We start from the raw sequence: 114,766 nt of genomic DNA on the forward strand, positions 1-114,766 counted from the left end.
TCATCATCTCCTGCACCTGCAAGTTTGACTTTCAACAGCGGGCGATGAGCAGCAGCAGCGGTCTTTTCAGCCATGATGCCCGGCGTGTCGACGCTGATCGTGAAGGCTGTGGTCACAGGTTTTAAAACACCCAGCCCGGCAATCACGGCTGCGGAATGGCCCGAGCGTTTGGCCTCAAGATCCCAGAGCGCACAATCGACAGCGTTTCTGGCAGCTCCTGCAGGCATGGCCCTAAGCAAAGCCTCTCGCGACAACCCCTCTTTCAGAAGCGGGGCAATCTCCTCGACTTGCGTTTGTACGCTCTCAAGGGTCTCACCATAGCGAGGGTAGGGGACGCATTCGCCGTGACCTGTCGATGTGCCGTCGCCGACGGTGACCATAACAACTTGCGCATGCGTTCGCGTTTCGCGCGATATCTTAAATCCTCCGGCGATTTCAAACCGCTCGGCTACCAACTCGACTGACAAGCTCATGGCGCACCAAACTCAGCTGAAACCTTGTCGACGATCGCTTCCATGCCGAAACGGACCGGGTCCGTTGCCGGCAAGCCGTGCTTTTCACCGACTTTGGCAAGGTAGGCTTGCGCTTCATCTTCGTCGAGTGCGGCAGTGTTTACCGCGATCCCGACACAGCGGATCTCCGGATTGGTCAATTGGCCACACTGGATTGTCAGGTCTATGACTTCCTGAATGCTGGGCAAAGGCGTTTCAACCCCGCGCATTTTGGTGCGGGTCGGTTCATGACACACGATGAAGCCGTCAGGCTGCGAACCGTGAAGGAGACCGAGCGTGACACCGGCAAACGAAGGGTGGAACAAGGATCCCTGTCCCTCAATCACCTGCCAGGCGGTGTCGTCCGTTTCAGGGGAAAGCCATTCGGCGGCACCTGCTATAAAGTCGGCAATCACTGCATCCAATGCGGTGCCGCGACCGGAAATGAAGACACCGGTCTGGCCGGTGGCACAGAACGAACTGTTGTAACCGCGTTCGCTCATGGCCTTGTCCATTGCAAGGGCGGTGTATTTCTTGCCGACCGAGCAATCCGTTCCCACGGCCAGAATGCGTTTGCCAGAGCGTTTGGTGCCCTTGCCGGTGGCAAATGTCATTGTGTTCAGCCGTACATCATGCAGCTGGCGGCCGTTTCTTTCTGCCGCCTCCTTGATGACATCAATATCGCCAAGGCGCACATGGAGACCCGAGGCAACATCAAGACCCGCATCCAGTGCTTCAACGATGGAGGTCACCCAGTGTTCCGGCAACCGGCCCCCTGCGTTGACGGCCCCGATAACCAGTGTCTGCGCACCGGCGGCCTTGCCTTCGCCAATCGACATGTCAGGCAGGCCCGTATCGGCCGCACATCCCTGCAATCGCACCTGACCGACGCACCAGTCTTTGCGCCAGTCGACAATGCCAATCGCGGTCTTTGCCGCCAGGGCATCGGGAACGTCCCCAAGAAACAAAAGGTAAGGCCGGGCAATTTCCATGAGTTACGCTCTCAGGTGTCTGTTGGTAGAAATCGAAGCCTCCTTTATGAGGCCGTGACCTGATCTTTTCAATCAGGTATACGGAGGATGATTGAGTAGCGGCAAGGGGGCAGCCATCCGCAATGGCATTCCTGGAAAAGAACATTGCACCGGATATGGAATTCGAAGCGGATGGTCCAGAACACCAGTTTCTGGCGCTGTCCGGTGACTGGACCGTCAGCACCATCGGCGATGCTGAAAAGCTCATCGACAAACTGAATATCGGCAAGGACCGGCTGACCTGCATTGATGTTTCCAAAATCGAGCACCTGGATACCAGTGGTGCATGGCTCATTCACAGGACACGCGGAAGACTGGAGTTTGAGGGACGCAGGGTCGGATTGACAGGCGTTTCACCCATTCGCCAAACGCTCTTCGATGAGATCGACCGTCACCACCCTCCGAGCTACCGGCCTGAAAAAAGTGGCTTTTCGGTTGCCGGGTTTTTGGAGGCCACCGGTCGTCAGATGGTCGATGCCGGCAAGGACGCCAAGGCGATGCTCCACATTCTGGGATCGCTCGGCTTGGTACTGTCAACGGTGCTCTTGCACCCCAAGCGTCTTCGCAGCATCTCAATTGCTGTTCAGTTCGACCGAAGCTGTATTGGCGCGGTTCCCATCGTCGCACTGATGAGTTTTTTGATCGGTGCCATCATTTCCCAACAGGGCGGGTTCTATCTCAGGCAATTCGGTGCAGATATCTTTGTGGTCGACCTGGCCGGTATTCTTGTGCTCAGGGAAATTGGGGTCATCTTGACCGCGATCATGGTCGCAGGACGGTCCGGATCGGCGTTCACCGCTGAACTTGGCGCTATGCGCATGCAGGAAGAGGTCGATGCGCTCCATGTAATCGGCCTCAGCGTGACGGAAGTGCTCGTACTGCCACGTATTCTGGCACTCATGATCGCGCTTCCAATTCTGACTTTCGTTGCCGACATGTCTGCGCTGTTCGGATCCGGCCTCGTGACCTGGGCTTACCTCGACATTCCACCGGCTGCCTTCCTTACGCAGCTTCAGGCCGCAATAACGACTGAAACCCTTGTCGTTGGGCTTGTAAAAGCGCCATTCATGGCGTTGATCGTTGGGCTCATTGCCTGCGTTGAAGGTCTGAAGGTCGAGGGATCTTCTGAGTCGCTTGGCCGCCACACCACCATGTCTGTCGTAAAGGCGATCTTCCTGGTCATTCTTGTAGACGGGTTCTTCGCCATTTTCTTCGCTGCGATTGGAGTATGATCCAGGCCATGACGCTGACTGCTCCCGAAAGCGCTGAGAAGACGACTGCCGACACGAGTGAAGGCACAGGAAATGTCCTGTCCGTACGCAATGTCACCGTAGGGTTCGGGAGCAAGATCATTCTGCAGGATCTCGACCTCGACGTGCGTCGCGGTGAAGTGCTGGGCTTTGTCGGTGGATCGGGAACCGGTAAATCTGTGCTGATGCGCACGATTTTGGGCCTAAATCGCAAAAGATCCGGGTCGATATCGGTATTCGGCCATGACCTTTCCACGGCCAGTGTGACGGAGCGCAAGGCGATTGAACGCCGATGGGGCGTGCTTTTCCAGCAGGGTGCGTTGTTTTCGTCTCTATCGGTCAAGCAGAATATTCAGGTGCCGATGCGCGAACACCTGAAACTGTCGGCACAATTGATGGACGAGCTGGCGACGCTGAAACTGGAATTGGTTGGTTTGCCTCAGGATGCGGCCGACAAATTACCTTCTGAGTTGTCCGGCGGCATGGTCAAAAGGGCCAGTTTGGCCCGTGCTCTTGCACTTGATCCAGATTTGGTGTTTCTGGACGAGCCGACGTCCGGTCTCGATCCGATCGGTGCGGCGGCCTTTGATTCGCTGATTGCAAACTTGAGTTCGACTCTCGGATTGACCGTTTATATGGTCACACATGATCTCGATAGTCTTCATTCTATCTGTGATCGCATTGCTGTTCTTGGGAAAAAGCGTGTTCTGGCCATCGGGACACTGGACGATATGATGAAAAATGACGATCCCTGGATTCAGGCGTATTTCCGGGGGCAGCGGGCGCTGCGCCGAGTATAGGTTGAACTGAATGGAAACCCGCGCGAACTACATCCTGATCGGTGCCTTCATGGTGGCCATCCTGATCGGTGCGTTCGGCTTTGTGTACTGGCTCGCCGTTACCGCTGAATCCAGGCAGAATGTTGAGCTGAAGATTGTATACCCCGGACCCGTGACAGGATTGCCTGTCGGTGGCCAGGTGCTTTTCAACGGCATCAAGGTCGGTGACGTCAAATCACTTGATTTTGCGCCGGGCGACCCAACAAAGGTGGTCGCCACTGTCCGGATCAATCCAAATACTCCGCTGCACGAAGATACCAAAGCTACCCTGAATTTCACGGGCCTGACAGGCGTTGCCTATGTCGACTTGAGCGGAGGGTCTAGCTCGTCGCCATTGCTGCTAAAACCGGACAGTGAGCAAGTGCCGGTGATCTATGCGGAACGTTCCTTCTTTGATGACATTGTTGATGGCGCGCGAGACGTTTTGAAACGTGCAGATCTCGACGATGAAGACCATCGACGATCTGTTGAAAGAAAACCGCCCGGCAATAACCGAAATCATCACGAACGCCGAAACATTTTCAGCGGCGCTGGCGGCCAATTCCGACGGCGTGAAGGATTTCATGGCCAGTATCGGAAAAGCATCCGACGCGTTTTCCAACCTTGCCGGCCGCATGGAAGGGCTGGTCGACCAGGGAGAGCGGCTGCTGGCAGCCGTCCCATCCGACAAGGTTACGGCCATTGTTGACGATCTAACTGAATTTTCCGCCAGCCTCGGCGAGGCCAGCAAGGATATTGACTTGTTGATGGCAGATGCCCAGGGCGCCGCCCAGGAACTTGAAAACTTCACGAAAAAGCTGAACGAGGGCCTGGATCAGGTCCACAACGTCGTAAAGGCGGTCAAGCCGGAAGAAGTCGAGAAGGTCATGAAGGGAGCGGCGGCGCTTGGCGAGGTGCTTGAAAAGCGCACCGCGGACATCGACAAGCTGATCGTTTCGACCAGCGAGACAATGCACAACGTCAACGCAATCGTCGCAGCCGTTCAGAAACAGGACGGCGCAATCAAGGAAATCATCGAAGGTGGACGCGACGTGGTGGTGAAAGTGGATGCCATCATGACGCGTGGTGTTGAAATTGCCGCCGCTATCGACCCGCTTCAGATTGAAGAGGTCGTCAATTCGATGAGTTCCTTCACCGAAGGCATGAATGCGTCTTTGGTGCGTGTTGACGAGATCCTGGCAAGCGTTGATCCGGAAACGGTTGAAAACGCTGTCGACGGCGTGGCCAGTGTCATAGACAATTTCAATAATCAGCAGAGCCAGATCAACGAGATTATCGCTTCCACCAAATCAACGGTTCAGAACTTTGAAGCCGTGTCGGCGACTGTGCGCGGTCAGGATGACCGGATTGCCGCGTTGATCACCGATGTGCAGGCGGCTGCTGAGCGTTTTGCAACGACGCTTGAAACCGCAAATGAACTGCTGATAGCAGTGGACCCTGACAAAGTCGCCAATATCGTCGGATCCGTCGAGACGGCAGCTGCTGGCCTTGCCAATCAGGAAGATGGAATACCGGCAATCCTGGAAAGCGCTCGCCAGGCTGCGGACAATGTCGAACAGATGACCGCTAACCTTTCCAAGCGCACGCCTGATGTCGACCAGATCATTACCGATGCCAAACAAATGACGGCGACGTTGAACTCTACATCTGTTCGTGTGGAGAGCCTCGTTGAGAAAGTGTCGACCATGGTGGATGGCGATGGTGAAGGCCTCATCAAGGAAGCAACACTTGCAGCACAGGCCATTCGGAAAGTGGCCGTGGCATTTGAAAGCCGGGCAGATTCCATTGCAGGCGGACTTTCAAAATTCGCCACCCAGGGTTCAACAGACTTTGCCTCCGCACTGGCGCAGCTCAACCGGACGCTGGTTTCTATTCAACGTGCAGCAGAAAGCTTTGAGCGCAGTCCCAACAGGGTAATCTTTGGCGGTGAGGATGTGCCGACCTACTCGGGTGGCCGGCGGCGCTGACAGGAAGATAAAGAAGGCAGGGTATATGACAAAGGCAACCACAGACATAAGCCGTAGGCGCGTACTTGGCGCGCTCGGGCTTGGTGTGCTTGTGTCCGGTTGTGCAAGCTCTGCGCCTTCAGCGTTTTACAGCATCGAGGCCGCTGATGTCGGTGGTTTGGCTGGCCGGTCGAGCAGAGTTCAGGTGCTTGTGGCGTCACCCAGAGCATTAAAGGCGCTCGATTCAAGCTATATCGCTGTTGTCGACAAGGGACCGATCTACAGCTATTTCCCGAACAGTGCATGGGCGGACACCTTGCCCAATGTGGTCCAGTTGAAACTGGTGGAGACACTCCAGAATACCGGCCGTTTACGGGGAGTTGGGTTGCCTGGTGATGGTCTGTTGATCGACTATCAGTTGCAGACGGAAATCCGGGCATTCGAACTCAGGGTCGAAGGCGCCAATCGCGGTGTTGTGGAGATCTCGGCACGGGTTGTGAATGATCGCAATGGCCGCACCGTTGCAACCAAGGTTTTCCGCGCAGAGACCCCGTCAGGCAGCACTTCGGTCGACAAGGCTGTTGAAGCCATGAACACGTCAGCTGATCGCGTTTTTGCAGAGATGGCTGCCTGGACGCTCCGCAACGTCTGACGAAGGTTCTCAGCACTCTTTTCTCCGCATAAGCTAACAATTTCACGCTTTCGCAGCCAAAAGCCTGTGTCATCAACAATTGATCAAGTTGCAAGTGCAACTAAGTCGCCTTTAAGATGACGGCAGAAAACAACCGGGCTTAGTGGAATGCAATGAAAAGGCAGCGCGAAACTGGTGCTGACAGGTCAGACAGTCTGACGAAAGTGGCCGGCAAAGAACAACAGACTTCAGAATTCGACCTGGAAAGTTTCTTTCCCTATCAGGTGCGCGTCTTTTATTCCGACGTCACAAGAGCACTCGCTGCCGTTTATCAGCGTGACTATGGCATGATGCCCGCTGAGTGGCGGATTATGGCGATCCTCGGCTCCGCGACAACTGGATTGCAGGCAACAGAAATCGTAACGCGTTCCAGTATGGACAAAGTTGTTGTAAGCCGAGCGGTCAAACGCATGGAAGAACGCGGTTTTCTGACACGCGAAACCAATGAAGCCGACGGACGCAGTTTCCTGCTGGAGCTTTCAGCTTCGGGCAGAGAGGTCTTTCAAGATCTCGCTCCGAAACTCAAAGCCGTCGAGAGCCAGATGCTTGCCGGGCTGACGGATCAGGACATCACGGATTTTCTGCGCGTGATTGAGCAGATCAGGGGCAACCTTTCGGGCCTGTCCGAAAGTTCTGTCGCTTGATTAGCCACACGGGAACACCCGGTCTTTTTCAACGATAGGTATGCCCGATACTTCTGGGCTTCAGCGACTGAACATAGCCAACCTCTCAAGCAAATGGCTCAAAAAAGGGCGGCCACAGGCCACCCTTTTTCGTTTTCGAGTTTGGCGTTTTGATCAGTCGAGACGACCGCTTGCATGTGCAAGCATCGTGTAGACCTTGCCGGTGTCGGAGGTCAGGTAAGTCTGACCAAGCATGTTGTCACGGTCGTTGCGGGAGACTTGAGCCAGCAACTGCTCGAAATCTGCAACATAGCGCTCGACTGCAGTTCGGAACTCAGGATCGCGGGAATACTTCTGACGAATTTCGTCAAAGGTCTGCTGGCCCTGAAGGGTGTAGAGGCGGCGTGTAAACACATGCCTTTCTCCAGCACGGTAGCGGTTCCACAAGTCGATGAAGGTCTCATGGTCAATTGCGCGTGCAATGTCGACGGAGAGCGAGTTCAGACTTTCAACTGTCTGCAAAGGGGTCCGGCTCATATCCGTGTCCGACCCGGCATCGTCATCGCTCGACGCGCGGCGCAAGAGGTCTGCGACCCATCCTTTGCCGCTTGACCCACCGCTGGCTGCCGGCGCCGCGGCCGGTTTTTGACGGCGAGGCTCGGCTGGGCGGGTTTGCTGCGGGCGTTGCTCGCTCGCAGGTGCCACCGGAGCAAAGCTTGCCGGGGCCGCTTGCGGAGCCGGTTGCGGGGCAGGGGCGGCGCTCGCTGTCGCGACCTGAGCCTGCGGCTTTGAAATGTCCAGCGCGTTGGACTGCTTGGCCACAATCTCGGAGAGCTCGGTCAGGGCGCGGATCTGCTCGTTGACCACCTTGCGGAGGGCTGCAGAAGACTCTTCCGCTTCATCCGGCAGGTTAAGAACGCCCTGTTTGAGTTCGCTTCGTGTTGCCTCCAGCTCACGATGCACTTCGCGTGCAACATCGCGCATGCGACCGGCGGCATCATTGAAGCGTTCGGAAGCATCGCTGACGGTGCGGGTCATTTCAGAGATGATGTCATCCTGAGCCGACCGGATGGCATCCCTTGCCTTCTGGCCTTCCATGCCTGCCGTCAGGCGCATCGATTCAAACTGCTCGGCAACCTGTTTGGATGCTGCTTCCGCTGCTGCGCCCAGCATGTTGGCCGCATCGCGTGCTTTGTCGTCAGCCGATTCCAGCGTATCCGACAGGGTCTGGGTGAACGATCGCATAAGCGTATCGACCGCTTCCGTTTTTGCCAGCAATGTATCGGCAACGTCCTCAATGGCAGTGCGGCGCTCGGAAACACGGCTCTCCACCGAGGTGTTTGTGTCTTCCAGATGACGCGCAGCCTTGGTCAGCTCCTCTGACTGGTCGGTGAAGCGGCCGGTCAGGTTCCGGATATCGGCAAGGGTGGTGTCTGTGACATCCCGCAGATTGGAAACCTGTTCGCCGATCAGGGTGGTTGTAGAGTTGGTTTCCTGGACGGCGCGATCGACGGCGGAGCGGAACTCGCCTGCGCGACGTGCCAGATTGCCTTCCACTTCCGTCAGGTTCTCTCCAGCGACACTGACGATTGACTGAAGGTTGGAGTTGGAGTGCTCGATCTTGTTGAGGATCTCGGTCACGTCCGCTTCCAGCCTGCGCTTGGTGTCGGTCAGCAGCGTCGTGGCCTGATCACTGCGCTCGTTGATGCTGGCAACAATCCGGTCACCTGCTTCGACGAGCGAACGGGTCGCGTCGAGGCCTGTGTGCGCAAATGTATCGGTCACGTCGCGACCCTTGACGGTAATGGCCTCAAGGATGGCGTTGTGGACTTCTGACAGACGACCGGTGAGGTCGCTGGCACGTGTCTCGATAGCATTGATCAGCTCATTGCCGTCCGTGCCGACAATCTTGGCCAACTCGCCAGAGCGTGCACCAAACGCCTCGTTCAGGCTTGTGGCCTTGCTCAGCAGTTCGTTTGCCACTTCGTTGCCGCGGCCAACCAGAAGATCGGCAGCTTCCGAAACCGCACTGTTGACGCGGGCGCGGACCATGCCTGCTTCGTTCGACATCTGGCCGCGGATTTCTTCCAGTGTCTTTGCGAGGGTCAGGCGTGCCTGCTCGCTTTCGGCTGAAAGGTTGCCGGAGATCTCGGCGATCAGGCCGGACAATTCGCCGCGAACCTTCTCGCTTTCGCCGGTAAGGGAACCCGTGAACTCGGCCAGTGTACCGGCATAGAGTGTGCGGGCCTTTTCGCTCTCGGCGCCCATGGCCCGAGCTGCATCGGTAACTGCGGCCAAAACCAGTTCGCGGATCTTGCCGCTTTCGCCGGACATTGCGCCGGTTGCCTGCTGCATCGCAGTAGTTACCGCATCGGCTGCCTTCTGGCTTTCGCCAGCCAGCACGCCGCGGGCTTCGCCTACGGATCCCAGAACGATCTGGCGCATGCGATCGCCTTCGCCGGTGAGCTTCTCGGTCGCCTGGCTCAAAGCGCCGTCAACGATCTCAACGGTTTTGGTGCGCTCGTCGGCAAGCGTCTGAACAGCGGCTGTAACCGCTTCCTGAACCACATCGCGCAAACGTGTGCTCTCGGTGGACAGGGTTGCACCTGCTTCGGAGATCACGGCCGTCAAGATGTCGCGCGCGCGCTCGCTTTCACCGGTGAGCGTGCCGGAGATGCTCTCCAGCCGCTCGTTGAGGATCGTTTCCAGCTGTGTTGCGCGGCTGTCGAGCGTTTCGGCAACTTCGAACACCTTGGCACCGAGCGAAACGTTGATTTCCGCAATGCGCTCTGAAAGCGATTCCGTCAGTTGCTCACTCTGCTTGCCTAGGACATTGCCGGCTTCTGCAAGCCTGTTGTCGAGCGCCGACGTCATTTCATCCTGACCTTCGACGAAGGCCTGGGCGATTTCCTTGGTGCGGGAAATAAGCGTTTCGGAAATCTGGCGCGCACGCGCGTCCAGTGTTTCGTCGATGCGATCGGTGCCGCTGGTCATCGAGGCCGAAATGAGCTCAGCCTTGTCGGCCATTGCCGTGGCGGCGCCATCAACACGGGTAGACAGGTTCTGACCGATTTCCTCTGCGCGATCGGCAAGCGTGTTACCGGCAGATTCGATCCGCTGACCGAGTTGCAACGTGATCGCATCGGAGCGGTCCGCCAGAATGTCGGTGATGTTGCGGGTCTTTTCTTCCAGTGCTTCGCTGATACCGGTTGTCCGGTTCTCGATGGCATCTGACAGGATCTGTGTGCGGGCTTCCAGCGTTGCTTCAAAGGCAGCGGTGCGTTGATCCAGTGTCAGGTCCAACGTGTTGATATGGCTGCCAAGCGAAGAGTCCATCGTGGCGATACGCTCGCTCAGTGAACTGTCCAGGGATCCGACGCGCTGTTCCAATGACGCATCCATGGTGCTGATGCGGTCGGTGAGCGTTGCGTCCATGGTTGAGAAACGCTGGTCGAGAGAGGTGTCCATCGCGGTGATGCGATTGCCGAGGGATGCGTCCATCGTGTCGATCCGCGCGGCAAATGTGGTGTCGAGCGTGGACAGGCGCGAGTCGAGCGCCTCAGACAGAAGGAGCGTCTTGGTGTCGAATGAATCGACCAGCTGACCACCCTTGTCGGTAACGATGGATTCCAGCTCCGTGAGGCGTGTTGAAAGGCCTTCTTGCAGGGCCAGTCCGCGCACTTCAAGTGTTTCGGCGATCTCACCGCTGATCTGATTGATATCACCTGCCACTCGGTCGCCGCGGCTCCCGATGAGTTCAGCCAGCTGTGTACCGGTCTCAGCGAGTTTGTGCGTCAGGTTACCGGTCTGTTCGCCTAGGCTTGCTGCAAACTGGGTTGAAACGCCTTCCAGCGTGTCTCGGAAGCCGACCGTCTGCTGCTCAAGCATGGTCGCCATTTCGTTGCTGCGGGCCGTCAAACGCTCATCAAGTTCAGCGCCATTGATCGATATCGCCGTGTAGATGCGCTCGGAAATCGTGTCGAGCTTCTCCGCCAATTCACCGCCGCGAACGGAAATGGTCTGTGTGAGAGACCCAGCTGTTTCGTCCAGCTTGGATGCAATCTCGCCACCGCGCAGGGACAGGTCGACCACAATGCTTTCGCCGGTCCCGCGCAGGATTTCTGCAACCTCGGTTGAGCGGCTGGAAAGCGTTTCGACAATTTCAGCGCCCCGGATGGAGATGGTGTCGGTGACGTTCTGACCTTTTTCGGAAATGCTGTCGACGACCCGGTTTCCGGTCTCCGCGAGAGACTGGTCGAGCGTGTTGACGCGTGTATCAACTGTGGACACCAGCTCCTCGGTGCGGGAAGTGATGGTGTCGATCAGGCGACCGGACGTCAGCGACAGGTTGGCGTTGATCTCTTCACCGCGCTGGGTGATCACTTCGCCAACTGAGTTGCCGGTTGTTTCCAGAGTCAACCGGAATTCGTCCGCCTTGCTGCTCAAGGTTTCGATCACCGACGTGCTGGACGTGGTCATTGTGTCATTGATGTCGGTGCTGCGTGCGGAAAGCGTTTCAACAAACGTGTTTGCTGTATCGGCAAACCGGTCATTGATTTCGTTGCCGCGCGTCGACAGCGTCTCCCACATTGTGGCGCCGGTTTCAGCAAGGTTGTCGACCAGTTCACCACCTGTTGTGGACAGGCGGGCAACATAGTCTTCGGCACGCACGGTCAGACTGTCGACCAGTTCGTTGCCGGAGGCATTCAGCGTTGCTCCAAGGGATTCAATGCGCGAGTCGACCGTCGATGTAAGCTCTTCGACGCGATTGTTGACTGCGTCTGTCAATCGCTGGGTAGCCTGATCGACCGTTGTTCCAAGCTCGCCAGATGTGTCTGACAGTTGCGACGAGAATTTCTCGTGCGCTCCAGCAATGGTTTCGCGAACGCGCTCAGCATTCATCACGATGGACTCACGCTGGCTGACCAATTCCTCGATCAGGCCACGGATTTTGAGTTCATTGTCATTATAGGAGCGTTCGAGCGAAGAAACCTCGTTATGCACGAGAACTTCAAGCTCGCTTGCACGGGCAATCGCCCGTTCAATGCCATCGCCCATTGCCGCTACTTCGCGGCGGATGGCCTGGCCGACACTGAGAATGGATTCCTTCGCCATGTCTTCTGGTTCAGCAAGGCGCAAGGCAACTTCGGTCATACCGCGGGCGACAATACGCATTTCCTGCGCGCGCCAAATCATCATGGCCATGACAAAGAAAAAGATAATGGGGACGACAATTCCGACGACCGCCAGGATGACTTCCGGCGAAGACGTCAGCACCTGCGGATCGGTTAGCGAGGCGACCTTGTCTGAGAAGGCGGTCATGAAGAGACTGCCACCGAGGGCTGCCCAGACGGCACTCAGGGCAAGGGCACCCCAGAATGGTGCTGAAGACGGGCGGCGCTGAAGCGCATAGATCAAGCTGCCGATGTTCCGGCGATCGTCATTGGCAGCCGGTGGGCGTCCGCCGCGTCCGCGCCTGCGAGACTGGCGCTCCTCGCGCTGAGATGCCCGGTTATCTGCCTGCTGAGCACGCGCTTGCTCTGCATCAGCAGCTGCGCTCGCCTCAGGTGCCGCTTCCGCAGTCCCGGCTTCAGGGCCACCGAAATCGAGTTTCAGGGCTTCTTCAACCGCAGACAGTGCCGCTTCCGCCGGATCTTTCGCCTTTGTCGGATTTGCCATTTAGGATCGCCTCACGTCCGTACTCATTACACACCGGTATTTCAGCGAAGCTGCAAAAGCAGCTCCAAACAGTACCTACCGGATGCGTCGCTTCTGGGGCCGTTGCAAACACTGCAACGCCACAAAATCTGTTCTTAGAGGAGGGCCGCCGCTGACCGACCGCGAACTTTCCGTTCGACGGTTCACTCCCCATCTTGCCGCATCAGTTACTGTAATGGCACAATCTCTCCTAACGAACAAGAAACGGCAATAGCGTGAGTCACTTAGGGGGCAGTTTGAATGCCGGAATCGAAGCAGGTCAGAGTGTCGAAAGACACTGGAAAAGGAGCAGTTTCCGCTTTGCTTAAAGCGGGTAATCTGACTGCTCCACAAAAGCGTTGGTTGAAAAAAGGCCTTTCGCAACCGGGCGGCAAGCTGCCGCTCTTCGACGATAACGGGCGGGAAATTCCGGCTCGCACCATCCGTGCCTGCATAGAGGCAGGTTGGGCAGAGCCTTGGTTTTCCAACCCAATCAAGCCTGACTGGCTTGTTTGCAAATTGACGCCTGCCGCAATTGAAGTGCTCTCCGCAAGTCAAAAGAAGGGAAAAAGTTAACGGCAAAACCTGAATTCAGGAATTTGCAACTTCGGTGAAATGACGGAATTGCAAGGACTTTTTAAACTCTCTTTAAGAGCTGCGTGAAACTGCGTTAACCAAGATTTCAATTTTTTGGGGACATCGGCCGCTTCTGCGCCTTTGCCGAGCTGATTTAACCCGGTGTTTGCTGCTTGGAGGGCACGCTCGTTGTCAGCAGTTGCTTGCGGCCGGGTGCCGTCAGGCAGGTATTGAGTAGTTTGGAGCACCCCTAATGGCCCCTTCATCCATGGCCCGCGTTGCCGGCCGGGTCGCACTGGAAGCACCCATCGATCTGGTGCAACTGGCGACAAACACCCTTGGAAACCGTGACCTGGAAGTCCAGGTTTTGCACCTTTTCAAGTCGCAATCGTGTTCAACGCTGGAACGGTTGGCTCAAGAAACGGACCGATCGGTGCGTCTTGATCTTGTTCATACGCTTAAAGGATCCGCGCGAGCGATCGGCGCGGACCGCGTTGCGAATGTTTGCGAGAACCTTGAGGGCAGGATGCAATCGACAACGGACGCAGCGACCGAAAGTCTTGTTGCGGCTGTAGACGAAGCCAACAAGTACATCAGGGATCTCCTGGAAGGGTAAGCGGGAAGCCGCCAAACTCAGAGTGCGTTCCAAGCGGTCGAATTCGTCGCATGCACACCCATGAAGTCTGCATGGTCCTTGACCTTTTGCACGGAAGCTTTATTTCGGGGCAGCTGGAACCGCAATCTAGGGCTTGGACGCGACATATGCCGAAGATCACTTTTATCACCGCAGACGGAAACCGGACCGAAGTTGATGCCGCCGAAGGCTCTACGGTGATGGAAAACGCAATCAAGAACATGGTGCAGGGCATCGAGGCCGAGTGCGGTGGCGCCTGCGCCTGTGCAACGTGTCATGTTTATGTCGATGATGCCTGGTCTTCAAAGACCGGTGCGCCCGAGCCGATGGAAGAGGACATGTTGGACTTTGCGTATGACGTCAAGCCGACTTCGCGCCTTTCCTGTCAGATCCAGGTATCTGCGGAGCTGGACGGTCTTGTCGTTCATGTTCCTGAACGGCAGGCCTGATCGCTTATCGGCGGAAGATCTAAATACATTGTTTCAATGACGATTTTCTGATCACGGGGCTGCGGTAGACGCCGCCCCGCATGTGCTGTTTATGTCAGCTTGGCTCTGATGCCCTATTCGGCTGGCTGAGCTGTCTGCTTGCGAAACCAGAAGTCGACTTCCTTGCCTTCTTCCGGCTTGCTTGGGATCATCGTGGCCAGGAACAGGCTGACGGCGGCCATTGCAGCACCGGCCAGGAAAACAGCGGCAGGTGAAACAAGCCAGATGAAACCGAACAGCACTGGTATGAAGACGGCTGCAATGTGGTTGATGGTGAAAGCAACACCGGCAGTCGGTGCGATATCCGCCGGATCACCTATTTTCTGGAAGTAGGTCTTTATCGCGATCGCAATCGCAAAAAATGCATGGTCGATCACATAGAGGCTTGCCGCCAACGTCGCATTGGTCACGAAGGCGTAGCAGACGAAGACCCCGACCAAGCCAACATATTCCAGGATCAACGCCTTTCGTTCTCCAAATCGTACGATCAGCTTGCCGATCTTCGGAGCCAGAACCATGTTGAAGGCGCCATTCAGCAGAAACAGTCCAGCAACCTCGTGAACGTCGTATCCGAAGCGCTCGACCATGAGGAAACCGGCAAAGACGGTGAAAATCTGCCGGCGGGCACCGGCCATGAAGGTGAGGGCGTAGTAGAGCCAGTACCTTTTTCTCAGAATGAGTTTCTTGTGCTGTGGCACGCCTTCGCGGAAGTGCGGGTAGGCCATCACCAGAAAAGCAAGCACGACCAGGGTCAGGCCGCCTGCAATCGCAAAGACGGTTGCGAACGACAGGTCAAAGGTCTTCCACGCAATGAATATCAGACCGTAAGCAACAAGCTGCGCAAATGCGCCGACAGAGATAATCTTGCCCAGGCTGGCCGCCGCTGTGGCCTTCGGCAGCCATTGCAGTGACAGGGACTGCGCCATCGTCTCGTAGTAATGGAAGCCGATCGACATGATCAACGTGGTTATGTAGAAGCCCATGGCTGTTGGGAAATAGCCGGTAATGGCAACTCCGAACCCGAGCAGCAGCAAAGACACATAAGCAAGCGTTTGCTCGCGCATGACGAAGAGCAGATAAACGGCCAGAAAACTCAGGAAACCGGGGATTTCGCGGATGGATTGCTGAATTCCGATCTCGCGGCCGGTGAAGTCCAGCTCATTGACCGCAAAATTGTTCATCAGGTTCCACCAGGCAGCAAAGGAAAGCTGCATGGCACCGGCCATGATCATCAACAGAACAACGGGAGAGCGCCAGCCCGTGATTTCATTGGGATGTGAATTTTGCGTGAAATAGGTCATTCAGAAACCGTCGATGAGAAACTGTCCATCAGGAAAGTGACTTGCTTCTAGCTTCAAATAGAAACTGCGTGTTAGCGCTGTTTTGTCATGATATGTTTCTGAGTTGCCAAAGCTGCCGCTAGAAACGGGGCCACTATTGCCTCTCGGTCAAGGAAACGGCAGCACATGGCTTGTTCAAGCGGTGCATTCTTGAGGCTCGCCAATTGTTTGGAGAACGAAAATGGCCATTCATCCGGAGCTGTCGGAGTTTCCTGTAGGGGCTGTCTCAGGGCCACTCATCGGATATGCCAACAGTGCACCTGCCGGAATAGGTCACAATGGCTGGCACTCTCACGACAGCGCGCAATTGTTCCACGTGGTCACGGGGTCGATTGCGATCGACACAGAAATGGGCACATTCTTTGCCCCACCAGAGCGTGCGGTCTGGCTACCCCCGCGAGTAGAACATCAAACGAGATACCTGACAGAGACCGAAATTCGCTATGTCTATGTCCAGCTCGAGTATGCGAGAGATTTGCCGACCACACCTCAGGTGATGCAGGTGACCACTCTACTCAGAGCCTTGATACTGGAGTTCATGTCCTATCCGAGATCTGAAACCGAATGCGGTCCTGCCGGCCGTCTGGCTGCGGTGATTTTGGATCAACTCAAGATGTTGCCGGCCGCGCCATTGCAGTTGCCGATGCCTCAGGACGCAAGGCTGCGGGAATTGTGTGAAGCAGTGGTTCGTTGCCCGGCACATATCCCCTCACTTGAAGAGGCGGCAGGCCGTTGCGCCACATCCGTTCGCTCTTTTGAAAGGAGGATCAAGGCAGAGACCGGTTTGAACTACCGGACCTGGTGCCGTCAGGTGAAACTGTTCAGAGCGCTTGAATTGCTTGCGGCGGGGTGCAGCGTCTCGGATGTTTCCCACAAACTTGGCTACGAAGGGCCGAGTGCGTTCGTTTCAACGTTCAGGAAAGCTTTCGGGGTAACGCCAGGGCGCTATTTTGGAGACCTTTCAGGGGATTGATCTGCCTCATGGCGAATTGTGTCATGGAGCGCCAAGAGTATGGCAACACCACTCTTCAGGGAGACTTGTCATGTTCAAGAAAATCCTCGTTCCCGTCGATCCCGGCGAACCCGCATTTGCAGAGCAAGCGCTAGCCAAAGCAGCGCAAATGGCGCGTGACTACGGTTCCAAGATCCACTTGATGGCTGTGTGTCCGGAAGTGCAGAGCTTCGTTGCCAGTCAGCTTCCGGACGGCTGGCAAGAGAGAGAATTCAAGGAAACTGCAACGGTACTTGAACAGATCGGATCGAAACTGGATGTTCCGGAAGGTACAATCGACCTGATGGTTCGGATGGGGTCTGTCTACCATGAGGTGATTGAAGAAGCGGAGAAGTCTGACTGCGACCTCATATTGATGACGTCGCATAAACCCGGCTTGTCAACTTACTTCATCGGTTCCAACGCGGCACATATCGTCCGTCACGCGCCATGTTCGGTGCTGGTGTTGCGCGGCAGTTGAGGGTCTGACAACACCTTAAACATACCTGCGAGGAGTGCGCCTGCCCCAATGCGAGGGAGGGCGCATTCATTGTCGAGCGGTGTCTCGCATAATTTCAGTGATCAAGCCATTTACTGTTGCCGCGTAGTACACTGCAATTGTTTGTTAATCATAAACTCCGTGATTTTTTCAAGTTAGGTAAAACTGTCAATTTTCTTTTCAGCGTTACATAAGTCAAATTTAACAACTTTAAGTAAAGCTCTGTGCCGATGGTATGGAGTTAAAGATGCGCGTGCGTTCGGCTTTTCGGTATTCAATCACCGCCAAATTGTTGGGTATTGTCGCAATCTGCGTTGGGTTTGTTGTCGCAGCGTCAGGTGTTGGCGTCTATCAAATCCGCAAAATCGGCCAGGAAATTGAGTTCATTGCCGAAGCTGAGGTGCCACTGACGGATGCAATCGGACACGTGACGGCCCACAGGCTTGAGCAAACCATTCTGGTTGAACGATTGATGCGGATGAGCTTGATCGGGATTGAAGGCCGGGTAATCGAAACCGAAGACGAACGTGCCAAAACAGAAGCAAGGATTCTTTACCTGGGTGGGAAAATAACCGGCGAATTTGCCGAAGTCGCTGATATTGCAGATCAAGGCATTTCCCTTGCGAGCACCGAAGCGCAGGTCACGGAATTTCAAACTGTCCTGCGAACCATCAAAGCGATCGGGCAGGAACACGAAGACTATTCTGTTGCAGTCTCCAAGATACTGAGCAAGTCCAAACGAGGGGACAGCCTTGAGGCTGAAAGCCTGTTGCAGGAGGTCAGTGGGACGCATTCCAAGTTCAACATGGAACTTGAACAACTTTTGTTCCGAGTGCAGGCGCTTGCGGAAAGTGCTGCGAAAGCGGCGGCGAAGCACGAGCAGAATGCCATCCGCTTCACTATTCTGATTTCTTTGGGTGCAGCCGGGTTTTCCGTCCTGTTGGCAATGTGGCTCGGGCGATGGGCAATAGGTGCGCCGTTGCTTGAAGTCGTGAACGCACTTCGCCGCCTCTCCAGGAATGACTTTGATGCTGAATTGCCCGTGGACCGGAGCGATGAAATCGGTGATATCGGCCGTGCCTTCAGGGCGTTCAAGGCTCACCTGATCAGCGTCAAGGAACAAGAGCGCATTGAAACTGAAAGACAAGCGGAACTAACGCGGGAAATTCGCCTTTTGTCCGAGCTGAACGAATGGCTGCAGTCGAGCAGCTCGCTGGACGAGTTGTTTGAAATGGTGAGCCTGTTCATGACCAAATTGCTGCCGAGCAGTGCGGGCGCTGTCTATGTTTATTCAAACTCACGCGATGTGCTCGACGGGGCCTGTACCTGGAATGGTGGTACCCTGGAGGCGCATATTCGGCCCAATTCCTGCTGGGGACTACGTCGTGGTAGACCTTACGTCTATGGCGACAACGAGGTCAGTTTCCGCTGTAGTCATGTCGCTCCGGACCTTGCAGACAACGTTTATCTCTGCTTGCCGATCCTGGCACATGGTGAGACCGTTGGATTGATGCATCTTTCACCAGCTGCCGGTGCCAGCAATGAGGAATTCCTGTCTCAGCGAAAACTTGCTCAGATGGCCGCCGAGCAAGTGAGCCTTGCGATCGCGAACACGCGCATGCGCGATGAATTGCACAACAAGTCGATAAGAGATCCTTTGACAGGTCTTTTCAACAGACGGCATTTCATTGATGTGCTCAGATCAGGACTTGAACGCTCTCAGCACAGTGGTCAGCCGATCTCACTGGTTTCGATCGACGTCGATCACTTCAAGAAATTCAACGACAACTATGGTCACGATGCAGGCGACATGGTGTTGCGCGCAGTCGGATCGACGCTGGAAGAAATCTGCGACGGCGATCAGATGCCGTGCCGATTGGGCGGCGAGGAGTTCATGGTTCTTCTTCCCGAAACTTCCTTGTCTCATGCCGAAGCCGTTGCTGAAACAGTCAGACTGGCAATTGAAAAAATCGTAATGCGTTATGGCGAAAAAAGCTTGCCGAAAATCACGGTGTCATGCGGTGTGGCAGGATATCCAAACCATGGCCGCATGCCTCAGGACATTATGAAGTCCGCGGACGATGCCTTGTATCTTTCCAAGGACAACGGCCGCAACCGTGTCACGGTGGCACGCTCTGATTTCAATGAAACTGCAGACGATCTTGAGCTCTTGCGCGAAGAAGCTGCACAAGACCACGAGGCCAATGCGAAAAAGCAAGACGATGCTGAGCACACGGAAGACGCAGCCTAAACCTTTCGGGTCAGCAGCATGGCGACCGCCATATAGCGGAATGGATAGGCTTCCGGGTTCGCCTTGAGCAATTCCAGAGCCTTGGCATAGACCCTGTCCACGAGTTGGTCTCTCTCAGGGCTGTCTGGCAGGGCATTTTTTAAAACGGCTTCAGTGAAGGCACGAAAGAAATTGACGTAGTGCGCGGCATACTGCGTCAGATCACTGTCTTGCTGAAACGCTTCGTTGAAAGGCACCGGCACCTCATAAGACATGCTTTGGTCGAGTTTGAACAAGTCTGAAACCGCGTATGAGGGATCTGTGGCGGGAACGGTCAATTCTTCCAGCGATCTCATGTAAACCGGCTGGTAGTAGCTTGCGTAGGCTTCTCTTGAGATTTCGCCACTTTCAACGAATGCCAGAACCGCGTCATTGAGCAAGTCATAGATCCCGTCGCTGGTGCTCGCATCGCTGTCGCGGCCAAAAACCTGCACAATCAGCTTACCGCCAGGGGCCAACTCCCGAGCACGGACTTTGAGAAAATCGGCGACGTCCTGTTTGGCAAGATCGGCAAATGCCTGGCGATCCGTTTCGGAAACTTTCCCGTTTGACCGTGCGGCGCTTGGGCCATTGGGAAAGATGTAGTCTGGCAGCTGTCGCAAGGGACGGCGCGAGAGGAAGCCAATCGCATTGAAAGTCATAGCCAGATGAAGTGAGCGGTCGGGAACCAGCTGGTCGTACATGGAGCCCGCAACAACGCAGGAAAAGACCCTTTCTCTGCCATATACGCTGCGGCCAACCGGGCGAAGGTTCAGGAATAGTTTTGAAAAATCATTTGTCGGCAAATCCGAGTGGATCGTTTGAATTGAACGCGACGTGCGGGGCAACAACGTGTTGAGCGCCTCAGTCATGACCGCAATGGAATTGTGTCCTTCAGAGCAGCCGAAGTCGGCAAGCCTGATCGTCCCTTCGTTTTCGACCTCAAGAGTTGCCATTGCGTTGCCGATGAGCGGAAATACAGCTTCAATCGCACGCCACTGAGGTGCTGAATTTTCATCATAGAAGCCACCGCCCACCATCCCGGTCGTCGTGGCGTGCGTTGTTTGGGTCACTTTCGAGGACTGTCTGGCCGTTTCCGTCACGAAACTAACTCCACCTGATTTGCGCGATCTTGAGGGTACTGGCGATCAGCCCGTTAAGGGGGCGGGCGTGGTTGATCAACGCGCCAGTTCCTTCATGGCGTCCGAGAGACCCTCGACGGTCATTGGGAACATGCGACGTTCCATGAGTTCGTTCAGCATTTCTATGGAATGGGTATAGTTCCAATGCTCTTCACGCACCGGGTTCAACCAAACGGCACTTTTATAAAGGCCGGTTACGCGCTGCATCCATGTCGCCCCGGCTTCTTCATTCCAATGCTCGACTGATCCGCCAGGGTAGGCAATTTCATAAGGGCTCATCGATGCATCACCAACGAAGATGATCTTGTAGTCCGCCGGATATTTGTGCAGCACATCCATGGTCGGAATGCGTTCCGTGTGGCGGCGGCGATTTTCTCTCCAGACATATTCGTACAGGCAATTGTGGAAGTAGAAATGCTCCATGACCTTGAATTCAGACCGGGCTGCGGAAAACAGTTCCTCGCAAATTCTGATGTGGTCGTCCATCGAACCGCCGATGTCGAAGAACAAAAGCACCTTGACGGCGTTGTGCCGTTCCGGTCGCATCTTTATGTCCAAAAGACCCTTATGTGCGGTTGACCGGATGGTGTCATCGAGATCAAGTTCATCTGCTGCGCCTGTTCTTGCAAAGTTGCGCAGGCGTTTCAGGGCGACTTGAATGTTTCGCGTGCCGAGAAGCTGGTTGTCATCCAGATCCTTGAAGTCTCTCTTGTCCCAGACCTTGACGGCGCGTCTATGCCGGCTTTCGTGCTGTCCGATGCGCACCCCTTCGGGATTGTAGCCATACGCGCCAAAGGGCGACGTGCCGGCGGTGCCGATCCACTTGTTTCCGCCCTGATGTCGTTTTTGTTGCTCTTTCAGGCGTTCGCGCAAGGTTTCCATCAACTTGTCGAAACCGCCTAGAGCCTCAATCTGTGCTTTTTCTTCTTCGCTGAGGTGCTTTTCGGCCAACCGGCGGAGCCATTCTTCGGGAATGTCTTCAGTTGGAACCTCGCTTAGGAGATCAAGACCTCTGAAGACATGTCCAAAAACGCGATCAAACTTGTCCAGATTGCTTTCATCCTTCACCAGGCAAAGGCGTGCCAGATAGTAAAAGTCTTCAACGCTTTTTTCCGCGAGGTCATTGTCCAGCGCCTCCATGAGCGTGAGATACTCCCGCAAGGAAACCGGCACGCCGGCAGCTTTCAGTTCGGAGAAGAAGCTTATGAACATGTCAGGAAATTATCCGGCCACTGGGATCATGTCGAGCCAATGCGTGGCGGGTTGATAGGCATTGCAGTTTCGAGAAGGTGGGCGAGAGCTCAAATCCGCCGGGAATTTCTAGCTGGGCGCTTGGGGGTCTTCTTTTTTGCCAGTGACACCAATTCACCCATGAAGTCGGAAATTGAAGGTCCAGTTCCGGAGACAAAAGGAACCGGACGGCAGACATCGATTGCGGCGATGCCAATGCGTGCCGTCAGAAGTCCGTTTACAACGCCCTCACCAAGCCGTGCCGACAAGCGCGCAGCCAGTCCGTGACCAAGAACCTGCGAGGCCAAGCTGTCGCCAGCCGCCATGCCTCCTGTCACAGCCAGATGTGTCAGAACCTGCCTTGCCAAGCGCAGGAAACCGAGTGTTCCTGGGCGTCCGCCATACAGCGCTGATAGACGCCGTATGGTTCTCAGGTTTTCAAAAAGGACTGCAAGGAGGTCGACCAGAGCGCGCGGGCTGACGGCCGTAACGATGGATACCCGCTTGGCGCTGTTCATCACGATACGTCTTGCCTCGAGATCAAGTGGGCGCAAGAGGTCCCGCTCCGCAAGTTTGATCAGGTCCCGGCCATCGATCACTTCACGCATGTGACCGGCGAGGGCCTTGCGACCCTGCGCGGTTTCCGGTCTGTCACGATAAAGCGCCAGCAGCTCTTTCAATCCGCTTGTCGCGGCGCTCGCATCATCGTTTTCTGCGGCTTCGGACAGTCTGTCACGCAGCTTGTCGATTTTGCCGAGACGCATCAGTCCGGCGATTTCACGCAAGGCCAAACCCAACAGACCGAGTGCAGCAAGCGTTGCGAGTGCAACGCCTAGCCAACCCAGCCAGTCGGTACGTGCAAAAAGATCCCGGATCAGACTGTCGACAGCCAGACCGATTGTCAGCGAAACGAGACCAGACAGCCCGATCATCAGCCACTTGCCGAATTTGAAACCGGATTTGGGCGTGCTGGCAGCACGTGGCAGGCGCGGTTCCTCGTCTTCCAGAAATGCTTGTGTGATTAGCGCTTCGTCGGCTGACGGCACCTTGTCATCGTCGTCGGTCAAACGAACCTTGCGGTCGTCAAGTCGAAACGCAGTCGGACGACGTCCAGAAGGGGGAGGGGTTCCGGTCATGCGAGTCGATCTCCGATCAGGAATTCCAGGGCACGGTCCAGTCGAATGTGCGGAAGTGACAAAGTGAGACCTTCTGCCGTCGTGTCCAGTTCCGGCGGCCTGAATCTCAAAAACTGAAGATCGGCCTGAGCGGATTGCAAGCTTGGTCGAAGCCCTTCATGCAGTGATTCATCTTTGTCAAAAAGTGATTCAGGATCCTGGGGTAAGTCTCCGGGAAACATGGCGATTTCGGTTTTGCCGTCGTAGGTGTCGCCGTTCAGCCGCTCGCCCGGCAATGGTGTTCCCAGGATCGCAGGCAGTGCTTCGCCGCGATGTTTGACCGTAGCTTCGCGTGTTGCGCGCACCGCAGCCATCGCCAGGACGTCAACTTTCGCACCCTTGAACCTTGCTTTTTCTTCGGCCCTTGCGACCAGCCGTTTCAAAATTGCCTCGAGCCGGTCGTGGTCTGAGCTGTGAAGGTGATCCGCTTTGGTTGCGGCAAACAGGATCCGGTCGATGCGGCGTGTCAGGATTGATGAAAGCCAACTTCGTTTGCCTGGCCTGAAAGCGCCGAGCACCTCGCTGAGGGCAACCTCAAGATCTGCAACCGCATCCGGACCTGCGTTAAGGGCATTGAGGACATCGACAAGCACGATCTGGCGATCCAGCCGCGCGAAGTGATTTCGGAAGAAGGGGCGAACGACATGGGTCTTGTAGGCTTCATACCGTCGCTCCATCATGGAACGCAACGTCCCTGTTCGGGCCGCACCGGCATCAGCGGGAAAATCCAGTGGCGCGAAGGTTAGGGCGGGGGAACCGTCCAGATCGCCGGGCATGAGGAAACGCCCTGGCGGCAGCATGGAAAGCGCGTGCGTATCGGCTCTGCATCCGGCGAGGTAATTTTTGAATGCCGCAGAAAGCTCCTGGGCCGCCGGTTCGTTTTCCTCCGTGTCGGGTGACATCCTGCCAACAACTTCCAGAAAGGGCGAAGCGATGTCGATGCGGTTTGCTGCACGGGCGCGCTTCAAGGCTTCTGCGGAGAATGTGGCATAGTCCTTGTTCAGCAACGGCAAATCCAAGAGCCATTCGCCGGGATAGTCGATCAAATCGACATGCAGGCGGCCTGGTCCCAATTTGCGGTAGAAATAGGAGGCGCTCTCATAATCAATTGTCAGCCGCAGCTCAGCGACTTGCCGGGTCGACTCCGGCCAGACCCGTTCGCTGACCAGGGCGCGCACATGCGCTTCGTAGTCGAAGCGAGGGACGGCGTCATCGGGTTGCGGTTGCAGGCGAGCACCTGTCATCCGGTGTCCGGCAGCTGCGCTGAAAACAGGAAGCCGGCCGCCGTGGACGAGATTGTGCACAAGAGCTGTCAGGAAAACCGTTTTGCCCGAGCGGGCAAGTCCAGTCACTCCAAGCCTTACGCTTGGTACCGCAAGGTCGGTTGCAGCATCCGCAAGGTTGGCCAGGGTAAGACGGGTTTCTTCCGTCAATGTCGTCAATGGGTTCAAAACTGCCTCCAGCGCGTTCATGTAAGCGCGCGCAGGTGCCGGATCAACGGGAATTCACTTGGAAAAGAACCTCAAGCGGTAACCTAGTCCGGTTCGTCCTTGAGGTCTCTCGGTTTGACAAATCGTTCCAGGTGACCGGTTTTGGGGCTCAATTCTGACCAGTCGGCGATGTCAAAATCCAGAACAGCCAACGCTGCTGTTGGGTATTTCTCTTCAAGATCAGCCAGGGCTTCTGGCGCTGCCGTGCCGGTCAGACTGAGGGCTGTGTCTTCGGTGGCCGGATTATGACCGATCACCATCAGGTTTTGTGCTCTTCCACCATACCGGCGTATCAGCGGTGCATAGTCGTCTTCACCTTGCCGATAGAGATCCGAGATCAGGTGGATCTGCGCTTCCTGCGGCAAAAACTGCAGGACACGGGAGAGTGTTTCACGAGTGCGCTGCGAGGTTGAGCACATGATCTGATTTGGCAAAAGGCCGTTTTGCTGAAGATAGCGGCCCATTTTCATGGCTGCTGCCTTCCCGCGGCTGTTCAATGGACGATCAATATCCATTAGATCAACGCCGCCCCAGTCTGACTTTGCATGTCTGAGAAGAAGTAGCCGCATGACGCTTCCAGTTGTTGTGTTGCCGGGTCGGGTCGCGTGTCAGTTCTGATCGGCCAGCGCGCTTGTGAAGATTGCGATGGCCGGTCCGACTTCGGCTTCTTGAGTCGGCAGTGTATAGGAAAGCCAGAGCGTATAGTCAGCGTCGGTCCCGGAAAAATACCACAAAGTTTCGCAGAGACTTGTCGGCGTCCAGTTGCGGGTTCTGAATGAAATGCCGGTAGAGGCCGCCCCGCTCAATGTAATTGGCTCAAAACCAGCTGCCTTGTAGCTTCTGGAAAAAGTTAGTGCTTCCCGGCGGCCGGTGCCTTGAGTGTGTTTGCGCAACACGGCGGTGATGCCGTCACGGCCGGTATAGATACAGCTGGCCTGACTGACGGCATCTCCTTCCATGACCTTGATACGAGAGAACGCTCCGATCGTGTCAGGACAACGCAAACCGGTGAAATGACGAAGTCCACTGACATCGCTCTGCCATCCGGCATCCTTCTCCGGTGGAACCTGCGCCCCGGCCGATCCCATTGTCACAGCGATTGACAGAACTAGGCCTGAAACCAGGTGCAGGATTGAAGGCCATTTCACCAAAAAGCTCTCCTAGGATCGTTCGCGCCGTGCCATGAAGGCAAGACGTTCGAATAGATGCACGTCCTGTTCGTTTTTCAAGAGTGCGCCGTGCAACGGTGGTATCAGTTTGGAGCTATCTTGTTGACGAAGGGTTTCCGGGTCAATGTCTTCGTTTAACAGCAACTTGATCCAGTCGATCAGTTCAGAAGTGGACGGCTTTTTCTTTAGTCCCGGCACGTCGCGCACATCATAAAAGAGCCGCAAGGCTTCAGACAACAAGCGCTGCTTGATGCCTGGAAAATGAACCTCGACGATGTCGGTCATGGTTTCGGCGTCCGGAAACTTGATGAAATGGAAAAAGCACCGGCGAAGAAAGGCATCCGGCAGGTCCTTTTCATTGTTGGAAGTGATGATGACCACCGGACGCTGTTCGGCGCGAACCGTTTCGCCTGTCTCATAAACGTGGAATTCCATCCGATCGAGTTCCAGGAGCAGATCGTTCGGGAATTCTATATCTGCTTTGTCGACCTCGTCGATCAGCAGCACGGGTCTTTCAGGCGCCTCGAAGGCATCCCAGAGTTTGCCTCTTCGAATGTAGTTGTTGATGTCCTTGACCCGTTCATCCCCAAGTTGGCTGTCGCGCAATCGGGACACTGCATCGTATTCATAAAGTCCCTGTTGTGCCTTGGTCGTCGATTTGACGTGCCATTCTATCAAGGGCGTGTTGAGACTTGCCGCCACTTGCTGTGCGAGGACGGTTTTGCCGGTTCCCGGTTCACCTTTGACCAGGAGCGGTCGCTCAAGTGCGATCGCAGCGTTGACTGCGATCCTCAGATCCTCGGTTGCGACGTAATTATCAGTTCCCTCAAAGCGCATTTGGTCGTCCATTAAACTTGAAATTCCGGCGAAAGTGACAGGACGTAGAGCAGGACGCAAGCCCGCAAAAAGAATGCAACAATCCTCGGCTTCATGCGGACAGACTTGCCCATTGCAGGGGGAAGAAATTGCCTTCCTGTCCATTCCTTGCCGATGTGGCTGACTGCTGTGAATGCAGCTAATTCCATTTAAATTATTGAAAAGTATAGTTTTTTATTCTGTTTTGGTGAATTGGCACGTCCCTTGCGGGTATGTGGCGGATTATGGGCGCAAGCCCGCGTCAGCAGTGCCCAAGCTATCAAGAGGACCGAATATGGGTATTTATGGGGCTATTAACTCAGCCGTTTCTGGACTGGCTGCGCAGGCGACGGCACTGGAAAATATTTCCGGTAACGTTGCCAACTCGCAGACCACCGGCTTCAAGCGGCTGGATACTACCTTCTCCGATCTTGTGTCCGGTGGCGGAGCCACGCAGGCTGCGCAGGTTTCGGGTACGACCTTTGCCACATCGCGCGCAACCAATACGGTGCAGGGCGACATCACGTCTGTTGATGTGGATACCTACATGGCAATCAACGGCGAAGGATACTTCGTTGTGACGCAGGCGTCAGATGTTGTCGATGGATCGACTACCTTCGCCGATGAGACCTATTACACCCGTGCGGGAGACTTCGAGCGGGACAAGGAAGGCTACCTGATCAATGCGTCGGGCTACTACCTTCAGGGTTTCCCGCTTGACCCGGACACGGGCAATGCCATTGGCGACAATCCAACTGTTGTCCGGATCGAGAACCAGCCGCTCGCTGCATCTGCGACAACCACCGTCGAATACCAGGCCAACCTGCCGCGCATTCCCGATACGACCGATTATGATGGCACCACTGATGCCTCTGCCCTTCTGGACGCGGGTGTCGGTACCGGCGATGTTGCCGTTGCAGATGAGCAAGACTTTCTTGATAGTTCTGTTTCTGGCGGGTCGATTACCATTTACAATGAAAATGGTACTGCGATGAATGTCGAAGTTCGCTACGCAAAAACGGCGAACTACAACTCAACCGGTCCAGTCTATGATGAGTGGACAATGTATATCGGCTCCGGTGGTGATGCGACCAACGCCTGGTACGATGTTGGTGATGTCACCTTCGATACGACAGGTGAGTTGAACGGTATGACGGCCGGCTCTATCGGCGCAGTCAACGGTACCGGTGATGGCTTCACGATTGCGTCTCTTGATATCGGCGGGACGACGGCGGCGAATGTTGAGTTCTCCTTCTCAAATGGGTCCTTGACGCAATACTCAGACCCCGATGGAGCGACGAGCTCTGTATCCCTCGATCAGGACGGTTATCCTGCCGGTGAATTGACCGGTGTTGCCGTCGACGAATCCGGCCGTGTTATCGCCAGTTACTCCAACAGTCAGCAACGGGCTGTCTATGAAATCCCACTGGCGACTTTCGAGGCTGAGCAAAACCTGCGACGCGTCGATGGTGCAGGCTTTGCCGCCACAACGTCCTCAGGTGAGGCGGACTTAACTGGCGGTGGTCAGATCCTGGCCAAAAAGCTCGAACTCTCCAATGCCGACATTGCGGATGAATTCTCGAAGCTGATCGTTACTCAGCAGGCCTACTCGGCAAATTCGCGGATTGTGACATCTGCGGACGAGATGCTGGACAGCGCGCTCAACATGGTCCGGTAAGACCATCAACGCCGGCGGGATTACCCGCCGGCTTTTCTGGCTAAATCGCAGCGTTTAACGAAGGAGAAGCCGCCATGGGTCTGATGAGTGCCATGAATACCGCGGTCTTCGGGATTCAATACAACCAGCGCCAGCTGGATGTCACGGCAACCAACATCGCTAACGCGGATACGGCCGGGTACTCCAAGAAAACGATTTCGGCTGAGGTCTATTTCGATGGTCTTGGCAACGTTGCGGGCATGAATGCGACAGAAGTGCGTCGGGTCGTGAACGAATACGTTCAGGCCGACTACTTCAAATCGCTTTCGGATACGAACTACGCCAAACAAATCAACGATTTCACCGATCGGCTCGACGATATCTTCGGCACGATCAATGACAGCAGCAGTCTGACATCTCTTGCCGGGCAATTGTCTTCTGCATTGTCTGTCCTGATCAATGATCCGGGAAACTTTGCGGCCCAGAGCGACGTTGTATCGATTGCAGATTCCTTCGCAAGACAACTCAACAGCTCATATGAACGCATTGACGATCTGCGTCAGGAGGCCGACAGCGCACTCGCGGCGCAAACCGATACAGTCAATGGGCTTTTGAATAGCATCGAAGATATCGACGATGCCATTCGTGATGCCTATCAGTCCGGGATTTCGACCGCTGACATGGAAGATGAGCGGGATCGGTTGGTCGAGCAGCTTTCAGGTTACCTTGATGTCAATGTCTCCAAGGGTGCAAATGAGACGTTGTTCATCCAAACAGCCGATGGGCAACAGCTCTATGCGGACAACCAAGCCTCCACGCTGAGCTTCACACCCTCCCACATCCTGCGGCCCGGACAAGCCGGCAACACGGTTATGGTTACGACGCCCGGCGGTACGTCGTATGATCTGATCGCGGCCTCGAATTCCGGCGTCATGGTCGCGACTGCGGAACTGCGGGACGACATACTTGTCGAAGCCCAGGCGCAGCTTGATACTATCGCCGCAGAAATGTCTCTGGCTTTTTCCAACGTTACAGTTGAGAGCAGCGACGTCACCGTCGGGTTGGACAGCGGTTTTGACCTGGATGTTTCAGCGCTGCAGTCAGGCAATACAATCACGCTGGAATATACGGACACTGGTGGAAATGCTCAGACAGTGACGTTGGTTGCCGTTGAAGATGCTTCGCTGTTGCCGCTCGACAATTCAGCAACCGCAAATCCGAATGACACTGTATTCGGGATCGACATTTCGAGCGGGACGCCGTCCACCTATATCACCAACATCGTCGCCGCGCTTGGCAGTACAGGCTTGTTGGTCAGTAACAACGGTTCCGACGAATTGCGCGTTCTTGGCGACAACACCGGACCAACCAGTGTGGAAAGCCTGAACGCCAATGTGACTGTGACAGCCAATAGCGATCAAGGCCTTGGGCTGGCGATCTTTGTCGATAGCCGGGATTCACCCGTTGAATTCACCGACGCGTTGGAAGACGGCGGTCAAAGGCTTTCCTATGCGAACAGCATCGCAATCAATCCAGATCTCTTGGCTGACAGTGCGCTGCTGGTCAACTACCAGACGACCCCGCCGGCAAATACCGCCAATGATCCGGCGCGGGCCCAGTTTCTCGCCAACGCCTTGACGTCTTCATCGACCTATTTCGATCCTGGCACTGGCATCGGTAGCGGCTCTACCCCCTTCCAGGGCAGCATCATAGATTTCGTCAATCAGACAGTTTCATACCAGGGAAACCAGGCTGAAGACGCGGCGACGTATGCAAAGTCAAAAGAGACGCTGACCATGAATCTCGCGATCCGCTATGAAGAGAGCTATGCGGTCGATCTGGATACAGAACTGGCCTTCATGGTTCAGCTGGAAAACGCCTACGCGGCCAACGCCCGCGTGATGCAAACCATCAACGAGCTCTTCGATGAGCTTCTGAACATCGTCTAAGGTTTAGTGTAATGCCTGTCTCGTCCATTACCACGTCACGGACCTATCTGACCCAGCAGCTGGGTGCGCTGAATGACAAGCTCGCGGAAAAGACAACGCAGCTTGCGAGCGGCAAGGTGGGATCGACCTACGGAGAAATCGGTGACCGGCGATTGCTCGACATCGAGTTGACCCAGAAAGTCAGCATGATCGAGACCTACCAGCAGACAATCACGATCGCGAACCTTCATCTTGAAACGGCGACGATGTCGCTGGAACGGCTCGAAGATATCCGACGCGATGCCAAATCGGCGCTCGATACCAACGACTTCGTCATTCAGGATGATGGGCAGACGCAGACGCAGTCTCGCGCCGAGCTGCTGTTGAGCGAGACCCTGAATATTCTGAATACCGAGATCGCTGGCTACTATGTGTTCGGAGGCACGGACGCCGTCAACGATCCCGTCGCCCCGCTCGAAGACATCTTGAACGGGTCGGGGTCGCTGTCAGGATTGCGCGATTACATGGACGAGTTTGCGTCGGCCAATCTTGGATCTGCCAATACCGGCAGAACAACGACGTCAGCTTTGACCACGAATTATGCCGGCCTGGTGCCAACCGACTCCACCTTCACGATCGCCGAGGACGGAGCGCACGACTTCGGATTTGATATTGCCTCGGTGGCGTCCACACTTTCCAATGTCACTGTGACCGGTCCGCTGGCAGCCGACCCGGACAGTTTTGACGTCCAGTTCACCGGTCAACCGGCGCTTGGTGAGACTATTTCCGTAGAACTGAGCCTGCCGCCCGATCACACCGACACAATCACCATTGAATTCACTGCTGCGTCAAACACGGAAGAGGAGGGGACTTTTCAGATCGGTGCCGATCTTGAAGAGACTGCCCAAAATCTGCGAGACGCACTGGCCACAGAAATCGAAGCACAGGCACAAACAACGCTTCGGGCTGTCTCGGACGAATGGGCGGCAGAAGAGTTCTTCAGCACCTATAGCGGTGAAGAGCCGCAGCGGATCGACGGCCCGCCTTATGACACGGCAACCGCACTCACCGCAGGCGGGTCGACAACAGTTGAGTGGTACACCGGGCGCAATACAACAACAACCGACCCCAGAACTGACAAGAATGCTGTGGTCGACGGCAATCTGACAGTTGAATACGGGATACGCGCAAACGAAACGCCGCTCAAGGAACTGGTGCAGTCCCTGGCCGCATTTGTTGCCGCCGATTTCTCAGGTGGAACCCAAACTGACGAAGAATACTATAACGCACTTTCTGCAAATCTTCGGACCACACTGCAACCGCCTGGCGTTGATCAATCAGGTATCGTCGACATCTCGACAGATATTGCCATCTCCTATCGAACCGCCTCCATGACCAATGACCGTCACGTCCAGATCAAAAGCAGCTATGAAGGCACGATTGCGGAGATTGAAGGTGTCGACAAGGATCAACTGGCTGCCGAGATCCTGACGTTGCAAAACAACATCGAAGTTTCCTACAGGGCATCGTCGATTGTTTTCAATCTGAGCCTGTCCGATTATCTCTGATCTGTTGTTCTGGCATAAGCTGAACAACCCAGCGGGCAGAAACAAAAAAGGGCCGGTCGCAATGAGCGCCGGCCTTTTGATGTTTCAAGGTCTAAGTCCCTACTCGGGCTGTGCTCTGAGACCTTCAGCAATGGCTCGATTGATGCTGATAAGCGTTGTGACCTTGTTGGGGTCATCTGAAGACATCACGGTCACCGTTTGCCTGAAGACAAAAACACCAAGTGATGCGATGTTGTTTTTGATATCCTGTGGCAACTGACTTTCGGCGCCAGTTGCCGAGGTTACGAGAATTGTCCAGAGCTTTCGATTATAGGTGAGCACGTCGTCCTTTTCCGCGAGGGAGGCGTCCGCCCATTCATCCTTGATCAATTGAAGCCGGGCTGCGGCTTTCATCAGCAGATCTCGCTTCCAGCTCCCTCGGTGACACTGCCACCTGGCTGGTCTTCTGATAAGCCTGCGCTGCCTGTTTGTACATGACCGATCAGCGTCCCTTCATACTCAATGAGCTTGCGTGCTTCTTTCAGTGCTTTATAGAAGGCGCCGGTTAGTATGGCGTTACTAATTCTTGTAACGTATGGAATCGTACTCGGTGCGGCCTTCACGATATCGTTGACGAGGGTGAAGTAGTTCTCCTGAATCCTCTCCAAGTCGGTAGACAGATACATCAGCTGCACGGCCAAATAGACCCGTTTGGCTGGCGTATCCGCAGTGGCCGGTGTGAGAATGTCCTTTTCTCTCAGAATGGGTGCCTGGCCTTCGATAAAAAGGCGAGTTCGCTGGTTATCATTCGTAATGACACTGTCACCGATGATAATTCGCTCGCCCGGTTTCAGCTCGACCTTGAGCGCCATTCTGTGACCTCCACACATGAGTATCGCCATGAAACGTTAACGAATTGGTTAACGACCATCACTGATACCTTAATGAAATTTACCAACTGTGTTAACCAAACAGGCTCAAAACACTCTGGTCAGCCTGGTTGGCTAGCGACAGAGCGGTCGATGAGAGCTGCTGGCGTGTTTGCAGTGCCAGCATATTAGCACCTTCTTCGTTCATGTCGGCAATGGTTAGCTCACCTGCACCGACCTCGAGCGTGTTGATGAGATTTTGGGTGAAATCGGTACGTACTTCAACAGTGGACAATGACGTACCCATGGCGCGGGCTGCCGATCTGAGTTCGTCCAACGCTGCGTTGATTGCCTGAAGCGTCCTGTCAATATCAGTATCTGTCTTGAATTCAGAAGCTGCGGCGGACAGCCCCACAGTTCCGGTCGTACTTGCGAGCGTTGTCCTGTTAAAGTCAGAATTGCTGCTGTCAATATTGAACGAGACTTCACCGATCAGACTGATACTGCCGCCAGAAAATGAAGCGTCCAAACCTTTTACATTGTCGATGAAGGTTACAAGGTCGCTGACGGTTGTCTCTGCGTCAATCTCAAGAGACGCAGGTTCAAATCCGTTTCCGTCCGTAATGGTGATCGTGTCACCAGCTTGAAACCCGCCGGAAAGAACTAGTGTGGACGTGGAGCTCAGGGCCGAAACCGATAACGTCGATGTCGTCCCACCGGTTGCGCTTCCGTCCGTAGCTGTGCCGCCTCCGGCATTGTCTTTCGAAATGGAAATCGCGTTATCAAGACCGGATGTTATCGATATTGAATCGGTGGCTTCATCAAAACTTGCGTGCGCACCATTCAAATCATTTACAGCGTCGACGTAGTCTTGAACGGTCGTAATATCGGTGCCAACAGTTAACGTCGTTGTTCCTGAACTATCGGTTATCGTGACCTGATCACCGTTCGCCCAGTCACCTAGATCGGTCAAATTTGACGAAGCCTGCAGTCCAGTCATGGCCAGTGTTGTCGAGCCGCCAAACAGGTTGAATGAAGACGTCCCGGTGCCACCTGGGTCAAGATCGTCCAAGTTAAGCCCGTCATCGAGTGATGTGTCTGTAAAATCGACTGGTTCGACTGTCAGATTGGATGTGCTGTCTTCATTGAAGATAACTTCAAGTTCATTGCCGGCACCTGCCAGAAGGTTCTTTCCCTTGTAGCTGGAGTCTCGGGCCATGTCCTCGATTTGCTCGAGGAGATCATTGTACTGACTTGTAAACTGCTTGCGCTCGTATTCGCTTGAAGTTTGAAGAGCCTGATTGGCAATCGCTTTCGCCGATTCGACAAGTTTGGTGATCGATGTGATGCCCTTGTCCGCAGCGCGAATGGTTTGAACACCCTGTCCCATATTATCCAATAGATTGGAAAGATCGCTGGCTCTGTCATTCAATGACTGTGCCGTGAAAAACGAATTGGGATTGTCGAGTGCCGTGTTGACTTTTAGCCCTGTGGCCAGGCGTGTCTGCGTGATTGATTGAAGATCGGCTGTTTGCTTGAGCGACAGGAGGTTGTCCCGGACCGCGCTTGAAAGAACAATATCAGGCATGAGACTTCACCGTTTTTCCTATTCAGTACTCTCAAAGGGGCGTTCTTGTTACTTCAAGATCAGGACGCACCCTCGTCGTAAATCTAAATGGAAAGTTAAGCGGTCATGCACTCATTAACCTGCCGTAAATAAAAGTTACCAAAAGCTTTCTTTTAACGTATTGAAAAGTCGATAGATTTTTTTGCGCTGATTTTCAGTAATCGGGAACAAAAACAAAAACGGCGGACCAGGGGCCCGCCATTTCTGATTGTCAGCTTGTGAGTCGTGCGTCTGACTGATTCTCTTTTTATTAGAAGAGAGATAGCACTGTCTGATCCGCCTGCGATGCGAAGGACAGCGATGTTGAAGCCAGCTGCTGACGGGTCTGAAGAGCCAGCAAATTCGCACCTTCTTCGTTGGTATCAGCCAAGGTCAGGAGGCCAGCACCTTCCTGCAAAGTATTGATCATCGTCTTTGTATAGTCTTGACGGATCTCAACCGTCGAAAGGTTTGTACCAAATTCTGAGGCTTGAGACCTCAGATTTGATAGTGCCGTGTTCAACCTGTCGACAACTCGGTTGATGTCATTGTCAGTGGCAAACCCGCTGTCACTGAGTGCTGAAACTGTCACGCCGGACGCATTTGCTGTGAAGCCGCTGCTGGCGAAGTCAGTATTGTCACTTGTAAGTGAAAGGTCTGTCTCTGATGTGATGTTCAACCGACCGGACCCTGAGTCGAATGATGCACTCACGCCGTTGAAATCATTCACGAAACTTTCGAGATCATCAACAGTTGTATCGGCTTCAATTTCAAGCGATCCAAGTTCAAAATCGTTGCCATCGGTCAAGGAAAGGGTGTCGCCGACTGCGAATGAACCCGTGTCTGCTAGCAAAGCAGACGTTGTTGCGAGAGCCGTTGCATCAACTGCAAATGTCGACAGCGCTGCCGAGTGTGTCGATGCATCGTCGGAGATATGAAAGTCTTCGTCGCTATAGATTGTGAGCTCGCCACTTGTGTCGTCAAATTCTGCTCGCACACCTGCGACGGAATTCAATCCGTCAACTAGATCCTGTACAGTGGCGCCGCCAGTTACTGTTGAGCCCACAACTACATTGGGAGATGCCGCAGCATCAACAAATTCAAGTGTCATGCCCGCTGTGATGACGTTCGAATCTGAGAGTGCCGAACTGGAGTTGAGGGTCGATGTACCGTCGGTAAGAGTGATCGTTTGTTTGCCACCTTGCAAGTCAAAGGAAGTCGCGCTTCCCTGACCTTCGGCCAGGTTTGAAAGGTTGAGGCCGGTCGATAGGGCCGTATCGGTATAGTCGACGGCTTCGATGGTCAGCTTGGAGGTTGCATCTTCGTTGAAGATTGTCGTCAGGTCGTTGCCGTCGCCAGCGAGCAGGTTTTTACCCTTGTAGGAGCTGTCTTTCGCAACATCTTCGATCTGCTCAAGAAGATCGTTGTACTGTTCTGAGAATGTCTTGCGCTCATACTGACTTTGGGTCTGCAATGCCTGGTTGGCTTTGGCTTTCGCGGTTTCGACCAGATCAGTGATGGTCTGAATACCTTTGTCGGCCGCCTTGATGGTCTGAAGCGATTGGCCCATATCATCAAGCAAGTTGCTCAAATCGCTGGCACGTGAGTTCAGGCCGGATGCGGTGAAGAAGGAATTTGGATTATCCAGCGCAGAATTCACTTTCAATCCAGTCGCCAGCTTGTTCTGGACGCCGGACATCATGTCTGCGGTGGATTGAAGTGTGAGAAGGTTCTGCCGCACGGCAGCTGACAGGGTGATGTCCTGCATCTGGTAATTCCCTTTCCTGGGTCACAATGTACTTCTGCTCGTCCTGAGCAGGTTGATTAGGATCATCTCCTGTTAACCCTAATCATTGGTTAATTGGATCGCATTATAGGGTTAACGGGGCGTTAACGCTTTGAAGGCGATAGCGATTTTGGAAAGGGAAGGGGAATAGGTCACCTTTTGCAAACAAGGTGCCTCAAAGCAAAAAAGGCGAGCCAAAGCCCGCCTTTTTCAGTGATTTTTTGTGTCTGACTTAGAACAGTCGAAGCACGTTCTGATCTGCCTGTGCCGCCAGAGACAGCGAAGTAGAAGCAAGAGACTGCTGAGTCTGAAGGGCCAGCAGGTTTGCACCTTCTTCGTTTGTATCCGCCAGGGTCAGTTTGCCAGCACCTTCTTCCAACGTGTTGATAAGGGCATTCGTGAAGTCCTGCCGATTCTCAACGATGGAAAGGTTGGTACCAAACGTGGAAGCCTGTGCACGTAGTGTATCTTGTGCCCGTGTGAGCGACGACAAAGTGCTTTCGATATCTGAATCGGTGGCGAATCCATTCGCAGTGGACGGCGTAACGGAAACGTCTGACTGTGCACCATCAGAAGACAAGGTGATGCCAATGTCGGCTTGGATTACAACACCTGTTCCAACGCTAGCAGATATATCGCTGTTGGAGTTGCCAATGAAGTCAGAGACGTCTTGAACTGTTGTCGATGCGGTGATTTCCAACGTGCCAAGTTCAGTGCCCGTGGAGTCAGTCAGCGTCAGCGTGTCGCCTGCCGCAAAATCATCATCCGATACAACTGTTGCATTTGCTGTCAGGGCCGCGGCACCAGCTGTACCGTTTGTCAGAGCCAGTGTAGCGGTTCCATCAGCGGCACTTGCCAAATCTGAAAGGTTCAGACCGGTTGAGGACGTGGTGTCAGTATAATCGACCGAAGAAATCGACAATGAAGACGTGCCATCCTCGTTGAAAATGACCGACAAGTCATTTCCGCTGCCTCCGAGGAGGTTTTTGCCCTTGTAGCTAGCATCCTTGGCCAGATCTTCGATCTGCGTCAGGAGTTCATTGTATTCTGCTGCAAAATCTTTGCGCTCAGACTGACTGGACGTTTGCAGAGCCTGGTTGGCTTTGGCTTTGGCAGCGTCCACGAGATCGGAGATCGCGCTAATACCTTCGTCTGCTGCTTTCAGAGTTTGAACCGACTGGCCCATGTCGTCGAGCAGAGTGGACAGATCGCTGGCACGGTTCTCAAGACCTTTTGCAGTAAAGAACGAATTCGGATTGTCCAGAGCCGAATTGACCTTCTTGCCCGTTGCAAGCTTTTCCTGCACGGAGCTCATCAGCTGAGAAGTAGACTGGAGGGCATTGAGGTTCGAGCGCACAGCGCTCGAAATAGTAATGTCTGGCATTTTGTTTCCCTTCTAGGAATACGAGAAAAGAACCCTTCCTGGGTTCGACAGACATCAAGACGCTCAACAGGGAAACAACCTGTAAAGATATATGGTTAGCGCTATTTAACCTTAATGAATAGTAAGCAAAATGAAGGCGGCGAACCGGTTGTTCGCCGCCTTGGTCAGTGTGTTTCCTTCCTGTGAAGGAGAGGGTTTAGAACAGTCGAAGCACGTTCTGGTCTGCCTGTGCCGCCAGAGACAGCGAAGTAGAAGCAAGAGTCTGCTGGGTCTGAAGGGCCAGCAGATTTGCACCTTCTTCGTTTGTATCCGCCAGGGTCAGTTTGCCAGCACCTTCTTCCAACGTGTTGATAAGGGCATTCGTGAAGTCCTGCCGATTCTCAACGATGGAAAGGTTGGTACCAAACGTGGAAGCCTGTGCACGCAGTGTATCTTGTGCCCGTGTGAGCGACGACAAAGTGCTTTCGATATCTGAATCGGTGGCGAATCCATTCGCAGTGGACGGCGTAACGGAAACGTCTGACTGTGCACCATCAGAAGACAAGGTGACGCCAATGTCGGATTGGATTACAACACCTGTTCCAACGCTAGCAGATATATCGCTGTTGGAGTTGCCAATGAAGTCAGAGACGTCTTGAACTGTTGTCGATGCGGTGATTTCCAACGTGCCAAGTTCAGTGCCCGTGGAGTCAGTCAGCGTCAGCGTGTCGCCTGCCGCAAAATCATCATCCGATACAACTGTTGCATTTGCTGTCAGGGCCGCGGCACCAGCTGTACCGTTTGTCAGAGCCAGTGTAGCGGTTCCATCAGCGGCACTTGCCAAATCTGAAAGGTTCAGACCGGTTGAGGACGTGGTGTCAGTATAATCGACCGAAGAAATCGACAGCGAAGACGATCCGTCTTCGTTAAATGTAACTGACAAATCATTTCCGCTGCCTCCGAGGAGGTTTTTGCCCTTGTAGCCAGCATCCTTGGCCAGATCTTCGATCTGCGTCAGGAGTTCATTGTATTCTGCTGCAAAATCTTTGCGCTCAGACTGACTGGACGTTTGCAGAGCCTGGTTGGCTTTGGCTTTGGCAGCGTCCACGAGATCGGAGATCGCGCTAATACCTTCGTCCGCTGCTTTCAGGTTCTGAACCGACTGGCCCATGTCGTCGAGCAGAGTGGACAGGTCGTTCGCGCGGTTTTCAAGGCCTTGCGCCGTGAAGAACGAATTCGGATTGTCCAGAGCCGAATTCACTTTTTTACCGGTTGAAAGCCGTTCCTGCACGGAGCTCATCAGCTGAGAAGTCGCCTGAAGAGAGTTGAGGTTCGTGCGCACCGCGCTAGAAATGGTGATATCACCCATCACAGAGTTCCTTCTGTAGTATTGACGCCATTCTTCCTGAATGACTGGGGAACTCTGTCAGTCAAACTTGTATTGAATCCTAAGTAATTTGGTTATCGTGTTTTAACTTTAAGTATTGGTGAAAAATAATAGTTAATATGCTTAGTTAATTCTTGGTTCTTACTTATGTTTAAGGAGGAGTAAACGGGCTGATTCATAAGAGGAATCAGTACGTTTCATTCTTAATGAGAGTGGATTGCGCGGGGCGGGTCGACGAACGGGCTTGCGGTTTCAGGACCCAGGTTATGCTGACTAGTAATGGAGCTTAGGAGCAAGTGCCGATTGTCGTTACCGTATCCAGGCATTGCTGCCGAGATTCGTATCTCTGCAAAGCTCAAGCGGCTTGACTTGAGGGCGGCGTGACGTGCGTAGCCTTGTGGCTAGGCCGTGCGCTCCAGGATCTGTGATCTTGGGGAGGGTTGCTGCTGATCCATTGTCTCTGCGTATGCGCGCAGCCTGCGAAGAGTCTCGCTCGGAACCTGGCGCACGACTTCACCTGTGTCGATGTTTGTGGCGACATAAATAAAGCTGCCGCTCTCCGGATCGGCGACGTTGCGTCTTTCGAGCCGCTGAGCCTTGTCTTCAAACAAAGAGCGCTCATTTTCATAAGTTGCGGATCGTTGACCGCCGGAAGTTTCGCTAGACGGCGTAACTGTCTCTTCTGCCGGCAATTCGGTTGCCGCAGCAGATTGGTTTCTCTCCGGAGCCCGTGTAGCCGGCGTGATCGCCGTGTAGGTCGGCGATGGCGGCCGGGCAATTCCCGTATCCAACATCTTTCCCTCCGGGTTACGAAATACAAATACCCGTTACTGTGGAAGATAACGTATGGGAATGAATCCTCCGTTAACGGAATGATTAGATTTCGAAAGACCCTTGTCTTGCAGGTTGTGGATGTTCCTGATTCGTTGCCTGGCCTGGTTGCACAATGAAAAAAGCGACAGGGATATCTTTTAGAATTGCGTCGAAACCAGAAAAGCCCTCCGAAAGAGGGCTTTGTATTTATTCGAGAATTTATGTTTCCCCGGAACGGGCAAGCGGCCTAAAGCGCCTGATTGACCGCAATTCCTCGTGCTGATTGAGGGCCTTCGGGGGCTGTGCCGGTTCGGCCATATGTGGTTGGAGCCGCAGCATTTTTAGCGCCTGCGGCCTTTGCAACTGTTGCGACCAGATTGGTGGCAACGTCCCGTGCCGTCGACAACACAGCTAGGTTTATCCTTAGAACCGGTTGAAACTCGCCGTGCTGCCTTCTCAGAGACTGAGTGGCTGCCGGGGCGAGGTTGCCAAGGGCAACGGCGTGTTCCTTGGCGGTCATCATGCCGCGTGTATATTCGTGTATCAGCCGTGCTTTGTCCGCCTGCAGCTCACCGGCTTCTTTCAGCTTCCCGGCCCTTACAAGGTCGGTTTCCATCTCGATCACCGATAGCAGTGCCTCCATTGTACCGGACAATGCCGAGCAGAAGCCTTCTGCTTCTTGAGGGCTGTTTGGCCGATCAAGGGAAAACGGGAAAGAGGTGTTGTTCGGTTGAGCTGTCATCTGGATCCCTCCTGCAGAGCAATCAATTCGCGTTCGACACTGTCGGCCAATCCAATACCGCCCGATTCAGCGATCGTGCGGGCGTATTCGTCGATCAACAGGCTTTGCCACGCATCTGCCCCATGACCTTTGCCCCAGGTCCCACCTTCGCCGAGGCCGGTGAACATGTTCTGAAGCATTGTGTTCAAGAATACCGCTTCAAATTCTTCAGCTGCCTGGCGAACTTCCGTTTTGTCGGGCGTAGCGCCGTTTTGAGGATTGTTCTGCGGTGGCAGTTGGTTCAGTGCGGAAGAAAAAAGTTCCATGATTACAGCACCTCGATATCCGCTTGCAGGGCGCCAGAGGCCTTGATTGCCTGCAGGATTGAGATCATGTCGCGAGGGCCGATGCCCAGGGCATTCAATCCGTCAACAAGTTGTTTCAACGTGACTGTTTCAGGAACGATCGCAAGTTTTGTTCCGTCCTCGTCCACACCGACCTCCGAGCGCGGCACAACTGCTGTCTGACCGTTCGCGAAGGGAAGAGGTTGAGATACTTGCGGTGATTCTGCAATCGTTACAGTCAGGTTGCCCTGAGCGACTGCAACCATCGAAACCTTCACATCCTGCCCCATCACGATAATGCCGGAGTTCTCATCGATCACGATCCGAGCTGCTAAGTCCGGTTCCACGATCAGTTGCTCGATGTCAGTAAGCAGATCGACAATATTGCCGTCATATTGACGCGGAAGATCAATGCGCACAGTCGAGGGATCCAGCGGCTCCGCCGTTGGCATGCCGATGAGTTCGTTGATGGAAAGCGCGATCCGGCGCGCCGTTGTAAGATCAGGATTTCGCAGGGCCAAACGCAGCGTGGTCAGCGACGCGAGCCTGAAATCCAACTCCCGTTCAACCAGGCCGCCATTTGCAATACGGCCAGATGTCGGCACGCCGCGAACGACGGACGCTGCATCGGCTTGCGCGGAGAAGCCTCCGATGGCGACCGAACCTTGCGCAATGGCATAGACTTCGCCATCTGCGCCGACCAGCGGCGTTACCAGGAGTGTTCCACCTTGAAGCGATTCAGAATCGCCCAGTGCACTCACATTGACGTCGATACGGGTTCCCTGCGTGGAAAAGGGCGGTAGGTTCGCCGTGACCATCACTGCGGCGACCGTGTCGGTATTCAGGTCTACGTTTCGCGTGTTAACGCCCAATCGTTCAAGCATTGCCTGCAGGCTCTGCTGAGTAAACGGCGAGTTGTTAAGCGAATCTCCGGTGCCGTTCAGGCCGACAACAAGACCGTAGCCGATCAATTGGTTTTCACGAATTCCCTCGAAGTCGGCGATATCCTTGATCCGGGAAGCTGCTGCTGCGGGTGTCAAAAGCCAGACCGTCGCCGTGCAAAGAACCGTAAACAGCAGCGCAAGCTGCGCTTTCCTTCCAGAATGTGTTTTGCCCGTCTGTCGCATAAGCTGTTTTTGATCCGTTTCGTAAACCCAGGTCAAACCTTGCGGTTCGCTTATTTGCCAATTGCGTAATGCGAGAGCCGTGCCAGTTTTCCAAGTATGTTCGGACATGGCTAATAAATGACGGGATTCTGCGCCGGATACTGGTATGTTTGTGTCAATATCCACGCAAACTTCAGGATTGAGTTGATGAAACACCTTGTGGGCCCGGCAAATATTGCCTGATGTGCAAGGACTCATTTACCCTTACCGGCAGAATCTGACAGGCTCCGGGAACGCGTAATCAACTTGGTGCCATTTGTGCCGCAAGGCGGACTGGAAAAACCAATATGCGGATTACAGGCAATAAACCGATCACAGGCGTGCAGGGCAGGGGCGCAAAAAAGCGTACTGACGCCGGCTCGGACAGCTTTGCGCCTGATTTGGGTGCAGAAGTAACCCAAAGCGCACAGACCGCGGGCGGCGCGGCTATCCAGGGGATGGATGCGTTGCTTGCCTTGCAGGAAGTCGATGCACTTTCAGAGCGACGCAGGAAAGCAGCCAAACACGGGCATCAACTGCTGGACAACCTGGAAACTCTACGAGCCGACCTTCTAGGGGGACATGTATCTGAAGACCGTCTGGAGTTGCTTTCTCGTCAAGTGTCGGACCGTCAGAACAGCGGTGATCCGCAGGTCGATTCGGTGCTGGAAGAGATCGAATTGCGAGTGAAAGTGGAACTTGCAAAGCTCGGCCGATTCCCGGACTGAAGCCCATCGGCCCAAATCGAAAATTCTCAATAAATGCGAGCAATTTGACGCAACAGATTGAAAGTTATTAACTTTTTTTAATCTGTGTTTTCGCAAATGAACCGTTGTCGACTGAGGGAACCGGCTATATATTGCGCCCGGCATAACGGTAAACCGGAGCTATCGATGACGGTTGAAATTGAGTCTGAATATCGACCCTCGGAAGACGAGCCGTTCATGAATGACAGGCAGCGTGAGTATTTTCGAAACAAGCTGCTTGCCTGGAAGGAAGAGATCCTGAAGGAGAGCAAAGAGACGCTCACAAATCTTCAGGAAGAGAGCCAGAACCACCCTGATTTTGCTGACCGTGCGTCGTCTGAAACGGATCGCTCGATTGAGCTGCGTGCCCGCGACCGTCAACGGAAACTGATTTCGAAGATCGATGACGCTTTGGAACGCATTGCGGACGGGAGTTATGGCTATTGCGAAGAGACTGGCGAACCGATTGCTATTCGGCGCCTAGAAGCTCGGCCGATTGCGACCCTGTCTATTGAGGCTCAGGAAGCGCATGAACGCCGGGAAAAAGTCTATCGCGACGACTGAATTCCGGAAAACGGCCGATCCGCCGATACACAAGGCGGATCCGAAAGACTTTCAGAACCTTCCCTATACGGGAAGGTTTTTTTGTTCTGATACCTGAAAGTCAGATCTATTACCGGTGACAACTGAAACTGCTCAACCCACCGAGAAGCTCGGACGGGCCTCGAAGCCCGCCCAAGTGGTCTGATGACATCTTGCTCAGAAACTGAGAGAGCAAACCATCAACTCTCCAATGTCAGAGTTTGATCCGATATTGTGCGAAACCGTCTGTTCCGTCACCGGCAGGCTCAATGCTGACACCTTCAACGGACCCGGCATGCTCGGTACCGCGCGGGCCGGTCTCAAACAGAACCGTGGTGTCCGGTACCGGTTTGAACGACCAGTTTGCGTCTGCGGATGGGTTGATTGTGCCTTGTTCGACGATAAAGCGTACGAGAACGTCCCGGTTGGTATCCGGTCCGACGAAAACAACAACCTCGTCACTGATGCCAGGGAAGTTCCCGCCACCGCCGGCCCGGTAGTTGTTGGTGGCGACAACGAATGTGTCGTCAAGTTTGAGCGGTTCACCATTGAATTCAATCTTGACGATGCGGTTGGCGTCCGGATTGATCAGTTCACCATTCGGGTCGTATTTCGATGGTTGGGTGAGGTCGATTTCGTAGGTGATGCCGTCAATGACGTCGAAATTGTAACTCGGAAACTCCGGATTGATCAGCGGCTGATCTTTACCGCCTTCCTCTATTTTCTGGAATATCCCTGCAGATCTTTCGAGCCATTCCTTGACCGTGCTGCCTTTGATCGCAACTGCGCGCACCGTATTCGGATAGAGATAAAGGTCCGCGACATTCTTGATCGCAACATCACCGACGGGAACATCGGTGTAATAGTCCGGACCTCCGCGACCCCCGGCCTTGAAGGGAGCTGCTGCGGAGAGGATGGGCAGGCCTTCCCACTCCGTGCCTTTCATCATCTGGTCAATGTACCAGGTCTGGGCTTGCGAAACGATCTGGACACTCGGGTCATCGGCAACGAGCGCAAAATACGAGTGAAGCGGTGCAGATGTCTTACCGACAGGGCGCCGCACATAGGCAAGGGTTGCTTCATGATCTTCCTTGACGGCGTCGAGGACATCCTGCTGGCTCTCCACCAAGGGCGTGACCTTGCGCCCTTCCTTTTCGTAGATCGGGCGTGCTTCCGTCATGAAGTTGGCGATCCGCCACCCATTGCCGTCCCGTTCGACCATCAGATCGATGACGCCAAGGTGCGAGCCCCAGAAGCCACCCATTGCGGCCGGTTTTCCGAAGAGCGTCCCTTTTTCAAAGTCGACGCCCGGGAGACCTTCGTAGTCAGGACCCGGGAAAACGCGGTGATGATGACCCGTGAAGACCGCGTCAATTCCGTCAACCGCAGCAAGGTGCAGAGACGCATTTTCCATGCCTTCGGAATAATCGGTTGCGTCAATGCCCGAGTGGGAAAGGGCAATGACAAGGTCGCAGCCCTGTTCACGCATTTCCGGAACGAATGCCTTTGCCGTGTCGACAATGTCGCGTGCGTTGGCATTTCCCTCAAGATGGCGCCTGTCCCAGTTCATGATCTGTGGGGGAACGAAGCCGATGAAACCGATCCTGATCGGGTAGGACTGACCTGAGCCGTCGGTAACTTCCTTTTCGACGATCACATAGGGTTTCAGGAACAGGTCGTCGCCACGCGCATTTGAGGCAAGTGTTGTACCCTTGACCAGGTTGGCACAGACAACCGGGAAATTTGCGCCATTCAGGACTTTCATCATGAAGTCCAGGCCATAGTTGAATTCATGGTTGCCGAGCGCAGCCGCATCAAAATCAAGGACATTCATTCCCTTGATCACCGGATGCATGTCGCCTTCGCGCATGCCGCGCTCATAGGCTACAAAATCGCCCATGGGGTTGCCTTGAAGAAAATCGCCATTGTCGACCAGGACGGAGTTGGTTGCCTCGTCGCGGATTTGCCGGATCAATGTGGCTGTTCGTGCCAGTCCTGCCGTGTCGATGGGACGGTCGCTGTAATAGTCATAGGGAAAAACATGAACGTGGAGATCTGTCGTCTCCATCAGGCGAATATGGGCAGTACCTTCCTTGGCCAGCACGGAATAAGGATGAAGTGCAGCGGAGAAGCCCGTTGCCGCTGCACCCATAAGTAATGTGCGGCGGGATAAGGATAGATCTTTGATGCTGGACATCTGGAGGCTCCTAGTCGGCTTTCAGGCCGGTCTTTTGATTCAATACGACTGATACAACGGCAGAAACCGGGGTAATTCTCCCTTGCAAGGAACAAATGACCCAGCTTCTGTCCGCCCCGGTTTTGCGCTGCCGGAGTTACAACTTTATGACGGCAAAACTGCGACTGTCACTCGCGAATTGGCCGGATGCAAATGATCAGGTCAACTGCCGATCTTTTCCGCCATAACCGAGATCGTCTGAACGTAGACGCTGGCTTTGTTCCACTTCTTCAGAACCCGGTAGTTCGCGGTTCCCGGTCCCCACGGTTGCCCGCGGCGCCAGCCGTGTTTTTGAAGGTAATTGGCTGTGGAAGCCAGTACATCGGGTATTGAGCGAACGAGGTCCCGCTTGCCATTTCGGTCCCAGTCGACCGCATATTTCATGTATGAAGAGGCGAGAAACTGTGTCTGACCGATTTCGCCGGCCCAGGCGCCTTTCATTTCGGCGGGCGTCATGTCGCGGCGTTGGACAATCATCAAAGCGTTGACAAGCTCATTCGTGAAGAACTTGGAACGCCTGCAATCGTAAGCAAGAGTTGCCAGGGAACGCAGGACCGACATGTTTCCGGAGAAGCTGCCATAGTTGGTTTCCAGTCCCCAGATCGCCAGGATCACTGGTGCCGGGACGCCGTATTTGCGCTCAATACCTTTGAAGATTCGGGCATAGGTTTTGCCCAGTTTCTGCCCGCGTTTGATCATCGCATTGTTGACCCGCTTGGCATAAAACTGCTGGAAGCTCAGCTTGAACGACTTCTGATTCCGGTCTAACCGGACGACCTTCTTGTTGTAGGTGAGGCCTTGAAGCGCCTTCTTCACAACGCGCTCTTTCAGGCCATAGCTTGAAGAGTTTGCGATAAAGGACTGTTTCCAGGCTTCGTAGCCGCCCGGCCCATTGCCACAGGTGGCGCTCAAGGCTGGTGTGACGCTCATGAAAAAGACTGCAAAGAGAGAGAGTAGAGCAATGCGCATGGGGACCCCGTCGAGCCGATAATTTTATGGTCTTAGTGTAGCTGAAATTGGCTTCACGTCATCCCGACAATCGGGCGAAAGCGATCACATCATTTTTGTTTCCGGCAGAATGCGCGGGCTGTCAAACTTTGTCAGGCAGTTAGGGCCTAAATCGCCACTGAGCGGGAAAGACGAGAACGGGCATGGCGCTCAGGGAGCGAGACGCCATGCCCGTCATCAGCCGTTATCTGCAACGCTTCTAGAACACGTCACCGACAAACGGCCGGGGGACTGAAGAAGCGATCAGCTCTAGAACGGCAACAAAATGTCCAGGACCTGGTTGCCGACGCGCGGCTGTTGAACCGTCGTGATCTGGCCGCGTCCACCATAGCCAATGCGGGCTTCTGCAATTTGTTCGCTGGCAATGCGGTTGTTTGCGGTGATGTCTTCCGGTCTGACAATACCGGCCACGATCAACTCACGAACCTCAAAGTTGACCCTGACTTCCTGTCGGCCTTCGATTACCAGATTGCCGTTCGGCAGAACCTGGGTCACGACAGCTGCGATTGTTGTCTCAAGAGTTTCTTCTCTGTCGACGCTGCCTTGACCCTGGAAGTTGGAGTTGCTGTTGACGTTCGCGAGATCGCTTGCAGCAGTACTCGCGGGCATAAAGATTGTGTCGATTGCCGTGCCAAGGGCGCCTCCAACACCGGCGCCACTGGCTTCTGTGCGGCTGCGCTGAGTCTCGTTGTCGATCTGGGCCTCGTCGTCGATGGTGACAACGACTGTAAGAATGTCGCCGACCTGGTTCGCACGCTGGTCCTTGAAGAACGCCCGGCTGCCGGATTGCCACAAGGAATTTGGATTGTAGTGGGCTTGCTGCGGCTCAGGCATCGGCATTTGCACGGGCCGATAGCCGGGTTGTGTTGTCGGGTCCTGAATGGCGTTCAGCGAAGGTTGCTTGCCAACTTCGGCAAGCTGATCTGCTGTGCTGCAACCTGCGGCAAGGGCGGCGAGAGCAATGCCCGCCAGCATTTTTTTATTTGAAGTGCTCAACATCAATTGGTCTCGCTGTTCAGGCTTGCAATGATGGGATTGGCAGCATGCACGCGTACGTGGCCGCGTGACGTGATGGTTGCTGGGATAATTCGCCGTGATTGCAGGTTCATCACATCGATCACGTCGCCTTTGGCACCTTCATCGATGGCCTTGGCCCTAGACGTCAGCTTCATGCCCGACATTTCGAACGTCACGGTGACTTTCTCGCCTCTGTCCACGAGGATCGGACGCTGAAAGTTTCTCCGGGCCAGGGGCACGTTGGCGCGCAGGTTAACACGTGCCGCCATCCCGATGATGCTGCCTGCATCAATCAGTGCGCCCGTCGGCACTTTCGTGCGTGCCATGCGAATTGTGACCAGGTCCTCTTCCCTGAGAATATCTTCCCGCTGCAACGGCTGGGCAAGGGCGGCCACATGGACCATCTCGGTTGCGGTACCTAGAAGGATCAAAGGTTCGGTGCCGTGTTCCACGGCCACAGTTGCGCGAAGCTTGAAGTGACCGGTGCTCTGCGACCAGTCGAAGCCGTCAACGCGAACCGGATCCTGCACTTTCGGGTCAGCAAGGATACGATCCGGCGCCTGGGTCAGTTTGATCTCCAGGTTTTTCGGATCGACACCGGCGCTCCGCGCTGCAAGAGCAGAGCGAACGAGGCCGGACAGCTGGTCTCGGTTCAATGTGGTTGCGCCTCTATGCACGGCGACGGTGCGCAAGCCATCGGTTCCTGCTTGATCCAGACCGGCGGCACGGGCGCGATCAGCGACCTGCTGAGCCGGTACGTTGCCTGATGTTCCCATATCGGGAGACCGGAACAGCGGTTTGGATGCCAAACGACCTGCATTTGAATAGAAATCGCCAACTGTCACGATCTCCGACAATGTCATGACTTGCGAGCGCAACACCGGACGGTCGTCCGCAATGGATGCAGAGCCGGTAATCGCCACCAGTAGAAAGCTGCCGATGGCCTGTTTCAGATATTTCATCATATCAGCCATCCCACTTAACGGAGGTTCGTGGTGGTGGAGTACATTTCGTCAGCGGCCTGGATGATCTGCGAATTCATCTCATAAGCGCGCTGGGCGGAGATCAGATCGGCAATTTCTGTAACGGCGTCGACATTGGCCATCTCAAGAAAATATTGCTGAACGCTGCCGAAACCCTGATCGCCAGGATTTCCGTTCACTGCGGCGCCACTGGCGTCTGTTTCAAGGAACAGGTTGTCACCGATGGCTTCCAGACCGGCCTTGTTGACGAACCGCGCCAACTGAAGCTGACCAAGCTGAACCGTGTTGCCGCCCTGGTCGACACCTTGCACGACGCCTGTGTTGGAAATCGTGATGTCCTGAGTGTTTTCCGGAATTGTGATGCCGGGATTGATCGTATAGCCATCGACGGTAACCAGCTGCCCGTTTGCGTCCCGCTCAAATGAGCCGTCGCGCGAGAAGGCGGTCGTACCGTCCGGAAGATCGATCTGGAAGAAGCCTTCTCCGCGGATGGCGACGTCCAGTTCCTTGCTGGTCTGTTCGAGGGAACCCTGGGACATGATACGCGCAGTTGAGGCCAGTTTCACGCCGGACCCGATCTGAATGCCGGTCGGAACGATTGTGCCTGCTTCTGAAGTCTCCGTCCCCATGCGGCGAAGATTTTGGTAGAGAAGGTCCTGAAAGTCGGCCCGTTGTTTCTTGAAGCCGGTCGTGCGCATGTTGGCGACGTTGTTCGAGATGACCTCGACGTTCAGTTCCTGGGCTTTCATGCCCGTTGCTGCAATATGGAGTGCTTTCATTGTTCTGCTTCCCTAAAGCGCGTCAGGCCTGAAATCTGCCGAGTGTGGAAATGGCTTGCTGTCGCAACTCATCGAGGTCTTTGACAACTTTTGAAGTCGCGTTGTAGGCGCGGGTAACTTCGACTAGGCGGGTCACCTCGGTAACGCCGTAGACATTGGAGCTCTCGAAAGCGCCCTGAACCATGCGTGGCGCTAGAACAGGTTCCGGATCTTCACCCTTGAAAAGAGTGTCGCCGATTTTTTCCAGTTCACGCACATCTTCGAAATCAACGACGCGGATCTTGCCGCGGATGCCGAGTTCAGTTGCGATTGTTCCGTCTTTGGTGATCTGTACGCCGCCATCTTCGACGGAGAAGGTGATCGGACCGCCTTCGGTCATGACGGGCTCGCCGCCAGCAGTCACCAGTTGCCCTGTGTCGTCGAGATGGAATGTGCCGCTGCGCGTGTAGGCCTCTGTGCCATCAGGCATCTGCACGACGAAAAAGCCGTCGCTGTTCAAGGCAAGGTCAAAGTCGTTTCCAGTCGTCTTGATCGAGCCAGGTGTGAAATCGGTCCGTGTCGTGAACATATCGACGTAGGATATTGTCTGGTCCGCAGGCTCAAAGGCAGACCCTTCTGCGATCGGCATCAAGTATTCAGTGAAATGCAAGTTCTGCGACTTGAAGCCCGATGTGTTCAGGTTCGCCATGTTGTTGGCGATCACATCAAGATGATTCCGCAGGATCGATTGCCTTGATAAGGCGACTAATTGAGCGTTCTCCATTGTGAACGTATCCCTTCATGCTCCCCGATGAGCCGGCCAAATCTCCCCAGATCTGCGGGCTCGTTAAGGTTAATGCATGAGGCGTGCCAGTTTTTAAATCCTTGGGAAATCTGGGTAAAAGCTGAACGAGGCGGATGCGTGCGGCAAGAGATTCCGGCAGAAATTAACCGCTTGGCAATTTTTGCCCGGTGACTCGCGTTAATGGATTGGTAACCTTTCGTTAACCATTAACTCTTTAGTAATAATTAGACGCGCGCGTGACGCCCGCTGGAGCGGAGTTCCGGATGACTGATGAAAACGCCGCAGCCGAAGACGAAGGCGAGAACGGAGCTGAATCCGCCGGTGGCGGCAAGAAGAAGCTGTTTCTGTTCGGCGGAATAGGTCTGGTCGTTCTTTTGGCTGCGGGTGGTGCTGGATACTACTTCCTGATGGGAAGCAGCGCGCCGATGGTCATGTCAGGCGATCCGGAAGCGCCACAGGTCGTGCAAAAGCCGGTTGTCTTCTACGACCTTCCGGAAATGACAGTGAATCTGGCGACGGACGGGCGAACGACCTACCTGAAGGTCCGGATCGCTTTGGAAGTCGAGAATCGGGCAATGATCGATCAGATCCAGCCGTATCTGCCACGCATTCTGGATGCGTTTCAGATCTATCTGCGAGAGCTGCGCCCAGCGGACCTGGAAGGGTCTGCCGGTTTGTTTCGTCTGAAGGAAGAATTGCTCAGGCGGATCAATTTGTCGGTTTATCCGGCGAAGGTGGAAGGGGTGCTGTTCAAGGAAATCCTTGTTCAGTGACAAATTGAATGGCTGATGTCGACGACGAAGACGATCTGTCCGAAGAGGACATGGCCGATGCCTGGGGTGCTGCCTTGGCGGAGCAGGGTGCAGGTGGTGATGATGATGAAGATCTCGCCGCAGCCTGGGGCGCCGCTCTAGAAGAGCAGGGTGCCGGCAGTTCCGATGACATGGCGGCCCAATGGGCCGCGATGATCGACGACAGCGAGCCTGATCTGGAAAACGCGACGCGCGGCGCCGACCGCGTGTTGAACCAGGAAGAAATCGACAACCTTCTCGGATTTAATATCGAGGACACGATTGCCGGCGACCAGAGCGGCATACGTGCGCTGATCAATTCGGCAATGGTCTCCTATGAGCGTCTGCCGATGCTGGAAATCGTGTTTGACCGCCTTGTGCGGCTGACCACGACCTCCCTGCGCAATTTCACCTCCGACAACGTGGAAGTTTCTCTCGATTCTATCAGTTCTGTCCGTTTTGGGGACTATCTCAATTCCATTCCGCTGCCTGCGATCCTTGGCGTATTCAAGGCTGAGGAATGGGACGGGTTCGGGCTGATTACCGTTGAATCGAGTCTGATTTACTCGATCATTGACGTCCTCCTTGGCGGCGGGCGCGGGACGTCGGCAGTGCGTGTCGAAGGGCGGCCTTATACCACAATCGAAACCGGCCTCGTCCAGCAGATGGTGGCACTGATCCTTCAGGACGCCGAGCAGGCTTTTGCTCCGCTGTCCCCGGTCCATTTCAATCTGGAGCGGCTTGAGACCAATCCGAGATTTGCGGCCATTTCCCGACCGGCCAATGCAGCGATCCTCGTGGAACTGCGCATCGATATGGAAGATCGCGGCGGTTCCGTCGAGATCATGATGCCGTATGCAACTCTGGAGCCGATCCGCGACCTGCTGCTCCAGATGTTCATGGGCGAAAAGTTTGGCCGAGACCCGATCTGGGAAGGTCACCTTGCAACGGAAATCCATGCGGCAGAGGTCAACATCGATGCTGTTCTACATGAAACCTACCTCCCACTTGGCCGGGTGTTGAGCCTGGATGTCGGGCAAACGCTCGTTTTTGATGTCGAGCCGTCGGACTCTGTCACCATCAAATGCGGCAATATTCCCTTGACTGAAGGGACGCTTGGAAAAGTGGAGGACGCGATTGCAATCCGCGTCGCAAAGAATTTGCGCAAGCCGAAAATGACCCTGGCTGCTTTCGAGCGTGCCATGCAAAACGAAATGGACCAACAATGAGCACATTGCCACTCGGAATGATCATCGAAGGGCTGGTCGCGATACTTTTGCTGATCACGATCGGGTATTGCTGGATGCTGAACCGCAGACTGCAGCGGCTGCGGGCCGATGAAGAAGTGCTTAGGGCAACCATTTCCGAGCTCATGACGGCGACGGAAATAGCGGAACGGGCAATTCTTGGCCTGAAGACAACGGCGGCCGATGCAGACAAGAACCTTGGTAGCCGCCTGAAACAAGCTGAAACGATGTCCAGCGCCCTCGTTTCACAGATCGGTGAAGGAGAAAAGATCTTCACCAGGATCACCCAGATTGCCGAAGCTGCCCGCGCTGCAAGTCCTGGTCAGGCTATGGGGGGACGAGGCGAAGCCTATCCGGTTCGCACGCCAGGCGAACAAACGCAATATGGTGCGCCGGCACCAGGCTATCCTGATCCCTATCAGGCACCAATGGCACCGGCGGCCGAGCCGGAACGCCCCAGAAGCAGCCGAACATCCGACATCAGAAGCGCCGCGGCGGAAGCGACAGCGCGCCTTGAACAATTCCGCAAACGCAACGGTGCTGCTGCATGAACCTGAGATTGCTTCCATTGCTGGGGATCTCTGCAAGTGCGTTGCTCGCGCTCAAGCTTCTCGGGCTTGTCGCGGGACCTGAAAGCACAAGTCTTCCGATCAATGCTGCGGTTGCTCAGGAGACCGGAGGTGCCGAAGCTGAAAATGCCGGCGCCGATGGACCGGCGCTACCAGCGCCGCCGGGAGGGGGAGATCTACCTGACCAGCCTGTCTTGCCGGACAGTTTGGAAATCGGTGGTTCAGCAGCCGAACGGGCAGTTCTGGAAAGCCTGGGCAAGCGACGCGAGAATTTGCAGGAGCAGGAAGGCCAGCTTGATCTTCGCGAAAAACTTCTGCAGGCAACCGAAGAACGCATCCAGAATCGTCTTGATGAGCTCAAGAAGCTCGAGCAACGCATCGAAAAGACCGTCGGCAAGAAGAAGCAAAAGGAAAAGGATGAGATTGCCGACCTTGTGACCATGTATGAAAACATGAAGCCCAAGGATGCGGCGCGCATATTTAACCGGCTTAGCCTGCCCATTCTCATGAAGGTCGTTCAACAGATGAAGCCGCGGAAGATGGCGGCGATCCTGGCGAAGATGTCCCCGGAAGCTGCTGAAAAGCTGACTGTGGCGATCGCCAGCAATTCGACGAAAATGCCTGAGCCTGAGCAACAGATGCAGGCAAAGGCTCCACCGAGCGATACGCTTCCGAAAATACCGTCAAATTGAGCAGAAATGAGCGGATTTAAAAGGATCGCGTAAGAGCACGTTAAGGACAGCTCATTAACAATAGCGTGTTGGCGTCGTTTTAGGACAGGGCAACTTGCGGGTACCGTTCTTGATATTGCAGAAGAATGACGGATCTGTCGGCGTCGGCAGTGCGGGTGCTTTGGTGCGTCTTCTTCACGCCGTGCTCTTTTGCTTTCTGCTGCTTGCCGTCGCGCTCAGCGCGACAGCCGAGGCCCAAACGCTCGAGCCGGTGGAGCTCGATTCCATTCAGGAAGAGCGCTACGGCCGGATCGTTCTGACTTTCAAGGACCGCACGCTGTTGCCGATCTACGATGCGGTGATAACGGGTGGCGTCCTCAGAATTTCATTTGAAGAGCCAATCGACATCAAAGTGGACGATGTGCCGCTTGATCTTGGCAACTACGTCACGATTGCCCGCCGGGACCCTGATGGCAGCGCGATCCGTTTTGCGCTCAAGAATCAATACCAGATCAACACTCTTGAAGCGGGCGAGAAGCTTTTTGTCGACATTCTGCCAATGGACTGGCAGGGGTTGCCTCCCGGGCTTCCAGACGATGTGGTTCGAGAACTTGCCAAGCGTGCCGAGGCCGCAATGCGCAAGGTGCGCGCGCTTGAACAAGCCCGGCTGAAAGCCCAGGAAGGACCGGAAGTTACCCTGCACGTGGGGGAACATCCGACATTCACGCGCCTGGTCTTTGACTGGTCAATCAAGTTCGACACCGCTTTCGTGCGGGAAAACGACATCATCAAGCTGACCTTCAATCATCCGGCTCAACTCGACATTGCCCACTTGCGTGCTCATCTGCCGCAAGGTGTCATCGATGCGACCTCTTTTCTGGACAAGGGCAAACTCAAGTTTCTGATGCGCGTCGAGCCGTCGGTCGATATTCGTGCTTTCCGCGAGGAACAGACCTACGTGATCGACGTCACGCCTGAGAACATGCAGGTGAATGATCCGGCCAATGCACTGATCAACAAAGAGCTGTCGGTTGAAGACAATCAAAACCGCAAGAACATGATCAGCGCGCCCGGTCTGCGCGATACACGCGAAGTAGACGATCCACGGGGTCTGCCTCCAGCGCAAACGTCAAGCGCCAGTGGCGGGGTTTTGAAGGAATCGACGGCGGACGATTCACCAGCCTATACCGTTATGCCAATCGATCGCAGTAATAGCGGAGCGGCGGCGCCAGAGGCGGCGGCCCCACAGGCACAACAGTCTGATCAGGCCACGGTAGTATCACCGGAGGTGCTGTCTGGCGAAGAAACCGCCGTTGGTTCAAGCCTGCAGATCGCCATGGTGCCTCGCACGAAACCAAGCTTCGAGGAACCGTCACCGCCGCAATTGGCGGCGGAGGCGGGTCCGCCGGCAGGTGTCCGAACGGCTGAAACACAGATTGATCTCCTTCCACAAGTTGCCACAACGACCGCTCCGGCGGTCGAAACGCTTCCTGCGCCCGAAGTAGTAGCATCTGGCTTGCTTTCGACCGGAGATGCGCAAAGTGAAGATGACAACCTGATCACTGCGACTATTTCGGTTGCTGGAGAGACTGACAGCGCGCCCGCACCCATGGTGCTGGCACAGGCGGAGACTGTCCCTCAGACGCAAGAGGAAACACCGGCTGCAGGCGACGTTGTCCGCAAAGCGCCAATGTTGGACCTTTCCAAGCAAAAGCCCGGTCAGACGCAAGCTGCACCCGTAAGCAATGGCATTCCGACTTTGCAGCCGGTCGAGGCCGCCGTGCCGGACAGTCAGCCTGATGTGCCGGCTCCAAATGAAGCAGTTGAAGTGCGGGAGCAGCGCACATTTGGAGGCGGCGAGGTGCCTGCGGGCATACAGCTGCCTTCACGGCCGGACAACGCGCCAGAGGTCTGGCGCGCCGAAGGTGGCCGCGACGCCAATGAAATGCCTTCGCCTGAAACGCCGCCCGCAAGTTTTGCGGCAGAGGCGCGCAAGATCGTGTCTGCCGAAGCGCGCCGGATCGGCAACACGGTTAGGGTTGTCTTTCCGTTTTCCGAACCAGTTTCCAGCGCGGTCTTTCGGCGTAACGACAGTATCTGGTTGGTGTTCGATACCGATGCCACCATCGATACACGCGGCATGGCCGCGGCGCTTGCCGAGACTGTGGACACCATCGCAGTCAAACACTTCGAAGACTATCAGATCCTCCGCCTTGACATGAACGACCCCGTTCTTGCGACCGTTGGCGCGGACGGCAACGCATGGTCTTTGGTTATCGGGGACATGATCCTGGAGCCTTCCCGGCCGCTGAAACTGGAGCGGACTGTGCGTGGTGATGGTGGTTCAGTGCTGCGCGTGCTCTATCAGGATCCCCAAAACATTCGTCAGGTGGTTGACCCGTTCGTAGGCGACAAGATTTCACTTGTCACCGGCTTCGGCCCCCCCGGGGTCTGTTGAAACAACAGAGCTTTGTCGAACTTGATGCATTGAGTTCTGCTCAGGGCATCGCCATCGTCGGAAAATCCGACGAGCTGAAAATGAAAATTCTCGGTGACGATGTGATGATTGAGAAGGAAGGTGGTCTTTCTCTTTCCAGTCGGCATTTGCGCGGCGGCACCGGCGCTTTCAATTCCATCATTGCACCGGATGATAGCAACAATGTTGAGTTCGTTTCCTTAAGCACGGAAGGGCCGGGCGCTTACCGGTCAAGGTTGTTGGAGCTGCAGGCCAAGCTTGCGAGGTCTCCGGAAGGAAAACGCCGTAAACCGCTTATGGCATTGTCGCGTTTCTACCTGGCGCACCAGTTTGCACAAGAAGCGCTCGGGTTGATGAAGCTGGCATTGGAAGAAGAGCCTGCTCTTGCCGAAGACAGCTCTTTCAATCTGATGATGGGCGCTGCCCAGACGATGGCTGATCGCCCTCAAGAAGCCTATATGCACCTGAACCGGCCGGATCTGAAAAACAGCCCGGATGCTGCGGTCTGGCAGACTATTGTTGATGTCAAACTTGGCAAATGGACGCCGGCACGGATCGCAATGCCGCGCGGTCGTGCGGTTGTTGGCAATTATCCCCCGGCGATACAGACCGAATTCAAGCTCGCGGCTGCGCAGGCGATGGTCGAGGTCAATGATTTCGGCCTTGCCAACGGTATTCTGGCGGAGATCGAACCGAGTGAAGTCACTCAGGCACAAGCCGCGCGCTATGACATCTTGCGCGGCCGGGTCGCTGATGCTTCGGGCCGGTCCCAGGAAGCGCTCACAGTGTTTGATCTTGTCACTCGCTCTGATGACCGCCCCCGGTCAGCAGAGGCTGAATACCGGGCTCTGAGGATCCGGTACCGCGACGGCGAAATAGACAACAATGAAACGATCGATCGGCTTGCCAGCCTCGCCACTTCCTGGCGTGGTGATGAAATCGAACTCAAAACGCTTCGTTTCCTTTCACAGCTTTATGCGGAACGGGGACAATATCGGGAAGCCTTTGAGGCAATGAAATCGGCTGTTCAGGCAGAGCCCGACTCCGACACAACACGCCTGCTGCAAGAGGAAATGAACGGCCTTTTCAATTCGCTTTTCCTTGACGGGAAAGCAGATGAAATGCAGCCCGTTAAAGCACTGGCTCTTTACTACGACTTCCGCGAAATGACACCGATCGGGCGTCAAGGCGACGAGATGGTACGCCTGTTGGCCAAAAGGCTTGTCGAAGTGGATTTGCTTAATCAGGCAACGGAACTCCTGCGCCATCAGGTTGATAACCGCCTGAAGGGAGCGGCACGTGCGCAAATTGCGGCAGACCTCGCGGCGATCTACCTGATGGACCGGAAAGCCGACGAAGCGCTTCGGGTCTTGAACAGGACCCGGCAGGCAAGTCTTCCGTCAACGTTGGAGCGGCAACGCAACATTGTCGAGGCGAGGGCGCTCACCGAAAACGGCCGCCCCGATCTTGCATTGGAATTGGTCCGCAACATGCGCGGGTCCGATGTCGACCGGTTGCGCGCTGATACATTCTGGGCAGCAGAAAGCTGGAGAGATGCGGGCGAACAGCTGGAGGCGATGCACGGTTCACGCTGGTCGGACAATATTCCGCTGGACGAACTTGAACGCCGCGACATCCTGCGCGCCGGTATTGCCTACTCACTTGCCGGCGACCAGTTGAGTCTGGAGCGCCTGCAGACGAAATACATGAAGAAGATGGCAGACAGCCAGGAAGCAATGGCATTTGAGGTCGTGACCCGTCCGGTCGAGACGCAAGGTGTGGAGTTCCTGGAAGTGGCCAATGCTCTGGCAGATGTCGATTCTCTTGAAACCTTCCTCAAAGAGTATCGCCGCCAGTACATGTCGCCGGACAGCAACAGGGGACAGGCCGCTGCTGGTCCTGAGGCCGAAGAAGCTGCTGGCTGATAAACGCATGGTCTTGCGATCACCAATCTAACCAGACAGAGCCGGGCCAGATGGTCAGTGCACACCGTGGGGCGCACGTCTCAGGTTCTCTCAGGATCTGAAAGGATTTTTAGTTGGCAGCGCGTTGCAATTGCGGTGCGACATGTGTCTGGCGCGGACTTTTGAGTTCCGCCTTATATCGCATTACCAGTTCAGGAATAGATCGGCTGCTGCGGTCCAACCAGCCACATCTTGCTTTCAGGAAATCACGATAGGTTTTGTCGTCGATACCTGTCTGCAGCATCAGCCTCAGGATCGCGCCGTCCGCGTCCGACTTCAGAGTGTCTGCCACGACATCATCGGCCAGATTGATCTTGCGGCTGATCAGCCAGATTGCAGCATCCATGCGGTCCTGCTCGAACAAGGTTCGCAGGATTGCGTCAAAGGACAGTTCGCCGTTGGCAATCTGGATGCTGGCTTCATGCCTGGAATATTGCAGTCCATCCAGTTCGATGTCGCCTTCGCGTTCCGGATCGTCGATCCTGGACGCCAGTCGTTTCAGTTCGCCTGACTCCAGCGCCTTTTTGAGAGGCGCTGGGATGAGTGGGCAGTTGGTCTCCAGAATATGCATCTGGGTTTCCAGAAAATCTTCGTCCTTGATCGCGCGCTTTGCGATACCTGCAAGGACTTCCGCCTCCGTGTTGGCGAAAATGAGCAGTGCCAGCGTTCCCCGTACGGAGAAGGGCGCATCCAGATTTTCAAGCAGTGCATTGACCACGTTGCGGCTGCTGCGCGCAATCAGCGTGTCGGTGATTTCTTCGCTGAGGTCCTGACGGCGTGCAACGGAAAGTCGTTTGTTGTTTCCGCCCGATTTCGCGATTTGCATCAACTCTCCCTGACTGATCATGGGCGAGCATTCAATGACGGGCTCAGACAGTTCGTAGTCTTCTTTTGCCAATCGATCCGCAAGATCTGGAATGATGCGATCCGTCTTGGCAAGCCGAACGACAAGTTCGTAGCGTGCTGAGCGATCCAGCTGTTCAAAAACGGACAGAACGATCCGGGAAAACAGCTCACGCTCCGTTTCCGAGGGGTCGTGATCCTCGGAGCGGGCATATTCGCCAACGAGCGTTCTTATGAGCTTTGATCTTGCTTCCGGCTCTCGTATCCGGGCAAGTTGCTCAAGTTGTTCCTGTATCACCAAAATTCCAATTGACTATACGGGCGGAACAGCCCGAAGATTTGGAATAATAGTTACATTACTATGTTAATTTTCTTCTACTTTTAACGTTTGCCGTCTGCGACTGGATTTATGAAAACCAGGCACTCTAAAAAAAGACGCTATCCGGCTCCGAAACTCTTCACCAGAGAGCCTGCCACCAGGTTCCAGCCGTCAACCAGAACAAAGAAAATCAGCTTGAAGGGCAGCGAGATAACGACCGGAGGCAACATCATCATGCCCATTGACATGAGTACTGAGGCGATAACGAGATCGATGATGAGAAACGGAAGATAGAGCAGGAAGCCGATCTCAAATGCCCTGCGCAACTCCGAGATCATGAAGGCCGGAATGAGCGTCGCCATCGCGAGATCCTCCGGGCTTTCAGGAGCATCCCGACCTGAGAGTTCCTGAAACAGGGCAAGGTCCTTTTCACGGACCTGCGAAAGCATGAAATCCCGGAAGGGTTCCGACGCACGCTCATAGGCCTGGTCAAACTCGATGTCACCATCGATCATGGGCTGAACGCCGGCATCGTAGGCGGCCTGCAATGTCGGCATCATGATGAACGCTGACAGGAAGATCGCCAGGCTGACCATCACCATGTTGGGAGGCGCTGTCTGCAGGCCAATTGCCGACCGCAGCAGCGACAGAACAACGACAATTCGGGTAAAGCTCGTGACCATCACCAGAATGGACGGTGCAAGCGACAGAATGGTCAGCAATATGACCAGCTGAACGGCGCGCTCTGTCAGTGTCGCATCTTCGCCGAACCCGACAGAAATCTCCTGTGCAGCTGCGGGAAATGCGAGCATCGCCAAAAGCACGGCGGTCAACGTCGTGACCAAAGACCACCGGTTCCACCGCATCGTGCGACTGAGTCCTGCCATCAATTCGGCTGTCCGCCCAATTCGTCGAGAATCTTGGCCATCTCGTCTTCGATCGGATTTTTGTCGCCAAGTCCTTGCGTGGGTTTTGGTGCCGGTCTTACAGGTGCGACGGCAGGGCCGCTCGCCGGCTCTTTCGGTTCCTTGATCGCCCGTAGCGTGTCCAAGCCCTGAGACTGTTCCTGAGGCTGTTCGTCACTCTTTGCCTCGACGACCGGTTCAATCAGGTCATCCATCTCGAGTTTGATGTCGTGCGACTGTGCCGCTTCGCCCGTCGTCTCACCAGGTGTCGGGTCTGTCGAATTCTCTGCAGTCGTTGCTTCCGCAGTTACCGCCGGAGGTTCATCGGTTTTCTGTGCGGGCTCTTGATCCTTGTTTTGGACCGCATCCGATGACATCTCGACGGCTTGTTCCGTGTTGTTTTCGACAAGATCGGCAAGGAGCGCTGCTTCGGTGACCTGGCTGCCTTCCTCTGCCGCCAAGGAAACTTCCGGCGTATCTTCTGAACTTTGTGTGTGTGCAGTGACAGATGGAGCTTTGCTTCCCGGTTCCTCAAACTTGACCGCGATTTCGGGCATCACCGATGCTTCGGTTGTCACATCGGTTCTGACTTGCGGTTCGACCGGCTTGACCAACGCCGTCTTCGCACGTGCAGCCGGACCAGATGCTGGCGGTGTAATTGACTGTGTGCCGTAGGACGGCCGGTCTTTTGGCGAAAACGGGCGCGCCAGTGTCTTGAAGGTCGTCGGGGCCTTCTCGGCTGCAGGCGCGGATTGTTTCGGGACTTCAAGCTTGACTTCAGGAGCCTGGGTGGGAGCTGCCGGTGTCTCTGGTTCTCCAGCCAACGTCTCGTCTACAGGTGGCTTTGACCGAGAAAAGCCGTTTTGCGTTGCTGCCTTGAGCAGATCAGCCGCGTGGTTCTTTTCTGAAGCGGGTTCCGGACGGGGTGCTGAGGGGCGTCGCTGGGTCGAAAGGGATGGCGCCGGCGATGCGGCCATCGGTTTGCTTTCTAAGGGGGCCGCCGGAGCCTTGCTTTCATTGACGCTGGCCGACTTTGAAACCTGCGATGAGACAGCCGGCGTTGGAAGAGGCGTTCTCGCCTGAGGCGGTGCTGCAGGAACCGGGTCCGTGTCGGGCATCAGTTCGTCGGGCCTTGCCGGTATATCGGGCCCAGGCGCGCTTGGGCCTTTGACCTGCCCGTTTCCACCGTGGGCGGGATAACCGGCTGACCTGCCGCTCGGCAGGGGGCTGTTGCGGACGATATTTTGTTCAACAACAACATCGCTGGGGCCGCCGACCAACAACAGGTGTTCGATATTGTCTCTTCGGATAAGGATCAGGCGACGACGCGCGTCCACGCTTGCACTGTCCATGACGGCGATCCTGGGTTGCCGGTTCCGGTTTTGCGGGGCTCGCGCACCCATCAGTCGTTTCAAGATGAAAATGAAGAGACTGAACAGCAGCAAAACGACTGCGAGAGCCAAAACGACGGCAATTGCCTGGGTGACGCCTCCGCTCACGTTAAAAGTCGACTCAATCCAATTGTACATTTGACCCTCGTGCCGCCCCGCCAGCGGGATGATTGCGATTTCCGGATATTTGGTGTTGCTGTCTCAATTGAGGAAAATCGGTCCTTATCCCCAGTAATTAGGCTTCCGGCATTCGGACTTGGCTGTCGCATCAAGTCGCTTGGTTTTCTGACGTTTCCAGTGACCTGCCATTCACGCCCGCCGCCTGCAATTCTTCGTATCCGGTTGCTGATCCCTCGCGAGATCTCTCTAGGACTCAAAGTTAACAGAACCAGGCAATTTTTGCCCGTTGGGGGCGTCTCGGATTTCGCGAAATGCAAAGGAAATTGAGCTCTTCCACTGGTTTTTGAAGGGTTTCAGGCTGTTGGGGTAGTGGTCTGTTAACTTTTCATTAACCAATTGAAAGGCAATCATTGCCTACTAGGTTAACGAATGGTGAATGCCATGACTATGACGGATCTGCCGCTGTTTCAGGCGCTCAAATCAAAGATGCGATGGCACCAGACCCGTCAGGGGGTCCTGGCGGAAAACATCGCGAATGCAGACACACCTGGCTTTGGTGCCGGCGACGTCAAACCCTTTTCGTTTTCGGATCACATCGGCCGGGAGACCTTCGGTCTGGCAACGTCAACGACAAAGGTCGGGCATATTTCAACAAGCATATCCGGGGTTGCGTCTGCCAAGATCGTGAAAGACGAAGGATTTGAAGTCACTCCGAGCGGTAACAACGTCAATCTGGAAGAGCAAATGATGAAGCTCACGGAAAACCAGATGGACTATCAGGCGGCCACAACGCTTTACACAAAGAGCCTTGGTCTGATCCGTACCGCATTGTCGAAAAGCGTTTGAACTAGAGGACCGTTGAGATGGACCTGATCAAATCCCTGTTCGTTTCCGCAAGCGGGCTGAAAGCCCAAAGCGGGCGCATGCGGATCATTTCGGAAAATATTGCCAACGCGAATTCGACTGCGCGAACGCCGGACGAAGAGCCTTACCGGCGCAAGGTTCCAACTTTCAAAAGCCAGTTTGACAAGGAACTGGGGGCAAAAACCGTCGAACTTGGCAAGGTGGAGGAGGATACGTCCGACTTCAAATCGACCTTTATGCCTGGGCACCCGGCAGCCGACCAGAATGGTTATGTGCTTCAGCCGAACGTAAACACGTTGATCGAGACGACCGATATGCGCGAAGCACAGCGGTCCTATGAGGCCAACCTCAACGTGATCGACACCACTCGCAAGATGCTGCAACGGACCATCGATATTCTGAAAGCCTAACGGTTTCAGGGGCTGACAAGGGGAAGGAACCCATCAAATGTCTACCGCGTCAATTGCCAACAATGCTTATCAAATGGCTGCGAAGCTGCAGCAGCAGGCACGCGCAGTGGAGGACACGGCACCTCAGCAGACGAACATGGTCGATTTCGGCCAGATGGTGAAAGAGGCGGTGGAAACCGTCGTCGACAAGGGGCAAGCGGCCGACAGTCAGGCGCTCAACATGATTGAAGGCAAGGCGGATGTCGTCGATGTGGTGACGGCAGTTGCTGAAACCGAAATTGCCCTGGAATCAATGGTTGCCGTTCGCGACCGCGTCATTTCAGCTTACGAAGAAATCATGAGGATGCCGATCTGACCGAATTTTCTCAAAGGATGCGCCATGACCGGAGGTGAAGTTCTCGACATCGCCCGGGAAGGTGTGTGGACTATGATCCTTGTGGCGGCTCCGGCCATGGTTGTCGGGCTGCTTGTCGGTGTGGTGATCGCGCTTTTCCAGGCTCTTACGCAGATCCAGGAAATGACTTTGGTTTTCGTGCCAAAAATTCTTGCGATTTTTGTAACGATCCTCGTCACCTTGCCCTTCATGAGCCAGTTGCTTCAAGCCTTCATGAGCCGCGTCACCGAGATGATCCTGAATACCGGCTAGGACACCAGGGTCTATGACGATACAGCTTGATTTCCTACCCGATATGGCCGCCGCATTCATGCTTATGTTTGCGCGGCTCGGAACGATGGTCATGCTGCTTCCAGCACTTGGTGAAACGACAATACCGACCCGCTTTCGTCTGACGATCGCACTGGCGCTCACCTTGGTTCTTTATCCGATAGGGGCACCGCTTTATCCGGCCAACCTGACGGCGAATGCCCCGCAATTGCTGACGCTTCTTGGAGGCGAACTTGCAATCGGGTTCGGCATCGGGCTTTGTGCCAAATTGATTACGTCAGCTCTTCAGACCGCAGGTGTGATCATCGCCAACCAGTCAGGTCTGGCCTTTGCTCTAGGGTCCGATCTTGCCAATGACGGGCAACAAGGTGCGCTTTACGGAAACTTCATGTCACTTCTCGGCATAACCATGGTTTTCGTTACAGACACCCACTATCTGGTGATTGCGGCCCTGCATGACAGTTTTTCCGTGTTTCCACCGGGAACCGCGCCGCCCGTCGGTGATTTTGCAGCAAATGCCACGGAAACCGTCGCGCATGTTTTTTCCATTGCCGCGCGCATGAGTGCGCCGTTTCTGGTTGTGGGTCTGGTGTTCTATTTCGGCCTCGGGCTTTTGAACAAGCTGATGCCGCAGATGCAGATCTTCTTTATCGCCATGCCCGTGAATATCGCGATTGGCATGTTTCTTCTCATGGCGCTGATTGCGACGCTGATGATGTTCTATCTGGAACACTTTCAGGAATCGCTCGGCAAGTTCATCGTGGGGTAGTGCCTTCAGATGGCTGACAATACCGACGACTCGGAGAAGACTGAGGACCCCACGCAAAAGCGCTTAAGGGATGCGCATCAAAAGGGGGACGTACCGAAATCGCAAGAAGTAAGCACCTGGTTCACGCTGGCCGGGGCGACGCTGATGATTGCGATTTTTGCACCGGGAACTGCAGTTTCGCTTGGGGAATTGCTCAAGGGTTATATCGAACACGCTCATCAGATCCCTATGGATGGGTATGCGCTGAAGGTCCTGTGGCGGGACACCGGACAATCGGTTGCCTTGATTGTCGGTTTGCCGTTGATTGCACTCGTTCTGATGGCTGTCGCCGGAAATCTGGTGCAGCACCAGCCCCTTTTCACGGTTGAGACCATCAAGCCGAAATTGTCGAAGATCTCGCCGGCCTCCGGGTTTAAACGTCTGTTTTCGCTGGATAGTCTTGTGAACTTCGCCAAGGGCATGGCGAAGATCTGCCTTGTCGGGGCGATCATGGTGGTGGTGTTATGGCCGCATCGGGACGAAGCTGACATCATCATATTTGCTGAAACATCCATCATTTTGCCAGAGGTGAGGGTGTTGGTCCTGCAGCTGCTGGCTGCGATCCTTGCCTTGATGACGGTCGTCGCGGCCGCCGATTTCGCCTACCAGAAGAACAAATGGTTCAACAAACAGAAGATGTCGCTGCGCGAGGTCAAGGAAGAGTTCAAGCAGACCGAAGGTGATCCGCAGGTCAAAGGCAAGATCCGCCAGTTGCGCATGGAACGTTCGCGCAAACGCATGATGGCTGCGGTTCCACAGGCCACTGTTGTGGTTACCAACCCGACCCACTTTGCCGTGGCGCTCAAATATGAAGATGGCATGGGTGCGCCGCTTTGCCTGGCCAAAGGAACCGATGCAGTTGCGCTAAAAATGCGGGAAATTGCAAAGGAGAACGAGGTTCCGGTTGTTGAGAACCCGCCACTGGCCCGGGCGCTTTACGCAACCGTCGACATCGATCATGAAGTGCCTGAGGAGCACTACAAGGCGGTGGCGGAAGTCATTGGCTTCGTCTTCCGCATGCGCAAACGTGCGTCTTGGCGCGCAAATTAAGCCTTCGTTTCACGATCATCTGTCAAAGAGTGCGCAAACAGGTGAATTTCAACAGGTACAGGCTTCATATCAGTTGAAATTAGCTAGTAAGCACAGAATGCTTAAGAGCGGCCCTTTTTAGAAACGAATCGGGCCTGGGAGACACGATGCATGAGTGACATGGACGGAGCGCCAAGCGGGCCGATGATCAGCCGGCCCGAGCGATCCGGGAATATCGGCCTGCTGATAGGGTTGGCCCTTTTGCTCGTCGGAGCGGCAGCAGCCTTTGCGGTCATGGACCGTGAAGTGGCGCAGCCGTTCATTCTCGCGCTGCTTGGTATTCTTGCCGTTGTCGGTGTCTTCTGCCTCTTTGCTGGCGCTATCGGCTTTCTGCGCCTGTCTGCGCGGCCAGGGGAATCCAATCCACTTGCTTCTGCCTTTGTCGATACGCTTGAAGACGGAGCTTTGATCACGGATGTCGAGGGCCGGCTTGTCTATGCCAACAAATCCTATGCGGATCTGACAGGTGCTGAAACGTCTGCCGATATCAAGGTCGTGGAGCGGGTGTTCTCATCTGATCCGGATGCTGCTGATGCGATATTCCGTCTGTCGCAAGCCATGCGTGATGAGCGCAAGGCCCAAGAAGAGATCCGCATGCCGTTTCCTCTCGGCCGTGCAGAGGGGACAGCCCGTTGGTACAGGGTTTCAATCCGTCCGTTGCAGGTTTCCAAGGATCGCGGCGGTGGCAAACCGATGGCAGTCTGGCAGATTGCCGACATTACGCGAGACAGGGCGGAGCAGGAAAATTCCTTCCAGGAACTTCAGCGGGTTATCAATTTTCTGGACCATGCGCCGGCTGGGTTCTTTTCCTGCGATGCAAACGGTCGCATCGTCTACCTGAACGCGACACTGGCTGACTGGCTTGGTTATGATCTTGCCCAGTTCGATGCAGGTGATCTGGATCTTTCAAGCATCGTTCGCGGAGATGGTACCGAACTGATCCGGTCCATCAAGGGGCAGGCGGGTGAGGTCAAGAGCGAGACCTTTGACCTTGACTTCGTTGCTCGAAATGGACGCGGTCTACCGGTTCGCCTGTTGCACCGGGTCCCGTTTGGCGAGAACGGACAGCCTGGGGACAGCCGCACTTTGGTGCTCAACCGTTCGCGCGGAGAGGAAGTTTCCGAAGCTCTGCGGGCAGCGGAGGTCCGGTTTGCAAGGTTCTTCAACAACACCCCAATGGCGATTGCCTCGCTCGACAAGGAAGGCCGTGTGCTGCGCACCAACGCCCCCTTCCTGAAGCTGTTCGGTGCCGTCGATACCGGGGACGAAGCTCCCAAGCTGGAAGCCTATGTCGCCGACAGTGGCCGGGAAGACCTTTCCAAAGCCCTGACCGCTGCAGCTCATGGCATCGGTGAAATCGCGCCGGTCGACATTGCACTTGTCGAAGGCAACGATCCTCGCTCGGCAACCTTCTATGTTTCTGCTGTCCAGGAAGGTGAGGGAGACGGCGAGGCTGCGATTATCTATGCGCTAGAGACGACGCAGCAACGTGCGTTGGAGGCTCAGTTTGCACAGAGCCAGAAGATGCAGGCGATTGGCCAGCTGGCTGGAGGCGTCGCCCACGACTTCAACAATGTTCTGACCGCTATTATCGGCTTCTCCGATCTTCTTCTGGCCAGCCACAGGCCAACCGATCCGTCCTTCCAGGACATCATGAACATCAAACAGAATGCCAACAGAGCTGCCGGCCTGGTTCGTCAGCTTCTGGCCTTCTCGCGACGCCAGACATTGCGACCTCAGCAGCTTGAACTCAATGACGTTCTGGCGGATCTGTCGATCCTGCTCGATCGCCTGCTTGGTGAGAAAGTTGAGCTGAAGGTGATCCATGGCCGAGACCTGTGGCCGGTTATGGCTGACCTGAACCAGCTGGAACAGGTGATTGTCAATCTGGCCGTGAACGCCGGCGACGCCATGGCTGACGGTGGCCGCCTGACCATCCGCACCCGCAACGTGGAAGAGGCGGAAAGCACTCAGTTCGAAAACACCCGTGGTATGCCACCTGGTGAATATACGCTGGTTGAAGTGGACGACACCGGCCACGGCATGCCGCCCGACGTGATGGAAAAAATCTTCGATCCCTTCTTCTCCACCAAGGAAGTCGGCAAGGGAACGGGGCTTGGGCTGTCCACCGTATATGGTATCGTCAAGCAGACCGGCGGCTTCATTTTCTGTACGTCTGAAGTGGATGAAGGCACCACATTCCGGCTGTTTCTTCCACGCCATATTCCTCAGTTTGTTGAAGAGAAAAAGCCGGAGCCGAAGGAAAGCGCACCGGAAAAGGTCGCAGATCTCACCGGGTCCGCGTCCATTCTTCTGGTTGAAGACGAGGAAGCTGTCCGCGCATTCGGCGCACGTGCGCTGGCGTCACGCGGGTATACTGTCTACGAAGCCGGATCCGGCAATGAAGCGCTTGAGGTCATGGAAGAGACAGACGGTGAGATCGATCTCGTGGTTTCCGATGTCGTGATGCCGGAGATGGACGGGCCAACGCTCCTTGTGGAACTGCGCAAGACCCGCCCGGATCTGAAGATCATTTTTGTCTCCGGCTACGCCGAAGATGCGTTTGAAGAAAACCTTCCACCAGGTGAAAAGTTCTTCTTCCTGCCGAAGCCGTTCACACTCAAGCAGCTTGCCACCACCGTAAAGGACGTCCTGAACGGTTAGCGGACGTCTCCCAATGATCCATGTCACAATGCGAGAGGGCTTGCCCCGCTGAGACGCGGAATGCAAACTTCGGTTTCAGCAAAACAGACTTGGGAGCGGTCAGCGCTATGGAACTACCTGAATTCATAAAGAAATTTCCGGCGTTGGATATTCCGTTTCCCGATGACGTGGTTACGTCTCATGCCATTCGCTCGGATGCCGGGCTGGTGGTCTTCTTTGATTTCGTGAAAGATATGGTGCTGCCGCCGCATTCTCATCTTGCACAGTGGGGAACGGTGCTCAGCGGAGAGATCGAATTTACAATAGCCGGCGAAACCAGGACGCTTGGTCCGGGTGCGATTTACGACATCCCGAGCGGTGCAGAACATGGCGCAGTGATCAAGGCGGGGACCAAGGTCATCGACGTGTTTGAAGAACCGGACAGGTATCCCGTCAGGACGAGATAGATCAAATCACGCAAATTGGCGCGTGGACATCAATCTCGTCAGGTCTCTTCTGCAAGTTCACGCTCCAACCGCGTTTCAGTTGCGCCCGGTGCATCGGTGAAACCTGCTATGATCCGATAGACTGCCGGTGTTAGAAACAGTGTGAAAATGGTCGCAAGACCAAGGCCTCCGACAACAACCCAGCCGACGGCTATTCTTGCTTCTGCTCCAGCGCCGGTTGCAAGCACAAGAGGTATGCTGCCTGCCACCGTTGAGGCCATGGTCATCAACACAGGCTGAAGGCGAATGCTCATGGCATTTCGGATTGCCTCGTCAACCGGTTGGCCCTTTTGCCTGAGCTGGTTGGCAAACTCGACGATCAGAATGCCATTCTTGGCCATGATGCCGACCAGAATAACCAGACCAATCTGGCTAAAATAATTCAGACTGCCTCCCGTAAAGAGAATAGCAAGCAGCGCCGTTCCAAGTCCGCAAGGGACCGTTATCAGGATGATCAGTGCGCTGCTGAAACTTTCAAACTGGGCGGACAAAACCAGAAATACGACCAGCAAAGCCGCAGCGAAAACCAGCAAAGTTGTTGCTTCACCGTCGTCCAGCGTGGCAGCTTCTCCCAAGAATATGAGGCGGCCTTCGGTCCCGAGAATGTCGGGAGCAATTTGCTTCAGCCGTTCGACAGCCGTGCCGAGGTCAACGTCCCTGCCGAGATTGGCCTGTGCGGAAACAGCACGTTCACGTTCCTCGCGGCTCAACGATGCAGAAGAGGCCGAGACCGAAAGGGTGGCAACGGTCGAAATAGGCAGGAATTGTCCATTGCTGGCGCGCAGAAAAGTGTTTTCCAGATCGCTCTGATCGTTGATCGGGCGACCACCGGCTTCCAGCTGAATGTCAATTCCTTCGTTGTCGAAGAAGACCTCGGCCACTTGATCGCCTTCAATGACCGTGTTCAGCGTTTCGACGACGTCGCGCGGTGCGATCCCCAGATTTGCCGCCTGGACCCTGTCAATCTCCAGGAGGAGCTGCGGCTGATTTACTTCGTTGACAAGTTGCGGGTTTGAGAAGGTTGGGTCCGATTGCATTTCTTCGATCAATGTCTCGGTCAGACCACCCAATACGTTGAAGTTTTTGCCTACGACGGCAAACTGGACACCACTGCCGGCGCCCCGGATGCCAAGGCTGTTCGGACTGCGTAGTGCAACAATCGCACCTGGAATCCGGCTCACCATGGGGCGAATTTCAGCCGCAATTTGCTGTTGGGTTCGACTGCGGTCCTCCCATTGTGCGAGACGAACGAAGACAAGTGCGAAATTTGTCGAACGCAATCCGATCAGAGATTGAACTGCCAAAGCTTCGCCGCTCTCGACATAGGGTTCCAATATCTTTTCGACCGTGGCCACCTGTTCGCTGGTGTACTCCAGGCTGGCGGAAGTCGGTGTGCGCAGCGATATCATAATCGTGCCGCGATCCTCGGAAGGGGTAATTTCCTGTGGCAACAGACCGTAGAGCGCAAGTGAGGAGGCGGCAAAGACAAGAGAGACAGCGAGTATCAGGAAACGCAACCTCAAGATCAGGGCAATCAGTCTCTCAAAACCTGACATGAAGAAAGAGGCATTTCCCTGAGAAACATCTGACTGATGCTTTTGGTTTCGCTCTTCTTTTCCTGGATCGAGAAAGGCGCATAGTGCTGGGCTTAGTGTGAGCGCCACAAAAGAGGAAAGCGCGACGGCGAAGGCCAGAACAAAGCCGAATTCGCCAAAGATGCCCCCCGCCTGACCTGGTAAAAATGATATCGGAATGAACACCGCTGCAAGCGTTGCTGTTGTTGAGATGACCGCAAAGAACACCTCACGGGTGCCGACGGCAGCCGCCGCAAAGGGGCCCAGGCCTTCCCTCCTTTTGCGAACGATATTTTCAAGAACGACAATAGCGTCATCGACGACCATGCCTGTCGCCAGCACGAGCGCCAGCAGCGTTATCGTGTTGACCGAAAAGCCGGCGGCCCAGATGGCCGAAACTGTCCCGATCAAAGCAATGGGAACCGCCACGGCAGGTACGACAACAGCACGCAACGACCGAAGAAACAGGAAAATAACCGCAACGACAATGACAATCGCGAGGGCAATACTTGAAACAACACCGAAGATCGACCGTTCGACGAAGACGCCATCGTCAGAGACAATGATGAGATTTGCCCCATCGGGCAAATCTTCCTGAAGCGTCGCAACGGCTTTTCTTGCGGCAGTCGATATCGTCAACGTGTTTGCGTGGGATTGTCGAACGACATTTATCCCGACACCCGGTTGCCCGTTGATGCGCGTCATGACGGTCGGGTCATCAGATGTCAGTTGCACAAAGGCGACGTCACCGACAACCGTTTCGCGGTTCAAGCGAATATTGGAAATGGCTTCTTCGGTTGTTGCTGAAGCAACGGAGCGAACGATCAGTGCCTGAGTACTCGTTTCCAGCGCGCCAAGAGGAATGTCGAGATTGGCGCTGGCAAGAGCCGACCTCATATCCGCCAACGAGATTCCACGGCTCGCCAGGGCAACCGGAGAAAAAGTCACCCGCATGATGCGGTCATAGTCGCCGGCTATCTGCACTTCTGCTACGCCGTCAATTGCCAAAAGCCGATCTGAGACGATGCCTTCGGCTAGCGACGCCAAGTCAGTCAGCGGCAACGAGCCGCTCAAAGCCAACCGAAGAATTGGGTCGGCATCCGCATCGCTCTTTTGAACAGTCGGTTCATCAAGATCGTCCGGCAGGTTTCGGAGAGCTCTTGAGACCAGGTCGCGAGCATCATTGGCGGCATCGGTAATATCGGTGCTGGTACTGAGTTCAAGCGTCAGTCTGGAACTTCCATAGCTTGATGTCGCCGATATGTTCACCAACCCCTCAAGGCGCGCCAAAGCGTCTTCCAGCACGCGTGTGACTTCGGCATCGACGGTCTCGGCCGCGGCCCCTGGATAGCTGGCACTTACGGAAATGACGGGTTGCGAGACATTCGGCAGTTCACGGATTTCGACACCGTTCAAGGCGGCAGCTCCTGCGATGATCACCAGGAGATTGACCACCAACGCTAAAACCGGCCGCCCGACAAATACCGCTGCGATGCCCAGTTTCTGCTGTCCTGATGCCCTAAGTGCATCGTTAGCCATCTGAAGGTTCCTGGGTCTTGGTCTCAATGTCCAATGCAAGTGTCGCACCCTGGCTGACCTTGAATGCACCGTCCTTGATAACAATGTCGCCGGCCGACAAATCCGCTTCCACCCAGACGTTGTCACCAAGCCGGTTGCGCAGGACGACAGCGACATTTTCTGGTGTGTTGTCCTGGTTCAATCGCCACACATAAGCACCATTCTGGTTCCAGAGAATCGAGACCGCTGGCACCATTGGCTGTGGTGTATCGGAACTGGCAAGGCTGACGCTGAATGTCATCCCGGGGAGTAGAAGATTTTCAGGATTTTGGACTTCTGCCCGCACACGTACAGTGCGAAACTCTTCATCGATTGAACTGTCAAACGCCACAATGGTTCCATTGAAAACACGGCCCTGCAGCGCCGGTGTCGTCAGGCGAACGGCTACTCCGGTCTGAATTTGCGATATAGATGTTTCCGGGACGGTAAATTCAACGAGCAGACTGCTTGAATCAACCAGAGTTACAATTTCCGCTCCCTGAGGCAGATAACTGCCAACTGTCAGATCGTTTAGGTTGATGCGGCCAGCGAATGGGGCCCTGATAATGCGTCGATCATATTCATATTGCGCTTCGGCGACCTGGGCCTGAGCGAGCGTAAGCGAGGCGCGAGCTTCATCCAACTGGGCCTGGGAAACAGCACTGCTGTTTTGAGAGGCTAAAGTCTCAAATCGAGCAAAGGAAGCATTCTGTTTTTCCAATTCCGCCGTGGCACTCCCGAGAAGAATTTCCTGAGTTTTGCGCTCAAGAGTGACAATCGGATCGCCGGTCTCCACATCAGTGTTCGGCTGAACGTGAATTTTCTCAACCGTTCCGGCAACGTCGGCAATAACGTGAATTGACCTGATTGCTTTGCCTGTCCCAATGGATTGAATTCGGGTGCGAGGTGGCGTCAGGCGAACTTCGGCGGTCGTTACAGATACGGCATTCGCCGGAAAGGCATCTTGGGTTGCTTCGGGGGCAATTGTGACCGTGGAAGGTGATGATGTTGTTTCAAAAGGATTGAATAAAGAAACAAAATACCCGAGCCCGAATGCAATACCCAATGCCAGGATCAAGCTTGTCCAATGGTTCATATGTGTCTTTCAGCCTGATCGCTATCAAGGAAGCATGATAGGAGCCAAACACAATTCTCGTTGGGACTGCAAGGATAACTTAGGCTGTCTAAGACTATCGAGGGCAAATAAGGTTCAGGTGTGTAGGTGAGCTCAAATATCTCTTTGACCCTTGAAAAAAGATAGTCGGTTACTCCCAGGGCGCGAAATTCTTTTCTGATGAAAGTTCGTTGAACCGGTCCTTCAGGGTCGTCATAAATTGAGTCCGGCCTCCGGTCCAAGTAATTGGTTCCCCGACGAAAATGTCACAGAAGAAGGGAACCAGAAGAAAGGACCCTTTCGGCAAAGCCTTGCCCAAGCCATGCGTGAAAACAGGAACGGTCGGCGCATCCGGAAAGCGTTCTGCCAGATAGGAGACGCCCTTTTTCAGATCCGTCATCAGTTCAGGTTCGCCGCGTGATCCCTCGGGAAAGAGCACGAGAACCTTGCCTTGTGAAAGTGCGTCGTAGCAGCCCTGTAGCGGATCGTTCGATTTGTTGGCACCGCCTCGCTCAACGGGAATGATGCCCAATATGTTTTTGGACAGCCAAGCCTTGAGGGGAGAGGAAAAGAAATAGTCTGCCGCTGCGACCGGTTTGATGTCCTGCAGCCTCGACAAGGGCATCAGTGCCATCAACACCATCGTATCCAGGTGGCTGTTGTGGTTAGCCACCACTATGGCCGGGCCGGTCGAGGGCAGCAGCTCTTTGCGCCGGACATTCAGTCCGAGAAGGAACAGCACGACAATCTTGATGACTATGTAAAAGGCTTTCTGGAGCATCATGGGCTCAATAATAGAAATAACGGGTGAAGTGGAAGAAGAGAGGGGCGGTGAATGTCAGGCTGTCAATGCGGTCGAGAATGCCTCCGTGGCCGGGGATCAGGCTGCCTGTGTCCTTGACCCCAAGATCCCGTTTCAAGGCGGATACCGTGACATCTCCGACAAACCCGGCAACGGGAATGAGAAGACCTGCGGCGGCTGCATGAAGCATGCCGAATGGCGTCACCAGGGGAGCCGTCAGCAATGCCAGAACGAACGTCGTTCCAACTCCTCCTAGAAATCCTTCCCATGTCTTGTTCGGGCTGACGCCCGGAATAATTTTGTGCCGACCGAAGAGTTTGCCCCAGGTGTATTGGGCTACGTCGTTAAACTGGGTCAAAAAGATCAGGAAGAGAAGCAGTCCGGCACCCCCGGACATGTTTTCGGGTGTTGGTGGCAGGATCAGAAGAAAGGCCGCGTGACTGATCGAGAAGACGCACAGCATCAAGCCCCAGTTCAGAGTTCCGACAGACTTCAGGAACCCGTCCGTCTGCTGTGACAGCAGGCTGGCAAACGGCAGAAACAGGAACATGTAAACCGGAATGAACACCGCAAACATGCCGTAATAGCTGTCATAGACCCAGAAATACTGGACGGGTATCGAGAGGTAAGCCCAGAAAAGGACGCGCCGGTCGGTGCGCCTTGTGGGGATCATTGAGAAGTATTCTTTCAGTGCCAGAAAGCTGATGAGTGCAAAAACAATAATTGAAATCGTTTTACTGACCAGGAAGGCAAGCGTGAAAATCGCCACCATGACCCACCAGCTCTGGGTCCGCTGAACAAGTTCGCTCATGTCCTTGTCTGAGCGCTTTGCGACAGCAAAGACAATGACGCTTGCCAGTGCGAGGATGCCCCAGATGCCAATGATAACCCAATGAATTGTATCAAGTGTCATGCGGAAGCCCGCTCCTTCAGTGCCGCTTTGGCGCGGTTCCAGATTGTCAACGCGGAGAGCAGGAGACCTGCTGCAAAAAGTACAAGGAACAGCGTGCTGGATTGAATGCCCAGCCCGATCAAAAATCCGCAAAAGCCGAAGAGCACTGCACGGTCGCTTTTGCCGAACGGGCCATCATATCGCCGGCTTGCGCCTATCTGCACACCTATGACACCTGTCATTTCACCAATGATGCCGAGCACCACCAGTCCGATAACAAGTTCGCCCGATACAAAGGCCAGCGCAGCAAACGGGAGGTACAGCGCAGCGTCGGCCAGAACGTCGCCCAGTTCGTTCAAGATCGCTCCAAGATCCGATTTCTGGTCGTGTTCACGGGCGAGCATGCCGTCAATGGCGTTTAGCCCCATGCGCAAAAACAGGATCAGGGGAAGAAGCAGGAAGGGTACTGCCGATCCTGGAAACAACCAGAGGGCCGCACCTTCAAGAACCGACAGGACCAGGGCAACAAGTGTCACCTGATTTGCAGTTACTCCGGCTTTTGCCAGTTTTTTGCATAGAGGGCGCAGAAGATCCTGGAAACGAGATTTCAGCTGATAAACGGTGGGCATTCTTAAAACCGATTGAATGTGTTTGTTTCATATAAGCATGGACGGCCAAATTGCACACAACGATTGGTAGGTGGCGACCCTTTCAAGGAAGAGACGTTCCATCAACAGCTTGCCATTTCGATCGCTCGGCGCTACTCTTGATTGGTAAATGTTAATACAACCCGTTATGCGCTTATTGGTGGTAATCCCGGATAGCGGGTCTTCAAAATTACCCGCTTTGATTTTTGCGGGTCAACATTGCTGAAATTCGTGGGCTGAAACTTGGTGGTCGTAACGGCTTGTTTTTGTTGCCGTTCAGCCATCGGATCGGGCAGAGGTTTTTACGGCCGCTGCCTTGATAGTTTGCGAAAGTTGTTGGTTTGACTGAAGTCGTTGTCCTGATATCCGCCTCGCTATTGACCGAGCTGAGAAGTGGCAAGCCACAAGCGGTTTCTGCCGTGGCACTTGTAGGTGCATGCAATCATCACGGCGCGATTTGCAATCATGACCTTGCGACCCCCAATCCGGGCTCGTCCGACAGCTTTTTTTAAGTTTTTTTCTGGACGAACAGGCCGGTGAATTCACAGAGAAGATCAAGGACCTCGACGGGGTTTTGTCCGTCTATGTCAAGGCGGGTTTAGAGCTTCCCTGAAGTCGGCCGGTTCGTCCCATATTGCCAGGGAGGATGTCATGGCCAGGAAGTCCAAGAAAATCACTGCAGGTCCGGCTCCAGAGGCGGAGCTGATTGCAATATCAAAGGCGGATGCCGGGCTGCGTACAAGTGGCCTGGAAATAATTTCGCTTGCAGGTGCCCCAACAACGAAGCTTGAAAAGACACTCAAGAAATACGGTGGCACCGCCGTGCCGCTTTTCGGTCCAACGGAGGAACGGGTTGCGGCATCTGTCGGAGCATTGTCGGAAGCTGCAATGGCTCCACTTGCCAGCCTGACGGAATTTTACCGATTGAAGGCTCCTGAATCTGATCTTGAAGACCTGCAAAAAGACCTTCTGGAAAACGATCTCTTCGAAGCTGTGTACCTGAAACCGGCTGTTGAACTTCCCGAAGAGGCCGTGGTTGAAGGCGTGAATGAGATGGTGGCCGCCCCAGATGTGCCGCCCCCCGCTTCACCGGACTATGTCGTCAGACAGATTTATCTTGACCCGGCTCCGGCCGGCATCAACGCGCGCTGGGCCTGGACTCAGGCCGGCGGGCGCGGCACGGGTGTCCACATCACCGATATTGAAGGCGGGTGGCGCTTTACTCACGAAGACCTCGTCGAGCGACAGGGCGGTGTTGTTGGCGGAACGGAATATAACGATGTCAGCTGGCGCAATCACGGCACAGCGGTTCTTGGCGAATATGGCGGCGACATCAATGGCTTCGGCGTCACCGGCATTTCACCGGAAGCCATCTGCACAGCTGTTTCCCATGGGTCGCTGGGATCGGCCGGTGCCATCAATCATGCCGCTGCGCGTTTGAGTGCTGGGGATGTGCTGCTTCTTGAAATGCACCGCCCCGGCCCGCGGCATAACTTCCGTCTGAGGCCTGATCAGAGAGGCTATATCGCCGTTGAATGGTGGCCGGATGATTTCGCCGCAATCCTGAATGCTTCGCGGCGGGGGATCATCGTAGTGGAGGCTGCGGGCAACGGCGCGGAAGATCTCGATGACGCTCTCTACGAAACGCCCGGCTTCGGGTTTCCGGCCAGCTGGAGCAATCCTTTCCGTCGGTCGAACCGGGATTCCGGCGCTATTGTTGTCGGGGCGGGTGCGCCCCCTCCTGGAACCCACGGACGCAACCACGGACCGGACAGGTCCCGTCTCGGGTTTTCCAACTATGGATCAATTGTCGATGCGCAAGGCTGGGGCCGCGAAGTGTCGACATGCGGTTATGGCGACCTTCAAGGTGGTGCCGATGAAGACCTTTGGTATACAGACCGCTTTTCGGGCACTTCAAGTGCATCACCGATTGTCACCGGTGCGATCGCCTGTCTTCAAGGCATGGCGCAGGCGCGTGGACGGCCCGTCTTCACACCGGTCGATCTGAGAGATGCGTTGCGGACGACAGGATCGCTGCAGCAAGATGCCCCCGGCAGGCCTGCGACCCAGCGTATCGGAAACCGTCCGGATTTGCCGGCACTTGCCGGTGCTCTCTTCGGCGGGAGTGGCGGCAATTTGCGCTCTGCTGCCTTCCGGCGAGTGATCGAACAATGGCGCCCGCTGGAAGTCCGCGCACTCATTGACATCAGCCCTCAACTCACAGCAGCACACACGACTACCGTGCTGCAGCAGGCACTGGTGTCGGCGCAGCCGGTGACGGCAGATGGTGATGGAATTCTGGGTAAAATGGCGATCATGTTTAGGGTTTCGGCTTTGGCCGGTCAGGCGATCGAGATTGCCGGTCCGGTCGGTGGTGGCCGTTTCCGATACTGGGGCAGCATCGCGGCCGACGGTCTTGGTCAACTCTATGTGGATGAGGGACATTCATCGACAGGGAGCGACAAGTACGATCTTGTGGCTGAGATCCAGGGCGTCAACACAAGGTTCGCCTTTGACGGGAACTTGCAGCGATACGTGGCTTTTTAGGCTTCAAGCAGGCTGGAAGCGGTAGCGGCCGGTGATCCGGTAAGAGAAAAGCCGGTCTTCCAGCTTGGTACCAGCACCGATGTTGTGAACAAGCATCGGACGCTGACCATCGGGCGATTTGCGGTGCGTGACAATGGCCATGTGCGGCAGATTGCCCGGCAGCAATTGCGATACGATATCGCCCGGAAGATAATCCCTCGGGTCGTCGCTTACTGGAAGCCCGGCGCCTTTCCGGGTGAAAAAGGTCTGCAAGTTGGGCACACGGCGGTGGTCGATGTTTTTGTCCGGCCGCTTCAGGCCCCAGTTCTTCGGATATGCATTGAAATCGTTCTTCATGTCAGCGTTGACTTCGCGTTGAAGATCAAAGCCGAAGGCATCGCGATAGGCGCGGACGATGACGTCCGTACACACACCGCGTTCCCGCGGAATGTCGCCGTTCGGGAACGTCAACCCGACATAACCGGGATCGTAGAGAACGGTAACGCCGATCTGGGCTTCGGCTGCGGTTATCAGAACTTCCGCCCAGGTATCGGGATTTTTCCAGATGATGTCCGTAGAGGATTGATCCCCGCCTAACGCGTCAAGATCTGGCAAACCTGACCGCCCGTCCGTGCTGAGCTTTTGTGCCGGAACGCGTGAGGCCGCTAACAGACCGCCACCTGCAAGCACCAATCCACCAATCAGAAAACTCCGCCGTCTCATGAATGCTCCCTCTTACCTCGTCTTTTTTCGGTAATCGCAGAGTGAGTCAGCAATGCGGCGAAGTCAGTTTATGCTTCGACCGCGGACAAACTATCTTTGGTAAATACTCACGAACGTGACGATAATGGTGCACCGTTGTCGGGTTGATACCCACGAGATCGGTTCTGCGCTGTGTTTTCTGACTGGAGACACCCATGGAAGTGCTGCTTCTTTGCGCTGGTTCGGGCCAGAAATTCTGGGAAGGTGAAAGCGCGAACCGGCCGCTGCGCACCAAAGGCAAACGACAGGCACAAAAAGCCGGAGCATGGATGGGGCGATGCGGTTTGGTTCCGAAAACCGTATACGCGGCTCCGTGTGAGCGTGCTTGGGTGAGCGCTCAAAAAGCATTGAAAGCAGGTGGTTGGACCAGCGAAAACATCGAAGTCTCCAGACACCTTGGCAATGGAGTACTGCCTCGGCTTAAAAGCCGCGGATTGTCGATGCTGGTTGCGAAAGCCTCGGTCATGCGTCAACTTATTTCAGACTTGCAGTTGGATATGGAGCCGGGTCTGGCTCCAGGGGTTCTTCTCCATCTTTGCTTGACTGAAGGAATGTGGCGGATGCTGTCACGGATTGACCCGCGAGACCTTCCCGAGGTTTTTCCGTTTCCAGGGCCGGATGGTCCCGAGCACCGGGAGCGGCCGTTTTACTACTACACCCAGTCTGCGGTTGTGCCCTATAGGAGGACACGAGACGGGGTTCAGGTTTTGATTGTCGGTTCCAGCGGTGGCCGTCATTGGGTGGTGCCGAAGGGAATTGTTGAACCTGGCCTTGATCCCGGCGCTTCTGCGGTGATCGAGGCGCGCGAGGAAGCAGGTGTTGAGGGAAAGATCAGCGACGAGCCGATAGGCTCCTACCGCTACGAAAAGTGGGGTGCGCTATGCCATGTTGATGTTTACGCCTTGGAGGTCGAAGCTCTGATCCCGGAGGCTGACTGGAAGGAAAACCATCGTCAGCGGCGATGGGTTACGCCACAGGAAGCCGCCAATCGCGTGGCGCAATCACCAGTCAGCGCCTTGATCCGCGCGTTCGCAGATGAGCATTCCGCAGACCTTTGAAGGCCGGTTGAATCTCAGAAATCAAACGCAAAACTCCGAAAGTTTTGGTTTTTAGATCGCGGCTTTGAAGGCTGAAGCCAGAGCGTTGAGAGCGCCAGAAAGGCGACCATCCTTGACGCGTGTATGCAGGATTACCGGCAAGGCCGGCAGCTCAGGCAGCCCAAGTCGAGGACCAACATCAACAGCACCGAGCGGGAGCATGCGCCGAGACAGCGCGGACACACCCATGCCGGCAACAACGGCGGCAGAAACTGCCGTCACTCCACCGCCGACGAAGACTTCCCTCCATTCATTTCCCGCGCCGTCGAGCAGTTCTCCCGCCAGGCTCCTGACACCGCAAGGTTCGGGCATTGTCGCAATCGGCAAAGGCTCCCCTTCGTTGTGCCGCCATTTTTGCGATGCGAACCAGGAGTATTTTTCATGAGCGATGGTCTGCCCGCCGTCTCTCCCTTTGTCGAACCGGACAATTGCGGCATCCAGAAGCCTGAGATCGTAATCTTTCAACAGATCCAGTGACGACCCTATTCGGATTTCGATGGTGAGTTGAGGATCTTGCGCATTCATGCGCGCAACCAGAGCCGGAAGGTCTGGTCCGGCAACATGATCGCTCAGACCGATTGCCAGTTTCTGTCGTGACCCGGCGACTGTCGTGAAAGCACGGTCATGGACCTCAAGCAGTTCTCGTGCATGCTCGAGAAACACTGCTCCGCGCGCGGTCAGTTCCACATGCCTTGGCGTTCGCTGGACGAGTTTGCAGTCCAGTCTTTCTTCAAGGCGCTTCAATTTCAGTGATATTGCCGACTGGGTCATTCGGGCCATCTCTGCGGCTCGGGTAAAACTGCCAAGCTCGGCGATACGAACGAAGGCACGTACACAATCAAGATCCAGCGCACGATCTATCATAAAGATTTTTTATCTCTGTAATCCAGTGTCATTTTGTTTTGAAATGATAATTTGAATAGGTCAATGAATGCAAGCGTCTCTGGAGGACCAAATGCCAATTGTTCATGTGTCAATGTGTGCCGGGCAATCGAAGACCTATCGCGAAGCTGTGCTGGATGGCGTGTACCTGGCCATGCGAGATGCCTTGCAGGTTCCTGATGATGATCGCTTCATGACCCTCACTGAACACGCGCCGGAAAACTTCCGTTACGGTTCTGCATTCGGGGTCGAGCGCAGCATAAACGTCCTTTACATCACGATCTCGGTTTTCAATACACGCACTGCCGAGCAGAAAGCGGCACTGTTTCTACGGATTGCGGAAGTGTTGTCTCAAAATCCGGGTGTCCGCCCAGAAGATCTGTTCGTGACTGTGCATGACCTGCCGAAGGAGAATTGGTCAGTCGGTCATGGTCGTCCGTTTGCCTGAGGTTTCAAGAGCAAATGAGGCGACGCGTTCCAGCCATGTTGGCAGTCGCGGGGCAGTCCATGCCCTTAACCCCAGGTCTGAAGTTCTGCCGAATAGTTGGACAGGTCGCCAAAGTGCTCCTTGACCCAGTTCGGATCATAGTAGGTATCAAGATACCGCTGACCGCTGTCACACATCAGCGTGACGATTGAACCATCTTCACCCTGGTCCAACATTTTTCGGGCGATCTGCAGAGAGCCCCAGAGATTGGTGCCTGTAGAAGCGCCCGCCTTCCGGCCGGTCAGCTTTTCGAGCCACAATATGGTCGCTACGCTGGCAGCGTCGGGAACCTTGATCATGTCATCGATCACATCGGGCAAAAATGAATGCTCGACCTTCGGGCGACCAATGCCCTCTATACGGCTGGATTTCTCTGAAGTGAGGGTGCGATCTCCAGTCTGGTAGGCATCATAGAAGACTGAATTTTCCGGATCGACAACCGTGAGCTTGGTGTCATAGCCTTTGTAGCGGATATATCTGCCAAGAGTTGCGGATGTTCCGCCTGTGCCGGCACTCATGACCAGTCTTTTCGGTGTCGAATGAGGTTCCCATTCCAGCTGCCGGAAGATGCTTTCGGCGATGTTGTTATTGCCGCGCCAGTCGGTTGCCCGTTCCGCATAAGTGAACTGGTCCATGAAATAGCCGTTAATGGAGGCTGCGAGATCCACTGCTGCACCGTGCATCTCCGGTGCCGATTCAACAAAATACGTTTCGCCGCCGTGAAGGCGGATCTGTTCGATTTTGCTGTGCGCGGTGCTTTTGGGCACCACAGCTATGAACCTGGCACCGATCATGTTTGCGAAATAGGCTTCCGACACAGCGGTGCTGCCCGAGGACGCTTCAATGACTGGTGTACCTTCCCTGATCTTGCCATTGCAAAGTGCATATAGAAAAAGAGATCTCGCAAGGCGATGTTTCAAGCTGCCGGTCGGGTGCGTGCTTTCGTCCTTCAGATAAATGTCGACACCCTTCAGGGAGGGCAGGGGCAGTTTGAACAGATGCGTATCGGCTGAACGATGTGCGTCCGCGTTGATCCTGGTGATCGCTTCTTTTACCCAAGTGCTCACAATCCGCCTTCCCAATCACCGCTGCCCAATTCGAAATTAGTTCGCCCTTCCGGATCGGTTTTCTCCGATCAACTTTGGCAGCCGCCAGATAACCGGCAAAGACACAAGGACAGCGGCGATCACATAGTAGACAGGCGCAAAATCGTCGCCTGTTCTGTTGACCAGATAGGTTGCAATCATCGGCGTTGTGCCGCCAAAGATCGCCATGCAGGTGTTGTAGCCCAGTGCAACGACACTGCAGCGCAAATGATCCGGCGCCATCAACGTCAAAGCCGATACGGACAATGCCCATCCAACGGTGCTGGTGATTGTCAGGCCGAACTGCCCGAGGAACACAATGCCAATGTCGGGTCGATGCATCAGCCACCAGCTGGGGATTGCTACAAGAAGCGTACCGACTGCGCCGACGAGAAAAACCGATCTTTGACCGAACCTGTCTGCGGCCAGACCGCAAACCGGCACGAGCAGGGCCATGACAATCAAGTTGACGGTGGTGATGTCGAGCGCGGCGGCAGAAGTGAAGTGCATTTGCGACGTCAGGTATGAGACCGCATAGACAAAGATAACGAAGTAGATGACCGCGCTCGGGATCAGCAGCAGCACCATCTGGATCAGCAGTCTCCAGTGATCACGAAGACTTTCCATGATTGGAGAGGCTTTGCTCTTTTGCGCATCGTTCGGCGCGCTTTCAGTCAGGCTGCGCCTCAAAACGGCACTGAAAAGAGCAACCAGAGCGCCAAGTGCGAACGGGAGCCGCCATCCCCATGACTGCATGTCTTCCGGAGACAGGATGGAGCTCACTGCTGCAGGCACAGCAGAGCCAAGGACGCAGCCCCACATCATGGCGAAGGCGACCCAAGCCCCTGTGAGGGCCTTTCGCCCGGGTTGGGCCTGTTCCACCAGCAAAACACCGGAGGCGGTGTACTCACCTGCAACTGAAATACCCTGGACGACACGGATAAGAACCAGCAGAACCGCAGCCGTGACGCCGATTTCTTCGTAGGTTGGCAAAAGCGCAATTGCGAGCGAGCCTGCGCCCATCAACAGTACCGAAATCATCAAGGCTGTCTTGCGCCCGATCCTGTCGCCGATATGCCCGAATATCACGCTGCCGATTGGCCGGGCAGCGTATCCGACGGCAAGCACCGCAAAGGCGGACAACAGGGAAGCGAACTTGTCTTCGGAGGGAAAGAACAAGGCTGCAAGCGTAGGTGCCAGAAAGCCATAGACTGTGAAATCATACCACTCCAAAACATTGCCGCTTGCCGCGGCGAAGATGGAACGCGGGGGCAGTTTTGCTTTTGTCGTGGTCATTGTTGCGCGCAAATGCCTTTGGAATGCTGATCGGTTCTGACGATTTTAGCCGTGTTGGGAGACATGGCTGAAAGGCGGAGTTGCATTGAAGGCTCGCATAAGCGCAGAGCACATGAAACCCCTTTCGACGCGGTTGCCATGGATCAACCGGGGCAGCAGCAGAGGAGGTGCCCCGGTCAGGTCAGTCTTTCTCAGTCTTTCTCAGTCTCAGGCAAGCTTCATTGTTACGATGCCAGCGACAATCAGAAGCGCAGCAACCAGGCGCTGGATGGTTACTGTTTCGCCAAGAAACCAGATGCCGACCACAAAGGCGCCAACGGCGCCTATCCCGGTCCAGATCATATAACTGGTTCCCAGCGGAAGGCTGCGCATCGAAAGCGAAAGAAGAGCGAACGAGGCCACCATTGCGCCAAGCATGATCAGCGTTGGTGTCAGACGCGTGAACCCCTGCGATTCCTTCATCGCGAACGCCCAGACGATTTCAAGGAAACCTGCGGCGAGCAAAAAATCCAAGCCATGGGATCTTCTCCTGGCCGGGCCGTCCCGTTGATTTGATGGAAGTTGGAGGCCGTCCTCCGGCTGTTCAGGTGGGGTGCCGACTTGCTGGTTCAAGTGAAATTTCTTTCATGTTGAATAGCAAGTTCGAGGCACTAAAGCGGAATGCCGCTGATATGTGCCACAAGTTCGAGGCTGTTTCTGACACCAAGTTTTTTCATCAATCGGGCCCTGTGAATATCAACCGTTCGTGGCGAGATTTCCAGAACACGGGCAATTTCCTTGGAGGTCTTTCCTTCGACCATAAGCGTTGCCACCTGCCGTTCCCGCACGCTCATGTCGGTAATCGGCCTGTCTTCGGAAATGTCGGCAAAGGACCAGACAGCGCGCGCAAAAGGTTCTGCGGCATCCAGCGACTGGCCGCGAACACGGCACCAGAACAGCTCTCCGTCTTGTCGGCGCATAATACGTTCGTCACGGTATCGGCCGGTTCCCATCATTTTCTGGGCGCCTATCTGGCCGATGCGGGAAAACTCCTCTGAAGAGGGGTAAAGGATCGACAGAGAGGCGTCAGTCAGCTCAGCACGGGAATAGCCGAACATCTCGGCAAAGAGTGTGTTGCACTTCTTTATGCATCGGTTTTCGGAGTAAATCAGCCCGACCGGCGCGAATTCAAAAGCGATTGTCTCGCTGTCTTCCATGTTCTCCCCGTTAGGTAAATTGACGTAATTCCTCAGAACGTCTCGCAATAGTATCTGAAAGGTCGCATAGGGAGGCAAGAATGAACCCGGCAGAATGGCTTTATAGAAGCGCGGCAAGAATGCCTGATGCACCAGCGCTTCATACCGGCACAACATGTACTGCCAACTATGGCGAGTTTGCCAAACGTGCCGGCTCCATCGCCTTGGCTTTGTCCAAAGAAGATGTCGGCAAAGGCGACCGCGTCGCATTTTACTGTGCCAACCGGACCGAGTATCTGGAAGCCCTCTATGGCGCATGGTGGATCGGTGCATCGGTTGTCCCGATCAACGCCAAACTGCATGTCAAAGAAGCTGCCTGGATGATCGAAAATTCCGGAGCGTCTTTTGTCTTTGCGGATGAGGAATCCGGCAGGCAACTCGCACGGCTTGTCGATCAGAATGTGCGTATCGTCAGTCTGTCGGGTGAAGAGTTTGGCGCAATGCGCTGCTCCCAGTCGGACAAAATTCCGGTCGCCCTCCAAAAGGATGATCTTGCCTGGTTGTTTTATACATCCGGCACGACCGGCAAGCCCAAGGGCGTCATGATAACGTGTGGAAACATCCTTTCCATGACGCTGACCTACTTTTCAGACGTGGATGAAGTCAAAACCCAGGACGCCATCCTGTATGCGGCCCCAATGAGCCACGGTGCCGGTCTCTACAATTTCATGCATGTCCTGAAGGGCGCGCGGCATGTTGTGCCCGAAGGCGGTGGCTTCGACGCCGAAGAGATACTGAAGATTGCTCCTCTGATCGGGTCCGTGTCGATGTTCGCAGCCCCGACGATGGTTCGAAGGCTTATAGACGAAGCCAAGGCGAAGAACCTTTCCGGCAAAGGCCTCAGGACCATCGTCTATGCCGGTGGACCGATGTACGAGGCGGACATTCTGGAGGCTGTCAATCTGATGGGGCCTCGCTTCATCCAGATTTACGGCCAGGGTGAGTGTCCCATGGGAATCACGGCACTGCCACGAGAAGAAGTGTCTGATCGTGGTCATCCGCGTTGGCGAGAACGGCTGAATTCAGTCGGAACAGCGCAGTCCGCTGTCCTTGTTGCGATTGTCGATGAGGCAGGAAACAAGCTTTCGCCCGGTGAAGTGGGGGAAATTGTGGTGAAGGGGCCTACCGTCATGAAGGGATATTGGAACAACCCGGATGCGACTTCGAAAACACTTCGGCAAGGCTGGTTGTGGACGGGAGATCTCGGGCGCATGGACGATGCCGGGTATGTGACCCTTCAGGATCGCTCCAAGGACGTGATCATTTCCGGTGGTTCCAATATCTACCCACGCGAAGTGGAAGAGGCTCTGCTGAGCCATGTGGGCGTGCGTGAAGTGGCGGTTGTCGGCCGGGTTGACCCGGAGTGGGGTGAAACCGTAGTGGCCTTCGTTGTCTGCAACGATGATCATGGCGTCACGACACAACTACTGGATTCCCATTGTCTGGATCAGATTGCACGGTTCAAACGACCAAAAGAGTATCGTTTCGTTTCTGAACTGCCGAAGAACAACTACGGAAAGGTTCTGAAGACGAAGCTTCGGGACAGAGTGAACGAGGAGGAGCAGACATGAGCGAACTGACCGGGAAAACTGCGCTTGTCACTGGATCGGTGCAAGGGATTGGGCTGGCCATTGCAAAAGTTCTTGGGCGGGCAGGGGCACGAGTTGGCGTACACGGCCTGGCGACGGATGAGGAAGCAAAATCAACTGTTGAAGCTGTACTGGAAGCCGGTGCTCCTAAGGTAAGGTTTTTCGATGCGGATGTCAGAAATGTGGCCGCGATCGAGACAATGATGGGGGAGGTTGAAGGCTGGGGCGGCGCTGATATTCTCGTCAACAATGCGGGAATTCAAAAAACCGCCAGTCTTGCGGAAGCTGATCCGGTAATCTGGGACGCGATCATCGGCGTCAATCTTTCGGCAGCTTTCCATACCATGCGACTGACCCTGCCGGCGATGGCAGCCAGAGGCTATGGCCGGGTGATCAATATTGCATCGGTTCACGGGCTGGTCGCCTCCGTGAACAAGGCACCTTATGTCGCGTCAAAATTCGGTCTGGTGGGAATGAGCAAAGTTGCTGCTCTTGAATATGCGACGGCAGGCAGGAAGGCAGCAGGCGGCGTTACCGTCAACTGCATTGCGCCCGGTTGGACGGAGACAGCCATCATCGAGCCACAAGTGGCAGCCCGCGCCGAACAATTTGGCGGAGACCGGGACAAGGGGATTGCGGATCTGCTGGCAGAAAAGCAGCCGTCACGACGCACCTCCGACCCTTCTGAAATCGGTGAGCTTGCTCTTTGGCTTTGCAATCCGATAGCTCACAACGTGACGGGTGCAACGATCCCCATCGACGGTGGCTGGACGGCGCAATAGGCGAAAAGCGTAGCGATCGACTTAAAGAACCACGACCTTGGCGCCGAGTTCAACGCGACTATAGAGGTCGATGATGTCCTGGTGCCACATGCGGATGCAGCCGCTGGATGCATTGGTGCCGATGCTGCTTGGCTGGTTTGTGCTGTGGATGCGGTAGAGCGTGTCCTTGTTGCCCTGCCACAGATAGAGACCGCGGGCGCCGATAGGGTTGCTTGGGCCGCCTTCCTGTCCGTCCTTGTATTTGGCCAGGCGCGGTTCGCGCTCGATCATTTCGTCTGGTGGAAACCATTTCGGCCATTTGCGCTTAAAACGGATCACCGCCTCGCCATTCCAGGCAAACCCGGCACGGCCGACGCCGATGCCGTAGCGGATGGCGCGCCCGCCTGGCTGGATGAGGTATAGGAACTTTCTGTTCGGATCGACAACGATTGTACCGGACGGGTACTGGGACGGATAGAACACCGACTGGCGCAGGTACTTCGGGTCGAAGTTCTGATATTTGATGCCGGGCAGCGAAAAGCCGCCGTCCCGCACAGGTGCATAGGCGGTCGCATAATCAGGCGTCCCGTCAGACAGAGGCGTCAAACCCGCTTGAACCGTGGCGCCCTGTTTGCTTTGGCAGGCGGCCAGCAACAGCGGAATTCCAGCAACAAAGCTCCGTCGGCTCAATTTTATCGCCATGCTCGCGTCCTTTCCCGGGGCCGCCTCGCAGCGGATATCGGTTGTTGTCATCTTAAAACAGCTTTACGGGCCGCAATCTTGATAAACGGAATACTCAAACGGTCTCCGAAAGCAACACAATTATGGTAAATGGCTGATTAACGTCGAGTCCTAAGAGGCTGTTCCAAAATCACAAAAACGCTAGTCAGTCCGCCAAAATGCCTGCCAGAAGCTTGCGCGTGGCTGCCTCGTATGCGGTTCGGTCTTCTCCAGCTGCAATGGCAAGCGCTGCACGGTCAAATGCCGAGGAAAGAAGATCGGCCAGCGGCTCTAGCTGGATGCCTCTCAGGTGTCCGTGCTTTGCGCTGTGCTGCAAACCTTCCAACAGCGTTGCGCCACCGGTCTCTTTGTCAATTTCCGCCATTTCCGCTACGCCCAGAACAGCAGGCCCCTCAAGCAACATGATTTTTGCGCGACCAGGCACGGACATTGCGGAAAAGTAAGCGCTCGCACCGGACATGAAAGCGTCGAGCGGAGACTGTCTGATATCGGTCTCGGCATCGATTTCAACCGCTATTGCAGCCGCTTCGTGATGGACGAGAGCCCGCATGAGGTCCGCTTTGTCCGTAAAGTGATGATAGAGCGCGCCTCTGGTGACGTCTGCAGCCTTCACGATTTCCGGCGTTCCTGTTTCCGCATACCCCTTTTCAACGATCAGAGCCCGGGCAGCCTTTAGGAGTGCGCTGCGGGTTTCGGCCCGGCGTTCGGCCTGAGTTCGGCGAGATTTTGTTTCTTGCATACATGCAGCCTGTATGTTAATTGAAATTTACATACAAACTGTATGTCTTTTTATTGGCGTTGAAAAGACCCCTCCAATGACCGGGTTTTCGTCGGCATGACGGTGCACCGGTCAGATTGGCAGTGGTTCCGTGGCAAGGAGATCGAAAGATGAAGTGCACACAGTATTACCCGGTTCTGATGACATCGAATGTTGCAGAAACCGCGCGGTTCTATCGGGACAACTTCAAATTCAAGGCGGCGTTCGAAGCCGACTGGTACGTTCATCTGCAATCCGAGGAAGACGAACGTGTCAATCTTGCGGTTCTCGATAAGGACCACGAGACAATCCCGAAAGAAGGACGAGGCAAGAAAGCGGCCGGAATGCTGATAAATTTCGAAGTGAAAGACGTTGATGCAGTTTATGAACGAGCCAAGGAAAACGGTTTGCCTATCTTGCAGGTTCTACGTGATGAAGACTTCGGTCAGCGCCACTTCATTACTCGTGACCCGAATGGCGTTCTGATCGATGTTATCAAACCAATTCCCCCAAGCCCCGAATTCCTGAAGCAATTTGCCCCTGAAGCCGTGCCGTCATAGCGGCGACTTCAGAAGCCGGAATTTCAAGCCAAGCACATCGGTTTTGAAGCGGCCGTTTGGTGCAACAAAAAGGCGTGGCCGGGAGACCGGTCACGCCGCTCGGTTGGAATTGCTTTCAGCCCTCAGGACGAGACGGCAGGACAGGAGCTGTTTTGCTCGGCGCGCGATTTCAAGCCCTGGAGGCTCTGCATTGTGTTCGGGTCACCGGGTAACACGAAACTTTGTTCAAGCGCTGTGCGAACGTTGTTTATGACGGCAAGGTCCTGAACGGCGAGCGTCTGGCAGGGTGTACCGGTAAAACGGACGCGGATGCGAATGACACGCTGACCGTTGTCTGACGGTCCGAATTCAGAATCGAGTGCAGGATTCGGACTGGTCATCGGCCTTTCCAGAACAACCATATTTGGCTGGTCCTGAAGAACAACCGTACCACGTTGTTGCGCACTGGATACCAGAGCATTGCGTACGGTTGGTGGATCGGCTGCTATATTTACGCTTTGTGCTCCGGCTGGAACGCTAAGCTGGGGCTGGTCGGGCAAACTCGCACGTTGAGAGGACCCTGACTGGCATGCGGCAAGACTAAGCGCGCATAGGCTGGCTAAAAGAAGATGTCGCATGATCAGTCCTGCATTCAATAGAGCAGCCGATGGGTTTCGGCCTGGTCATCACCTAAATCAAGTCATCGCTGAACACAATAAAACTGCATGTGAGCAATGGCATTCTTGTATCAACACTGTGTCACAACACTCCTAACGAAGCCTTGTGGCCGGACATGGGCAAAAATGGCAGTCTTTTTAAAATTAGAAACTGTCACCGGTTTTGAAACCTCCGCTGCCAAAGCTTTTGCCGGTCTTGAACCCTCCTTTGAAAGGATCTTTTCCTTTTGAGCGGCGGCTAAAGTCGCCACCGAATCCACCCATGGATTTTGGAAGCCCGGACCCGCCTGGAAAGGCAACGCGACGACCGCGTGGCTTGCGGCGCTTGTGCGAGCGCTCAGCCCTGGACCAGTAGTCCGCGCCGGTTATGGCACCTTTGACTAACTCACCCAGCAAAACCGTTGTCAGCTTGTCATCGGAAAAAGTGGATTCCCAGCTACCATAGCCCTTCGAGCGAAACCGTTTGATGACGTCGGAGAGCTCGGCCCGGCGACGGCTGATGTCGCGTTGCAGCTCCCGGTCCTGCCGGATTTCACGGGTGACCTGTTCAATCCTGTCTTTCAGATCTTCGATACGCTGAACAATTTTTTCATCCTCAGGCGAGGGTGTTGCAATTGCGGCCCGCCAAAGGTCGTTCAGGTCATCGGCCTGAAGTGAGACAGACAAGTGTTCTTCGGCCTTCTGAAAATCCGCGTCTTCGCCGCTGGAAAACTCAGTCAGCGCAGCTGACAGTGTTTCGATCTGACGATCCAGTTTGTCGAGCTGAACGTCGATCCGGTCAATGTCCTCACTTTGGGTCTCGATGGCCCCGACCAGATCTGTTCCGGCTGCATCTGTCATGGCATTGCGGCTCATATCCGCAAGTTTGGCCTGCTCTCTAACGGCAATTTCGGCGCAGTGTTCCGCATGGCGGGCCATACGCTCTGGGATGCCGGTCAGCATTGCGTAATTGGCTCGCGCTCCGTCAAACTTGATCAGCCTGGCGACCCATCGATCCAGCGAACGCACGAGACCACGGTGGTTATAGTCCGGGGTTCCGAAGCCGCGCTGCCAAAGGTAGATGAACAGCGGATCGTCTTCATAGGCCTTGCCCTTCTGCTCACGATCCGCTTTGGAAGTGTCAGCCTTTGACGCTGCAGCTTCCGCGGTCGCCTCTGCGGTTTCAGCTTTTTCACGCTGGGCAAGATAGGTCTTGTCGTTTTCCAGGCGGCCGTCGATGGCTTCCATCAGTTCGTCCATCTGGCTTTCCGCCGCATCCCGGGCATCGTCCAGTTCCAAGCGTTCCTTTTGAAGCTGGCCGCGCTCTGCTTCGCAGCTGCGGAGCTGATCGGTCAGAACCTTGTAGTCGACGTTTCGCTTGTCCAAAAGGCGACGGGCTTCACGGGCAGCGCTGTCGAGGCGGGTGTTCAGCGCACCTGCCGCATCTGCATCCATTCGAAAACGCGCCAGGTCGCGGTAAGCCTCGCTCTGACGCTCTTGCAGATCTGTCAGGGCACGGGTTGCGCGCTCTATCCGCTTGGTGAGTTCAGCTTCTTCACGACGCAAATCAGCAAGCGATTGCTCAATCGTTCCCAGGGTCTGACGTCCTGTCAGCATACGCTTGTCCCCATCAACTTCCGATTGGCCGCTACCATTGGGTGATTGCTCCGTCCAGCACGCCGCTGCGCCACTTGATATTCAGTTCACCGCGGCGCTTTTCGCCAAGCTTGCCGTTTTGGACAATGCCATCTTCCAGCTTGTCCTGCCGCACAGCGTCATAAATGTTCTGCGATACCCGCTGTCCCCATTTGTCGACTGAAATCGCTTCGCTGTTTTCTTCTGATAAAATGCTGCGGTTGATGATGTTTCCGTCCGGGTCGATTGCTTCCACGACAATATAGTAGTTTTCGCTATCCGGATTGGTTTCCGGAATACGGGTGATACCTGTCGGCACGCCCTGACGTGAAATGATCCGGACTTCAAAGACTTCCTGCAGATTGGCTGCCAGTTGACGCAAGTCGCCCTCGGCCTTGAAGGCGGCATCGTTTTTGCCATCCGACAGAGCCAGACGGCCATCTTCGGCAATGCGGGCCGCTTCTGCTTCGATGTCGGCATTTTCAGTCAACGCATCAACGCGGCTGACCAGTTCGGAATATGTTTGGGGAAGGGCGTCAATGCGAGCCAGCAGATCCGCTTCTGCGCGTTGTTCAGGCAACTTGACCAGAAAATACCAGGCTGCAATCGCAATGACCAGAACAGCAAAGACCCCGGCCATCCATTTCGACCAGGTGCTGCGGGAAATATAGATCATCGCCAGAGTACGCGAAAAACCTGCAGCCGGAGGTGAATAGACAAAACGGTCGCGTTTGAGGTCCTCGACACCCTTCTTGAGAATATGGTCCGGAACGTCGATCCCCTGAGCTGCATAGACCTTACGCAGCCGGTCGACCATAGCGGTGTCGCGTTCATCCGTCTTCAGTTCGCGGGCCACCTGACCTTCTTCATGCCGAAGCGTGTCGACCACGTCCATCGCCATCATCAGATCGTCGAGCGGAGCCTCGGATTTGCCTGCCATACGATTAAATCTTCTTGCGTTGGGCAGGCCGGTTCACCGGCCTGCCGATGCCTTGTGTGTTAAAGTCCCTGGCCCTGAGCCGTCAGTTTGGCGAGCCGCCTTTTGCCGTCTTCGACGGCATTGCGGATTTCTTCGGAGTTCTTGGTCGACATATCACGCATTTCCGTAATGATTTCACGTGACTGGACCTGGAAGTTCACAACCGAGTCCACCAGCTTTTTGACAGAAGCAGCGGCGACGGTCGGGCCGTAACCGGCTTTCAAGGCTTCCTTTTGAACCGCGTCGCCAATCTCTGCCAGCGTCTCAAGGCTCTTGTTGATGCCGTCCTTCATGGCGTTCAGCGTTTCGGTGGATTCATGCAGGCCTTGCAGGCCCGTAAAGGAAGCGTTGAGAGCGGTCAGAACAGACTCATTGGTCGAAAAGAAGCTGACCGACTGGGCATATACGCGCTCCTTGGCGTTTGTAGTCTGCACCAATCGAGCCATAATGACTTCGGACGTATTGTAACCGATCGTCAGATTGTCGGAGAGATCCTTGGCAATCTGGTATCTCTTTTCTTCGTCCTGCATCTCGCGCAGTTTTTCGTCACGCGCAAGTTCAAGCCGGGCTTTCTGGGCCGGGTCGTCCCCGGTATAGGCTTCCACTTCACTGGAAGACCATTCAAGCGCTGATTTGGCGGCCGACAGTTTTTCAGTTGCCATGTTCAGCAACTCGAGCGCCGTAACCTCTGCCTGCTTCAGTGCTCCGCGGAAATCACGGTAGGCTTCAAGGATGACCTGTTCGCGATCGATCTGGTCCTTGGTCGCACTGGCCACCTCCTTGTAGGTTCCACGAATGTCGGTGAATCGGTCCGAAATAGTGCCGCGCCGCATGTCACGCCATTTGTTGGAAAGATTTTCAGTGAAGGAAATTTTGCCGTCCGCGAGCTGGTCAACCAGCGTCTTGGCATCGTCGCGGATCGAGTTGAAGGCCTCGGTGATCTCCTCATAACGTTCACCGATGTCCATCTGTTGCACCTGGTTGCGGACCACTTCGTTGAAGTTGGAGGCCTGACCGAGAGTGCGTGAAATAATCAGTACCTTGTCCGGCGACAGGTCGGAGATCTGCTCAAGCAGGGCATTGATCGGTGCATCCCTTTCGGTTTCCGGTGAGATGCCGATATCGCGCAATGTGGAAAGAGCGCGATCCAGATATTGAAGGGGGAAAACCCGCCGGCCGGCGCCGCTGCATTTTCCGGAGTTTCAGGTGCTGCCGCGTCTGTCATGTTTGACCTCCTCGAAGGACGGCGTCGATTTTTGTGGTCCAGCGCCGCTTCGTCCTGTTTACGTCGTAAAGGGCCATGTTAGGGCAGGCTTACGCCGCTCTGTCAACGGGTTGGCAAGGGAAACTGGCCAAGTTCATTCGTCGAGCCGGACCCGTTTGATCCTTTCCATAGGCGGCTTTTGCGACAAGTATGTTTCGAAGACCAGAGTTCCTGCATTTTGCCCTTGTGACCTTCGTGACCTTGCGCTCATGGCTTTGCCACAGAAGAATGCATTAACAAGTGGTCAGGAAAGACTTTCGGTCTTGATCGGAACAGGCACGCGTTGGCATGGCAAAGTGATGAAACAGATAAAAATTTTTGGTTTCTCGCTGCTGGTTGCCTTGCTGCTGGCACTGCAATTGTCGGTGGGTGCCAGTTATGCCCAGGAAGCCGGTAGCGACCCGGTGCCAGCTGCCCCCCGGTTCTCGATCTCTTCGAGCGTGCGTCAAATGCCCTGGAGCAAGGCACAGTCTCGACCGGAACGCTTGAGCTATTGCGTCAACAACTTGTCGAGGTGCGCGACAGAAACTCTCGAGTGGTTGAAACGGGCAGCATAGATGCGCAAACACTTGCCGCCCAGCTGAGGGCACTGGGATCGCCACCTTCGGGTGGGCAGGATGAACCTGAGGAGATTGCCGAGCGGCGCAAGGAGCTGACGGATGCGCTGGCCGAAGCCAATGCACCGATCCGCGAAGCAAGGGAAATCACGAACCTTGCCAATGTGCTCATTCGGGAGGTCGATCGGCAGATCAGGTCGATGAAGATCGACAGCCTGCTGACCCGGTATCCGTCGCCGCTCGTACCGGCGACATGGACCAGTGGTTTTCAGGAAATCAACCAATTCTGGAGACGGCTGCAGCGCGACATACAAGGGGAACTGGAACGCCCCAGCGTATCGAAAGCGCTCGGACAAACCGTGCCGACGTCTTTGGCGCTTATCGCCTTCGGCATATTTTTCATTGTCGTTGGGCGAATGCCCATCCATCGGTTGCTATTGAAGCTGAGTGAGCGCCAGGAACGCGGTGGCCGCTCGCTTGCACTTGCTGTGATCTATAATCTCAGTTTCCTGGTTTTACCGGCAATCGGCGCCTTGTCGATCCTCCTCGTCATACCGGTTCTGGACATTTATCCCAACAGCGCCCGAATTGCGCTCACGGCAGCGCCGATCGTGGCGCTTTTCATGGTGATCGCCAACTGGCTGGGGCACACGCTGTTTGCGCCAGGTCTGACCCGCTGGCGCTTGTTGGAGCTCGAGGACCGCGAGGCAAAGCTGGGCCTGCGGCTTTGCCAGGGGCTCGGTGCCTTCATGATGGTCGAAGTCGCTCTGGAAACGCTGCAGCTTGACAATGCTTTCGGCGACAGCGCGATCTCGGTGTTGTCGGTGCCGCTTATTGCAACCGCAGCCGTATTGTTGTGGGCATTGGCGGGGATCATCAGAAACAAAGGTGCGGATGCGTCCGACCAAACGCAAGAGACTGCCGAACCTGACGAAGATGAGGAAATCGAAGAAGCTTCGGTCAAACCGCAAGAATCCGGTTTTCTGTTGTTTCTTTCCCTCTTGATGAAGGCGTCTGCGTTCCTGGCAGTCAGTGTGACCCTCGTCGGTTATGTGGAACTGGCAAGGGCTGCCATCATTCCGATGATCATGACGGTCGCGCAGCTGGGGTTGGGCTTCATGCTCTACCACCTGGCACAGCTTCTGGTGAAAACCGCGACCGACCGGGAAGACACGGCTCCAACACCAATTCTGGTGACCATAGGACTGATTGTTCCACTTGTGGCGATCTTTACGCCGCTCATCGCACTGACATGGGGCGCAAGGGCAACGGATATCGCAGATGCTTGGCGATTGCTGATCGGGGGTGTTCAGTTCGGGGATATCCGCTTGTCACTGGATTCTCTGATCGTTCTTGGGGTTGTCTTCGCAATCGGCGTGCTGATCACACGTTGGCTGAAGAACCTGCTGAGGACATCGGTTCTGCCGCAAACTCGCATGGATGTCGGTGCGCAGACGGCCATCGTGACCGGGACCGGATATGTCGGGTTGACGCTTGCGATTCTGGTGGCGGTTTCAACCGCTGGATTGAACCTTTCCAGCCTTGCCGTCGTGGCTGGGGCACTCTCGGTTGGTATCGGGTTCGGGCTGCAAACCATTGTCTCGAATTTCGTCTCAGGCATCATCTTGCTGATAGAGCGGCCGATCAAGGAAGGGGACTGGATCGAGGTTTCCGGTCATATGGGCTATGTCCGCGACATTTCCGTTCGCTCGACCAGGATAGAAACCTTCGATCGGCATGATGTCATCATTCCAAATTCGGATCTGATTGCCGGCACGGTCAAGAATATGACCTTGAGCAACAAGTCCGGCCGATTGATGCTTCCAATCAGGGTTGCATTCGGCAGTGACCTGGAGAGGGTGAAGGCCATTTTGATCGAAGCGGCCCGTGGACACTACACCGTTGCGCGCTATCCGGTGCCGTTTGTCCTCTTCATGGGGGTTGGCGAGAATGCTTTGAACTTTGAACTCAGGTGCTATCTGAAAGACGTCAATAATATTTTGACGACGCAGTCGGATCTCTTTTTCGCCATCTACAATGAATTCGGCAAATCAGGGATTGAAATCCCGATCCCCCAGCGTGATCTGCATATCAAGGATATCGACAAGGTGTTGAGTGCCCTGGATGGAAAAGCAAAAGCTGATCCATCCCCGGCATCCTGACCTTCTAGACAAGTTCAGCCGCGATACGGGCTGCCAGGCGGGCGTTGTTGCGTACAAGTGCGATATTCGTGTCGAGGCTGCGTCCAGCCGTCAGGTCGAGAATTGCGCCCAAAACGAAAGGCGTGACGTCCTTTCCAGTTACATTCCGGGCCTCAGCCTGCCGGATAGCCTCGTCAATATGGCCGGCCATCTCGGATCCGGGTATTTCATCTGCCAAAGGCACCGGATTGGCAATCAGGACACCACCATGATCTGGAAAGTTTTGCCGCATTTTCAAAAGGTTTCCGATCTCAGCGGCCGAATTGAGTGTGTAGGGCGCCTGGAGACCACTGATCCTGGACCAGAATGCCGGCAGTTCCCTAGTGCCAAAAGCGATAACCGGGACCCCCTTGGTCTCCAGCACTTCCAGCGTCTTGGGAATATCCAGCAGCGCCTTTGCGCCTGCTGAAACAACGCAGACTGGTGTTCGTCCAAGCTCGTCGAGATCCGCAGACACGTCGAACGTTGTCTCCGCGCCCTTGTGAACACCGCCAATGCCGCCGGTCGCAAACACTTTCAGCCCGGCAACATGCGCTGCCATCATCGTGGCGGCAACGGTGGTGGCGCCGTAGCAGCCGGTGCTGAGCGCAAAAGTGAGGTCGGCGCGTGAGCACTTCATAACGTCTTCAGCTTGAGCCAGGCGATCCAGGTCGCTGTCGGACAGGCCGATCATGATCTTGCCGTCCATCAGTGCGATGGTGGCTGGGACTGCGCCTTCGGCACGAATGTCAGCTTCGACCAGCCGGGCTGTTTCGACATTCTTCGGAAAGGGCATCCCGTGCGTGATAATCGTGGATTCCAGCGCAACGATCGGTTTTTCGCTGGCAAGTGCATCGCGGACCTCTGCGTTGTAGACAAGCAGGTCTTTGACTGAAGTGCTGAGGTTTGGGCGTGTCACGGAAGAGGCCTCTTATTGTTTCCACGGGCGCAGAGCCCTTTTATCGTTTGACGCTCTTATAAGCTCGCACCGAGAACTCGCCAAGTGATTGGTTTGTCCGTTTGGTCAAAAAGCGGTCAAAGCTTCCCAGGAAAGTGTTTCAGCCAATGCGCCCGTGCTGGCAAGGGTCAGGGCCGCTGCCCTCAGGCCGAACCTCACCGCCTCTTCAAGAGCGTACCCCTTGGAAACTGCTGCGAGGCTGCCCGCCGTCAATGCATCACCTGCGCCGGTCACGTCGACGACATCCGTATTTTCCGGTGTAAGTCTGGTGATCAAACCCTTGTTTGAAACGATTATGCCGGAAGGTCCGTCTGTCAGAACGAAGGCTTTCAAACCTGCGTCGACGAGGGCGGAAGAAATTTCATCTGGGCCCGCTGAAGCTGGCAATCCGGTCAACGCGGCGGCCTCTCCGCGATTGAGATAGAGGCAGTCAAGGCGAGAGAGCAGGGGTTTCAATCGCCGGGACTTGGCATCCGAAACCGCATTGGCCATCAGCCTTCCAGTCTGGATTTGCGACGCCAGGCCCTCAAGCATCGGGGCTGGCAGGTTCGCGTCGACAAACCAGATTGTCTTTTCGTCTGCAGTTGCAGACAAGCGGTCAACGATGTCTGAGAAAAGGTCGGCAGGCGCTTCGGAGAGGATGCGGTCATCGACGCAGGCGGCTTTCAGCGAACCGTCCGGATCATGTAACGCCAGATACTGTCCGGTTGAAAAACCCGATCTGGTGACGGTGAAGTGTTCGATCCCTTCTTCACCCAATTGCTCTTTGAGGATCTGCGCAGCAGCGTCGTCTCCAACTGTCCCGATGAGCTTGGTTTGAACACCCAGCCTTGAAAGGTTACGAGAGACATTCGTCGCCACTCCGCCTGGTTTTGCGTGGAAGCGCGCCGGCGTGGACGTCTCGGGCCGGATCACTTCAGCTCCATGCGCAATCGTATCATAGTGAATTGCACCAAGTGCAATAACAGGACTTTCGAAGGACGGGGACACGCCTGATTACTTCTCCAGAGCTCGATCGGTAGTGGCGGACGTTGAGACACAGGACAAGCGGGCTAACAGATCGAACCTGATGCGGCAACTCCTTGCCGATGGCCGGTTGATTCTCCAGGCATATAGAATCACAGGTGTCGCAAATGAAATAGTTACGCAGCGTTAGCTCCAAACGTTCTACAGAGAACATACTGGAAACAAACAAGCATTTCCGTTTTAATACCAATCGGTTTCGCCGACTTGTCAAATGAGAACAAAAAGTGTACAAAGCTCTCATTGAAACAGCGCGTCCATCGTGGAATAAGGAGCGTAAGCCATGTCACAAAGTACACTTCGTCTCGTAGAAAGCAGCCAGATGGATAAGACAAAAGCGCTTGATGCAGCGCTGAGCCAGATCGAAAGAGCCTTCGGTAAGGGATCCATCATGCGTATGGGTCAGAGGGACGCAGTGGAGATACAGTCTGTCTCAACCGGATCGCTCGGTTTGGATATCGCGCTGGGTATCGGTGGGCTGCCGCGCGGACGTATCGTTGAGATCTACGGTCCGGAATCGTCAGGTAAGACCACACTGGCACTTCATACTGTTGCCGAAGCTCAGAAGAGCGGTGGTATTTGCGCCTTCGTTGATGCGGAGCATGCTCTTGATCCTTTGTATGCCAGAAAGCTCGGTGTCGACATCGACAATCTGCTGATTTCCCAGCCGGATGCGGGTGAACAGGCGCTTGAGATCTGCGACACGCTTGTGCGCTCAGGGGCAATTGATGTTCTGGTTATCGATTCCGTTGCGGCCCTGACCCCTAAGGCGGAGTTGGAAGGGGAGATGGGTGACAGTCTGCCGGGCATGCAAGCGCGCTTGATGAGCCAGGCGCTCCGTAAGCTGACCGCGTCGATTTCCAAGTCGAACTGCATGGTTATCTTCATCAACCAGATCCGGATGAAGATCGGTGTCATGTTCGGCTCGCCCGAGACGACGACGGGCGGTAATGCTCTGAAATTCTATGCTTCGGTTCGCCTTGATATCCGCCGCATCGGCGCGATCAAGGATCGGGATGAGGTGGTCGGAAACCAGACGCGCGTCAAGGTGGTCAAGAACAAGCTTGCGCCTCCTTTCCGGCAGGTTGAATTCGATATCGTTTATGGCGAAGGGGTTTCCAAAACCGGCGAACTGATCGATCTTGGTGTCAAAGGCAATATTGTCGAAAAGTCCGGTGCCTGGTTTTCCTATAACAGCCAGCGGCTCGGCCAGGGCCGTGAAAATGCCAAACAGTTTCTGAGGGACAATCCGGAAATTGCTGAAGAGATTGAATTGGCCATTCGCCAGAATGCAGGTCTTATCGCTGAAGCAATCATCGACCCTGAACGCGGCGCAGAAGAAGACGAGGATTGAGATCTTTCTCCTCTCATCCCTGACGTCTGTTCGCAGACGCGATCTTGTCTGATAAGCAAAATTTTGAACCCCTCCTTGCCGATCAAGGAGGGGTTTTGTCTTTTCATCTTTGAAGTCGCCTGCGGGTCTGTCTGAAAATGCCGGCGGCAACGGGCAAATCCGCAGTTTCTCTGAGCGAGCTTCTTCGCAACTGCTGGACAGGTTTGTAGGTCAAAGTTAAAAGGCTCTTCCGGCCGGTATCCCAATCTGGGGACCTGCGATATCAGAAAGCCAATTAACTGGCCCGCATCTTCGGGCTCAGACCGATGTGAGACCCGAATGACCGGCGTAAACGAAATTCGCACCGCCTTCCTGGACTATTTCAAGAAGAACGATCACGAGGTGGTCGATTCCGGTCCGCTGGTACCGCGGAACGATCCGACTTTGATGTTTGCGAACGCGGGAATGAACCAGTTCAAGAACGTTTTCACCGGTCTTGAAAAGCGCGATTATCAACGGGCGGTGACATCCCAGAAGTGTGTGCGTGCAGGCGGGAAGCACAACGACCTCGACAATGTCGGGTATACGGCGCGCCACCATACGTTTTTCGAAATGCTCGGAAACTTCTCCTTTGGTGATTACTTCAAGGACCGGGCAATTGAACTTGCATGGAACCTGATCACCAAGGAGTACGGTCTGCCGGCGGACAAGCTGTTGGTGACGGTCTATGCCGAGGACGATCAGGCATTTGATCTTTGGAAGAAGATTGCCGGGCTTGGCGAAGACAAGATTATCCGCATCCCGACTTCGGACAATTTCTGGTCCATGGGCGATACCGGTCCGTGCGGCCCGTGCTCAGAAATCTTCTACGACCATGGTGACCATGTTTGGGGCGGCCCTCCAGGCACGCCTGAGGAAGATGGCGACAGGTTCATTGAGATCTGGAACCTGGTCTTCATGCAATATGAACAGACGCCTGAAAAGCGTCTCGACCTGCCGCGCCCGTCGATCGACACCGGAATGGGGATCGAACGCATTGCGGCTGTCATGCAGGGCGTTCACAACAACTATGATATCGATCTCTTCAGGGCATTGATTGCCGCCTCGGAAAACGCGACCGGTGTTGATGCGGAAGGGGACGCGCTAGGCAGTCACAGGGTGATCGCCGACCATCTTCGCTCAACCAGCTTCCTGATCGCAGATGGTGTTCTGCCATCCAATGAAGGCCGCGGTTATGTGCTGCGCCGGATCATGCGCCGCGGAATGCGCCATGCCCATCTACTGGGCGCAAGCGAACCGCTTATGCATAAGCTTGTGCCCGCTCTTGTTCGTGAAATGGGCCGGGCCTACCCGGAGCTTGGCCGGGCAGAAGACCTGATCACGGAAACGCTGAAGCTTGAAGAGACCCGTTTCCGCAAAACGCTTGAGCGAGGCCTTGGCCTGCTCGACAGCGCCACGCAGGATCTGTCGGCTGGTGGTCGGCTAGACGGGGAAACAGCATTCAAACTCTATGACACTTACGGTTTTCCGCTAGATCTTACCCAGGACGCCCTGCGCGCCAGAGATATATCCGTCGATACGGACGCGTTCGACACGGCCATGGAGCGCCAAAAGGCCGAAGCTCGGGCTGCCTGGTCAGGTGCCGGCGGCGCGGCGACCGAGACGATCTGGTTTGCCATGAAGGAAAAATACGGTGCGACCGACTTTTTGGGCTATGAAACCGAGATTGCCGAAGGTGTCGTTGCGGGCCTTGCGTCTGAGGATGCAGAGGTTGCTGAACTGACCGCAGGCCAGAATGGTTTCATGGTGCTGAACCAGACACCGTTTTACGGCGAGAGTGGTGGTCAGGTCGGTGACACCGGCGTGGTGCAGACGAATGGCGTAACGGCAATTGTCACGAACACCCAGAAAAAGGCCGATGGCCTGTTTGTTCATTCCGTGACAGTGGAAGAAGGGACCCTGGTGCCCGGTCTTGCGCTTGAGTTGAAGGTGGATCACGGTCGGCGCACAGGGATCCGGGCCAACCACTCGGCAACGCACCTGGTCCATGAAGCGCTGCGAGAAGTCCTGGGAAACCACGTCGCACAGAAAGGCTCATTGGTCACATCGGAACGGCTTCGATTTGATTTCTCTCATCCAAAGCCCATGAGCGAAGAGGAACTCTCAACTGTCGAGACCTATGCCAACGAGATCGTGCTTCAAAACGCTTCGGTAGACACAAGGCTGATGGCAGTCGATGACGCGATCGAGGCAGGTGCCATGGCCCTGTTTGGTGAAAAATACGGCGAAGAAGTACGCGTTGTTTCCATGGGGACCGCCTTGCATGGTGCCAAGGAAGGTAAACCCTATTCGCTTGAATTGTGCGGTGGGACGCATGTGAAACGCACAGGCGATATCGGTCTGGTCACGCTCGTCTCCGAAGGTGCAGTTGCAGCGGGTGTTCGCCGGATCGAGGCGCTGACCGGTGCTGAGGCAAGGACTTATCTGGATGCGCAGGACAAGCGCCTGCGGGAGGTCGCCGGTATCCTGAAGACTGCTGTTGATGACGTGCCCGGCCGTGTTGCTCAGCTCGTGGAGGAGCGTCGGCGGCTGGAAAAGGAACTGGCCGATGCCAAGAAGAAACTTGCCATGGGCGGCGGTGGTTCGGAAGCAGCACCGGTCAAGGATGCTGGTTCCTACAAACTGATGGCCCGCACGGTTGAAGGCATTAACCCCAAGGATCTGAAGGGCATGGCGGATGATGCCAAGGCTCAGCTGGGTTCAGGGGTCGTTGTCCTGATCAACGTGGCCGACGATGGCAAGGCTGCGATTGTCACAGCGGTTACAAAAGACCTGACCGACAAGGTTAGTGCTGTCGACCTGGTGAGGCTCGGATCAGAAGCGCTTGGCGGGCGTGGTGGCGGTGGACGGCCCGATATGGCACAGGCCGGCGGGCCCGATGGTTCGAAGGCGGAAAGCGCAATTGGGGCGATTGAAAGCCACTTGTCGGCTCTGTAGCAGAAGCCAAAACAACTGCATAAAATGAAAAAGCGTGCCAATGGGCACGCTTTTTTCATGAGATAATGTCTTCAGGTGGGTTTAGATCAGTGAACCATTGCAACGGCTGCAAGAGAGGCGGCTGCCAGCAGAGTGGATACCAGAAGCATTTTCAGTACGACATGGTGCGGTGAGGTCTCCGCAGCTCTGACCTTGTCAGTCTCGATACTCATGTTTGTCTCCTTTTTGAGCGTTTTGCTTACCCTTCTAAAGATGGGGGCTGCGACAAATTTGCCCAATCACGTTGATGCCACTTTGGCTCACGGCTTCGCGTAGTCTTCGTGAAGTGGTCGGGGAGCAATCAGCTGAGCAAGCAAGAGCGCTTTGTCTGAACCCATTCTTCGGCTATTCCTCTTTCAGTACCGCAAAAGACACCGGAGTACGCGGGTGACGCGCCACGAATTCAAGCGAGCACTCTATGAAGTGCTTGAAGACACAGGCAAACGAAAGCTTGCGGCTCGCTCCTTGCGCCATTTTCTGGTTTTCCTGATCATCTTAAATATTGCATTGGCCGTATTCGAAACCGTGCCGGACGTAAGACTGGCCTTCGGAGAACATCTGCGTTTTCTTCAACTCGGCAGCGGCTTTGTCTTTCTGGTTGAATACATCTTGCGTCTCTATGTGGCCGATCTGCATCCGCCGCTGCGCCGCTACGGACCGATCCAGGCACGTCTTCGCTATGCAGTCCATCCCGATGCGCTTGTAGACCTGATTGGTGCATTGCCGCTTTTGTTTGTGCTGTTCTTGCCAAACCAGGCAGTGGTGGTGGTCATCATCCTGCGCCTGCTAAGGTTCCTCAAACTGGCGCGCTATTCGCCCGCGCTCAGATCGCTCATCTCTGCTGTTGCCAATGAACGCCGTGCATTGCTCGGCTCAACCATGATCATCATGGGTGTCATTCTGCTTGCGGCGACCACCATGTACCTGATCGAGCATGACGATCAGCCGGAGAAATTCCGCAGCATTCTTCACGGCATGTATTGGGCCATCACCACCGTCACCACAGTTGGTTATGGCGATGTTGTACCTGTCAGCAATCTTGGAAAGATGGTCGGCAGTTTCGTCATGCTGCTCGGTTACGGTCTCATAGCCTTGCCGGTTGGCATCATTGCGTCAGCTTTTGCAAGGGAAATACACAGCCGGGATTTCGTCGTCACCTGGTCCATGGTGGCCCGCGTACCTCTGTTTGAAGACCTCAAGGCAACGGAAATTGCGGAGGTTTCCAAGCTTCTTCAGGCTCAAAGCGTACGCAAGGGCATGACCATTGCCGATCGGGGTGACGTTGCCGACAGGATGTATTTCATTTCCGATGGCGAGGTGGAAATCAAGCTGCCGCACGACACGGTATACCTTGGCGAAGGCAGCTTCTTCGGTGAACTCGCGCTAATCAATCAGACCCGGCGAACGGCTACGGTTTCAGCCTACAGCGATTGTCAGCTGCTTGTGCTGGAAGCTGAAGCGCTGAGACAGCTCATGGACCGGGATGAAGCGCTTGCCAAGAAGATCATGGACGAAGCGCGAGAACGGGCACTCGCCGGCAAAAAGGTTCTGGGAGAGCTCGCCGAGGAAGAGCTTCAGCAAGCAGGCGTCTTTGCCGCAGGCGAGGATGCGCGAACAGAATCGGAGCCGGAGCTCTTTTCAAAAGATCAAACAGGACAAGACAAGGATCCGGCCTAGTAGGGGGCCAGTCCCTGGGGCAGGCGGGCATAGAGCGGGTCGCCGTGCCAGAACGCGTCCGTTGGACCGACAGCAAAGTCGATCAGGTTCCAGCGATTGTACTGAAAACGGAGCAGGGCGAAGGTGGCGAGGCCGTCCATGTATTCAGCCTGCTGCGCATATGTGGTGCTTCTCAGATCGATGACACCGCCGCCCGGTCTTTGCGGGCTGACCTGAACAAATGCCCAGCCGTTGCCGGCACGCATCCAGTCGACCACAAACTCCACTGGCGGCCCGACCCGGGCTTCCAGCATCGGACGCACTGCATTGAGAATTTCGCCGCGTTCAGGTGTGCCACGGGCAGGTTCGTAAACGGACTGGGCCGCCGCTTGAATGCCAAGGCAAACCAGAAGAACAAGACATGCGGAAATCGTCGTAACCAATTGCTTTGATTTTGAAAAAGAGATTTCTTGAGAAATTGATTCAAGCACGGCAGTCTCCGTTTAGACAGAAGTTCAGAAAGCAGGCGAGACGCTACCATGAAAACCATCGGTTTGCTCGGTGGAATGAGCTGGGAAAGCACATCCATCTATTATCAGTTGCTCAATCGCTTGACGCGTGAACGACTGGGTGGTCTGCATTCCGCTAAATGCCTGCTTTGGTCGTTTGATTTTGCAGAGATTGAAGCTGCACAAGCGAGTGGCAATTGGCAACTGGCGACACAAATGTTGATTGCCGCGGCTGAACGTCTCGAAAGAGGCGGTGCGGACTGCCTGGTCATCTGTACCAACACGATGCACAAAATGGCCGGTGACATTCAAATTGCCAGTGTCTTGCCGCTCATCCACATTGCAGATGCAACGGCGCCGGCCATAACACAAGCGGGGTGCCGGGCACCGCTTCTTCTGGCGACCGGCTACACGATGGAGCAGGACTTTTACAAGGGCCACCTTCGAGATCGCCACGGCATCGATGTGCGCATTCCGGAACCGGACGACAGGGCTGAGGTTCACCGGATTATCTATGAGGAACTGTGCCGGGGAGAAGTCTGGGCCGATTCCAAGCAGACCTTTTTGGATATCGTTGAAAAAGAAGTCAGCGGTGGGGCCGATGCAGTCATATTCGGCTGTACGGAAATCGGACTGCTGTTAAAACCGGAGGACTTTTCCATTCCGGCCTTTGATACGACCGTGCTTCACGCCAGGGCTGCGCTCGATTTCGCGCTGTCTTGAACGGCTTGAGATCAACGGTCTGGACAGCTTGGAGATCTGGAACGGTGGTCTCCGCCGTTTGGCTCGCAGTCTACTTTATCAATCTGGCGGAACAGGCGCGGTCGCCTGAAAACTCGCTCTGGATTTGAACAACGACAGCCAAGCCGCCAGTCGGGGTGTGCCCTTTAGAAGCAGTTCTCCTTCTTCTGCGATCTCAAATAGAGACAGCATTGGGGCGGCATGACAGTCGGCGAGGCTTGGGAGATCACCAAGAAGGAACGGGTCCCCTTCAAAAAGCGTTTCAAGGGCGGCGAGCACAGTGCGGGCCGGACCAAGCGCCGACGCGATTTTGACCTCGTCAGCCGGGGCCCCCTCGCGTGTCTTGACCACCCGTTCTACGTAAATGTCCCAGACCAGCGTCCGATAGGCATAGGCATCCAGGATAGACTGGATCTGCGCCATCCTGGCCCGGAGCTTTGGGGTCGCGGGTTGCAGGGCAGGGCCGCCGAAAGCCTCGTCCACATAGCGCAGGATAGCGGGTGTCTCATAGAGATGAAAATCACCGTGCTTCAACAGGGGGATTTTACCGAACGGGTGCAGTGTCTGATACGCCGACGATGGCCCTTCAGGGGCAAAGATATCGATGGGTGTCAGGTCGTAGGACACGCCCTTTTCCTCAAGTGCCAACCGGGCCGACCGGACATAAACGGAATAGTCTGCCCCCAAGAGTTCAATCATGATGTTCCTCCGCTCAGCCGGTCGAGCCTCAGCCTGTGACGTGGGTCGGTCAGCCGCCAAATACTGCCAAATGTTGCCCCAAGTACGCCGAGGCCGGTTGCTCCTCCCAATAAAAACATAATCAGCAGCTGGTATTTTACTGCTTCCTGCGGATCGACACCCGAAAGGATCTGACCTGTCATCATTCCAGGAAGGGACACAATGCCCGTCGCCGCCATAGCGTTGATGATAGGAGTGAAACCCGACCGAAGGGCCTGCCTGGCGAAAGGGCGTGTCGCTTCCCAGCGGGTGCGACCGAGAAGAAGCTGAGCCTCAACTTCACTCTTGCCTTTGGCCAGCGCTGTATGAAGCGTATCAAGGCCCAGGCTGACGCCTGTCATCGTGTTTCCGAGGATCATGCCGAAAAGGGGGAGCGCATATTGCGGTTGCCAAACAGGGTCAGGACGGATCTGCCCGGCGAGACCGTAAAGCGTAACAAGTGCGCCTGATATCAGCATTGCACCGGCCCCAAGACCTGGGCCCCAAAAACCCTTGAGGCGACGGTCCTGACGGACCCAAATCTCACGCCCTGCAAAGACGCCCATGACAGCCGCCGCCAGCACTGTCCAGTACAACGATCCGGCAAAGAAGATCAGCTTCAACACCAGCCCGACCAGGATCAGCTGAACGGTCATGCGCAATGCCGACACGATCAGAGTGCGTGTCAGTCCCAAATTGAGGAGTATGGAAAGGACCGCATTCAGCAGCAGGAAAACGGAAGCGGCAACAATATCCCAATAGCTTAGAACCTGATAAGCGCTCATGAGGCTGCCTCGTGCAGGTCGTGTTCCCGCAATTTTCCGCTCGCCATTTGAAAGCAGCTGGCCTTGAGACGGACCGGTTGCTCCGGGTCATGCGTGACAAGCAAGATGGCGCATCCGGTTGCGATCCTTTCTTTAAGGAGCAGTTCCACTTTGGCAACGGACGGCGGGTCCAGAGCCGAAGTTGGTTCGTCAAGCAGAAGGACTTCCGGATCAAGCTGCAAAGCTCTAACGAGAGCAAGGCGCTGACGTTCCCCTGTCGACAATCTGGAAACCTCCCAGCCTGAAGCCTCCTCCATACCGACCGCTGCAAGCAGCTCGACAAGGTCCGAGGTGGGCCGAAAATGATCCTCCACGCGTTCCGACCACCAGCCACTTTCCGCTGGTACATAAGACACATTGCGCCGCCAATCGGGTGCAGGGAAGGTATTGCGATCTCTTCCGTTCAGCGTGATTGTGCCGCTGTTTTCATCAAGATCGACAATCGCTCTGAGAAAGAGAGATTTTCCGGCACCGGACGGACCGGAAATGGCGGTACAGCTGCCAACTTCCAACGTGAGGTCGATTGGGCCAATCAGAGATGTCTTCAGCTCGTCAATGATCAGCACCAGATACGTCCTCTCCTGAGTGCACAGCCTATCCCGGGTGGTGGAGAGGAGCAATCGGACACACTGCGTTTCAACAGACCGGGATGGCGTGCGCGGAGAGATACAAGACTTTAAAATTGGCAGCTTTCGATTGGAGGCAATTCCCGCTGGTGTGAAGGAAAGCTGCTGCTATGCTCCGGCCGAGAAGACCGAACCGCACTTTCAAAAGGCGGTCGTTCGATAAAAACTATATGGTTCAGAGTTGGGCAGTCCATGACATTGGAACATACGACACTTCGCAAATATCTGTTTCAACTGCAGAAGGAACATGGGCTCGATCCGGACCTGATGCTTCTTGTTGAGGATATTGCGACATCGTGCCGGATAATCTCTCACCAAATCCGCAATGGCCCGTTTCTAGACATCCTGGGTGCGACCGAAACGTCAAACATTCAAGGCGAAACTCAGAAACAGCTGGATGTCATTGCAAATGACGTGTTCCTCAGTCACTGCTCGAACTGTCAGCGTGTTGCAGCCCTCGTCTCGGAAGAAATGGACGACGTTGTCTGGCTGAAGGAAGCTCCAAAAGCGGGCGACTATCTGGTTTATTTTGACCCGCTTGACGGCTCATCAAACCTGAATGTGAACTTGTCCGTCGGTTCCATATTTTCTGTCGTTGAACTTGAGCAGAACATCGAAACGCTGACAAACGATGTGGTTCTGCTGAAGGGTACGAAACAGGTTTTTGCCGGATATTCACTCTACGGCCCCTCCACATCGCTCGTCTTTTCGACCGGCAAGGGTGTTCAGGGCTTCACCCACAAGATGGGAACGGGCGAGTTCCTCTTGACCTTCCCGGATATGTGTCTTCCAGACACGACCGAGGAATTTGCCATCAATGCATCCCGCTGGCGTCATTGGGACGAGACGATCAGGCGATATGTCGAGGAATGTATCAAGGGTGAAAACGGCCCAAGACAAAGGTCATTCAACATGCGATGGACGGCCTCCATGGTGGCCGAGATCCACAGGATCCTAACCCGGGGCGGGGTCTTTCTTTATCCCGTCGACACCGAAAATGAACACGCAGGCGGTAAGCTCAGGCTCTTGTATGAGGCGAACCCCATGAGTTTCATTGTCGAGCAGGCCGGAGGACGCGCATCCACCGGCAGAGAACGGATCCTGGGTGTTCAGCCTCAGTCACATCATCAGCGCATTTCAGTGATTATGGGCTGCCGAACCGAGGTTGAACTGATCGAAAGATACTACGCGGAACAGGCCTGAGACCTGTCCCAAGCAAATGTTTGAACTGAAGATCGCGGCGGCTGAGACTTCAAGTCAGATGTCATTTGGCCTTATCAAGGCAAAAAGTCTCAAGGTCATCGCGGTTCGACGGGTGGACTATCAATGTGCTTCGCGCCGGGTGCCTGGCGACGGGCCGTGCTTTGTCAAAGCGCCTTCCTGAATATCATCTTGTCGTCGCCCGGCGCCCAGAAATCGCGGATGCGTGCTTCTTCTTCGTAGCCATTTTGAACATAAAATTTCCGGGTCGGTGCAAAGCCCTCGGTGCCTGACGTTTCGACAATCAGGATGCGTTGACTGTTGTCCCTAAGATGACTTTCAGCTGCTCTGACCAGTGCTGTACCAAATCCCTTGCCCTGCAGATCCGGATGAACAGCGAGCGCCAACATGTTCCAGGTTCCCTCTGCCAGTTCTTCCGGTACCACAAAGCAAAAGCCCATGGCTTTTCCATTCGCGTGACATGTGAGCCAGAAGGCTTCTGAGGTTTCCGTCAGTGATGGGTCAAGCATCTCCGGGAGCATTTCGCTCGGAAACAGTCCGGTTTGGTCCAGTATCAATTGCAGTGCCGGAATGTCGTTTTTTGTGGTCGGACTGATCGTTGGTTTTGTCATGGCGTGTGATCTCTGGCGAATGGTGTTCTGAAAATCTTGGGGGAACAGTTTCTGCGCCGGGATGCACGGCTTGAATGCTTGCGTTTTGATAACCCGAAGGGATCAAAATTTTCAAAAATTTTCTTTGCAATGTAATGTTATAACAGATACGCATTGTGGCATCCGTCAGTCATGTTTTATTCTGGAGTCGATTTTGCCAAAGCGGAAAAACAAACTTGCAATTGCTGCCCTCTTGGGCGTGGGTTCCATCGCAGCAATGGCTGTTGCAACACCTGCTCAAACAGCGCTTGCAACTGAAAAAAACATGCGGATTGCCGTGCCTTTCGGCCCAAAGAGCACCGTGCCGGATCCCAGAGCCCGTCAAAACGGATGGCTCAGCAATCGCGCCGGCGTTTCTGAAACGCTGATTGGCCTGGCACATGACATGACCATGCAGCCAAGGCTTGCCGAGAGCTTCGAAAACGTTTCCCCGACAGAGTGGAAACTGACGCTTCGGACCGACGTAAAATTTCACGATGGCACGCCCATGACAGCGAGCGATGTCAAATCCTCGTTTGAAAAAATGGATGCGGAAGGTCATCCGGGCCATAACCCTCGCTTGTCAAAGCTGCTTGGCCTGGAGACCATTACGGTGGAAAATGCGAACACATTGGTGTTCAAGACCAAGTCTCCAAATTCCGCATTCCTGTGGTCGCTCACCGAGCCTTCAGCCGCGGTGATGAAAGAGGGCACCGATGAATTGCCCTTGATTGGCACAGGACCCTTCGTTTTTGTTTCTGCCGAAACGGAAAAGTCCTATCAGACCAGGAAGTTTGCAGACTATTGGGGCGGAGAGCCAAAGCTGGATGCAATTGTCATGGACGCTCTTTCTGATCCGTCCGTTGCAGCACTTGCCCTGCAAGCCGGCGACGTGGATCTGGTAACCAACTACCCTGAGCCGGATTTTGCCAATTTGAAGGAGAAAGGGGAGGGTCAGCTATTTTCCAACCCGACCACCCGGCTGTTCTTCTTTCAGGTCCGGACCTCCGATGGTCCTCTTTCCAATGAGGCCCTTCGCAAGGCAATTTCCCTTGGTCTTGATCGTGAAACGATTGTTGCAGCCTCGCTGAGCGGTGTCGGCGGAGAAGTGGCCAACAGTATATTTCCCGCGTCCATGGCATCCTGGGCAAACACCGACCTTTCACTGACCTACGACCCAGAAGCAGCTGCCGCCCTTTTGGACAAGGCTGGGATCAAGGACACGAACGGCGATGGAAACCGTGAGTTGGAAGGCGTTGAAATTTCCTTGAAAATTCGTTCCTATGAGGGGCGGGCTGCCCTGCGCCCGACGTTGGAAATTGCCCAGGCCCTGTTGCAACAGATCGGGATCAACTCCGAGATTTCCATGGCTGAATATGACGCCAATAATGAAGCGCTCAAGGCGGGTGACATTCAAATGCACCTTCAAGCCTGGGGGACAGCACCGCTCGGCGATCCAAACTACTTCCCAAGTACGCTTGTTGAGTCAGGAGTTGGATACAATTTTTCCGGCTACTCCAATTCAGAGCTTGATGAGCTTCTCAAAAAGGGCCGGGAGAGCTTCGACGACGAGGTGCGCAAAGGGTACTACGACCGCATTCAGGAAATCATCAACGAAGACCTGCCGTTGATCCCGGTGTTTCATAAAACTCAGGTTTCGGTCGGAAACGGCAAAGTGGAAGGATATAAGATCCACCCCGCCGAGACTTACCTCGTGACACCGGATCTCACACTTGCAGACTGAAGCTAAAAGCCTTCTGAATGTGCAGAACCTGTCGGCCCGCATCGGCCGGCAGGTGGTGCTTGATGATGTGAGTTTCGATGTCGACAAGGGCGAATGCGTTGCAATCGTAGGAGGTTCGGGCGCAGGCAAATCGACACTTCTACGCTGTCTGATGGGGCTGCGACGCCCGGCAGAACCTGTTGGCGGGCTTCTGACGTTTGATGGGGTAAAGAGGGAATTCGGGTCCCCAGGCCGCACCGGAAAGCCAAAGGGCATTGCCTATGTTCCACAGAACCCGGACCATGGTTTTGATCCGCTCAAACGCCTCCAGTGGCAATGGCGACAAACCGCCCGAGCCGTTACCGGAAGCAAGGATTTTTCCACCTCGCAACAGGTGCTCCTGAAAGAGCTGGGGCTTGGTTCCTTCCATGGCCGGTTTCCTCATCAATGGAGCTGTGGCATGCAGCAACGTCTTCTGGTGGGAATGGCACTGCTCGGCGAACCGAATTTACTGATCCTCGATGAGCCTACTTCGGCATTGGATCCATTGATTGCAGCCCAGGTTCTGCGCTCAGTCATGGCTTATGCTCACAAGCATGATGTTGCGCTTTTGATTGTTACGCATGACCTGGCGTTGGCAGCGCAACATGCCAACCGTACAGCGATCATGACTTCTGGCCAGGTCGTGGAATTCGGTGAAACCCGAACATTGCTGCGTGAACCAGAAACAACGTATGGGCAATTGCTGGTAAATCATCGCGACTGGAACTTTTCCGCACACCAGAAAGCGACAAATTCCGTCGCCGCCGAATAACTTAGTCAAATGCTTCGTGTCGAAAAACTGCAATTACGACTGCACGGTAAACCGATTTTGGAGGAAGTCTCCTTTGATCTGCCGCGTGGAAAAACACTTTGTATTGTTGGCGAGAGCGGCTCGGGAAAGAGCAGTCTTCTGCGTGCAGTGAACGGACTGATGCCCGCAACATTCGACAGTCTTACTTTCCGACCGAAAAATGGTCGCCCCATTTCACTTAAGGAATATTGGAAGGGACGTGCGGGATTGCCCGGCAGCCGGTGGGTGATGCAGGATCCGCTTTCGGCCCTTAATCCCAAGTTGGCACTTGGTGTCTCGATCGGAGAGAGCGTTTTTGCTCAAAAGCTGAAGTCTCTGGAACTCAAGGCAGCCATATCGGCGGCACTTGCCGATGTTGAATTACCTGCGGAAATGGCAAAGCGACGTCCGGCTCAGGTTTCCATGGGTCAGGCACAGCGGGCCTGTCTCGCGCGCGCGCTCATCGCGCGCCCGGACCTGGTTTTTTTCGATGAGCCGCTGAGCGCGCTTGATGCCATCGTACAAAAGCAGATCGCGGCGACAATGAAGCGGATACAGACACGGTTTGACATGACATTTGTGATCGTGACCCACGATCTCGGCTTCGCTGCTGCCTATGCTGATCAGATGCTTGTTTTGCGCGGTGGCAAGGTCGAGGCCAATCAGTCTGCTGAGATGTTTTTCCAGGCTCCCGAAAGCGACTATTGCCGCGAGCTGATCGCGGCTGCCCGTGAATTGGGAGGTTTGCCGGAAACCGTTGCGCAAGTGTCTGGATCGAAGGCCGCAATACCATGCTGAATACCAGGTCGAAGGTGGTCGCCTTCATTCTTGCGGTGGTCCGTCGTCTTACGGGGCTGCTCTGTGTTCTGTTTGGCGTCAGCCTCATCACTTTTACCATGACGTATTTTGCGCCCGGTGATAAAGCCTCAGCGATTGCAAATGCACGCTACCCGGATGTGCAAGGGTTTCCGCCAGAAATTTTGGATGGAATTCGCGAAGAATTCTCGCTGAACGAGCCTTTTTTTGTTCAGTTCTTTCAATGGCTTTATCGTTTTGTACAAGGGGACTTCGGGAACTCCTTTGCTTCAAACACGCCGGTGTGGGACATATTTGTCGCCAATGCCGCTGAAACATTTTCGTTGACGGCGACAGCGCTTGTCATCGGGCTGGTCTTCGCCTTCGCTTTGAGTTCCATCGCGGTCTGGCGGCCCGGTAGCCTGTTCGACAGAGCGTCTGTTGCTCTGGCTTCAGTCGGCGCGGCCATGCCGAACTATTGGCTTGGGCTGTTACTGATCTTGCTGTTTGCCGCACATCTGAACTGGCTTCCAGCCTATGGAACCGGATCGCCATCGCATTTGGTTCTACCGGCTCTTACGCTTGCATTTTGGATCACTGCATCACAGACACGGCTTCTACGTGCGTTTTTTCTCGAAGCAAAGGCAGCTCCATACATTGAAACGCTTCGTCTGCGCGGCGTGAGCGAAACTGAAATCTTCTGGCGGCATGTCTTTCGGCACGCGGCGGTTCCAGCGCTCACCATGATCGGTCTGGATATTGCCAGCCTCCTTGAGGGAGCTGTCATCGTCGAGCTGACATTTGCGCGCGGCGGCATTGGATCGCTCCTGGCGGGATCCGTTTTGTCACGCGACTACCCTATGGTTCTGTTCCTGGTGCTGTTTTCGGCGGTGGTCTACGTCTTCATCAACTCAATGATTGAATTCCTTCAAGAAATTATGGACCCACGAAATTCCGTCTGGTCTCATCAACAGGCTGTTCCTTCCGGTGAGGCACGATCATGACGGTGCAGGCGGATGTAGGTTTTCTGGAAGCACCGGACGCTCAAAGGTCGAAACAGGAACAGGATCTGAAACGGTTCCTCGTCCAGCTTGGACTTTCACTTCTGATCTTTCTGGTTGCTGTTGCCGCATGCTTCTTGTTGTCGCCTTACGCTCCAAACGAGCCGAACTTTCTGGAAAGGTTGTCTCCACCGTCCGCAAGCCATTGGCTTGGCACTGATCAGCTTGGAAGAGATGTTGCCACAAGACTGCTTTATGGCGGTGTCTGGTCGATTGGATTGGCGTTTCTCGTCACTATTGTCGGCGCGATTGCGGGAACCGCAATCGGTCTTGCCGCAGGTCATTTCGGACGGGCTGCCGATGTGACACTGATGCGGGTCACCGATAGTTTTTTTGCCTTTCCGGAATTGATAGCAGCGGTGACGATCGCTGGTGTTTTGGGACCAAGCACCACCAATATGGTGTTGGCGCTGATTTTGGTCGGTTGGATGAAGTTCGCGCGGCTTGTGCGCAGTCTCAGTGTTGATCTGGCGCACCGAGACTTCGTTGTGCAGGCCAGGCTGAACGGATTGCCTTCGTACCGAATTTTATGGCGTCATATCTTGCCGAATATCGCGCCAAGCCTGCTGGTGCTTTGGACCAATGCATGGTCCAGAACCATTCTGTCCATTTCCGGACTGAGTTTTCTGGGATTTGGGGTTCAGCCGCCGAATGCGGAATGGGGTGCAATGTTGCTGGATGGCAAGGCTTATATGCAAACGGCACCTCATTTGATGATCTTTCCGGGACTTGCGATCCTTATCGCCGTCCTTTCCATCAATTTGACCGGGGATTGGTTGCGCGACCTCCTGGGCAGCAACGGGGCCGCGGCGGGCTGACCATGACCATGGATTTCAAAGGAATTGGCCTGCGGGTTGGAGCAACCGTGTTTTTCACGATTATGGTGCTCTTCATCAAATGGCTTTCTGACACTGTTCCGGTCGGTCAGGTCGTTTTTTATCGCAGTGCATTCGCGTTGATCCCTTTGGTCCTGTTTTTGATGTGGACACGGGAATTCCCGTCCGGCCTGAAAACCAAGCGTCCGGGAAGCCATGTCGCACGTTGTGTTCTGGGCTGTCTTGCCATGTTCGCAAGCTTTGCCAGTTTGAAATATCTGCCATTGTCCCATGCTTCGATCATCGGTTATCTGGCGCCTGTCCTTGCGGTTGTGCTGGCAGCCATTTTCCTTCGCGAAGTTGTCAGCAGTGTACGCTGGTTTGGCGTTCTGTCCGGCTTTATTGGAGTGCTTGTCCTTGTTCTTCCAACGGCTTCTGCTGCCGATATGGACAACGCTTATCTGATCGGTGTCGGCCTTGCCCTCGCAATGGCGGTGCTGACAGCTGGCGCAAAGGTTCAAATCAGAAGTCTGGCGTTGACTGAAAACGCGGGCGCGATCGCATTCTATTTTGCGCTGACGTGCACTATTGCCGGTCTCGCAACCTTGCCTCTGGGGTGGATAACTCCGAGCTGGAACCAGCTTGG

The 114,766-nt window shown here is 55.0% G+C and carries 102 protein-coding genes and 1 pseudogene (2 of these 103 cut by a window edge); 48 read left to right on the forward strand and 55 right to left on the reverse strand.

The window, feature by feature from the left end:
- Together dgcA and dgcN are read right to left on the reverse strand one after the other, a co-directional pair.
- On the reverse strand, positions 1 to 473 hold the 5' end (the start) of the coding sequence (dgcA, locus tag ACZ1HV_RS25430; RefSeq protein WP_472716696.1) for an N-acetyl-D-Glu racemase DgcA. The gene continues 511 nt to the left of window position 1, outside the view; only the first 473 of its 984 coding nucleotides appear in the window; its start codon is at positions 471 to 473; its stop codon lies off the left edge, out of view.
- Positions 470 to 1,483, reverse strand: coding sequence for an N-acetyltransferase DgcN (gene dgcN, locus ACZ1HV_RS25435; RefSeq protein ID WP_472716697.1), 1,014 nt, complete (start codon positions 1,481 to 1,483; stop codon positions 470 to 472). Before dgcN ends, dgcA begins: the two co-directional genes overlap by 4 nt.
- A gap of 122 nt (positions 1,484 to 1,605) precedes the next feature.
- Here dgcN and ACZ1HV_RS25440 point away from each other — a divergent pair, with 122 nt between their 5' ends.
- From ACZ1HV_RS25440 to ACZ1HV_RS25460, 5 genes are all read left to right on the forward strand, one after another.
- Positions 1,606 to 2,754, forward strand: coding sequence for an ABC transporter permease (locus ACZ1HV_RS25440; protein WP_472716698.1), 1,149 nt, complete (start codon positions 1,606 to 1,608; stop codon positions 2,752 to 2,754).
- A gap of 8 nt (positions 2,755 to 2,762) precedes the next feature.
- Positions 2,763 to 3,572, forward strand: a complete 810-nt coding sequence (locus ACZ1HV_RS25445; protein WP_298819376.1) for an ABC transporter ATP-binding protein — start codon at positions 2,763 to 2,765, stop codon at positions 3,570 to 3,572.
- A 10-nt stretch (positions 3,573 to 3,582) separates the two neighbouring features.
- Positions 3,583 to 4,299 (forward strand): MlaD family protein, encoded by a 717-nt coding sequence (locus ACZ1HV_RS25450; RefSeq protein ID WP_472716699.1) that lies wholly within the window; start codon positions 3,583 to 3,585, stop codon positions 4,297 to 4,299.
- Positions 4,300 to 5,603: 1,304 nt separating this feature from the next.
- Entirely contained in the window at positions 5,604 to 6,209 is a 606-nt protein-coding gene (locus ACZ1HV_RS25455) for an ABC-type transport auxiliary lipoprotein family protein (RefSeq protein WP_298819380.1), read from the forward strand.
- Between the two features lie 152 nt (positions 6,210 to 6,361).
- Positions 6,362 to 6,892 carry a MarR family winged helix-turn-helix transcriptional regulator gene (locus ACZ1HV_RS25460; protein ID WP_472716700.1) on the forward strand — a complete coding sequence of 177 codons (531 nt, stop codon included), beginning with the start codon at positions 6,362 to 6,364 and terminating at the stop codon, positions 6,890 to 6,892.
- Positions 6,893 to 7,045: 153 nt separating this feature from the next.
- Here the strand turns inward: ACZ1HV_RS25460 and ACZ1HV_RS25465 are convergent, their stop codons facing one another.
- Positions 7,046 to 12,550: an apolipoprotein A-IV repeat region-like domain-containing protein gene (locus tag ACZ1HV_RS25465; protein WP_472716701.1), complete on the reverse strand. Its 5,505-nt coding sequence runs from the start codon at positions 12,548 to 12,550 to the stop codon at positions 7,046 to 7,048.
- Between the two features lie 847 nt (positions 12,551 to 13,397).
- On the opposite strand from ACZ1HV_RS25465, the gene ACZ1HV_RS25470 reads away from it, so the two are divergent.
- Both ACZ1HV_RS25470 and ACZ1HV_RS25475 read left to right on the forward strand, forming a co-directional pair.
- On the forward strand, positions 13,398 to 13,760 hold the full coding sequence (locus tag ACZ1HV_RS25470; RefSeq protein WP_298819390.1) for an Hpt domain-containing protein: 363 nt from the start codon (positions 13,398 to 13,400) through the stop codon (positions 13,758 to 13,760).
- Positions 13,761 to 13,906: 146 nt separating this feature from the next.
- Entirely contained in the window at positions 13,907 to 14,227 is a 321-nt protein-coding gene (locus ACZ1HV_RS25475) for a 2Fe-2S iron-sulfur cluster-binding protein (protein WP_298819392.1), read from the forward strand.
- A gap of 113 nt (positions 14,228 to 14,340) precedes the next feature.
- On the opposite strand, the gene ACZ1HV_RS25480 is transcribed toward ACZ1HV_RS25475, so the two are convergent.
- Positions 14,341 to 15,567, reverse strand: coding sequence for an MFS transporter (locus tag ACZ1HV_RS25480; RefSeq protein ID WP_298819394.1), 1,227 nt, complete (start codon positions 15,565 to 15,567; stop codon positions 14,341 to 14,343).
- Between the two features lie 220 nt (positions 15,568 to 15,787).
- Between ACZ1HV_RS25480 and ACZ1HV_RS25485 the strand changes: the two genes are divergently transcribed.
- The 3 genes from ACZ1HV_RS25485 (at position 15,788) to ACZ1HV_RS25495 (ending at position 19,347) form a co-directional block, all read left to right on the forward strand.
- Positions 15,788 to 16,579: an AraC family transcriptional regulator gene (locus ACZ1HV_RS25485; RefSeq protein ID WP_472716702.1), complete on the forward strand. Its 792-nt coding sequence runs from the start codon at positions 15,788 to 15,790 to the stop codon at positions 16,577 to 16,579.
- Between the two features lie 70 nt (positions 16,580 to 16,649).
- Complete coding sequence (locus ACZ1HV_RS25490) at positions 16,650 to 17,078, forward strand: universal stress protein (RefSeq protein ID WP_298819398.1); 429 nt, start codon at positions 16,650 to 16,652, stop codon at positions 17,076 to 17,078.
- A 265-nt stretch (positions 17,079 to 17,343) separates the two neighbouring features.
- Positions 17,344 to 19,347: a sensor domain-containing diguanylate cyclase gene (locus ACZ1HV_RS25495; protein ID WP_472716703.1), complete on the forward strand. Its 2,004-nt coding sequence runs from the start codon at positions 17,344 to 17,346 to the stop codon at positions 19,345 to 19,347.
- Here the strand turns inward: ACZ1HV_RS25495 and ACZ1HV_RS25500 are convergent.
- From ACZ1HV_RS25500 to ACZ1HV_RS25530, 7 genes are all read right to left on the reverse strand, one after another.
- Complete coding sequence (locus tag ACZ1HV_RS25500) at positions 19,344 to 20,468, reverse strand: class I SAM-dependent methyltransferase (RefSeq protein WP_472716704.1); 1,125 nt, start codon at positions 20,466 to 20,468, stop codon at positions 19,344 to 19,346. The two genes, ACZ1HV_RS25495 and ACZ1HV_RS25500, sit on opposite strands and share 4 nt — an antisense overlap.
- 75 nt (positions 20,469 to 20,543) lie before the next feature.
- Complete coding sequence (locus ACZ1HV_RS25505; RefSeq protein WP_472716705.1) at positions 20,544 to 21,719, reverse strand: vWA domain-containing protein; 1,176 nt, start codon at positions 21,717 to 21,719, stop codon at positions 20,544 to 20,546.
- Between the two features lie 89 nt (positions 21,720 to 21,808).
- Positions 21,809 to 22,873 carry a YcjF family protein gene (locus ACZ1HV_RS25510; protein WP_472716706.1) on the reverse strand — a complete coding sequence of 355 codons (1,065 nt, stop codon included), beginning with the start codon at positions 22,871 to 22,873 and terminating at the stop codon, positions 21,809 to 21,811.
- The gene (locus tag ACZ1HV_RS25515) at positions 22,870 to 24,363 is read right to left on the reverse strand and encodes a YcjX family GTP-binding protein (protein WP_298959797.1); all 1,494 of its coding nucleotides are present in this window, start codon (positions 24,361 to 24,363) and stop codon (positions 22,870 to 22,872) included. The genes ACZ1HV_RS25510 and ACZ1HV_RS25515 overlap by 4 nt, the downstream gene beginning before the upstream one ends.
- A gap of 83 nt (positions 24,364 to 24,446) precedes the next feature.
- Positions 24,447 to 24,971: a SixA phosphatase family protein gene (locus tag ACZ1HV_RS25520; RefSeq protein ID WP_472716707.1), complete on the reverse strand. Its 525-nt coding sequence runs from the start codon at positions 24,969 to 24,971 to the stop codon at positions 24,447 to 24,449.
- Between the two features lie 39 nt (positions 24,972 to 25,010).
- Positions 25,011 to 25,550 (reverse strand): hypothetical protein, encoded by a 540-nt coding sequence (locus ACZ1HV_RS25525; RefSeq protein WP_472716708.1) that lies wholly within the window; start codon positions 25,548 to 25,550, stop codon positions 25,011 to 25,013.
- Between the two features lie 12 nt (positions 25,551 to 25,562).
- Complete coding sequence (locus ACZ1HV_RS25530) at positions 25,563 to 26,408, reverse strand: AAA family ATPase (protein WP_298819416.1); 846 nt, start codon at positions 26,406 to 26,408, stop codon at positions 25,563 to 25,565.
- A gap of 313 nt (positions 26,409 to 26,721) precedes the next feature.
- Here ACZ1HV_RS25530 and ACZ1HV_RS25535 point away from each other — a divergent pair, with 313 nt between their 5' ends.
- From ACZ1HV_RS25535 to ACZ1HV_RS25545, 3 genes are all read left to right on the forward strand, one after another.
- Complete coding sequence (locus tag ACZ1HV_RS25535; protein ID WP_298819418.1) at positions 26,722 to 28,104, forward strand: flagellar hook protein FlgE; 1,383 nt, start codon at positions 26,722 to 26,724, stop codon at positions 28,102 to 28,104.
- A gap of 74 nt (positions 28,105 to 28,178) precedes the next feature.
- A complete protein-coding gene (flgK, locus tag ACZ1HV_RS25540) occupies positions 28,179 to 30,032 on the forward strand; it encodes a flagellar hook-associated protein FlgK (protein ID WP_298819421.1) in 1,854 nt (617 codons plus the stop codon).
- An 11-nt stretch (positions 30,033 to 30,043) separates the two neighbouring features.
- Positions 30,044 to 31,579 (forward strand): flagellar protein, encoded by a 1,536-nt coding sequence (locus ACZ1HV_RS25545; protein ID WP_298819423.1) that lies wholly within the window; start codon positions 30,044 to 30,046, stop codon positions 31,577 to 31,579.
- Positions 31,580 to 31,678: 99 nt separating this feature from the next.
- Here the strand turns inward: ACZ1HV_RS25545 and ACZ1HV_RS25550 are convergent, their stop codons facing one another.
- The 10 genes from ACZ1HV_RS25550 to ACZ1HV_RS25595 form a co-directional block, all read right to left on the reverse strand.
- Positions 31,679 to 31,972: a flagellar biosynthesis regulator FlaF gene (locus tag ACZ1HV_RS25550; RefSeq protein ID WP_472716709.1), complete on the reverse strand. Its 294-nt coding sequence runs from the start codon at positions 31,970 to 31,972 to the stop codon at positions 31,679 to 31,681.
- Positions 31,972 to 32,430: a flagellar biosynthesis repressor FlbT gene (gene flbT, locus ACZ1HV_RS25555; protein ID WP_472716710.1), complete on the reverse strand. Its 459-nt coding sequence runs from the start codon at positions 32,428 to 32,430 to the stop codon at positions 31,972 to 31,974. Before flbT ends, ACZ1HV_RS25550 begins: the two co-directional genes overlap by 1 nt.
- Before the next feature lie 91 nt (positions 32,431 to 32,521).
- Entirely contained in the window at positions 32,522 to 34,015 is a 1,494-nt protein-coding gene (locus tag ACZ1HV_RS25560; RefSeq protein WP_472716711.1) for a flagellin N-terminal helical domain-containing protein, read from the reverse strand.
- 289 nt (positions 34,016 to 34,304) lie between these two features.
- Entirely contained in the window at positions 34,305 to 35,801 is a 1,497-nt protein-coding gene (locus ACZ1HV_RS25565; protein ID WP_472716712.1) for a flagellin N-terminal helical domain-containing protein, read from the reverse strand.
- Between the two features lie 250 nt (positions 35,802 to 36,051).
- Positions 36,052 to 37,203 (reverse strand): flagellin N-terminal helical domain-containing protein, encoded by a 1,152-nt coding sequence (locus ACZ1HV_RS25570; protein WP_472716713.1) that lies wholly within the window; start codon positions 37,201 to 37,203, stop codon positions 36,052 to 36,054.
- 196 nt (positions 37,204 to 37,399) lie between these two features.
- Positions 37,400 to 38,551 (reverse strand): flagellin N-terminal helical domain-containing protein, encoded by a 1,152-nt coding sequence (locus ACZ1HV_RS25575; RefSeq protein ID WP_472716714.1) that lies wholly within the window; start codon positions 38,549 to 38,551, stop codon positions 37,400 to 37,402.
- A gap of 419 nt (positions 38,552 to 38,970) precedes the next feature.
- Positions 38,971 to 39,363: a hypothetical protein gene (locus ACZ1HV_RS25580; protein ID WP_298819437.1), complete on the reverse strand. Its 393-nt coding sequence runs from the start codon at positions 39,361 to 39,363 to the stop codon at positions 38,971 to 38,973.
- 266 nt (positions 39,364 to 39,629) lie between these two features.
- Positions 39,630 to 40,124 carry a flagellar protein FlgN gene (locus tag ACZ1HV_RS25585; protein ID WP_298819440.1) on the reverse strand — a complete coding sequence of 165 codons (495 nt, stop codon included), beginning with the start codon at positions 40,122 to 40,124 and terminating at the stop codon, positions 39,630 to 39,632.
- Positions 40,121 to 40,429: a rod-binding protein gene (locus ACZ1HV_RS25590; protein WP_298819442.1), complete on the reverse strand. Its 309-nt coding sequence runs from the start codon at positions 40,427 to 40,429 to the stop codon at positions 40,121 to 40,123. The genes ACZ1HV_RS25585 and ACZ1HV_RS25590 overlap by 4 nt, the downstream gene beginning before the upstream one ends.
- Positions 40,430 to 40,431: 2 nt before the next feature.
- Entirely contained in the window at positions 40,432 to 41,574 is a 1,143-nt protein-coding gene (locus ACZ1HV_RS25595) for a flagellar basal body P-ring protein FlgI (protein WP_298819445.1), read from the reverse strand.
- Positions 41,575 to 41,900: 326 nt separating this feature from the next.
- On the opposite strand from ACZ1HV_RS25595, the gene ACZ1HV_RS25600 reads away from it, so the two are divergent.
- On the forward strand, positions 41,901 to 42,320 hold the full coding sequence (locus tag ACZ1HV_RS25600) for a flagellar assembly protein FliX (protein WP_298819447.1): 420 nt from the start codon (positions 41,901 to 41,903) through the stop codon (positions 42,318 to 42,320).
- 165 nt (positions 42,321 to 42,485) lie between these two features.
- A complete protein-coding gene (gene dksA, locus ACZ1HV_RS25605; protein ID WP_152500971.1) occupies positions 42,486 to 42,902 on the forward strand; it encodes an RNA polymerase-binding protein DksA in 417 nt (138 codons plus the stop codon).
- Positions 42,903 to 43,134: 232 nt separating this feature from the next.
- Here dksA and ACZ1HV_RS25610 read toward each other — a convergent pair whose 3' ends face one another.
- The 6 genes from ACZ1HV_RS25610 to flgF all read right to left on the reverse strand — a co-directional run bounded on the left by ACZ1HV_RS25610 (position 43,135) and on the right by flgF (position 49,706).
- Positions 43,135 to 45,117 carry a bifunctional 2',3'-cyclic-nucleotide 2'-phosphodiesterase/3'-nucleotidase gene (locus ACZ1HV_RS25610; RefSeq protein WP_472716715.1) on the reverse strand — a complete coding sequence of 661 codons (1,983 nt, stop codon included), beginning with the start codon at positions 45,115 to 45,117 and terminating at the stop codon, positions 43,135 to 43,137.
- Positions 45,118 to 45,318: 201 nt separating this feature from the next.
- Positions 45,319 to 46,125: a lytic murein transglycosylase gene (locus ACZ1HV_RS25615; RefSeq protein ID WP_298959812.1), complete on the reverse strand. Its 807-nt coding sequence runs from the start codon at positions 46,123 to 46,125 to the stop codon at positions 45,319 to 45,321.
- Between the two features lie 288 nt (positions 46,126 to 46,413).
- Entirely contained in the window at positions 46,414 to 47,163 is a 750-nt protein-coding gene (gene flgH, locus ACZ1HV_RS25620; RefSeq protein ID WP_298819466.1) for a flagellar basal body L-ring protein FlgH, read from the reverse strand.
- The gene (flgA, locus tag ACZ1HV_RS25625) at positions 47,163 to 48,146 is read right to left on the reverse strand and encodes a flagellar basal body P-ring formation chaperone FlgA (protein WP_472716716.1); all 984 of its coding nucleotides are present in this window, start codon (positions 48,144 to 48,146) and stop codon (positions 47,163 to 47,165) included. The genes flgH and flgA overlap by 1 nt, the downstream gene beginning before the upstream one ends.
- Positions 48,147 to 48,160: 14 nt before the next feature.
- Positions 48,161 to 48,943, reverse strand: coding sequence for a flagellar basal-body rod protein FlgG (gene flgG, locus ACZ1HV_RS25630; RefSeq protein ID WP_298819470.1), 783 nt, complete (start codon positions 48,941 to 48,943; stop codon positions 48,161 to 48,163).
- Between the two features lie 22 nt (positions 48,944 to 48,965).
- Positions 48,966 to 49,706 (reverse strand): flagellar basal-body rod protein FlgF, encoded by a 741-nt coding sequence (flgF, locus tag ACZ1HV_RS25635; RefSeq protein WP_298819472.1) that lies wholly within the window; start codon positions 49,704 to 49,706, stop codon positions 48,966 to 48,968.
- 284 nt (positions 49,707 to 49,990) lie between these two features.
- On the opposite strand from flgF, the gene ACZ1HV_RS25640 reads away from it, so the two are divergent.
- The 6 genes from ACZ1HV_RS25640 (at position 49,991) to ACZ1HV_RS25665 (ending at position 57,406) form a co-directional block, all read left to right on the forward strand.
- Complete coding sequence (locus tag ACZ1HV_RS25640) at positions 49,991 to 50,500, forward strand: flagellar basal body-associated FliL family protein (protein ID WP_472716717.1); 510 nt, start codon at positions 49,991 to 49,993, stop codon at positions 50,498 to 50,500.
- Positions 50,501 to 50,550: 50 nt separating this feature from the next.
- On the forward strand, positions 50,551 to 51,747 hold the full coding sequence (gene fliM / locus ACZ1HV_RS25645; protein WP_298819515.1) for a flagellar motor switch protein FliM: 1,197 nt from the start codon (positions 50,551 to 50,553) through the stop codon (positions 51,745 to 51,747).
- A complete protein-coding gene (locus tag ACZ1HV_RS25650; RefSeq protein ID WP_298819476.1) occupies positions 51,744 to 52,316 on the forward strand; it encodes a DUF6468 domain-containing protein in 573 nt (190 codons plus the stop codon). Before fliM ends, ACZ1HV_RS25650 begins: the two co-directional genes overlap by 4 nt.
- Positions 52,313 to 53,026: a MotE family protein gene (locus tag ACZ1HV_RS25655; RefSeq protein ID WP_298819478.1), complete on the forward strand. Its 714-nt coding sequence runs from the start codon at positions 52,313 to 52,315 to the stop codon at positions 53,024 to 53,026. Before ACZ1HV_RS25650 ends, ACZ1HV_RS25655 begins: the two co-directional genes overlap by 4 nt.
- A 94-nt stretch (positions 53,027 to 53,120) precedes the next feature.
- Positions 53,121 to 55,463 carry a hypothetical protein gene (locus tag ACZ1HV_RS25660; protein WP_472716718.1) on the forward strand — a complete coding sequence of 781 codons (2,343 nt, stop codon included), beginning with the start codon at positions 53,121 to 53,123 and terminating at the stop codon, positions 55,461 to 55,463.
- Positions 55,460 to 57,406, forward strand: coding sequence for a tetratricopeptide repeat protein (locus tag ACZ1HV_RS25665; RefSeq protein WP_472716719.1), 1,947 nt, complete (start codon positions 55,460 to 55,462; stop codon positions 57,404 to 57,406). Before ACZ1HV_RS25660 ends, ACZ1HV_RS25665 begins: the two co-directional genes overlap by 4 nt.
- 109 nt (positions 57,407 to 57,515) lie before the next feature.
- On the opposite strand, the gene ACZ1HV_RS25670 is transcribed toward ACZ1HV_RS25665, so the two are convergent.
- The 3 genes from ACZ1HV_RS25670 to ACZ1HV_RS25680 form a co-directional block, all read right to left on the reverse strand.
- A complete protein-coding gene (locus ACZ1HV_RS25670; RefSeq protein ID WP_298959823.1) occupies positions 57,516 to 58,586 on the reverse strand; it encodes a DUF2336 domain-containing protein in 1,071 nt (356 codons plus the stop codon).
- A 140-nt stretch (positions 58,587 to 58,726) separates the two neighbouring features.
- Entirely contained in the window at positions 58,727 to 59,419 is a 693-nt protein-coding gene (gene fliP / locus ACZ1HV_RS25675) for a flagellar type III secretion system pore protein FliP (RefSeq protein ID WP_298819517.1), read from the reverse strand.
- A 74-nt stretch (positions 59,420 to 59,493) separates the two neighbouring features.
- A complete protein-coding gene (locus ACZ1HV_RS25680; protein WP_472716720.1) occupies positions 59,494 to 61,041 on the reverse strand; it encodes a flagellar biosynthetic protein FliO in 1,548 nt (515 codons plus the stop codon).
- 423 nt (positions 61,042 to 61,464) lie between these two features.
- Between ACZ1HV_RS25680 and flgB the strand changes: the two genes are divergently transcribed.
- The 8 genes from flgB to ACZ1HV_RS25720 all read left to right on the forward strand — a co-directional run bounded on the left by flgB (position 61,465) and on the right by ACZ1HV_RS25720 (position 67,968).
- Entirely contained in the window at positions 61,465 to 61,869 is a 405-nt protein-coding gene (gene flgB / locus ACZ1HV_RS25685) for a flagellar basal body rod protein FlgB (RefSeq protein ID WP_298819488.1), read from the forward strand.
- 17 nt (positions 61,870 to 61,886) lie between these two features.
- The gene (gene flgC, locus ACZ1HV_RS25690; protein WP_298819490.1) at positions 61,887 to 62,297 is read left to right on the forward strand and encodes a flagellar basal body rod protein FlgC; all 411 of its coding nucleotides are present in this window, start codon (positions 61,887 to 61,889) and stop codon (positions 62,295 to 62,297) included.
- 37 nt (positions 62,298 to 62,334) lie between these two features.
- Positions 62,335 to 62,652 (forward strand): flagellar hook-basal body complex protein FliE, encoded by a 318-nt coding sequence (fliE, locus tag ACZ1HV_RS25695; protein WP_298819493.1) that lies wholly within the window; start codon positions 62,335 to 62,337, stop codon positions 62,650 to 62,652.
- A gap of 24 nt (positions 62,653 to 62,676) precedes the next feature.
- Positions 62,677 to 62,943 carry a flagellar biosynthesis protein FliQ gene (fliQ, locus tag ACZ1HV_RS25700; protein WP_298819495.1) on the forward strand — a complete coding sequence of 89 codons (267 nt, stop codon included), beginning with the start codon at positions 62,677 to 62,679 and terminating at the stop codon, positions 62,941 to 62,943.
- Between the two features lie 13 nt (positions 62,944 to 62,956).
- The gene (gene fliR, locus ACZ1HV_RS25705; RefSeq protein WP_298819497.1) at positions 62,957 to 63,730 is read left to right on the forward strand and encodes a flagellar biosynthetic protein FliR; all 774 of its coding nucleotides are present in this window, start codon (positions 62,957 to 62,959) and stop codon (positions 63,728 to 63,730) included.
- Positions 63,731 to 63,739: 9 nt separating this feature from the next.
- On the forward strand, positions 63,740 to 64,819 hold the full coding sequence (gene flhB / locus ACZ1HV_RS25710) for a flagellar biosynthesis protein FlhB (RefSeq protein ID WP_298819499.1): 1,080 nt from the start codon (positions 63,740 to 63,742) through the stop codon (positions 64,817 to 64,819).
- 150 nt (positions 64,820 to 64,969) lie between these two features.
- Entirely contained in the window at positions 64,970 to 67,522 is a 2,553-nt protein-coding gene (cckA, locus tag ACZ1HV_RS25715) for a cell cycle histidine kinase CckA (RefSeq protein ID WP_298819501.1), read from the forward strand.
- Between the two features lie 107 nt (positions 67,523 to 67,629).
- Positions 67,630 to 67,968: a cupin domain-containing protein gene (locus ACZ1HV_RS25720; RefSeq protein WP_298819503.1), complete on the forward strand. Its 339-nt coding sequence runs from the start codon at positions 67,630 to 67,632 to the stop codon at positions 67,966 to 67,968.
- Positions 67,969 to 68,006: 38 nt separating this feature from the next.
- Here ACZ1HV_RS25720 and ACZ1HV_RS25725 read toward each other — a convergent pair whose 3' ends face one another.
- The 5 genes from ACZ1HV_RS25725 to ACZ1HV_RS25745 form a co-directional block, all read right to left on the reverse strand.
- Positions 68,007 to 71,120, reverse strand: a complete 3,114-nt coding sequence (locus ACZ1HV_RS25725; protein ID WP_472716721.1) for an efflux RND transporter permease subunit — start codon at positions 71,118 to 71,120, stop codon at positions 68,007 to 68,009.
- A complete protein-coding gene (locus ACZ1HV_RS25730) occupies positions 71,113 to 72,234 on the reverse strand; it encodes an efflux RND transporter periplasmic adaptor subunit (RefSeq protein ID WP_472716722.1) in 1,122 nt (373 codons plus the stop codon). Before ACZ1HV_RS25730 ends, ACZ1HV_RS25725 begins: the two co-directional genes overlap by 8 nt.
- Positions 72,235 to 72,403: 169 nt before the next feature.
- On the reverse strand, positions 72,404 to 73,033 hold the full coding sequence (locus ACZ1HV_RS25735; protein WP_472716723.1) for a lysophospholipid acyltransferase family protein: 630 nt from the start codon (positions 73,031 to 73,033) through the stop codon (positions 72,404 to 72,406).
- Between the two features lie 7 nt (positions 73,034 to 73,040).
- Positions 73,041 to 73,967: a phosphatidate cytidylyltransferase gene (locus tag ACZ1HV_RS25740; RefSeq protein ID WP_298822447.1), complete on the reverse strand. Its 927-nt coding sequence runs from the start codon at positions 73,965 to 73,967 to the stop codon at positions 73,041 to 73,043.
- Positions 73,964 to 74,575, reverse strand: coding sequence for a CDP-alcohol phosphatidyltransferase family protein (locus tag ACZ1HV_RS25745; RefSeq protein ID WP_472716724.1), 612 nt, complete (start codon positions 74,573 to 74,575; stop codon positions 73,964 to 73,966). Before ACZ1HV_RS25745 ends, ACZ1HV_RS25740 begins: the two co-directional genes overlap by 4 nt.
- 669 nt (positions 74,576 to 75,244) lie before the next feature.
- Between ACZ1HV_RS25745 and ACZ1HV_RS25750 the strand changes: the two genes are divergently transcribed.
- Positions 75,245 to 77,140, forward strand: a complete 1,896-nt coding sequence (locus ACZ1HV_RS25750) for a S8 family peptidase (protein ID WP_472716725.1) — start codon at positions 75,245 to 75,247, stop codon at positions 77,138 to 77,140.
- A 3-nt stretch (positions 77,141 to 77,143) separates the two neighbouring features.
- Here the strand turns inward: ACZ1HV_RS25750 and ACZ1HV_RS25755 are convergent, their stop codons facing one another.
- Positions 77,144 to 77,842 carry a DUF1287 domain-containing protein gene (locus ACZ1HV_RS25755; RefSeq protein ID WP_298959844.1) on the reverse strand — a complete coding sequence of 233 codons (699 nt, stop codon included), beginning with the start codon at positions 77,840 to 77,842 and terminating at the stop codon, positions 77,144 to 77,146.
- Positions 77,843 to 78,036: 194 nt separating this feature from the next.
- Here ACZ1HV_RS25755 and ACZ1HV_RS25760 point away from each other — a divergent pair, with 194 nt between their 5' ends.
- Positions 78,037 to 78,939, forward strand: a complete 903-nt coding sequence (locus ACZ1HV_RS25760; protein WP_298983921.1) for an NUDIX hydrolase — start codon at positions 78,037 to 78,039, stop codon at positions 78,937 to 78,939.
- Between the two features lie 51 nt (positions 78,940 to 78,990).
- On the opposite strand, the gene ACZ1HV_RS25765 is transcribed toward ACZ1HV_RS25760, so the two are convergent.
- A complete protein-coding gene (locus ACZ1HV_RS25765) occupies positions 78,991 to 79,842 on the reverse strand; it encodes a LysR family transcriptional regulator (RefSeq protein ID WP_472716726.1) in 852 nt (283 codons plus the stop codon).
- 91 nt (positions 79,843 to 79,933) lie between these two features.
- On the opposite strand from ACZ1HV_RS25765, the gene ACZ1HV_RS25770 reads away from it, so the two are divergent.
- Positions 79,934 to 80,308 carry a tautomerase family protein gene (locus tag ACZ1HV_RS25770; protein WP_472716727.1) on the forward strand — a complete coding sequence of 125 codons (375 nt, stop codon included), beginning with the start codon at positions 79,934 to 79,936 and terminating at the stop codon, positions 80,306 to 80,308.
- Between the two features lie 65 nt (positions 80,309 to 80,373).
- Here the strand turns inward: ACZ1HV_RS25770 and ACZ1HV_RS25775 are convergent, their stop codons facing one another.
- The 4 genes and pseudogenes from ACZ1HV_RS25775 to ACZ1HV_RS25790 form a co-directional block, all read right to left on the reverse strand.
- Positions 80,374 to 81,414 carry a PLP-dependent cysteine synthase family protein gene (locus ACZ1HV_RS25775; protein ID WP_472716728.1) on the reverse strand — a complete coding sequence of 347 codons (1,041 nt, stop codon included), beginning with the start codon at positions 81,412 to 81,414 and terminating at the stop codon, positions 80,374 to 80,376.
- Between the two features lie 36 nt (positions 81,415 to 81,450).
- On the reverse strand, positions 81,451 to 82,728 hold the full coding sequence (locus ACZ1HV_RS25780; RefSeq protein ID WP_298822456.1) for an MFS transporter: 1,278 nt from the start codon (positions 82,726 to 82,728) through the stop codon (positions 81,451 to 81,453).
- 207 nt (positions 82,729 to 82,935) lie between these two features.
- Positions 82,936 to 83,246: pseudogene (locus ACZ1HV_RS25785) on the reverse strand (DMT family transporter).
- A 132-nt stretch (positions 83,247 to 83,378) separates the two neighbouring features.
- Positions 83,379 to 83,924 (reverse strand): response regulator transcription factor, encoded by a 546-nt coding sequence (locus ACZ1HV_RS25790; protein ID WP_298822458.1) that lies wholly within the window; start codon positions 83,922 to 83,924, stop codon positions 83,379 to 83,381.
- Between the two features lie 80 nt (positions 83,925 to 84,004).
- On the opposite strand from ACZ1HV_RS25790, the gene ACZ1HV_RS25795 reads away from it, so the two are divergent.
- Positions 84,005 to 85,534, forward strand: a complete 1,530-nt coding sequence (locus ACZ1HV_RS25795) for a class I adenylate-forming enzyme family protein (protein ID WP_472716729.1) — start codon at positions 84,005 to 84,007, stop codon at positions 85,532 to 85,534.
- Entirely contained in the window at positions 85,531 to 86,334 is an 804-nt protein-coding gene (locus ACZ1HV_RS25800) for an SDR family NAD(P)-dependent oxidoreductase (protein ID WP_472716730.1), read from the forward strand. The genes ACZ1HV_RS25795 and ACZ1HV_RS25800 overlap by 4 nt, the downstream gene beginning before the upstream one ends.
- 21 nt (positions 86,335 to 86,355) lie before the next feature.
- Here ACZ1HV_RS25800 and ACZ1HV_RS25805 read toward each other — a convergent pair whose 3' ends face one another.
- Together ACZ1HV_RS25805 and ACZ1HV_RS25810 are read right to left on the reverse strand one after the other, a co-directional pair.
- Entirely contained in the window at positions 86,356 to 87,015 is a 660-nt protein-coding gene (locus tag ACZ1HV_RS25805) for a L,D-transpeptidase (protein WP_298822461.1), read from the reverse strand.
- A gap of 184 nt (positions 87,016 to 87,199) precedes the next feature.
- Complete coding sequence (locus ACZ1HV_RS25810) at positions 87,200 to 87,793, reverse strand: TetR/AcrR family transcriptional regulator (RefSeq protein WP_472716731.1); 594 nt, start codon at positions 87,791 to 87,793, stop codon at positions 87,200 to 87,202.
- A 149-nt stretch (positions 87,794 to 87,942) separates the two neighbouring features.
- Here ACZ1HV_RS25810 and ACZ1HV_RS25815 point away from each other — a divergent pair, with 149 nt between their 5' ends.
- Positions 87,943 to 88,371 carry a VOC family protein gene (locus ACZ1HV_RS25815; RefSeq protein WP_298959863.1) on the forward strand — a complete coding sequence of 143 codons (429 nt, stop codon included), beginning with the start codon at positions 87,943 to 87,945 and terminating at the stop codon, positions 88,369 to 88,371.
- 122 nt (positions 88,372 to 88,493) lie between these two features.
- Here the strand turns inward: ACZ1HV_RS25815 and ACZ1HV_RS25820 are convergent, their stop codons facing one another.
- The 4 genes from ACZ1HV_RS25820 to ACZ1HV_RS25835 form a co-directional block, all read right to left on the reverse strand.
- A complete protein-coding gene (locus ACZ1HV_RS25820) occupies positions 88,494 to 88,988 on the reverse strand; it encodes a hypothetical protein (protein ID WP_298822464.1) in 495 nt (164 codons plus the stop codon).
- 183 nt (positions 88,989 to 89,171) lie between these two features.
- Positions 89,172 to 90,623 carry an AAA family ATPase gene (locus ACZ1HV_RS25825; protein WP_472716732.1) on the reverse strand — a complete coding sequence of 484 codons (1,452 nt, stop codon included), beginning with the start codon at positions 90,621 to 90,623 and terminating at the stop codon, positions 89,172 to 89,174.
- Between the two features lie 31 nt (positions 90,624 to 90,654).
- Positions 90,655 to 91,581, reverse strand: coding sequence for a DUF6384 family protein (locus ACZ1HV_RS25830; protein ID WP_472716733.1), 927 nt, complete (start codon positions 91,579 to 91,581; stop codon positions 90,655 to 90,657).
- A 59-nt stretch (positions 91,582 to 91,640) separates the two neighbouring features.
- Complete coding sequence (locus ACZ1HV_RS25835; protein WP_472716734.1) at positions 91,641 to 92,750, reverse strand: cell surface protein; 1,110 nt, start codon at positions 92,748 to 92,750, stop codon at positions 91,641 to 91,643.
- A gap of 433 nt (positions 92,751 to 93,183) precedes the next feature.
- Here ACZ1HV_RS25835 and ACZ1HV_RS25840 point away from each other — a divergent pair, with 433 nt between their 5' ends.
- Both ACZ1HV_RS25840 and ACZ1HV_RS25845 read left to right on the forward strand, forming a co-directional pair.
- Positions 93,184 to 93,441 carry a hypothetical protein gene (locus tag ACZ1HV_RS25840; protein WP_472716735.1) on the forward strand — a complete coding sequence of 86 codons (258 nt, stop codon included), beginning with the start codon at positions 93,184 to 93,186 and terminating at the stop codon, positions 93,439 to 93,441.
- The gene (locus ACZ1HV_RS25845) at positions 93,420 to 95,603 is read left to right on the forward strand and encodes a DUF3772 domain-containing protein (RefSeq protein ID WP_472716736.1); all 2,184 of its coding nucleotides are present in this window, start codon (positions 93,420 to 93,422) and stop codon (positions 95,601 to 95,603) included. Before ACZ1HV_RS25840 ends, ACZ1HV_RS25845 begins: the two co-directional genes overlap by 22 nt.
- Positions 95,604 to 95,607: 4 nt before the next feature.
- On the opposite strand, the gene ACZ1HV_RS25850 is transcribed toward ACZ1HV_RS25845, so the two are convergent.
- Together ACZ1HV_RS25850 and ACZ1HV_RS25855 are read right to left on the reverse strand one after the other, a co-directional pair.
- Entirely contained in the window at positions 95,608 to 96,540 is a 933-nt protein-coding gene (locus tag ACZ1HV_RS25850; RefSeq protein WP_472716737.1) for a pseudouridine-5'-phosphate glycosidase, read from the reverse strand.
- A 105-nt stretch (positions 96,541 to 96,645) separates the two neighbouring features.
- Positions 96,646 to 97,569, reverse strand: a complete 924-nt coding sequence (locus ACZ1HV_RS25855; RefSeq protein WP_472716738.1) for a carbohydrate kinase family protein — start codon at positions 97,567 to 97,569, stop codon at positions 96,646 to 96,648.
- Positions 97,570 to 97,885: 316 nt separating this feature from the next.
- On the opposite strand from ACZ1HV_RS25855, the gene recA reads away from it, so the two are divergent.
- Positions 97,886 to 98,956: a recombinase RecA gene (gene recA / locus ACZ1HV_RS25860; RefSeq protein ID WP_298822471.1), complete on the forward strand. Its 1,071-nt coding sequence runs from the start codon at positions 97,886 to 97,888 to the stop codon at positions 98,954 to 98,956.
- 318 nt (positions 98,957 to 99,274) lie between these two features.
- Positions 99,275 to 101,932, forward strand: a complete 2,658-nt coding sequence (gene alaS, locus ACZ1HV_RS25865) for an alanine--tRNA ligase (protein WP_472716739.1) — start codon at positions 99,275 to 99,277, stop codon at positions 101,930 to 101,932.
- Positions 101,933 to 102,018: 86 nt separating this feature from the next.
- On the opposite strand, the gene ACZ1HV_RS25870 is transcribed toward alaS, so the two are convergent.
- Positions 102,019 to 102,144, reverse strand: a complete 126-nt coding sequence (locus ACZ1HV_RS25870) for a hypothetical protein (RefSeq protein ID WP_298822473.1) — start codon at positions 102,142 to 102,144, stop codon at positions 102,019 to 102,021.
- 214 nt (positions 102,145 to 102,358) lie between these two features.
- Here ACZ1HV_RS25870 and ACZ1HV_RS25875 point away from each other — a divergent pair, with 214 nt between their 5' ends.
- Complete coding sequence (locus ACZ1HV_RS25875; RefSeq protein WP_298959888.1) at positions 102,359 to 103,648, forward strand: cyclic nucleotide-gated ion channel; 1,290 nt, start codon at positions 102,359 to 102,361, stop codon at positions 103,646 to 103,648.
- Here the strand turns inward: ACZ1HV_RS25875 and ACZ1HV_RS25880 are convergent.
- The gene (locus tag ACZ1HV_RS25880; protein ID WP_472716740.1) at positions 103,645 to 104,118 is read right to left on the reverse strand and encodes a hypothetical protein; all 474 of its coding nucleotides are present in this window, start codon (positions 104,116 to 104,118) and stop codon (positions 103,645 to 103,647) included. The two genes, ACZ1HV_RS25875 and ACZ1HV_RS25880, sit on opposite strands and share 4 nt — an antisense overlap.
- Positions 104,119 to 104,166: 48 nt before the next feature.
- Here ACZ1HV_RS25880 and ACZ1HV_RS25885 point away from each other — a divergent pair, with 48 nt between their 5' ends.
- Positions 104,167 to 104,859 (forward strand): aspartate/glutamate racemase family protein, encoded by a 693-nt coding sequence (locus ACZ1HV_RS25885; RefSeq protein WP_298822476.1) that lies wholly within the window; start codon positions 104,167 to 104,169, stop codon positions 104,857 to 104,859.
- Positions 104,860 to 104,937: 78 nt separating this feature from the next.
- Here the strand turns inward: ACZ1HV_RS25885 and ACZ1HV_RS25890 are convergent, their stop codons facing one another.
- Genes ACZ1HV_RS25890 through ACZ1HV_RS25900 form a run of 3 tightly spaced genes read right to left on the reverse strand, consistent with a single transcriptional unit; the run spans position 104,938 to position 106,984 of the window.
- Positions 104,938 to 105,576 (reverse strand): glutathione S-transferase family protein, encoded by a 639-nt coding sequence (locus ACZ1HV_RS25890; RefSeq protein ID WP_298983900.1) that lies wholly within the window; start codon positions 105,574 to 105,576, stop codon positions 104,938 to 104,940.
- Positions 105,573 to 106,379, reverse strand: a complete 807-nt coding sequence (locus ACZ1HV_RS25895; RefSeq protein WP_298983898.1) for an ABC transporter permease — start codon at positions 106,377 to 106,379, stop codon at positions 105,573 to 105,575. Before ACZ1HV_RS25895 ends, ACZ1HV_RS25890 begins: the two co-directional genes overlap by 4 nt.
- The gene (locus ACZ1HV_RS25900; RefSeq protein WP_472716741.1) at positions 106,376 to 106,984 is read right to left on the reverse strand and encodes an ABC transporter ATP-binding protein; all 609 of its coding nucleotides are present in this window, start codon (positions 106,982 to 106,984) and stop codon (positions 106,376 to 106,378) included. Before ACZ1HV_RS25900 ends, ACZ1HV_RS25895 begins: the two co-directional genes overlap by 4 nt.
- A gap of 252 nt (positions 106,985 to 107,236) precedes the next feature.
- Between ACZ1HV_RS25900 and ACZ1HV_RS25905 the strand changes: the two genes are divergently transcribed.
- On the forward strand, positions 107,237 to 108,247 hold the full coding sequence (locus ACZ1HV_RS25905; RefSeq protein WP_472716742.1) for a class 1 fructose-bisphosphatase: 1,011 nt from the start codon (positions 107,237 to 107,239) through the stop codon (positions 108,245 to 108,247).
- Between the two features lie 164 nt (positions 108,248 to 108,411).
- Here ACZ1HV_RS25905 and ACZ1HV_RS25910 read toward each other — a convergent pair whose 3' ends face one another.
- Positions 108,412 to 108,876 carry a GNAT family N-acetyltransferase gene (locus ACZ1HV_RS25910; protein ID WP_472716743.1) on the reverse strand — a complete coding sequence of 155 codons (465 nt, stop codon included), beginning with the start codon at positions 108,874 to 108,876 and terminating at the stop codon, positions 108,412 to 108,414.
- Positions 108,877 to 109,069: 193 nt separating this feature from the next.
- Between ACZ1HV_RS25910 and ACZ1HV_RS25915 the strand changes: the two genes are divergently transcribed.
- The 6 genes in view from ACZ1HV_RS25915 to ACZ1HV_RS25940 are tightly spaced (at most 9 nt apart) and all read left to right on the forward strand, a layout consistent with a single transcriptional unit that may run on beyond the window.
- Positions 109,070 to 110,638 carry an ABC transporter substrate-binding protein gene (locus tag ACZ1HV_RS25915; RefSeq protein ID WP_472716744.1) on the forward strand — a complete coding sequence of 523 codons (1,569 nt, stop codon included), beginning with the start codon at positions 109,070 to 109,072 and terminating at the stop codon, positions 110,636 to 110,638.
- Entirely contained in the window at positions 110,628 to 111,431 is an 804-nt protein-coding gene (locus ACZ1HV_RS25920) for an ABC transporter ATP-binding protein (RefSeq protein ID WP_472716745.1), read from the forward strand. Before ACZ1HV_RS25915 ends, ACZ1HV_RS25920 begins: the two co-directional genes overlap by 11 nt.
- A 9-nt stretch (positions 111,432 to 111,440) precedes the next feature.
- Positions 111,441 to 112,247 (forward strand): ABC transporter ATP-binding protein, encoded by an 807-nt coding sequence (locus ACZ1HV_RS25925; RefSeq protein ID WP_472716746.1) that lies wholly within the window; start codon positions 111,441 to 111,443, stop codon positions 112,245 to 112,247.
- Positions 112,241 to 113,248, forward strand: a complete 1,008-nt coding sequence (locus ACZ1HV_RS25930) for an ABC transporter permease (RefSeq protein WP_472716747.1) — start codon at positions 112,241 to 112,243, stop codon at positions 113,246 to 113,248. Before ACZ1HV_RS25925 ends, ACZ1HV_RS25930 begins: the two co-directional genes overlap by 7 nt.
- A complete protein-coding gene (locus ACZ1HV_RS25935; RefSeq protein ID WP_472716748.1) occupies positions 113,245 to 114,123 on the forward strand; it encodes an ABC transporter permease in 879 nt (292 codons plus the stop codon). Before ACZ1HV_RS25930 ends, ACZ1HV_RS25935 begins: the two co-directional genes overlap by 4 nt.
- A 2-nt stretch (positions 114,124 to 114,125) precedes the next feature.
- Positions 114,126 to 114,766, forward strand: partial view of a DMT family transporter gene (locus tag ACZ1HV_RS25940; RefSeq protein WP_472716749.1) — the 5' portion only. It continues 253 nt past the right edge of the window; 641 of the gene's 894 nt are visible here — the first part of the coding sequence; it begins with the start codon at positions 114,126 to 114,128; its stop codon lies beyond the right edge, outside the window.

It is taken from the genome of Roseibium sp. JB4-4, assembly GCF_055693425.1.

Bases quoted from the DNA above. Each gene is read 5' to 3' on its own strand.
- ACZ1HV_RS25720 (WP_298819503.1), top strand. From the start codon at position 67,630: ATGGAACTACCTGAATTCATAAAGAAATTTCCGGCGTTGGATATTCCG.
- ACZ1HV_RS25455 (WP_298819380.1), top strand. From the start codon at position 5,604: ATGACAAAGGCAACCACAGACATAAGCCGTAGGCGCGTACTTGGCGCG.
- ACZ1HV_RS25505 (WP_472716705.1), bottom strand. From the start codon at position 21,719: ATGTTCATAAGCTTCTTCTCCGAACTGAAAGCTGCCGGCGTGCCGGTT.
- ACZ1HV_RS25750 (WP_472716725.1), top strand. From the start codon at position 75,245: ATGGCCAGGAAGTCCAAGAAAATCACTGCAGGTCCGGCTCCAGAGGCG.
- ACZ1HV_RS25890 (WP_298983900.1), bottom strand. From the start codon at position 105,576: ATGATTGAACTCTTGGGGGCAGACTATTCCGTTTATGTCCGGTCGGCC.
- ACZ1HV_RS25805 (WP_298822461.1), bottom strand. From the start codon at position 87,015: ATGGCGATAAAATTGAGCCGACGGAGCTTTGTTGCTGGAATTCCGCTG.
- ACZ1HV_RS25740 (WP_298822447.1), bottom strand. From the start codon at position 73,967: ATGACACTTGATACAATTCATTGGGTTATCATTGGCATCTGGGGCATC.
- ACZ1HV_RS25560 (WP_472716711.1), bottom strand. From the start codon at position 34,015: ATGCCTGATATTGTTCTTTCAAGCGCGGTCCGGGACAACCTCCTGTCG.
- ACZ1HV_RS25745 (WP_472716724.1), bottom strand. From the start codon at position 74,575: ATGCCCACCGTTTATCAGCTGAAATCTCGTTTCCAGGATCTTCTGCGC.
- ACZ1HV_RS25530 (WP_298819416.1), bottom strand. From the start codon at position 26,408: ATGCGCTTTGAGGGAACTGATAATTACGTCGCAACCGAGGATCTGAGG.
- ACZ1HV_RS25780 (WP_298822456.1), bottom strand. From the start codon at position 82,728: ATGACCACGACAAAAGCAAAACTGCCCCCGCGTTCCATCTTCGCCGCG.
- fliP (WP_298819517.1), bottom strand. From the start codon at position 59,419: ATGCTCGCATTTCCCGCAGCTGCACAGGAGATTTCTGTCGGGTTCGGC.
- ACZ1HV_RS25895 (WP_298983898.1), bottom strand. From the start codon at position 106,379: ATGAGCGCTTATCAGGTTCTAAGCTATTGGGATATTGTTGCCGCTTCC.
- ACZ1HV_RS25930 (WP_472716747.1), top strand. From the start codon at position 112,241: ATGCTGAATACCAGGTCGAAGGTGGTCGCCTTCATTCTTGCGGTGGTC.
- ACZ1HV_RS25655 (WP_298819478.1), top strand. From the start codon at position 52,313: ATGAACCTGAGATTGCTTCCATTGCTGGGGATCTCTGCAAGTGCGTTG.
- ACZ1HV_RS25610 (WP_472716715.1), bottom strand. From the start codon at position 45,117: ATGTCCAGCATCAAAGATCTATCCTTATCCCGCCGCACATTACTTATG.
- ACZ1HV_RS25445 (WP_298819376.1), top strand. From the start codon at position 2,763: ATGACGCTGACTGCTCCCGAAAGCGCTGAGAAGACGACTGCCGACACG.
- ACZ1HV_RS25680 (WP_472716720.1), bottom strand. From the start codon at position 61,041: ATGTACAATTGGATTGAGTCGACTTTTAACGTGAGCGGAGGCGTCACC.
- ACZ1HV_RS25910 (WP_472716743.1), bottom strand. From the start codon at position 108,876: ATGACAAAACCAACGATCAGTCCGACCACAAAAAACGACATTCCGGCA.
- ACZ1HV_RS25475 (WP_298819392.1), top strand. From the start codon at position 13,907: ATGCCGAAGATCACTTTTATCACCGCAGACGGAAACCGGACCGAAGTT.
- alaS (WP_472716739.1), top strand. From the start codon at position 99,275: ATGACCGGCGTAAACGAAATTCGCACCGCCTTCCTGGACTATTTCAAG.
- flgK (WP_298819421.1), top strand. From the start codon at position 28,179: ATGGGTCTGATGAGTGCCATGAATACCGCGGTCTTCGGGATTCAATAC.
- ACZ1HV_RS25600 (WP_298819447.1), top strand. From the start codon at position 41,901: ATGCGGATTACAGGCAATAAACCGATCACAGGCGTGCAGGGCAGGGGC.
- flgB (WP_298819488.1), top strand. From the start codon at position 61,465: ATGACTATGACGGATCTGCCGCTGTTTCAGGCGCTCAAATCAAAGATG.
- dgcN (WP_472716697.1), bottom strand. From the start codon at position 1,483: ATGGAAATTGCCCGGCCTTACCTTTTGTTTCTTGGGGACGTTCCCGAT.
- ACZ1HV_RS25925 (WP_472716746.1), top strand. From the start codon at position 111,441: ATGCTTCGTGTCGAAAAACTGCAATTACGACTGCACGGTAAACCGATT.
- ACZ1HV_RS25575 (WP_472716714.1), bottom strand. From the start codon at position 38,551: ATGGGTGATATCACCATTTCTAGCGCGGTGCGCACGAACCTCAACTCT.
- ACZ1HV_RS25470 (WP_298819390.1), top strand. From the start codon at position 13,398: ATGGCCCCTTCATCCATGGCCCGCGTTGCCGGCCGGGTCGCACTGGAA.
- ACZ1HV_RS25820 (WP_298822464.1), bottom strand. From the start codon at position 88,988: ATGCGACATCTTCTTTTAGCCAGCCTATGCGCGCTTAGTCTTGCCGCA.
- ACZ1HV_RS25825 (WP_472716732.1), bottom strand. From the start codon at position 90,623: ATGCTGACAGGACGTCAGACCCTGGGAACGATTGAGCAATCGCTTGCT.
- ACZ1HV_RS25550 (WP_472716709.1), bottom strand. From the start codon at position 31,972: ATGAAAGCCGCAGCCCGGCTTCAATTGATCAAGGATGAATGGGCGGAC.
- fliE (WP_298819493.1), top strand. From the start codon at position 62,335: ATGTCTACCGCGTCAATTGCCAACAATGCTTATCAAATGGCTGCGAAG.
- ACZ1HV_RS25495 (WP_472716703.1), top strand. From the start codon at position 17,344: ATGCGCGTGCGTTCGGCTTTTCGGTATTCAATCACCGCCAAATTGTTG.
- ACZ1HV_RS25935 (WP_472716748.1), top strand. From the start codon at position 113,245: ATGACGGTGCAGGCGGATGTAGGTTTTCTGGAAGCACCGGACGCTCAA.
- ACZ1HV_RS25725 (WP_472716721.1), bottom strand. From the start codon at position 71,120: ATGGCTAACGATGCACTTAGGGCATCAGGACAGCAGAAACTGGGCATC.
- ACZ1HV_RS25510 (WP_472716706.1), bottom strand. From the start codon at position 22,873: ATGACCGGAACCCCTCCCCCTTCTGGACGTCGTCCGACTGCGTTTCGA.
- dksA (WP_152500971.1), top strand. From the start codon at position 42,486: ATGACGGTTGAAATTGAGTCTGAATATCGACCCTCGGAAGACGAGCCG.
- ACZ1HV_RS25450 (WP_472716699.1), top strand. From the start codon at position 3,583: ATGGAAACCCGCGCGAACTACATCCTGATCGGTGCCTTCATGGTGGCC.
- ACZ1HV_RS25535 (WP_298819418.1), top strand. From the start codon at position 26,722: ATGGGTATTTATGGGGCTATTAACTCAGCCGTTTCTGGACTGGCTGCG.
- ACZ1HV_RS25490 (WP_298819398.1), top strand. From the start codon at position 16,650: ATGTTCAAGAAAATCCTCGTTCCCGTCGATCCCGGCGAACCCGCATTT.
- ACZ1HV_RS25810 (WP_472716731.1), bottom strand. From the start codon at position 87,793: ATGCAAGAAACAAAATCTCGCCGAACTCAGGCCGAACGCCGGGCCGAA.
- ACZ1HV_RS25870 (WP_298822473.1), bottom strand. From the start codon at position 102,144: ATGAGTATCGAGACTGACAAGGTCAGAGCTGCGGAGACCTCACCGCAC.
- ACZ1HV_RS25480 (WP_298819394.1), bottom strand. From the start codon at position 15,567: ATGACCTATTTCACGCAAAATTCACATCCCAATGAAATCACGGGCTGG.
- ACZ1HV_RS25615 (WP_298959812.1), bottom strand. From the start codon at position 46,125: ATGCGCATTGCTCTACTCTCTCTCTTTGCAGTCTTTTTCATGAGCGTC.
- ACZ1HV_RS25650 (WP_298819476.1), top strand. From the start codon at position 51,744: ATGAGCACATTGCCACTCGGAATGATCATCGAAGGGCTGGTCGCGATA.
- flgF (WP_298819472.1), bottom strand. From the start codon at position 49,706: ATGGAGAACGCTCAATTAGTCGCCTTATCAAGGCAATCGATCCTGCGG.
- ACZ1HV_RS25800 (WP_472716730.1), top strand. From the start codon at position 85,531: ATGAGCGAACTGACCGGGAAAACTGCGCTTGTCACTGGATCGGTGCAA.
- ACZ1HV_RS25570 (WP_472716713.1), bottom strand. From the start codon at position 37,203: ATGCCAGACATTACTATTTCGAGCGCTGTGCGCTCGAACCTCAATGCC.
- ACZ1HV_RS25795 (WP_472716729.1), top strand. From the start codon at position 84,005: ATGAACCCGGCAGAATGGCTTTATAGAAGCGCGGCAAGAATGCCTGAT.
- ACZ1HV_RS25545 (WP_298819423.1), top strand. From the start codon at position 30,044: ATGCCTGTCTCGTCCATTACCACGTCACGGACCTATCTGACCCAGCAG.
- flbT (WP_472716710.1), bottom strand. From the start codon at position 32,430: ATGGCGCTCAAGGTCGAGCTGAAACCGGGCGAGCGAATTATCATCGGT.
- ACZ1HV_RS25730 (WP_472716722.1), bottom strand. From the start codon at position 72,234: ATGAACCATTGGACAAGCTTGATCCTGGCATTGGGTATTGCATTCGGG.
- ACZ1HV_RS25585 (WP_298819440.1), bottom strand. From the start codon at position 40,124: ATGACAGCTCAACCGAACAACACCTCTTTCCCGTTTTCCCTTGATCGG.
- flgG (WP_298819470.1), bottom strand. From the start codon at position 48,943: ATGAAAGCACTCCATATTGCAGCAACGGGCATGAAAGCCCAGGAACTG.
- ACZ1HV_RS25590 (WP_298819442.1), bottom strand. From the start codon at position 40,429: ATGGAACTTTTTTCTTCCGCACTGAACCAACTGCCACCGCAGAACAAT.
- ACZ1HV_RS25520 (WP_472716707.1), bottom strand. From the start codon at position 24,971: ATGCGGCTACTTCTTCTCAGACATGCAAAGTCAGACTGGGGCGGCGTT.
- ACZ1HV_RS25440 (WP_472716698.1), top strand. From the start codon at position 1,606: ATGGCATTCCTGGAAAAGAACATTGCACCGGATATGGAATTCGAAGCG.
- ACZ1HV_RS25755 (WP_298959844.1), bottom strand. From the start codon at position 77,842: ATGAGACGGCGGAGTTTTCTGATTGGTGGATTGGTGCTTGCAGGTGGC.
- ACZ1HV_RS25905 (WP_472716742.1), top strand. From the start codon at position 107,237: ATGACATTGGAACATACGACACTTCGCAAATATCTGTTTCAACTGCAG.
- ACZ1HV_RS25760 (WP_298983921.1), top strand. From the start codon at position 78,037: ATGGAAGTGCTGCTTCTTTGCGCTGGTTCGGGCCAGAAATTCTGGGAA.
- ACZ1HV_RS25735 (WP_472716723.1), bottom strand. From the start codon at position 73,033: ATGCTCCAGAAAGCCTTTTACATAGTCATCAAGATTGTCGTGCTGTTC.
- flgA (WP_472716716.1), bottom strand. From the start codon at position 48,146: ATGATGAAATATCTGAAACAGGCCATCGGCAGCTTTCTACTGGTGGCG.
- cckA (WP_298819501.1), top strand. From the start codon at position 64,970: ATGAGTGACATGGACGGAGCGCCAAGCGGGCCGATGATCAGCCGGCCC.
- ACZ1HV_RS25765 (WP_472716726.1), bottom strand. From the start codon at position 79,842: ATGATAGATCGTGCGCTGGATCTTGATTGTGTACGTGCCTTCGTTCGT.
- ACZ1HV_RS25885 (WP_298822476.1), top strand. From the start codon at position 104,167: ATGAAAACCATCGGTTTGCTCGGTGGAATGAGCTGGGAAAGCACATCC.
- ACZ1HV_RS25485 (WP_472716702.1), top strand. From the start codon at position 15,788: ATGGCCATTCATCCGGAGCTGTCGGAGTTTCCTGTAGGGGCTGTCTCA.
- fliQ (WP_298819495.1), top strand. From the start codon at position 62,677: ATGACCGGAGGTGAAGTTCTCGACATCGCCCGGGAAGGTGTGTGGACT.
- flgH (WP_298819466.1), bottom strand. From the start codon at position 47,163: ATGTTGAGCACTTCAAATAAAAAAATGCTGGCGGGCATTGCTCTCGCC.
- ACZ1HV_RS25840 (WP_472716735.1), top strand. From the start codon at position 93,184: ATGAAACAGATAAAAATTTTTGGTTTCTCGCTGCTGGTTGCCTTGCTG.
- ACZ1HV_RS25815 (WP_298959863.1), top strand. From the start codon at position 87,943: ATGAAGTGCACACAGTATTACCCGGTTCTGATGACATCGAATGTTGCA.
- flgC (WP_298819490.1), top strand. From the start codon at position 61,887: ATGGACCTGATCAAATCCCTGTTCGTTTCCGCAAGCGGGCTGAAAGCC.
- fliM (WP_298819515.1), top strand. From the start codon at position 50,551: ATGGCCGATGCCTGGGGTGCTGCCTTGGCGGAGCAGGGTGCAGGTGGT.
- ACZ1HV_RS25460 (WP_472716700.1), top strand. From the start codon at position 6,362: ATGAAAAGGCAGCGCGAAACTGGTGCTGACAGGTCAGACAGTCTGACG.
- ACZ1HV_RS25565 (WP_472716712.1), bottom strand. From the start codon at position 35,801: ATGCAGGACATCACCCTGTCAGCTGCCGTGCGGCAGAACCTTCTCACA.
- recA (WP_298822471.1), top strand. From the start codon at position 97,886: ATGTCACAAAGTACACTTCGTCTCGTAGAAAGCAGCCAGATGGATAAG.
- ACZ1HV_RS25770 (WP_472716727.1), top strand. From the start codon at position 79,934: ATGCCAATTGTTCATGTGTCAATGTGTGCCGGGCAATCGAAGACCTAT.
- fliR (WP_298819497.1), top strand. From the start codon at position 62,957: ATGACGATACAGCTTGATTTCCTACCCGATATGGCCGCCGCATTCATG.
- ACZ1HV_RS25580 (WP_298819437.1), bottom strand. From the start codon at position 39,363: ATGTTGGATACGGGAATTGCCCGGCCGCCATCGCCGACCTACACGGCG.
- ACZ1HV_RS25640 (WP_472716717.1), top strand. From the start codon at position 49,991: ATGACTGATGAAAACGCCGCAGCCGAAGACGAAGGCGAGAACGGAGCT.
- ACZ1HV_RS25790 (WP_298822458.1), bottom strand. From the start codon at position 83,924: ATGGAAGACAGCGAGACAATCGCTTTTGAATTCGCGCCGGTCGGGCTG.
- ACZ1HV_RS25830 (WP_472716733.1), bottom strand. From the start codon at position 91,581: ATGGCAGGCAAATCCGAGGCTCCGCTCGACGATCTGATGATGGCGATG.
- ACZ1HV_RS25595 (WP_298819445.1), bottom strand. From the start codon at position 41,574: ATGCGACAGACGGGCAAAACACATTCTGGAAGGAAAGCGCAGCTTGCG.
- flhB (WP_298819499.1), top strand. From the start codon at position 63,740: ATGGCTGACAATACCGACGACTCGGAGAAGACTGAGGACCCCACGCAA.
- ACZ1HV_RS25465 (WP_472716701.1), bottom strand. From the start codon at position 12,550: ATGGCAAATCCGACAAAGGCGAAAGATCCGGCGGAAGCGGCACTGTCT.